This is a genomic window from Corynebacterium sp. LK10, assembly GCF_008042455.1.
GTDB classification, from domain to species: Bacteria; Actinomycetota; Actinomycetes; order Mycobacteriales; family Mycobacteriaceae; genus Corynebacterium; species Corynebacterium jeikeium_D.
This window is the reverse complement of sequence record NZ_NOVT01000020.1, coordinates 1-115,343: the sequence shown is the minus strand read 5'-3', so window position 1 is coordinate 115,343 and position 115,343 is coordinate 1. Positions and strand designations below refer to the sequence as shown.

The window sequence follows — 115,343 nt, the reverse complement described above, 5'->3', positions numbered from 1 at the left end:
TAGCGACATCGGTACCCGCACGGTCCTGAGCCTCAACGGTGGAGGCACCCAGGTGCGGAGCACAAACAGTTTCCGGCAGACCAAACAGCGGGGAATCCGTGCACGGCTCGGTCGCGTATACGTCGAAGCCAGCACCGCGGATGTTGCCTGCCTTGATCGCGTCGGCAAGCGCCTGCTCGTCGACGAGACCGCCGCGGGCAGCGTTGATGATGATCTGGCCCTTCTTGGCCTTGCCCAGGAGCTCAGCATCGAACATGCCAGCGGTTTCCTTGGTCTTCGGCAGGTGGATGGTCACGAAATCAGCGCGAGCCATCAGGTCTTCCAGCTCAACCAGCTCAACACCGAGCTGAGCAGCACGAGCCGGGTTCGCGTACGGATCGTACGCAATGATGTTGGTCTCGAAAGCAGCGAGACGCTGCGCAAACAGCTGGCCGATGTGACCGAAACCGACGATACCGACGGTCTTGCCGAAGATTTCGACACCCTTGAAGGAAGAGCGCTTCCACTCTCCCTCACGCAGGGACGCGTCCGCAGCCGGCAACTGGCGAGCGGTGGCCAGCAGCAGTGCGATTGCGTGCTCACATGCAGAGTGAATATTAGAGGTCGGAGCGTTGACAACCATGACGCCGCGCTTGGTAGCGGTATCGATGTCGACGTTATCCAGGCCAACGCCGGCGCGACCGACGATCTTCAGATTCGGAGCAGCCTCGAGGACTTCCTGATCCACGGTGGTAGCGGAGCGGACGAGAAGTGCGTCAGCATCACCAACCGCAGCCAGGAGCTCAGCGCGGTTCGGGCCATCTACCCAACGGACCTCAACGGAATCCCCCAATGCGTCCACAGTGGACTGTGCCAGCTTGTCGGCGATGAGGACAACGGGGCGAGCGTTCTGGCTCACAAGCATCTCCTGGTTTGTCTCGAAAAGTTTATGCAGTATGTGCGGTGTCACTTAAGAAAACTACTAAAGCGTGCACGCGCATTACGTCTCATCATAAACTCTGGGGGTGAGACACGGGGGGACTTACCTAAGCAAAACGGCGCTTACTACCCTTTGTTTAGGGAGTAAGCGCCGTTGCCCCCGACATTCAAGTCGGCAAATATTTCGCGTTATATTTTTATTTCTGCTGGTCTATAACCTACTGGTACGTAACCAACCACGGACGCGGCTCGATGTTCATGGTCTCCTCAGGAGTAAACATCGGCTGATCCTCGTCGATGAAGTTCTTCCACGCCTCGAAAATCTCCGGCTGCAAATCCTGCAACATGACGTTCCAGGTCTCAAACTTCTCCTGCGCGGTGCCATGGCCGTCGGCATGCAGAACGAATGCGAGCTCCGGGTGCGACAGATCCAGCGTCTCGCGGTCGCGAATCATCTGTAGCTGGAACTGGTGCAGCATCAGCATCTTCTGCGGAAGGTTGTTCTTACGAGTCAGCTCAGCCAGCCAATCAGCAACGCGGTTGACTTCTTCAGCCTTAACGTGACCAACCTGAGTCGCCGGAACCTGCCCCGGTTCCATCTTCCACTCCGGGTCCAGCGCCAGACCGACGTTTGGCATCTTCAGCAGTTCTTCGTAGAACTTGGCCTGGTCCAGGAAGTCTGCACTACCCGGCTGCAGGTCGATGATGACGTAGCCGCCGGCCTTGGTCATGGCCTCGACGTACGGCTTCAGAGTCTCAACCGGAGCTGGCTCGGAGTAGTCACCGCGTGGACCCGGGTCAGCCTGCGCGACCGAAGCGATAATCTCGAAGGCCGGCAGTACCGGGTCATCAGCGAACTTCTCGTACTGCTTCACGTAGTCCTTCGCACGTGCGACGGCATCCTCCGGATCATCCTCACCCATCACACCCAATGGAGCGACACCAGGGTGACCATACGTTGCAATCAGATGACGACCGGGGAACAGCAGTGTGCCTCCACCTGGCAGCTCCTTGACCTTGTCATCTTTGGCAAGCTCGATGGACTGATCAAACTTGTCCTTATCGCCGAAAACCTTACCCAGAGCAATCAGGGACTCGCCGTCGCGAGCAGCGGAAATCGACTCAGAGGTAGCACGCGCGTCGCCCACCGGCAACCAACTGACCTTCAGGCCAGCGGCGCGGGCCGTAGCAATGGAGGCCAAACCGGTACCCGGTGCGGCCAGTGCCAATGTGTCCTTGACCTCCTTCGGAGATCCCTTCGGCAGGGTGACGCTCTCCTGTCCCTTGTCGTCCTGCCCATCGCTGGCGCGATCCTGAGCCTCTTGGTTGGCTGCCCCATCCTTCGTTGCATCGCCCTCGACGACAGTTGGCTTCTCCGGATCCATCTCAACGACAGCGCGAGTCGGCTTCGACTCCGTCTCCTTGAGAACCTTAAACTCGGTACCGACGAGCTCCTTAAGGCCATCGGTCGTACCCGGATCCGCAATGATCTGACGGCCCTCTTCGCCAGTCAGGTCAACTGCCCCCACAGTAAGGACTGTCTTTGCGCCCAGGCGGTCAATCTCTTTTTCCACATCGGCGATATCGGCGCCAGTATCACGGCCACGAGCATCCTTCTTCGGGCTCTTGGCAGTAGTGTCATCTTCCGCATCTTCGGCAGAACCAGCCACTAGCATCGGCAGACCAGCAGCAACCGCGATGCCTGCCGCCCTACGCTGCTCAGCAGAGCCAGCCGAGGAAACGACAACCGCTTCCGAACTGTCGATCAGACTTTCCGACGCTGCGATGTCGTCGCTAAGCACCGTCGATTCAGCGTCCACCTTCTTCGTGGAAACAGCGCTGTCGGAATTTCCACACGCGACCAAGGCGCTTGACCCCAACGCCAGGCTGACCGTCAGGGCAACGGTTGCCGTCACGCGCCGCGTCATTGCGGATACTCGCACATTTACCTCCGTGAAATGATTTGATTTCAACGATTAGACTATCGAACGTCTTTGTTGAGGGAGACCTTTCACCCCAGATTAGAACCCCGGATAGGACTGGGGCTACACCCGTTTGGCAGTAGTTGCTTTTAGCTCAGACGTTTATTCCACACGTCTACCCCACACGGTTCAGTGAAAGAAAACTAGTAAGAGAGATACGAAAAGGGCCTCATCACGGCGGTGAAGCTCAGTGATGAAGCCCTACTTCGCGAACAAGCGAGGGATTCGCTTAAGCAACAAACTTAGGCAGTCTCAGCGCGAGCGTCGACCTTAACCCAGCTCATCAGGTCGCGCAGCTTGGAGCCGACCTCTTCAATCTGGTGGTTGTTGTAGGAAGCGCGCAGGTCCTCGAGCTCCTTGTTGCCGCCCTCGACGTTGGCAATCAGGCGCTTGGTGAAGGTGCCGTCCTGAATGTCAGACAAAATCTCGCGCATGTGCTGCTTGGTATCAGCGGTAATAACGCGCGGGCCAGACAGGTAGCCACCGAACTCAGCGGTGTCGGAGACCGAGTAGTTCATGTTGGCAATACCGCCCTCGAACATCAGGTCAACAATCAGCTTCAGCTCGTGCAGGCACTCGAAGTATGCCATCTCCGGCTCGTAGCCAGCTTCAACCAGAACCTCGAAACCGACCTTGACCAGTTCCTCGGTGCCACCACAGAGAACAGCCTGCTCACCGAAGAGGTCGGTCACAGTCTCTGCCTCGAAGGTGGTCGGGATAACGCCAGCGCGGGCGCCACCGATAGCTGCAGCGTAGGACAGAGCCAGGTCGCGGCCCTCGCCCTTCGGGTCCTGGTCAACGGCAATCAGGCACGGAACGCCCTTGCCATCGACGAACTGACGACGAACCAGGTGACCCGGGCCCTTCGGAGCAACCATACCGACGGTGATGTTGTCAGCCGGCTTGATGAGGTCGAAGTGGATGTTCAGACCGTGGCCGAAGAACAGCGCGTCGCCGTCCTTCAGGTTCGGCTCGATGTCCTCGCTGTAAACCTTTGCCTGGGTGGTGTCCGGAACCAGCACCATAATGACGTCTGCCCATGCAGCGGCATCTGCGTTGGACTTAACCTCGAAGCCAGCTTCCTGAGCCTTCACAGCGGACTTGGAGCCTTCACGCAGACCGATAACAACCTCGACACCGGACTCGCGCAGGTTCTGAGCGTGAGCGTGGCCCTGGGAACCGTAGCCCAGGATGGCAACCTTACGTCCCTGGATGATGGACAGATCAGCATCGTCGTCGTACAGCAGTTCAATAGCCATTAAAGTTAGCCTCTTTTCGAATCGGATTCGTTAAAAATCTTAGCGTTTAGTTGTTAGCGGGCCTGGAGCATCGGCTTCGGCCCACGTGCCATTGCGACGGTACCGGACTGAATGAGCTCACGGATACCAAACGGCTCGAGGACCTCCAGCAGGGCTACAAGCTTCGAGCGCTCACCCGTCGCCTCAATGATGACAGACTCTTGAGAAACGTCCACCACACGGGCACGGAAGAGATTGGCGGCATCGACTACCTGCGGACGATTGGTGTTGTCGCAGGAAACCTTCACCATCAGCAGTCCGCGCGACACCATGGTCTCTGGGGGCTGGCGGACCACTTTCAGCACGGGCACCAGCTTGTTCAGCTGCTTAGTAATCTGTTCGATCGGCAGCGTCTCCGTCTCAACCACGACGGTGATGCGGTTGACTCCCTCGGTCTCAGTTTCACCCGAGGTAATCGACTGGATGCTGAAACCTCGGCGGGTGAACATGCCCGCAATGCGGACCAGAATACCCGGCTCATCGAGGGTCAACACGGATAGAGTGTGCAGTTCAGCCATTTTGGGACTCACTTCCTGTTGCTTCGGATCCCGATTAGCGGGTCTTCATGGACGGGTGGTTAGCGTCGGGCTGCTTCGCGGCGTCCTCGGAGTTGTCCACAACAGTGCCGTGGATGTCAGCCGGGGCCTCAGCTGCTGAATTCTCATCGTTGAACAGCGGGCGCAGACCGCGGGCGTATTCGACCTCATCATTGGACTTGCCAGCTGCCACCATCGGCCACACCTGAGCATCCTCACCGACAATGAAGTCAATAACCACCGGTCGGTCATTAATCTCGCGTGCCTTCTTAATCGCCGCCGCGACATCTTCCTTCTTGGTCACGCGGATCGCCACGCAGCCAAGCCCCTCGGAGAGCTGGACGAAGTCCGGCAGGTAGGAGTTGTCCTCCGGGCGCAGCTTGGTGTTGGAGTAGCGCTGATCGTAGAACAGCGTCTGCCACTGACGAACCATGCCCAGATTACCGTTGTTAATCAAGGCAACCTTGATGGGAAAACCTTCCATTGCACAGGTGGTCAGCTCTTGATTGGTCATCTGGAAGCAACCATCACCGTCGATGGCCCAGACTTCCTTTTCTGGAGCAGCCGCCTTGGCACCCATCGCAGCCGGGATTGAGTAGCCCATCGTGCCGGCACCACCGGAGTTAAGCCAGGTGCGCGGGTTCTCGTACTGGACGAACTGCGCTGCCCACATCTGGTGCTGGCCGACGCCAGCGGCATAGATGGCCTCTGGACCAACGATGTCGGACAGAGTCTGAATTACAAACTGCGGAGCGATTGCACCATCAGCGGGCTCTTCCCACCCGAGGGGGAACTCGTCGCGGAGACCGTCGAGAAGCTTCAGCCAGTCGGCAATCTGCGGGCGACTAAGACCGAGCTTGGTGTAGGACTCGCTAAGTGCGGCAAGGACCTCGCGGGCATCGCCGACGATGGGAACATCAACTTCGCGGAGCTTGCCAATCTCTGCCGGGTCAATGTCGGCGTGGATTACCTTCGCGTTCGGCGCGAAGGAATTCAGATCACCGGTAACACGGTCGTCGAAACGCGCGCCAATAGTGATGAGCAGGTCGGACTTCTGCAGAGCAGCGACGGCTGACACCTTGCCGTGCATGCCCGGCATACCCATGTGCAGCGGGTGCGAGTCCGGGAATGCGCCGCGAGCCATCAGCGTGGTCACGACCGGAACCCCAGTCTGCTCGGCGAACTCGACCAGCTCCTTGGAAGCATCGGCCTTAATGACGCCACCACCGATGTAGAGCACCGGACGCTTTGCCGCAGCAATCATCTCAGCGGCTTCGTCGATCTGTCGCTGGTGCGGGGTTGTCACCGGACGGTAACCCGGCAGGTTGATCTCCGGTGGCCAGGTGAAGTCGATCATCGTGTTCTGGAGGTCCTTCGGGACATCGACCAGAACCGGACCTGGACGACCAGAAGAAGCCAGGTGGAATGCCTCAGCGAGCGCGCGCGGGATGTCCTCAGCTTCGGTGACCATGAAGTTGTGCTTCGTAATCGGCATGGTCACACCGCGGATGTCAGCCTCCTGGAAAGCGTCAGTACCCAGCAGCGGGCGACCGACCTGACCAGTGATAGCGACAACCGGAACGGAGTCCATCTGAGCATCCGCGAGCGGGGTCACCAGGTTAGTAGCACCCGGGCCGGAAGTCGCGATACAGACACCAACCTTGCCGGAAACCTGCGCGTAACCAGTGGCAGCGTGGCCAGCTCCCTGCTCGTGGCGCACCAGGACGTGACGAAGCTTCTCCGAGTCATAAATCGGATCGTAGAGCGGAAGCACTGCACCACCGGGAATACCGAAGGCTACCTCGACACCAAGCTCTTCAAGGGATCGGACAATGGCTTGTGCACCAGAAATTCGCTCGGGGGCGCTGGTGCGCGCCTTAGCCGCGAATTGGGCGGGCGATGGGGTGTGCTGCTCGTGCGCGTTCACGATTTCGCTCCTGGATCATGGTGGGCAACTACTCAACACACATTCACGCAAAGAAGCTACGAATGTGGCGTTGGCTACAACCCTAACGTCCACATAGTGAGAAGTCAATCCCGTCAATTGGACACGCCATCCGTATCACACCCCGAGCACCCACCCGATTCCAACGAGAACCCCGCCCCAACTTTGGGAATCACTCTACCCAGAAACTCCCCGACCACGACCCCGGGGACACCCAAGCCTGCACACCCAAGCCTGCACACCCGAGCCCTACACGCCCGAGCCCCGCAAGCCCCAAGTCCAAAGCTCGTCTTTATGCATAATTCTTTACCTTTAAACTCAGCGCATATTAAGGCGAACGACCTACGGTGGATGGCATGGAATTCTTGCAATACATGTTGTTACGGACATGGCAATGGGTGGCCAATAACGGCCTTGCCATCGCATGTCTGGCCATTCTGCTAATTCTTGTTCCCCGTATCCGACGTTTCGTTCTGGCAATTGCGGACGGAAACATCTCCTCTTCAGAGGAGCAGTCCAAGGGACGGCGCGCACTGATTGGCGCTGTGGTTTACATCGTCGAAGTCATTGCATACTTCGTCTTAATCATCGCGATTCTGTCGAAATTCGGAATCTCACTGACCGCCGCCGCTATCCCCGCGACGGTCGTTTCCGCCGCTGTTGGTTTTGGCGCACAGGGAGTCATCGCCGACTTCCTTGGCGGACTGTTCATCATTGCCGAGAAGCAGTACGGCATTGGCGACTGGGTTGAGTTCCACGCCCCTTCGGGGACCGTGCAGGGTGACGTGGTCAATATGACATTGCGCGCCACCACCATCCGAACCCTTAACGGCGAGGAAATCATCGTTCCGAACTCCGAGGCACGTATGTGTATCAACTACTCCTCACAGTGGTCCCGTGCTGTCGTTGAAGTTCCCGTACCGATGACCGCCGGTGGCTCCATTAAGGATTTGGAAGAGCGCACTGTCGCCGCCGCCAAGCGTGCAATCACACTGGACTCCGTCAAGGACGCAGTTCTCTCCGAGATCAAGCTGCAGTCCTCCACGGAACTCAACCCGCCAACGGTTATGGGCCTGCCGTGGACCGTCACTATGCGCTTGATTGTCGACTGCAAACCGGGCGACCAATGGCTCATCGAGCGCGCCATCCGCGCCGCAGTCATCGACACTTGGTGGGATGACTACGGCGAGCGCGCCCAACAGACTCCGTTTGCCCCCGCCGAAGAAATCACCGGCCACGTCCGTGATGACACGATGATCGAACAGCTTAGACAGGCCGATGCTAAGCAAGAGAAAAAACAACAGCTTGACGACGGCGACAGCGCTCCAACCGAAGTTGTCGAAGCGGTAGCGGACACTACTGCCCAGCCGGATACCGCAGAAACCAAACTGATGGAAACTCAGACCGTCGATAAGCAAGACGGGAACGAGCGATCCGACCTGCCGCATGCGGGTGCTGACCTCGATGATGCTCGACGCGAGCAAGAGGACAGCGGAAGCAACAACGCCATCCGCAAGCTGGTTAGCCACCCTGACTGGAAGACGCTCACGACGCGCCAGAAAATCCGGCGAATCCTCTCTGCAGGTGGACGTGCTCGCGTTTCGACAATCATGCTCTTGGCAACCCTAATTGTCCTCGGCGTTTTGAATCTCATGACGGTCGAGACCGAGGGCGGCCCATCCGGATGGCTAGCACCGAGCAGGTGGAGCGATCGGGTAACGACACAGGAAGAGGACTCGGAAGAGTCGTCAGCTCCGCAATCATCGAACCAGCCGACTAGTACCACACAGAGTGTGCAGCCCACCGAGACTTCACAGCAGACTCAGACATCACAGAATCAGCCGTCCGAGACTTCACAGCAGCCTCAGAGCACGCAGAACCGCGCACCTTCGACCGCCACCTCCACCGAGCCAGACTCTACTCAGAGCAACACCGACAACGAGAACACTGGCGGATCACAGTCGACAGACTCCACTAACAACGCAGAACCAAACTCGGTCGGGGCGCAATAACGCGCAACTGCCTACCGCGCATTAACCAATCCGAACTACCCGCTACAATCAAAGGCCATGACTGACTCGACTCCACAGCTAAAATTTGCGACGCAGCGATTTCGCCCACAGAAGACGCATCTGTTCATCGTTGCGTTCATGCTCGTGCTGTGTGTAATTGCCACCGGTTTTGCCCCGTGGCTGGCCATTACCTTCCTGGCACCGTTGATTTATACGCTTTGGATTTTCCGAGTACGCACCACCGTAGGGCCACGCGGCATCACTGCGGTGTACCTATTGTCCAAGCGCCGTTCGGTGCCCTGGAGCGATTTTGCGGGCATCTTCTTCAACAAGGGCGGCCGCGCCTTTGCGGTAACCAAGTCAGATGAGCGCATCGCCCTGCCGGCCATCTCTTTTAATTCGCTGCCGGAGTTGAAGGAAGCCACTGGCGGTCTGATTCCAGATCCGATCGCTTCGGCTCGTATGGCGGAAAATGACAAGGTCGAGGTTTTCGACCGCGATGGCCACTCCGTAATGAAGAAGGTCAGTGAGGTTGAGGCTGATGCCAAGGCTAAAGGTGACGCCTCTGCCGAGTAACATATAAGCAGTCCACAAAGCCCCTAAATCTCATTATGCGGACACCAGTGACCACGAAATGAGACATTAGGGGCTTTTTGTGATTAATATGGATAATTAATTACCTTGCACCCTATCTAGGAAGGGCAGCCCCCATGATTCCCCTTCGCTCTAAAGTCACCACTGCCGGCCGTAATGCTGCAGGTGCGCGTTCGCTATGGCGCGCAACTGGCATGACCGATAACGACTTCGGCAAGCCGATTATCGCAATTGCCAACTCTTACACTCAGTTCGTTCCCGGTCACGTGCACCTGAAGGACGTTGGCGACATCGTCGCAGAAGCTGTAACCGCAGCCGGTGGCGTCCCCCGTGAGTTCAACACCATTGCTGTCGACGACGGAATTGCGATGGGCCACGACGGCATGCTCTACTCGCTGCCGTCCCGTGAGATTATTGCTGACTCTGTCGAGTACATGGTCAACGCTCACACCGCTGACGCATTGGTCTGTATTTCCAACTGTGACAAGATCACGCCGGGCATGCTCAATGCGGCTCTGCGTCTGAATATCCCGGTGGTCTTCGTTTCCGGCGGGCCGATGGAATCGGGATCGTCGATTGTTATCGATGGCGTCGTCAAGCCCGGCTCGGACCTCGTCTCGGCTATTTCTGCATCCGCGAACGACAAGGTCGATGACAAGAACCTGCTCGACATCGAGCGCTCGGCATGCCCGACCTGCGGATCGTGCTCGGGCATGTTCACTGCAAACTCGATGAACTGCCTGACCGAGGCCCTCGGCCTGTCCCTGCCGGGTAACGGTTCTACCCTGGCAACTCAGCAGGCGCGTCGCGATTTGTTCACGCGCGCCGGTGAACTGATTGTGGACCTGGCGAAGAGCTACTACCACGATGGTGACGAGTCCGTGCTGCCGCGCAACATCGCCAACTGCGACGCGTTTGTCAACGCAATGACGCTCGACGTTGCCATGGGCGGTTCCACCAACACGGTGCTGCATATTCTCGCTGCCGCCCAGGAGGGCGAGATCGACTTCGACCTCTCCGACATCGACGCGATTTCCCGCCGCGTGCCTTGTCTGTCCAAGGTGGCACCGAACTCGGACTACTACATGGAGGACGTCCACCGCGCCGGTGGTATTCCAGCCATCCTCGGCGAACTGCGCCGCGCGGGCCTGCTGCAAATGAATGTCCGCTCCGTTCACTCCCCATCTCTGGAGGAGCACCTGGACAACTGGGATATCCGCGGCGGCAAGGCCACTGACGAAGCGATTGAACTGTTCCACGCAGCCCCTGGCGGCGTGCGCACCACCGAGCCGTTCTCCACATCCAACCGCTGGGAGAGCCTGGATACGGACTCCGAAAATGGCTGCATCCGCGACTTCGACCACGCCTACACGAAGGAAGGCGGTCTGTGTGTCCTGCGCGGCAACATCGCCGAGGACGGCGCTATCCTGAAGACCGCCGGTATCGGCGAGGATCAGTTCCACTTCGAGGGCACCGCTCGCGTCGTAGAAAGCCAGGAAGAGGCTGTCTCGGTCATCTTGAACCGCACCTTGCAGCCGGGCGAAGTTCTCTTTGTCATCTACGAGGGTCCCTCCGGCGGCCCGGGCATGCAGGAGATGCTGCACCCGACCGCATTCATCAAGGGCGCTGGCCTGGGTAAGGTCTGTGCACTGGTCACCGATGGTCGCTTCTCCGGGGGTTCCTCCGGACTGTCTATCGGCCACGTTTCCCCGGAGGCCGCTGCCGGCGGCGCAATCGGTCTCGTCCGCAACGGCGACCCGGTGTACATCGATGTCGCTGAACGACGCCTTGAGATTCAGGTGCCCGACGAGGAGCTGGCCGCTCGTCGCGATGAGGAGCTCAAGCGCGATAAGCCATTTACTCCGCACAAGCCGCGTCCGCGCAAGGTCTCCAAGGCGCTGCGCGCATACGCCAAGATGGCGTCCAGTGCGGATAAGGGCGCGATCCGCATTGTCGACTAGCTAGATCAAACCCGTTTAAAGGCCTGTGCTTACCGCACGGGCCTTTGGCGTTTCTAGAGTGGCTTTGCGCCCAGTCTTCTGCGTGGGCTTCACCAAATCCCGGTACTCGACGTCGGCAATCCCCTCAGCGACGTCCTCGGTGTGTGCATATTTGCCGCCCTCGGTAATGGCCGCCATTACATATCCGGGGCCAAAAACAACGGAAGAGTGCCACGAACGCCGGTTGGACCAGCCCATTTTCGCGCCTTCAGAGCCGGGCAGCCCGGCAAGACCAAAATTCTGTCGATAGCCATCGGCAGCAATCGGCGACCAGTGTCGCATCGCCTCGAGCACCTCAGAATTAGGATGCTTCAGACGAAGCTGGGAAATAAAAGACACCACATCTTCCGCGGTGGTCCTCGATACTCCCCACTTTTCTCCGCCGGAAGTGTTGAACAGGCCGTACTCGGTCGCAATGGAATCGACCGATTCCGGGTACTTCCGGTAAAAGTCGGCGGCCAAATCGTCGTCGGAACGCGAAATCATCTTTTCGACGCGCTCGGCATCGTCGGCAGTGCCGTGTTCGAGCACATACTGACCGATATACAACTTAATCAGGGATAGCGCCGGCAGCGGGCGTTGCGATGCCTGGCTGCTGTACCCCACGCCCACCGGCTCGTAGCTCACCGCCATTTGCGTGCGCGGGTCAGTCTCAATCAACCCTTCGGCGTTGAGGTTCATGCGCGGCAGACTCACCTCATGAGTCGGCCAGGCGCTTGCCGACGAGACGGAGGCTGCAACCTCATTGTGCTCGCCGGCAGCGGCTGTCGAAGGTGAGTGAATCGACGTTGTAGCGCCTATCGAAGACATGAAAAAGACCACCGCGAGGGTGGTCTTTAGTACGTGTCTCGACTTTGGCATAGGGGGCATTGTACCCCGGCCCTAACGGAGAACCTAGTTTAGGTCGCTCGACTGTTTGTGCAGCTGCGAGCCGCCTTAGCCAACAAACGGCAGCGTGCCGGTCGTCAGCCACCACAGGCCAATTGCTGCGGCGATGGACAGAATTCCGAAGATCCACGACGATGCCAGTGGTCGACGAGCCCAGCCGCGTCCGAAATCGATGCCGATACGGCCCGGGCCGGTGAACTGCAAGCCAAGCGCCATGGCGGTCATCAACAGCTGTAGTTGGAGGTTACTGGAGTCCTGGCCAACGATATTCACACCATTGGCAGAGGTAGCCACATCAAACATGCTGAGGTAGGCGGACAATGCCAGCGCCAACGCCGCGGCCAGCGGTGTCGCGAGACCCAAGATAAGCAGGGCACCCGCGATAAGCTGAACCGTTGGGATGGCAGTGGCCATTACAGGGCCGAGGGCAAAGTTGTTCTGGCTAAACTGTGTCTCCAGCGCAGTGGTGCCACCGGAGTTGCCCCAGCCGAGCAGCGTTGTCAGACCATGGACCAGCAGTAGCGCACCCAATCCAAGACGCAGCAGCAGGAGGCCGAAGTCAGTGGTACCGCGACGGAACTCCGGTTCGTTGTCGTCGTAGAAGTCCGTGTCTTCATCGTCGTCAGCAGCGGCGGTAGTCGTAGCAGCAGTTGCCCCGGCGGCTCCTACGCCTGCTCCTGCAACACCAGCGGCGCCAGCTGCACCAGCGGTATCGCGGGACGCAGCCGGTTCAGCGAAATCCGATTCATCGAAATACTGAGTCTCAGCTGCGGAATTGCGTGAAGAGTCATAGGTCGGCTCCGCCTCATCGTCGAATGCTGGCTGTGCTTCCGACTTATTTGCAGTAGCTCCCGCTGCGGACGCTCCTGCCGCTTCAGAAGCCGAGAAGGCTTGCGTCGGCTGGCTGAAATCCTCGTCTGAATCAACGCGCTCACTACGAGCCGGCTGCTCAAAGATTTCGGTTGCCTCCGACTCCGGGGCCACCTCCGACTCTTTATCAGCCGCGGGCGCTGACTCAGTTTCAGCCTGTTCATCCCGCGGCGAAGGCTTACCGGCAGGGCTAATCACCTGAGGTGCCGTGCGGCCTGCAGCGGCGTAGGCGTCGTAGCGCTTCTTCGGATCATCCTGAACTTCAGGCTCCGGTTCCGAGCTCGGCTCAACCTCTGTCTCTGCCACTGTCTCTGATGCAGCGGTAGGTTCCGGAGTCAGGTTTTCTTGGTCTGCCTCCGACTCCTCCGCTACGCGCTTTTCCGGCACACCCGGAAAAACCTGCGTTGCGGTGTTGTCGCTGTCATCACGGTTGGTTTCTTCGTTCATTGGCTCAGCGAGCTTGCGGTAGGTCGGGACGTCGAGATCGTCATCGAATCCGTCCTCCACATTCTCGAGGGCGCGGTCGTTCGGGTACTTCTCTGAGTCGCTCACATCGTCCACATTAAATCTACTGCCTCACTTTTGGTCGCAGGCGTGGCCGTGAAACGAGGCTGTATTGTGTATGCCTATGGGATTCCACCTCGTCCACACCAGCAGTGCACAGGCTCGCGCTCGCGGGCGGCGTCGTCGTGCTGCGCTCGCCGCTGGTGTCATCGGGATGGTCTCTCTTTCCGGCTGCATGAGTGCCTCGAACGCGCTTGAGTTGCCGTTTACGGAAGACAAGTCAGAGCCGACGGGCATTGCCATGCCGAAGTTTTCCTCCCCTGATTTGCCCTCTACCCCGGTCCCAACCACGGAAAGCAAAGCCAAAGACAAAGGTCCCTGCGACCTCGACGATGTCACTCTCGCGGCCTGCCTACCGCTTACCACCGCGCTAGCCTCAACCGGCCCTGGGGAGGCTCTCGTCGCCACCGACGACGGTGCACTCACCGTTGTCGCACCGGGTAAGACACCGCGTGAGGTCGCACGGCTCGGCGCCCCTGCAAAACAACTGCTGCCCAGTCCCTCGGTTGAAGAGGACCGTCAGGTCTTTGTTTTGCGTAACGACGACACCATTGCGCGCGTCACCCTCGTGGAGGGCAGCACCGCTGATGTGCGCGAACTTCCGGACCTCAGCGAGCCCGGCATTCTCGGAATCTATTTTGACCGAACTTCGGACACCCTGTCCCCGCGCAAATTGCTCGTGGGAGATCCAGGCATTGAGTTTCAGCAGTTCTGCCATGGTCCGGACGGAATGCCGCCGTTGGCAACCGCCATTCTCGACGGCACCCCACAGCTGGTTCAGCTCACCGGCCCTGTGATTAATCCCCTCGGCGGTGTGGACCTGAACGATTCCATCGGTGGATGCGCAGTGATGGGTGACCGCGTGGTCATTGCCATCCCAGACGCGCAGAAGGTCATCTCCATGCCGGTGGGTCCGAAGTCAAGTGGGCCCGACGCGGCGTGGGAGGTCAAGGGTTCCCCTGAAGTGCTTGTCGACGGCGACTTCGGCCACATCTCGTATGTAGCGGCTGTCGCAGCGAATCAGGGTATTGAAGTTTGGGGTGCCACGACCAACAAAACCGCCGGGGCACAACCGTCGGAGTCCGACGAGCGCGTCGTCAGACTGCCGAGCGATGGTGCCGCCGGCGGTTCCCCGGATTAGCTTTCAGGGAGGCTAGCTCAGCTTCTTCGCAATCAGCTGGTTGACCTGAGCCGGGTCTGCCTTGCCGCGGGTGGCCTTCATGACCTGCCCCACGATGGCACCGACGACCTTCTTGTTGCCAGCTCGGTACTTCTCGACGATGTCCGGGTTAGCAGCCAGTGCATCGTCGACGGCCTTCTCAATAGCACCGTCGTCGCGAACGACCTCCAGGCCACGGGCAGCAACGACCTCATCAACATCGCCCTCGCCTGCGAGCACGCCGTCGACGGCCTTACGGGCCAGCTTGTTGGTCAGCTTGCCCTCTTCAATCAGTGCAATCACACGTGCAACCTGTGCCGGGGTAATCGCGAGCTCAGCCAGCTCCACGCCTGCCTCGTTGGCCTTCTGTGCCAGGTAAGCGACCCACCAGGAACGAGCCTCAGCCGGGCCGGCACCAGCCTCAACGGTGTCGACAATCAGGTCGAGAGCGCCGGCGTTAACCAGGTCGCGCATTTCCTCGTCCTTCAGACCCCACTCTTCCTGAATACGGGCACGACGCACCCACGGCAGCTCCGGCAGAGTTGCGCGGATTTCCTCCACCCACTCACGCGGCGCAATCACAGGTGGCAGATCCGGGTCGTTGAAGTAGCGGTAATCCGACTGCGATTCCTTCGGGCGGCCCTTGGAGGTCGTGCCGTCGGTCTCCTGGTAGTGGCGGGTTTCCTGAACGATCTCCTCGCCATTAGTAATCGCAGCAGCCTGGCGCTGCATCTCGTAGCGAACAGCCTGTTCAACCGACTTCAGGGAGTTGATGTTCTTAGTCTCGGTACGAGTGCCGAACTCCTCCTGGCCGATTGGGCGCAGGGAAACGTTGGAGTCCACACGCATCGAGCCCTGGTCCATGCGGGCATCGGAGACACCGAGGGACTTCACCAGGTCACGCAGCGCAGAAACGTACGCACGAGCAACCTCTGGGGCACGCTCCCCTGCACCGAGAATTGGCTTAGTAACGATCTCAATCAGCGGAATACCTGCGCGGTTGCAGTCCACCAGCGAACGCGTGGCGCCGTGAATACGACCATCGGCACCGCCCAAGTGCGTCAGCTTGCCGGTGTCTTCTTCCATGTGAGCGCGCTCGATTTCGACACGGAACTCCGTGCCGTCGTCAAGCTGAACGTCAAGATATCCGTCGTAGGCGATTGGTTCGTCGTACTGCGAAATCTGGTAGTTCTTCGGCTGGTCCGGGTAGAAGTAGTTCTTGCGCGCGAAGCGGGAGGACTCAGCAATCTCGCAGTTCAGCGCCAGGCCAATCTTGATGGCCCACTCAACGCCCTGACGGTTAACCACAGGCAGCGCGCCAGGTAGGCCGAGGCTGCAGGGATCGACGTTGCTATTCGGCTCGGCACCAAAGTGCGCCGAGGAGGAGGAGAACATCTTGGTATTCGTCGAGAGCTCGACGTGAACCTCCATGCCCATTACCGGGTCAAAACGTTCGAGGACCTCATCAAAGTCCATCAAGTCATCAGCGTATGCAGCGGTCATGTTTGTAGAGTCTACTAGCGATGGCCCCGCAGGCGTGCCCTAGGGTATAAGTCGTGCCCGGAGTTAACGAACACCCACCGATTCCACCGACGTCAGCACGCGATACGCCAACGTTCCGCGACGCCGCTGACCGCCACCGCGCAGGCGCTACTTTCGACAACGACCTGCAGGAAAGCGCCGACGGAGCCACGGGCTACCACCGCGTGCGCCCCGGATATCCTCCAACCGTCATCGAAGCGCTTACCCGTCTCGCACCGCACCCACAGGTAGTCGCCGATATCGGCGCCGGCACTGGGAAGCTCACCGCCTCGCTTGCCGACGTCTACCGCGATGCCACCCTGCTGGCACTCGATCCCTCCACCGCGATGCGGCAAGCACTGATGCACAATGTGCCAGCGGCGGAATGCCTGGAAGGCACTGCGGAGCGCACGGGACTGGAGTCCAACAGCGTCGATGTAGCAACATGTGCGCAGACATGGCACTGGGTGGACCCGACAGCTGCAAGTAAAGAACTCACTCGGGTGCTACGCGCGGATAGCGTGGCTATGTTGGTGTGGAACACCTTGGATGTTTCCGTACCGTGGGTGCATCGGCTCAGCCGCATAATGCACGCCGGCGACGTGTTGCGTCCCGGCTTCTACCCCGAGGTTGGCCCGGAGCTGGAGCTAGTCGATGAGGTGCGTCTGGCCTGGGAGCAGACACTGACCATCGAGGACATCGTGCTGCTGGCACGAACCCGTTCCTATTGGCTTCGTTCCAAGCCCGCCACTCGCGCCAAGGTGGAGGCGAACTTGCATTGGTATCTCCACGAACACTTGGGGCACACATACGAAGAAGGCATCGCCCTTCCCTACCGGTGCGATGCCTTCTATTTTCGAGCTGCCTAAATTTTCGAGCTGCCTAGTCGCGCTAGTTACTTTTCTTTCTTCGGCTTAGGGTGAGCCACGCGCTTGAATGCATTCTTAGTCTGTCCGGCAAGCTTCTTCGGCGCAGTGGCTGTGGCCTCGCCTGGGAAGGAGTCCCTCGCGGTCTCGCGAGGATTGTCATCATCGGAGGCTTCCTCGATTTCGGAAAGTTTCTCCAGGCGCTCATTATCCTTTTCTACGATGCGCTCGGCGTCATCCTCGGTGAATTCAACATTATCGTCGCTGACCAGTTCCTCGACGATGTCGTCGCGGACGCTCTCCTGAAGATCGACGTTGGAAATGTTGGAGTTGGCCAAAGCGCGGTCGAGCTTCTTCTGATCGGCGGTGGTGAACTTCTTGTTCGGGTGCATCTTCCGGCGTGCGAGCTTACGGATACGGCCGCGACGCTTCGACTCCTCCATCAGCTTGTTACGTCCAGCCAGGTACGCACCACACAGAATCACGATAAGAGCGATACCGACGTAGCCAAGGGCCGGGTAGATGGAGCCAACCAGGGCCTTGAACCCAAAGAAACTTAGGCCAAAACCAATCAGCACCGTCACGATGAATACCAGGCGGAAACGCTGCGGGGTATTGCGTGTTAGGCGGCGGCCCAGCGCGTAGAACATGCCAATGGCCGTGTTGAAAATCATGGCGTAGATGATGATTGCCATCACGGTACCCAGGACCGGGTGGATGTCATTGACGATTGCCAGGGTCGGCATATCTTCGTGGCCAACATCCTTGACCTTGAAGAAGAGGGCAAAGGTCACCAGCGTCAGCAGACCTGCATAGATGCTCCCGCCCATGAGACCACCGATGCCAGCTTCACGCGGGTTCAGGTAGCTACCGCCGATGACAATCGACATCGATACGGCCACCATCACACAGAAACCGACATAGTTCAGGGCAGAAATAGACCAGTGTGGCAGCGATGTCGACAGTTCATTGGTGTACTGCGCGGCCTCCGACATCGACGTGTCGGTGGTGAACAAAGTGTAGATACCGGCTCCAAGCAGGAACACGATAATGAATGGAGTGATCATGCCAATCACGCGGCTGACCTTGTCGGCATCCAGCATGCCTACACCCAAAGTCAGGGCAACCATGATGACGGCGCCAATCCACACCTCAAGTCCGAACTGCTGGTTCAAGTTCGCACCGGCACCGGCGAACATGACGAAGCCGGTACAGAACAGCGTGATCATCACGGCGATATCCAAAATCTTCGAAACCCAACTGCGGGTGATTACGTCGAAGACCTCGGAGTGCTCATCAGCCTGCAAGTAGCTGGCAATTGACAGCACTGCCAGGCCACTGGCAATCATCACGACGGAGGCAAGTACCACGCCCCACAAGCCGTTAGTGCCAAATGCCACGAAGTACTGCATCATTTCCTGGCCGGATGCGAATCCGGCACCGACAGTTAGGCCGACAAAGGCCATCGCGATTGTTGTGGCTCTTTTCCACATAACGAGAAAATCCTAAATATAAGTCTATTTTTCAAAAACCGGAACCTTACAAAGCATACTGCCCGAGCTGGTGATTGATACACCAGCTCGGGCAGTATGCCTATTTTGTTACGAAGATGTGCCTAAATGTTTAGCAACGCGTGCTTAACCGACGCGTTTAACCAAACAGCGCAGCAGCTGCGCGGTAACGGCCATCCGGCACAACCTTCAACTCAGCAACCGCATCGTCGATGTCGATACGCTCGATGTTCTCACCGTGCAGAGCGACGATCTTGCCGAAGTCCCCCTCGTGTACTGCTCGGGTGGCGTGGACACCGTAGCGGGTAGCAAGCACGCGGTCGTACGCAGTCGGCGTACCGCCACGCTGAATGTGACCCAGCACCGTGGTGCGAACGTCGTACCCGGTGCGCTTCTTAATCTCCGCACCAATAACCTGACCAATGCCGTTGAAGGTTTGGTGGCCGAACTGGTCGACACCGCCCTCTTCGTACTCCATGGTGCCCGGCTTCGGGGTGGCGCCCTCAGCGACGACGATAATGCCGTACTTCTCACCCATCTGGAAACGGCGCTCCATCGACTTCACAATCTCGTTGATGTCGAATGGCTTTTCCGGAATGACAATGTGGTGAGCACCGCCGGCCATACCCGCATGCAAAGCGATCCAGCCCACGTGTCGACCCATGACCTCAACAATCATGACGCGCTGGTGGGATTCCGCAGTGGTGTGCAGACGGTCAACCGCGTCGGTGGCAACAGCCACAGCCGTGTCGAAACCGAAGGTGTAGTCCGTACCGTTGACGTCATTATCAATAGTCTTCGGAACACCGACGACCGGCACCCCATTGTCCGAAAGCCACTTGCCGGCCTTCAGCGTACCTTCGCCACCGATTGGGATCAGGGCATCGATGCCCGCATCAGAGAGATTTTCCTTGATGCGGTCGAGGTTAGACATGAGAATGTCCGGATGCACGCGGCCGGTGCCCAGCATCGTGCCGCCACGCAGCAGCATACGGTCAATCCGCTCATCGTCGTAAAGCTGGACCCTACGGTCTTCCATAAGACCAATCCAACCGTCCTCAAAACCGACGACGGTTGAGCCGTACTCGCTCGAGCTGGTACGGACAATTGCACGGATAACGGCATTCAGACCGGGACAATCTCCACCGGAGGTAAGGGTCGCAATTCGCATGATGCCCACCTTAGTCGCGTTAGTCAGTTCGTGCTTGACGGCCTTGGTCGAAACTACTTCTGCAGGTACTCCTGCCCTGGTAGCTCAGACGGTAGCTCCATCTTCGTCGTCACCTCCGACGCCGGCACAAGACCATATTCCTCGAGCGCCTTGCGCACGTACTCTGCGGCATCGACGTTCAGCGGAGACTCCGTCCACAATGCAATCGGCAGGTTAATAAAGCGGTTCTCCTTGACCGCCTCGAGATCCTTCGTTGCCGGATTCGTGCGCAAAACCTTGATTTTCTCTTCGAAGGTCTGACCTGGGTAGTCCACAAGCGCGATGAAGTCAGGATTCATCTCCGCGACATGCTCCCAGGAGGTCGTAGTCCAAGTGTCCTTAATCGACTCGGTCGCATTGATTGCACCGGCCTTTTCCAGGATGCCCTGCGGTGCGCCAAAGGAACCCGAGGTAATTGGTGCTTCACCGACAGAATCAAAGAGGAAGCCCACTGGCTTCTTATCTCCCTTTGGCGCGGCATCCAGGGCTTGCAGTCGGTTATCAATATCTGCAATAACCTTGTCGCCCTCACCGTCGTGTCCGGTCAAGGTAGCGATATTCTTCAAATCAATTTTGACAGCTTCCCACGGATCCACCAGACCACGAGTATGCCCCGGGTCGCCACTGCCTTCCTTGCCCGCCGAGGCTGCGTCACCAGTACGGCAAGATTCCGTCAGGGTGTAGGCACCGATACCGTGCTCGGAAAGCGATTCCGGGGTAATGCCCTTGTCTTCACTAAAGCCATAGCCCCAGCCCGCCAGCATCACATCCGGTTCGGCCGCAATGACCTGCTCCAGATTCGGGTATTCCTTCGCAACTTCTGGCTTCTGCGCAATTGCATCGCCATAAGCTGCGGTCAACACCGGCAGATGCGAGGCCATAGAGCTCACCGCTGTGATCTCATCCGCAGCACCGACAGCCAGCGCCAGCGAAGCAATATTGCCGTCATTAATCAGCAGCTTTTTAGCTACACCCGGGTAGCTGACTTCTTCACCGCAGTTGGTGAGGGTAAGGCCTGACGACGAGGCCTGCGTTCCCTCATCAGAGCCACAGGCGGCGGCTCCGAATGCCAGAGCAGCCACAGCGATACCAGCTGCTGAGGCACGAAGGGGACGTCGGAAAGCATGTGCGTTATTCAAGGGAGTACTCCTAGTTGATGGTGGCAGCATCCAGCTCGCTATCGATTGCGAGGTGGCGGCGGCCAGCGGGGGAATTGAGCTGACAGGATTCAACCTGAAAGATTTGGGCGACAAAGTCGCGGGTAAGCACTTCTGCGGGAATGCCGTCGGCCGCGATACCGCCGTCCGCGACCACGATGACGCGGTCGAAGTGGTTCATCACCAGGTCCAAGTCGTGGATCGCGGCAATGACACACGCTCCGCTGGAGCGGGCCAGACGGAGGACGGATTGTTGATGGCGCACGTCGAGGTGGTTAGTGGGCTCGTCGAGAAGCATGATTGGCGAGTCCTGGGCGATGGCACGCGCCAGACACACGCGACGACGTTGCCCACCCGAGAGTTGCCCACACAGGCGTTGCGCAACCGCTTCCAACCCCACGAGCTCCAGCGCACGGTCGACGTGGGAATTGTCCTCGGCGGTGTTGCCACCAAAAAGGCGCTGGTAGGGCAAGCGCCCCAGGGAGACAAAGTCGCGCACGCGCATTTCGGCGGGTGGAACCTCGTTTTGCGCGACGAAAGCCAGATCGCGGGCGCGGTGCTTCGAGCTGATTGAGCTCATCGATTTGCCGTTAATCTCGACCTCGCCCGTGGCCGGTTTCGTGATTCCACCGAGCGCACGCAGCAACGTGGATTTACCCGCGCCGTTAACACCAATGATGGCGGTCATGGGTTCTGCACCGAAGTTGAGGTTGACTCCGCTGACAATGGTGCGCCCAGCGATATCACAGCGCATATCTTTAGCGGCGAGTACAGATTTTGGTAGAGCGCTCATTTACTCAGCACCTCCGTAGCTGTAGTGCGAGCGGCTCATGAGGTAGAGGAAAAGTGGTGCGCCAACCAATCCCGTGACTACTCCCAGCGGCATTTCCTGGCTTCCGCCCACTACGCGCGCGATGATGTCCACCCAGATGAGAAACAGTCCACCCATGAGGGCAGCAACCGGTAGGACAACGCGGTGCGTGGCCCCTACCAAGATGCGGGTCAAGTGTGGAATCACCAGGCCGACAAACCCGATGCCGCCAGAGACCGCAACGAGCGTGCCAACGAGGACAGCCTGGAGCACAAATACCTGTGTGCGTAGCCGAGAAACATCAATACCTACGGCCGCTGCGGTGCTCTCACCAGTTGCCAGCGCATCCAGATGACGGGCTTTGACCAGGAAAAACAACAGTACTGCGATGAGGACAATGAGCGGGAAGAGCGTCTTCAGCCATGTCGCACCGGCAACAGAGCCCAGCATCCAAAACATCACGGACTGCGCGGCCCTCGGGTCTGGCCCAGCGAAGACCATGAAGCTACTCAGCGCGGAAAACGCAGCGGAGAGCACAACGCCGGAGAGCACCAAACGCAGCGGAGTCAGCCCACCGCCTGCAGTGGCGAAAGCACCGACCGCGAGGGTGGCCATTACTGCACCGAGGAGTGCACCGAATGTCAGCGGCGCGATGGGGCTACCGGAGAAAGCACCAAAGATAATCACCGCGGTCGCACCGGCACCGGCGCCGGCGGAAATACCTAGCAGATATGGGTCTGCCAACGGGTTACGGACCAATGTCTGCATAGCCACACCGGAGACAGCTAGCCCCGCCCCTACAATCGCTGCGAGAATACCCCGGGGAGCGCGGAGATTCCAGACGATGGTGTCCGAACTGGCGGGCACAGATTCATCGAGCTCAATGCCGAAGATGTGATGCGAAATGACCTGTGTCGTGGTGGACCAGGTGATATCCGCCGAGCCGAAGACCACCGCAGCGACCAGACTGACGGCAATGGCTATGACAATGACCAGCCCATAGATCCAAGGCATAAACCGCGGTGGGTTTTTAAATCTAACTCTCTCCATGTTTGCGTTCCTGCGTATGTATGAAACTCTCCCCGACACGACAACAACCGCCGCTCTCCCACTTCAGTGAGAAAACGACGGTTGCAGAAAACCGACTAAGGCTTATTGAGCGTCTTTATGCAATCGAGCCGCGAACCTTTTCGTAGGCAGCGCCGACCTTGTACAGACGATCGTCACCGTGGCGCGGAGCCATAATCTGCAGGCCTACCGGCAGGCCGGTGTCTTCAGCCAGGCCCGACGGCACGGACATGCCACACATGCCGGCCAGGTTGAGCGGCAGAGTACACAGGTCGAACATGTACATGCTCAGCGGGTCGTCAACCTTCTCGCCCAACTTAAACGCAGTGGTCGGAGTGGTCGGCGAGATCAGGACATCTACCTGTTCGAAGGCCCGCTCGAAGTCCTGCTGAATCAGGGTACGGACGCGCTGTGCCTGGATGTAGTAGGCATCGTAGTAACCGACCGATAGCGCGTAGGTACCAATGATGATGCGTCGCTTAACCTCATCGCCGAAACCAGCGGCACGGGTCATAGCCATGACCTCATCGGCCGAGTGCGAACCGTCATCACCAACACGCTGGCCGTAACGCATGCCGTCGAAACGAGCCAGGTTGGAGCTGACCTCACACGGCAGAATCAGGTAGTACGCGCTCAGTGCGTGGTCGAAGTTCGGGCAATCGACCTCGACCACCTCTGCGCCAGCTTCCTTAAGCTTGTCGACGGCCTCGTGGAAGCTGTCCAGTACGCCGGCCTGGTAACCCTCGGTGCGGTCGAACTGCTTGACGATGCCGACCTTAACCCCCGTGAGGTCACCGGTAGCACCTTCCTTGGCAGCAGCAACCACATCGGCAATCGGCTGCTCCGTGGAAGTCGAGTCATTCTCGTCGTGACCAGCAATGATTTCGTGCAGCAGCGCGGTGTCCAGAACGGTTCGCGCGGTCGGCCCACCCTGATCCAACGAGGAGGCGCAAGCGACCAGGCCGTAGCGGGATACCGTGCCATAGGTCGGCTTCACGCCGACCGTTGCGGTCAGAGCTGCTGGCTGACGAATCGAGCCACCGGTGTCAGTACCGATAGCCAGCGGAGCCATACCGGAGGCCAGCGCCGCGGAAGAGCCACCACCGGAACCGCCTGCGGTGCGCTCAACATCCCACGGGTTGTGAGTCGGGCCGTAAGCGGAGTTTTCAGTCGACGAGCCCATGGCGAACTCATCCATGTTGGTCTTACCCAGAATTGGGATGCCAGCTGCACGCAGCTTGGCAGTAACCGTTGCGTCGTAAGGGCTCATGTAGCCCTCGAGCATCTTGGAAGCGCAGGTGGTCGGCGCATCGGTGGTAGTGAAGACATCCTTCAGCGCCAGCGGAACACCGGCCAGCGCGGAGGCCGGCTCCTCGCCAGCATCCAGCGACTCATCGACCTTGCGAGCTGCAGCCAGGGCCTCTTCGGCACCGACGTGCAGGAATGCGTGAATGTCCTCATCAATTGCCGCGATACGGTCGAGGAACGCCTGGGTGACCTCTACCGAGGTCAGCTCACGAGCGTGAATCTTCTGTGCGAGCTCAAAAGCGCTCAGCCCCAGAATCGGGTCCTCAGCAACAGCGGCATGCAGGTTCGGGTTAGCTGCAATCATTTCTTCCACGTACTCCTACTCGCCGAGAATCTGGGGAACTTCGAAGCGCTGGCGGTCCTGCGACGGCGCCTGGTCCAGCGCCTGCTCCGCAGTCAGCGTCGGCTTGACGACGTCCTCGCGCATCACACCGGACAGCGAAGAGGGGTGACTCATCGGTTCAACATCATCCGCAGCCACCTTTTGAACGGCCTGGACGTGGTTAATAATGCCGTCGATCTGACCGGCGAACTCGTCGAGTTCCGCGTCAGTCAGAGCCAGACGGGACAATCGCGCTAGGTGGGCGACCTCATCGCGTGAGATAGCTGGCACGCTAGTACCCCTTTCATTTCTTCGTACGAAGCTAGTGCACAGAAGTTTAGTTGAAACTGATTTTGAACCGCGCGAGCGGGCTGTACTTGCCAACAGTAGTCGTTGTCGCCAAGTAGTTGTCCGCAGGGTCTTACATTTCAAAGGTTTACCCTGTAGCCTAAATCACTACTTCTATAGTTACACCGCAAGCATCACTATCAATTATTCGAAAGGTTGTGCACACAGCCATGAGTTACCTCCTTCGCATCCAGCTTCCCGACGAACCAGGCGCACTTGGCTACGTCGCGGCTGCCCTGGGCGAAGTAGAAGGTGATATTCGCAGTGTCGATGTCGTAGATTACGGCGCTAATGGCGTTGTTGTTGACGACATCGTGGTTGACCTGCCCATGGGCCTGCTACCAGACACACTGATTACAGCGGCTCAGTCCATTAGCGGAGTGGAAGTCGATTCAATTAGGCCTTTCTCCGGCTCGGTTGACCGCCGCGGACAGATTGCACTGCTGGCCAAGTTCTCACAGCACACGAAGAACTTGGATCGTGCCCTCGGAGATGTCGTCGACGGCCTGCCTCAGACTATGACTGCCGGCTGGGCTATCGTCCTCGGCGAACAGAGCGATGGCCGCTGGGTACGTCGCGCTTCCTCTACCGCTGCTCCAGAGGATAACGGCCGGACTCTGCCGGAAGCCCCAATTGACTCGCCGCGAAACCTGGATCCGGACGAGGAAACGTGGCTGCCGGAGGACTGGACAGTTATGGACTCCTCCATTGCCGCCACTCCGATGGGCAAGGGCCTCGTTCTCGTTATTGGCCGGCCCGGCGGGCCGGACTTCCTACCAAGTGAGGTTGAGCACTTGGGCCGGATTGGCACGATTGTCGGCGCAATCATCGACTAGCAGCGGCTAATGGGCTGCCCTCTTCTGAGGGCAGCCCCCTTCCGCTCGAAGCTCTTACCCTAAGGCTCCTCCCCTATGGAGCGCAGTGATTCACGCTTAGCGGTAAAGTCTGGAACTGATACCAGTCAATAAGGAGCTTCTTTGATGTCGAACTTGAGTGACCTCGTCGGATCCCACATTCGTGCCGAGTCCGGCCGTGTCCCCCAGTCGTCCACTGAGATGGAATTCTGGTCCGGTCTGTCACGGGTTGTTGTCGATAACCTAGCGGACAACTGGCAGCGCACCACGGAGGCATACGCTGCTACCCGCCAGCAGCACTACTTCTCCGCCGAGTTCCTCATGGGTCGCGCCCTGCTGAATAACCTGCTCAATGCAGGTCTGGTGGATGAGGCCTCTGCTGCCGTGAAAAAGTACGGCAAGAATCTGACAGACGTGCTCGAGGCTGAACACGACGCCGCTCTCGGTAACGGTGGCCTGGGTCGTCTGGCCGCCTGCTTCCTGGATTCCTGTGCCACGCAGAATCTGCCGGTGACCGGTTATGGCATCCTCTACCGCTACGGTCTGTTCAAGCAGACCTTCGAAGATGGCTTCCAGGATGAGCACCCGGACCCGTGGATGGAAGAGGGCTACCCCTTCGTCATTCGTCGCGAGGAACTGTCCAAGATTGTCACCTTTGATGACTTGGTGGTGCGCGCTGTTCCATATGACATGCCAATTACCGGCTACGGCACCGATAACGTCGGCACGCTGCGCCTGTGGCACTCGGAGCCGATGCGTGAGTTCGACTATGACGCCTTCAACTCGCAGCGCTTCACCGACGCCATTGTCGAACGGGAGCGCGTCCATGACCTGTGCCGCGTGCTCTACCCGAATGACTCGACCTATGACGGCAAGGTCCTGCGTGTCCGCCAGCAGTACTTCTTCGTCTCCGCTTCGCTGCAGACGATGATCGATTCTTACATCGAGAATCACGGCGAGGACCTGCGCGATTTCCACAAGTACAACTCCATTCAGCTCAATGACACCCACCCGGTGCTCGCTATCCCAGAGCTGATGCGTCTGCTCCTGGATGAGCACGATATGAGCTGGGACGACGCCTGGAACGTCGTGTCCGACACCTTCGCCTACACCAACCACACCGTTCTGGCAGAAGCGTTGGAGACCTGGGAATACTCCATTTTTGACCGTCTCTTCGGCCGCGTTCTGGAGATCACCCGCGAGATTGACCGCCGCTTCCGCGAAGACCTGGCGGAGCGCGGCTTCGACCAGGGCAAGATTGACTACATGGCGCCGATTTCTCACGGTCGCATCCACATGGCGTGGATCGCCTGCTACGCCGCGTACTCCATCAACGGTGTTGCTGCCCTGCACACGGAGATTATTAAGCGCGAAACGTTGAAGGACTGGCACGATATCTGGCCGGAGCGCTTCAACAACAAGACCAATGGCGTCACCCCGCGCCGCTGGCTCAACCAGTGCAACCCGCGCCTGTCGGCACTGCTGACTCGCCTGTCGGGTTCGGACGCCTGGGTCACTGACTTGGACAAGCTCGCTGAGCTCGAAAAGTTTGCTGACGACGAGGCCGTGTTGCGTGAGATTCTCGACATCAAGCACGAGAACAAGAAGGACTTCGCCACCTGGCTGGAGCACCGCCAGGGTATTTCGGTGAACCCGGACGCCATCTTCGATACCCAGATTAAGCGTCTGCACGAGTACAAGCGCCAGCTTCTCAACGCGCTCTACATCCTCGATCTCTACTACCGCATCAAGGAAGACCCAGCGCTGGACGTGCCACCGCGCGTGTTCATCTTCGGTGCCAAGGCCGCCCCAGGCTACGTTCGCGCGAAGGCCATCATTAAGTTCATCAACGCTATCGCGGACAAGGTCAATAACGATCCGGACATGGACGGTCGCCTGCAGGTCGCTTTCGTTGAGAATTACAACGTCACCCCGGCAGAGCACATCATCCCGGCCACCGACGTCTCCGAGCAGATTTCCACTGCCGGTAAGGAGGCTTCGGGTACCTCGAACATGAAGTTCATGATGAACGGCGCACTGACGCTGGGCACCATGGACGGCGCAAACGTCGAAATCGTCGACGCCGCCGGCGAAGAGAACGCCTACATCTTCGGTGCGCTGGAAGAGGAGCTGCCGGAGCTGCGTCGCACCTACAGCCCGCGTGGCACTTACGAAACGGTGCCGGGTCTCAAGCGCGCGGTCGATTCGCTTGTCGACGGCACTTTTGCTGACGGTGGCAGCGGAATGTTCCACGACCTGCACTTCTCGCTGCTGGAGTCCAACGGGTACGAGCCAGCCGATGTCTACTACGTCCTCGGCGACTTCGCTGACTACCGCGAGACCCGCGACCGCATGGCCGAGGACTACCGCGACGAGCTGGCGTGGGCCAAGAAGTGCTTCCTGAACATCATCCGTTCGGGCCGCTTCTCCTCCGACCGCACTATCCGCGATTACGCCAATGAGGTCTGGAAGCTGGAAGAGACCAAGATTTAGGCCCGGCTGGGTCAAATCCTGGCTGGGCCAAGCCCCAGCTAGGCCTGACCAGTTTCCAGCAATCGCTTGAACCCATCCTCGTCGAGGATGGGCAAGCCCAGCTCCTCGGCCTTTGTGGCCTTGGAACCGGCGTTTTCGCCAACCACCACGTAGTCGGTCTTCTTCGACACCGACCCTGCGGCCTTACCGCCACGGGAGATAACGGCTTCCTTCGCGCTGTCGCGAGTGAAGTCCTCCAAAGAGCCGGTGACTACCACGGTCAATCCCTCTAGCACCTGATCTGGACGATCGGCGACCTCATCGGCCATACGCACACCGGCAGCTTCCCAGCGCTCGACAACCTCGCGGTGCCAGTCCACCTCGAACCAGTCAGCCACGGAATCGCCGATGATCTCGCCAATGCCATCGATGGCCGAAATCTCCTCGCGGCTCGCAGCGCGCAGCGCCTCCATCGAGCCGAACTTCTGTGCCAAGGTCCGCGCCACTGTTGGACCCACATGACGAATGGACAGGCTGACCAATACGCGCCACAGCTCTTTATCCTTAGCTGCCTCGATGTTGGCCAACAGTTTCTTACCATTGGCGTTCAGGGTTTTCCGCGAAGCCGTAGTGTAGACCTCAGTGCCGAGCAAATCTTCCTCGGTGAGGTCGAAGAGGCGGGACTCGTCGGCAAGCACGCCGCGATGAATCAAATCGGCAGCGCCCCTCTCCCCCAGGTTTTCGATATCGAACCCGGAGCGGGAGGCGAGGAATTCAATTCGACGCCGCAGCTGACCTGGACAGTAGCGGGTATTGGGGCAACGCCAATCGGCATCGCTGTCCTTTGCCGGAGCCAAACGAGTACCGCACTCGGGGCAGAGAGTCGGGTAAATGTACTTTCGCTCGCTACCATCTCGGAGATCGGCTACGGGGCCGAGTACCTCTGGAATCACGTCACCGGCCTTGCGGATGGTCACACGGTCCCCGATGAGCACACCCTTTCGGTGCACCTCGGAAGGGTTGTGTAGCGTCGCCATCTCGACAGTTGACCCGGCCACGAAGACCGGCTTCATCACGGCATATGGCGTCGCACGACCAGTTCGGCCGATGGAGACTCGAATGTCCAGCAGGTCCGTGGTGACCTCTTCTGGCGGATACTTGTAGGCAATCGCCCAGCGCGGCGCCCGCGAGGTCGCGCCCAACGCGCGCTGCTCGGAAAGGGAGTCAACCTTGACCACAAGCCCGTCCATCTCGTGGATGGCGTCGTGGCGGTGCTCGCCCCAGTACTGCATCTGCTTAACGACGTCATCCGCGGAATGAACCTGCTTTGTATACGGCGACACGTGGAAACCCCACTCGTCCAAGGCACGATATGCCTCGTGCTGGGACTGTGGACGCCAGCCCTCGATATGACCAATTCCATGGCAAATCATGGACAACCGGCGCTTGGCCACTTCTGCAACATCCTTCTGTCGCAGGGAACCGGCGGCGGCGTTACGGGGGTTGGCAAACGGCTTCTGACCCGCTTCGACGCGATCGGCGTTGATGCGTTCGAACTCTTCCAACGAGATAAAGACTTCACCACGCACCTCGAGCACGTCGGGGATGTTCTCGCCGCTGATTTCATGCGGAATATCTTCGATAGTGCGCGCATTGGCGGTGACGTTCTCCCCCACGCGGCCGTCTCCGCGGGTGGCCGCCCGGACAAGGCGGCCATTCTCATAGACCAGATCGATAGACAGGCCATCGATTTTCAGCTCGGTCAGATACGTGCTGGCCGGGGTGCGGGCCAGCCAGCCGCGCAACTCCTGCTCATCGAAAACATTGTCCAAGCTGTAAAGGCGTTCGAGGTGCTCAACAGGCTCGAACACTTCCCCGTCGGCAGGCGTGTCGACCTGCGCACCGACCTGCTGCGTGGGGCTGTCCGGCACCACCAGATCGGGCCACTGCTCCTCTAACCGCTGCAGTTGACGGAACATCTCGTCGTATTCAGCATCGGAGATAACCGGCTGCGCGGTGTAGTACAGCGCAGCGTTTTCACGAATGCGAGTTGCTAGATCTTGCCACTTCTCCCGGACGTCCGCCGGCGCTGGCTCGGAGGCGGGGGCGCTGGAAAACGAAGACAAATCGGAGGTTGACAGGTCGGAGTTCTCATCGGTCGAGGAAGTCACGTCGCTCATTCTATGTCATTGCCCGGATGCGCCGGAGGACACGGAAATTCTCTTGACCTTGTTCCTGCCCCTCAGCGAATCCGCACTCTCCGCTACAGTTGAGACATGCATAATTTCGATCCGCGACGCATGCTCGCGTTTGATCTGGAGACTACCGGCACGGATCCTCGCACCTGCAAGATTGTCACTTCCGCACTGGTCCGACTGACTGAGCAGGGCAAAGATTCCACCATCATGCTCGCTAATCCCGGTGTCGAAATTCCACAAGCTGCGTCTGATGTGCATGGCATCACCACTGAAAAAGCTCGCGCGGAGGGGCGCCCGCACGATGAAGTGCTAGCGGATACCATTGCCGGCCTTCGAGCTGCCTGGCGCGATGGTCTGACCGTAGTGGCCTATAACGCGGCTTATGATCTGACGGTACTGCGCTCGCAGGATCCCAGTTTTACTGTTGACGGCCTCGTCGTCGACCCCTTTGTGCTGGATAATTACGTCGACCCAGAACGTCGTGAAAAACGCACTTTGACTGATGTCTCCCGCCATTATCAGGTGCGCCTGGACGGGGCACATGATGCCACCGAAGATGCTCTGGCGGCTGCGCGCATCGCATGGGTGATGGCGCGCCACTACCGGGAGCTAACCGAAAAATCAGGGGAAGAGCTGATGGAGCTGCAGGCCGTCGCGTACTACCAGTACAAGAAGAACCTGCAGCAGTACCTGACCGAAAAGGGTAAGGATACGTCGGACTTCACCTTCGGGTGGCCGATGGACTGAGCAGCGGCCCCTCACCCTCCCCGGCTCTCCCAATATCCAGAGTTTTGTGATTATCCAACGGAAACCGAATATCCAAAATTCGGCGGGATATCCAAGTTATCCAAGTCGATGTGGATTATCCATTGCTATGATTGATGCGTGACCACTCGCAGCGACAAGGCCATCTCCATCCCACGCAATCCTTTCCACCCCACATTCGGCCGATCCCCGGCCATCATCGGTGGGCGCGATGTCGAGCTGGACTCGTTTGAGCTGGCTCTGGCGGAAGGCCCCGGTAATCCCTGGCGAACCGCGCTAATTTCCGGTACCCGCGGAATCGGCAAGACGGTACTTCTCAACGAGTTTGAAGCCGCAGCAAAGCAACTGGGATGGATTGTGCTGCGTGCTCACATCGGCTCTGAAATGATTTCTGAGCTCACCGATGTCACCATTCCGCGCGCTTTCAGTGCCATTGACAGTGCACCGACGGGCAAGGGCCGTCACCTCACCGGCCTGTCCATCGCCGGCATTGGCGGGTTTAAGACGGAAGTCAGCACTTCTCAGCCCGAGCCCGGCAGGAATCTGCTCAGCCAACTTCAGGATCTCTCGGCTCTCCTCATGCCACAGGGATCCGGCATCTTGCTCACTCTCGACGAGGTGCAAAGTGCAGACCCCGCACAGCTCAACGAAATTGCCCATGCAATCCAGGACCTAAATCGCGACGATGCGGAGATTGCCTTTGTCGCAGCCGGGCTGCCCAGCGGTATCGAAGACTTGCTCCAGCTAGAGGGCGCAACATTCTTACGCCGTGCCGAACGCGTGTCTCTGGGCCGATTGGACGTGGAGACCACCAAGGACATCATTCGCAGAACTGCAGAACTCGGCGAACGCGCGATGACCGAGGATGCCGTCGAGCTGGCCGCTGAACTCAGCCACGGCTACCCGTATCTCATACAGACCATTGGCTCAGTCGCTTGGGCGAAGGCCAGGTTGGCCCACTCGGACACCATTACCGCTCAGCATGTCTCGGATGCCGCAGCGGAATCCATCCGCCGCATCGGGCTGCAAGTTCATGCGCCCAGCCTGCGGAAAGTGTCACCTCGCCAGATTGATTTTCTCAAAGCGATGGCGCGCCTCTCCCCCAATGGAAAGCCCGTGGCCACGAGCGTCATCGCAGAGACCATGGGACGCAAACTCTCTGGCATCTCACAGCTTCGCCATGACCTGATTTACCGTGAGCTGATTGTGTCAGCGTCGACGGGATACGTGGAATTCACACTTCCCTACTTCGCGGACTACCTCAATACGCTGGTGGAATAAGGTCGCTATTCGTCGCGAGCCAAGTCACCGGCTGCCCGACGAAGAAGCTCCGTGGCATTGCGGCCTGCGCCGAGTTGCGCCTGTGCTTCTTCATTGGAGCTGGCAGCAAAGCCGCCCATCGGCGCCAGATTCAGGCTCTCAGCAATCTGTAGGCGCGAATAGCCCAGCTCATCCCAGAACAGCGCTGCTTGCTCAGCGAGTGCTCGAGCCGGTGTCGCCACCGGGACGCCCGTGTGCTCTTCTCGCTCCGTGACCGTCACTGGCACAATACCCAGCTCCAGGGACATATCGGCACCGACCACGGCAGCCGCAAAATCCAGTTGCTGCGTGGTGGTCAGTTCTTTGCGAGGTAGCCACACTCCGGCCGCACCGGAATCCGCCAAGGCCTGAACAGCCAGGCCATCGGGGCTCGACAGCGCGATGGTCACTTCGATGTCGTCGTCACGCAGCGGCCCTGTGACTTCGAGGAAGATCTCCGCGATCTCGCGGTGCCCCTGGGCGGGGAGATAACCCGCGTTGCCCATCAGCATGGACGGGGCCTTGATTTTGCCCTGTACGACTGCGCCGAGTGCGGGTTCTGCCAGAAGTACTTCGATGTCGCTGTCGAAACGCCGACGGACATCGGCGATGTGGGAAGCCAATCCCGCGGCCAACGACTGCGCGAAGTACTTCACGGCGCCGCGGTCAACGGCGATGAGATGGCCTGCGGCATTTTCCACCGAAGTCGCCATCGTCCATGGGCCGAGAGCGGTCAGGCGAATTTTCTGCGGGGTGCGTCCCCACGCTTCCTCGCACGCGTCGATGTCTCGGTGGAGATAATCAGTGGCCAAGGCACTCGCGCGACCACGACGGTCGGCGACTTTCCAGGAGCGCGCTCCCCTGTCGACGACGAGGTCAGCCATGAGGGCGGCCGTGCGACCGACGGCATCGGCGCCGAACCCACGGGCGGGCAACGTCGGTAGCGTGAGGTGACCTTCCAGGCATTCGCCAATGACAATCTCTGCCGCCTCGTGTGGATTGCGGCCCGGCATCGGGCCAAGGCCGACAAAGGAGGTCACGACAAGTCCTCTTCACGGGCGGTCGAGACAATCGTGCCGGAGCCCAGCACGTAGTCGCCCGCAGTGTCAGTGTGGTACAAAACAGCGGCCTGACCAGGCGCGACACCACGAAGCGGATCGCTCAGGTGCAGCCGGAAGGCGCCACCGCGTCCGGTGACGTCATCGTCAGGTCCTGCCAGCACTTCAATGCGGCAGTCGATGGGGCGACCGTGCGCACGCACCTGCACCTGCAGCTTGCCGGCCTCCGAGGCAGCGAGTACCTCATCCGGGTTGGCCAGCCAGATGGCACGGTCGGCCTCGAGCACGTTGACATTCAAGTCCGCAGCCGTGCCGATTGTCACCGTGCCGGTCTCTGCATCAATGCCGGTGACATAGCGCGGCTTGCCATCCGGCATCGGCCCCGCCAGGCCAATCCCCTTGCGCTGACCAATGGTGAAACCGTAGACACCGTCGTGCTCAGCGACGGTGTCGCCAGTTTCCTTATCCACAATGGTGCCCGGGCGACGGCCAATCTTCGCGCCCAGGAACGCCTTGGTATTGCCATCCGGGATGAAGCAGATGTCGTAAGAGTCCGGCTTGTTGGCAGTGCCTAGTCCCATCCCGCGGGCTTCTTCACGAATCTCTGGCTTCTCGGTGTTTCCTACCGGGAACATCGAGCGCTGCAGCTGCTCGCGATCCAGCACGCCCAGGACATAGGACTGGTCCTTCTTCGCATCGCGGCCGCGGCGCAACAGGCCGTCGTCGCCAAGCAAAGCGTAGTGCCCCGTGACCACAGCGTCGAAGCCGAGCGCGATGCCGCGCTCTAGTAGAGCGGCGAACTTGATGCGTTCATTGCAGCGCAGGCATGGGTTCGGCGTCTCGCCGCGCTCGTAGGAGTCGTAGAAGTCATCCATGACCTCTTCCTTGAAGCGCTCGGAGAAATCCCAGACGTAGAAAGGAATGCCCAGCTCATCGCAGACGCGGCGGGCATCGCCGGAGTCCTCTAGCGAACAGCAGCCGCGGGATCCAGCGCGAACGGACTGCGGATCTTTCGACAGCGCCAAGTGCACGCCGACGACCTCGTGACCTGCGGCCAATGCACGCGCCGCAGCCACGGAAGAATCCACACCACCGCTCATTGCTGCAAGAACTCGCATTGCGTTGCAACCTTTCCCCTCTAGATTTTGTGCACGTGTCACCGTACCACCACGGGGCAAAAACTAAGCCATGCCCGCACGCCGCGCCCGCTCGACCGTTTCCGGCAGCGCCGAAATGACGGCGTCGACATCCGCCTGCGTCGAGGTGTACCCCAGCGTAAAACGAATCGACGACCGCGCTTCCGGCTCCGAAACGCCCATCGCCATCAGCACGTGCGAGGGACGGTTAACGCCCGCGCTACATGCCGATCCCGTAGAGCAGTCAATTCCCGCCGCATCGAACAGCATGATCAAACTATCGGCCTCCGCGCCCGGGAAGCTAGCGTAGACGTGCCCCGGCAAAGCGAGCTCGCTGGTGTGGATAATCGCACCGTCGATGTGCACGATTGCCCTGATGAGCTGCTGCGTCAGACCGCGGATTCGTTCATTGTCCGTCGCCATCGCGTCCACCGCCGCGCGCAGTCCTGCCGCCATGCCCGCCGCCGACGCCACGTCCTGCGTGCCCGAACGCAGTCCGCGTTCCTGCCCGCCGCCGTTGTTATGCGGGGTAAGTTTCGCTTCACGACGAACAAGCAGCGCCCCAATCCCACGGGGACCGCCGAACTTGTGCGCGGAGATGGCCATTGTAGTGGCGCCACTTGCGTGGAAATCAATTGGCAGATGTCCGGCTGCCTGCACAGCATCGATATGGAAAGGCACGCGAGCCTCCTTCGCCCGCTTGGCAATCTCCTCCACCGGCTGGATGGTGCCGGTCTCATTGTTCGCCCACATGCACGTCACCAGCGCGGTGTTCTGCCGACTAATCTCCGGGAACTGCACCATGTCAACGCGACCATCAGCACCTACAGGAGCCTCAACAATCTTGGCCCAGTGTTCCTTTTCCAGATGGTGACATGTCTTCAACACTGCATCGTGCTCGATTGGTGGAACCACAATGTCCGAGCCAGAGGCCTTGAAGTACAGGCCTGAAATCGCTAGATTGTCGGCCTCAGTTCCACCGGAAGTAAAAACTACCTCGATGGGATCGGCACCGAGCAGCTCTGCAATTTCTTCTCGGGACTCTTCCAGAACCTTTTTCGCAATGCGTGCGGTGGCGTACTGCCCCGAGGGGTTGGCCAGACCTAGGTTCTCGACCATTGCCGTGCGCGCTTCTGGGCGCAATGGTGTAGTCGCGGCATGATCCACAAAGTGACGGGTCTTCGCAGCAGACTTCATTTCACTCTTCTCGTCCGGAGCGGCAACGATGTGGTCATTAAGCATGCAGGCAGTATAACGCTGCGTGCGCCTTATGCTCACTATCCGCCATAGTTAAACCTCACTGTCTGCACGAACAGATGAGTAGGACCAAAAAATGCTCGGAGCGGGAACAGACAGGAAATCTGTGCCCACCCCGAGCGGGTAGTTGCTAGCCGAGTTGACTCTCGGCCAGCAGCCTTACGCAACTAGCAGCCTTAAGGCAAGTGCGTATTACTTCAGGTTCTCGATAGCCTGCGGGACAACGTCGAACAGGTCACCGACGACACCGAAGTCAGCAATCTCGAACAGCGGAGCCTCTTCGTCCTTGTTGACCACAACGATGGTCTTGGAGGTCTGCATACCTGCCTTGTGCTGGATAGCACCGGAAATACCCAGAGCAACGTAGAGGTCCGGGGAAACGGTCTTACCGGTCTGGCCAACCTGGAACTGACCCGGGTAGTAGCCAGCGTCAACAGCAGCACGGGAAGCACCAACAGCTGCGCCGAGAACGTCTGCCAGCGGCTCAACAACGTTCTTGAAGCCATCCTCGGATGCGACACCGCGGCCACCGGAAACAACCAGCTTAGCCTCGGTCAGCTCCGGACGGTCGCCGCCCTCAGCCGGCGCAAAGGAAACGATCTCGACAGCGTTGTTGCCGATCTCTGGGAATGCAATCTCGGTAACGTCAGCGGAACCGGACTTCTCCTCCGGGTCAACGGAGCCCGGACGCAGAGCGTAGACCGGGGATGCGCCGTAGCCGACACCGTCAACGATGTACTCGCCACCGAAGATGGAGTACTTAACGGAAGCGTCATCGTTGATAGCAACAACGTCGGACAGCAGACCGGAACCGGTCAGCGCAGCGACGCGGCCAGCGATTTCCTTGCCGGTTGCGGAAGCGGAAACCAGCACCGGAACCTCACGCTCGGAGGCCAGGCCGACGAGAACGTCAACCTCAGGGGTGATCAGGTACTTGTCGGCATCGTCGGACTCAGCAGCGAGAATCTCGCCGGCGCCGTAGGAGGCCAGGGTGTCTGCGAAGCCAGCAGCGGTACCCGGGGTACCCACGACAACTGCGGCCGGGGTGCCGAATGCGGAAGCAGCGGTCAGCAGTTCAGCGGTGGTGTTCTTCAGCTCGCCATTTGCGTGCTCGACGAGAACGAGGACGTCGGTCATAGTGATCTTTCTCCTACTTGTATCTCTATTTGTCTTCTATTCGCGTCAAGCGCCTTAGATGAACTTCTGGGCCTTGAGGTACTCGGCCAGCTTGGCGCCGCCGTCTCCCTCATCGTTAATGCGCTCACCAGCGGTCTTAGCCGGCTTCGGAGTGGAGCCAGTGACACCGGTAGCAGCGTTTTCGAGACCAACCTGCTCTGCCTCAGCAGCAACATCGTCCAGAGTCAGCTCGGTGACCGGCTTCTTCTTAGCGGCCATGATGCCCTTGAAGGATGCGAAGCGCGGGCTGTTAGCCTTCTCAGTGACGGAAACGACTGCCGGCAGGGATGCCTTGAGCTGGTAGATGCCGTCTTCGACCTCGCGCTCACCGGTGATGGAGTCACCGTCGATAGCGACGGAACGCAGGTGAGTCAGAACCGGGAGGTCGCGGTAGACACCGAGGATAGCCGGGACGGAAGCGGTGCCACCGTCGGTGGAGGCGTTACCGGTGACGATGAGGTCAACATCTTCGAGGGTGTCAATGACGTTGGACAGAGCCCATGCGGTCTGAACAGCGTCGGAACCTTCAAGTGCGTCGTCCGAAAGAATGACGGCGTCGTCTGCGCCCATGGACAGAGCCTTGCGCAGTGCCTCGATGGCACGATCCGGGCCAACAGTTGCGACGGTAACGTTTCCGCCGTGCTCTTCCTTCAGCTGCAGGGCAGCCTCAACAGCGTTCTCATTAATTTCGTCGAGAACTGCGTCTGCAGACTCACGATCGAGGACAAACTTGTCATCGGTGAGCTTACGCTCGGACCAGGTGTCCGGAACCTGCTTGACCAGAACCACGATGTTCGGCATTTTTCTGTCGTCCTTACTGGTTGATTACTGGTGAACGTTTATCTGACCTTACTTCGCAAGCCGCCTCACAATAAAGTGAACCAGGCCACGCTCTAGGTCGTCTGTGTTGAAGATAACAGAACCTGTCGCCAATGCGAAGGTGATCCAGATAACAATGTCGTTATTTTTTTAAATTTTTTTCTACACCACGAGCACAGCCCGCCCGCCAACATGCTATTTCCGCATGTCAGACGTTAATAGTACGCAATCAACTGCAGCTGTCTCCGCAGTATTCGCCAACAGCAAACACCGATCCCCAACGGGCTACCCCCACCAGTTTTCCGTCGTAAAGCGGTCCTTAACCGATCTCCCGGGGCTGACAGATAAACGCCGTCGCGCTCCTTCCGATGCGCGTGACCGCCACCGCCAATGCCCTGGAGCCCTTAAGTTTCCACTGCTTGCGCAACGCGTCGGGGTTGACGTCTACGCCGCGCACGAGAATTTCCACCGATCCGCAATCCAACGCTGCCAGTGCCTTGCGAACCTGCTTCAACCCCACTTGCTCAATAACTTCGAACCCGGCAATCCCCTGCGGCAAAACATCGCCACTGACGTGCGCAATCCGCTCATCGAGCTGCCACAGCCCATGCGCCGCCGCAAAATGCCGCACCAGCCCGGCGCGCACAATCGCCCCATCCGGATCAATGATGTACCGACCGGCAGCGCGCACATCGACGTCGTCAGGCATGGTGTCGTCGTAGGTCTGCACGTCCACCGCCGACAACTCTAACGGCCTGTGCTTATCGACGGTCCGGATAACCATCGCCGATCGCGTTACGGATTGCCCATCGGTAACTCCGGCCAACCCCGGCGTATATAGACATGCCTCCTTGACCGCACCGTCCACCGAAGTGACAGCCACTTCCCCGCTCCACTCGCTGAAGTCGAGGCCCGGCGCACATTTGATAGCTAGTTCTTTGTCGGGCCAGGCGGCTATGAGCGCCGGCAGCGATGGGAGCAAGTCCTCCGGGTTGGTGATCCTGCGACCACCGGAGCGGCGTGCAGGGTCAGCGACAATGACGGGTGCGTCAAAGGTCGGTTGCAAAGCATCGGCCTGCGCGAAAATGTTCTTGCCGACGTTATGCCGCGCCATGGCCAGCCGCGCAAGGTCGAGATCAGACCCGACAACGGTCAGGCCCTCGTGGTCAATTGCTGCCACCTCAGTACCAATGGAGCAGGTCACATCGGCCACTGATTCGACACCGAGATGCGCAAGCCTACGAGCGCGAGCCAGCGCGACGACAAAGGGCGTGGCCTGTTGCGCTGCTTCGGAAGAGAAGATCCAGTCCCCTGGCAGTTTGCTGACCGCAGAACGCCGAGCTGCCGCGACTTCAATGACCGCGCGACCAAACTCGCCACAGTGTTGGCGTAGATGCGCGGAGTCTGCAATCAGAGACTTTTTAGTGAGCGCGAGCTGGTCGGCCTCATCTAGCCACTCCGGGTGAGCAGCAACAGCGGCCACCTCTGCAGCGGACAGGGACACTCGTTATCTCCTTCCAACTAGGGATCAGCCGGTTAACGGGGGTTGAGTAGTCGGCTAACGGTTCATACCTTTGCGCAAATGCCCCATGTGGGTGGCAACGGCAAAGTACTCATCCATAAAAGGTTCCCCGAGGAAGTCACTACTGGTGCGTCGCACCGGAGTGTTTCTGGCCGCCTCGAGAGCCTCCGCCACAGTACTGACACCGTCCAAGCGAGTCAGTTGCGCCCAGGTCGGAGGCATGAGGCCAAGTAGCCCACGGCGCCATCCATCCAAAATCGTAGTCGGTCGGAACCAACCTGAAGATGATGCCTCAGAGGTGTCACCGTCGGCTCTTTGACCGTCGGGAAGCGCGGCGAGGAAGAAATAGGTGTCGTAACGAATGGGGTTGGATTCGGGTGTCACCCAGTTAGCCCAAGGACTGACGAGTTCGGCATCGAGCGCCAGATTTTCATTGCTAAGAAAATCCGTCAATGACAACTCGTGGGCTTCCAACTGTCGTCGCTGACGGTGGAAGCGGTGGGCATCTGCGACAATCTCACCGCCAGCATCGCGAACCAACAGAGTGCCTGTTTCCTCAAAGGTCTCACGCACGGCCGCGCAGGTGAGCGCGTGCGCCCGCACGCGGTCGACGTTAAAAGCCTGCGCGATCCGCGACTCGGGGTCGGCTTCCGACGGCTCGGTCACGGCCATGCCCTCATTCGCGACAGCGGGGAAATCACGCCGGTCTACTCCACCGCCGGGGAACACGGTCATGTTGGCCGCAAAACGCATTGAGGATACGCGTTCTTGAACGTAGACCTCGAGCCCGCAGTGGGTGTCGCGGAGCAGCAACACAGTCGCAGCCAGTTTCGGCGACGCGGGTGTATTCGGGGTTTCAGGTGTCGGAACCGCCATGAGCGTCTACTTCTTCCGGTGCTTTCCAGCAGGCCGTGCCCGGCGCGCAAAGTAGCGATCATCGATGCGATCGACGACGATTTCCTGGTGGAAAGCCTTGGTCAGGTTCTCACTGGTCAGGACGTCGTCAATAAGCCCCTGTGCGATGACATTGCCTTCGTCGAGGAGCATCGCATGGGTGAAGCCGTACGGAATTTCTTCCGGGTGGTGCGTAATCATCACCATCGCCGGCGCATCCGGGTCGAGTGCGAGTTCGCCTAAGTAACCGACGAGGTCCTCGCGACCGCCGAGGTCGAGTCCGGCTCCCGGCTCGTCGAGAAGCAGCAATTCGGGGTTGACCATCATGGCTCGTGCGATGAGTACGCGCTTGCGCTCTCCCTCACTGAGAGTGCCCCAGGTGCGGTCTGCAAGATGCTCAGCACCCATGCGCTCGAGAATCTCGGAGAGCTGTTCGAAATCCATCTCTTCATAGGTCTCACGCCAGCGCCCCAGGACGGAGTAACTGGCGGAAATAACAAGGTCCGCGACCTTTTCGTCATTGGGAATGCGGTGAGCAATCGACGATGATGTCAAACCAATCATGGTGCGCAGATCACGCATGTCGGTGCGCCCAATCTGCTCGCCCATCACATGGGCCACCCCTGAAGACGGGAACTCCTCCGCTGCAGCAATGCGCATCAAAGAAGTTTTGCCTGCACCGTTCGGCCCCATGATGACCCAGCGTTCGTCAAGTTCTACTTGCCAATCGACCGGCCCGACCAGCGTACGGCCACCACGGATGAGGTTTACGTCGCGAAAGTCGAGTAGCAAATCTTCGTTAAAGTCTTCTTCCAATTCAGCCACACATCCATGGTGCCCTAACTTTGCCCAAATGTGCGCTCGGACATTCTCAACTATCCTCGATAGAGAGCAAATCGAGTTCACTCGAGATGGCTTTTGCTTCGATTTTCACCTAGCTCGCCGACAATTAGGAGAACGTCTTTTATGACTGGTCGAATCGGTATTGATGACATCCGTCCTCAAATCAACGGTGGTGCAACTCCATCGAAGGCCGTAGTGGGTGAAGTCGTCCCAACCTTCGCCGTCATTTGGCGAGAAGGCCACGACGCGATGAACGCTACGCTCAACGTCAAGGGGCCGAAGGAATCAGCTTTTGCTTCCCGCTCACAGCGCATCCCAATGCACTTTTCTGACCATGATCCAAATCAGGTCAATGCCACCTTCGTCCCAGATGTTCCCGGGCTGTGGACCATTCGCATTGATGCCTGGTCCGACCCGATGGCAACGTGGCGCAACGCTATCACCAAGAAGTTCGAGGCCGGTCAGAGCGAAGCTGAACTCGCTAATGATCTAGAAATTGGCGCCGCTCTCTTCGACCGCGCCGCCGCTGGTGCCGCTGCTATCCACCGCAACCACCTACGCTCCATCGCCGCAGGTCTGCGCGGCGACGGCGATCTTCGCGCCCGCATTGCAGCCGCGCTTTCCGACGAGACCCGCGCCATTTTGCAGGCGCACCCGGTGCGCGACCTTTTGACCCGCGGAAAGACCCGCAAGATCAAGGTTGACCGCCGCGAAGCCCTGTACTCCTCTTGGTATGAGTTCTTCCCTCGTTCCAACGGTGGTTACGGCGAAAATGGCGAGCTGCTGCACGGCACATTCAAGACTGCGGTTGCACAGCTTGATCGCGCTCAGCGCATGGGCTTCGACACGGTCTATCTGCCCCCGATTCACCCAATCGGTGAAATCAATCGCAAGGGTCGCAACAACACCCTGACCCCGGAACCGGGCGATGTCGGATCTCCGTGGGCTATCGGCTCCGCAGAAGGTGGCCACGACGCCATCCACCCGAGCCTCGGTGACGAAAAGGACTTCAAGGAATTCATCAAGGCTGCTAAGGAGCGCGACCTCGAGGTCGCTATCGACCTAGCGCTCCAGTGTGCACCGGACCACCCCTGGGCTAAGGCTCACCCGGAGTGGTTCACCGTGCTGCCGGACGGCACCATTGCCTACGCCGAGAATCCGCCGAAGAAGTACCAGGACATCTACCCGCTGAATTTCGACAACGATGCCAAGGGCCTGTACGCAGAGGTTCTGCGTGTAGTGAAGTTTTGGGTCAAGCGTGGAGTCAAGGTCTTCCGCGTGGATAACCCCCACACCAAGCCGGGCAACTTCTGGGAATGGCTGATTGAAACCGTTCACGAAACCAACCCGGAGGTCATCTTCCTCGCCGAGGCCTTCACCGCCCCAGCCCGTCTCTACGGTCTGGCCAAGGCTGGCTTCACTCAGTCCTACATCTACTTCCCGTGGAAGACTACGAAGGAAGAGCTGACCGAATTCGGCGAGGAGATTACCCGCCATGCGGACATCGCTCGCCCATCCCTATGGGTCAATACCCCAGATATTCTGCATGACTTCCTGGTCAAGGGCGGCCGTGGAGCCTTCGCCATCCGCGCCGCGCTGGCTTCCACCCTATCTCCGCTGTGGGGCATGTACTCCGGCTTCGAGCTGTTTGAAAACGTTCCGGTCAAGGAGGGCTCCGAGGAGTACCTCGACAGCGAGAAGTACCAGCTCCGCAGCCGCGATTACGACCAGGCACTGGCCACCGGCAACTCGCTGGAGCCGTTCATTGCCACGCTGAACAAGATTCGCCGCGAGCACCCGGCTCTGCAGCAGCTGCGCAACCTGCACTTCCACGACATCGACAATGACAACCTGCTGGCTTACTCGAAGCTCGATCCGGTCACCGGCGATGCCATCCTCGTTGTTCTCAACCTCGATCCGTGGAATGCCCAGGAAGCTACCGTGCACCTCGACATGGATCGCATTGGGCTCCGCAACCACGACCGCATGGATGTCACTGACCTGATTACCGGCAACCAGTTCAACTGGGGCAAGGACAACTACGTCCGCCTGGCACCGTGGGAAAACGTTGCGCACATCATCAAGCTGCCGGAAATCGATGTCAAGCTCCGCCACAAGTTGGCTTGGCGCGACGTCCCCGACTACGAGGGCTAGAACGCTTGCTGGGAACTTTCGGGGTTAGTGGGCCGCTGACCTGACCACTGTCGCAACGATTCGTCGTTAGGCTGGCGGGTGAGTTAGCAGCCCACTGTCCCCTACCTCCCTCTATTTCTTTAGAACTGAACTCAACAACTTCACATTCACCTACCTAGAAACGCTTCGGAAGGACCTTCCATGGGAGCCCACACAGATCCCCGCCTCGCAATTGATTCCGGCGATATGGATCGCCTGCGCTACTGCACCCATCACGATCCGCACAGCATCTACGGCGCACACGTCGTGGACGGTGACACGGTTATTCGCACGAGGGTCTTCGGCGCTCAGGCAGTTACTGTCGTCAGCACGCGCGGCGAGTTTGAAGCGGAGAACCTGGGCGACGGTTTCTTCACCGCCCTCGTCCCAGGCGGCGATGACTTCGACTACCGCCTGCGCATTACGTGGGACTCCGGCGAAACCGTAGAGCGTGCCGACGGCTACCGTTTCCTCCCCACTATTGGCGCTGGTGACCTGCACCTAATCGGCGAAGGACGTCATGAGGAACTGTGGAAGGTTCTCGGTGCTCACCTTCGCAGTTACGACACAGAGCTGGGTACGGTCGAAGGCACCTCGTTTACGGTCTGGGCTCCGAACGCACGTGGCGTAGCCGTGGTCGGTGACTTCTGTATGTGGAACGGCGCGCAGTACCCAATGCGCTCTATGGGTGGTGCAGGTATCTGGGAGCTGTTCATCCCGGGTGTGGGTGAGGGCGAAGTCTACAAGTTCGCCATCACGACACCGGAGGGACAGCGCCGCGATAAGGCCGACCCGATGGCGCGTGCTGCTGAGCTCCCACCGGCTACCGGGTCGATTGTCGCGACCTCCGACTACACCTGGGGTGACCAAGCGTGGATGGAAAAGCGCGCCAACACAGACTGGACCGAAGAGCCCATCTCTATCTACGAGGTCCACTTGGGTTCCTGGAAGCAGGGCCTGAGCTACGAAGTTATGGCGGAGAAGCTGGTGCGCTACGTGGTCGACATGGGCTACACCCACGTGGAGTTCATGCCAGTATGTGAGCACCCGTTCACCGGTTCCTGGGGTTATCAGGTTTCCGGCTACTACGCTCCGACCAGTCGCTTCGGCACCCCAGACCAGTTTCGCGGTCTAGTTGATGCCTTCCACGCCGCTGGCATCGGTGTCATCATGGACTGGGTTCCGGGGCACTTCCCGAAGGACGAGTTCGCACTTGCCCGCTTCGATGGCACGGCTTGCTACGAGCACCCGGACTGGCGTCGCGGCGAGCAGCGCGACTGGGGCACCTACGTTTTCGACTTCGGCCGCAACGAGGTACGCAACTTCCTCTACGCCAACGCACTGTACTGGGCAGAAGAGTTCCACATCGACGGTCTGCGCGTCGACGCAGTGGCTTCCATGCTGTACCTGGACTACTCCCGCAATGAAGGCGAGTGGCTGCCGAACCAGTACGGTGGCCGTGAAAACCTCGATGCTGTTCAGTTCCTGCAGGAATTCAACGCCACTGTACACAAGCACAACCCGGGCTTCCTCACCGTGGCCGAAGAATCCACTTCTTGGCCGGGGGTGACCGCACCTACCGAACACGGTGGCTTGGGCTTCTCTATGAAGTGGAACATGGGCTGGATGAATGACACGCTGGAGTACTTCAGCAAGGAGCCGATTTACCGCTCCTACCACCACCATGAGCTCACTTTCGCTATGGTCTACGCCTACTCGGAAGAGTTCATTCTGCCGATTAGCCACGACGAGGTCGTGCACGGCAAGGGCTCGCTGTGGGAGCGCATGCCGGGCGGCGATTGGGATAAGGCCGCAGGCCTACGTACTTTCCTGACCTTCATGTGGGCGCACCCGGGCAAGCAGCTTCTATTCCAGGGTCAGGATCTTGGCCAGAACCACGAGTGGAACCACGATGAGTCCGTGGCTTGGGACAACCTCGAAGGTTGGAGCGGCGAATTCCACCGCGGCATTCAGCTGCTGGTTAAGGACATCAACGCCATCTACAAGGAAAACCCAGCGTTCTACACCCAGGATGACCGCCCAGAGGGCTTCCAGTGGATTAACGCGGATGATTCCACAAACAATGTTGTGTCCTTTGTCCGTTACGGCACCGATGGCTCGGTCGTCGCCTGCGTCTATAACCTGTCGGGAACCACGCAGGAAATCTACAAGATTGGCGTACCGCGCGGTGGCCAATGGACGGAGATTCTGAACACAAACGCATCGCGTTACGAGGGCTCCGGCTACGGTGAAAACGGTACTGTGACCGCGGTCGAGCACGGTTGGAACGGCCAGGCTCACTCGATTGATTTGGTGCTGCCGGCCAACACCGCCGTTTGGCTGAAGTGGCAGGGCTAGTCCCGAATCCAGCCAAACAAAAGACAATCACATAGGAATTGCCCGTGTTGCACGGTTTTCAGTGGCCTGAGTTTCGGCCTGAAAACCTGACACACGGGCAATTTTGTTTTGGGGAGCGTATCCAGGTCCTATCCTCGGAACGGATTGAACCAGTCAGGTTCCAAAGATTCGTTGTAATTCGCAGAATCTGAATCATCGATGTACCCGGATCCATCCATGCTGTCGGTTCCGATACGATCCGGAATGCCGTCGCCATCCTCATCCGCGCTCCACGTCGCAGCCTGCTTAGCAGTCAGTGGCTTGCCATCCTTACCAAGGCGATTGTAATCCGGCAGAAGCTGGGCTATTTGGGAACCCAGCTGGCCGAGCAGGCCGTCGGTAAGCTCATTGAGCGGCACCTCATCAAAGCGCGTCGTAATGGCGTAAGCGATGGGTCCGGCTGCGGTGTACAAAATACCGTGGTCATTAACGCCCTCGGCAGTGTCACCGGTCTTCTGGACTGCGGAGCCGACGTACATCACAAACTTCTGCGAACCACCGTAAGTGAGGTAGGTCAATGCAGTTTGTGCCGTGTCCTTGGTAATGAAGTTGTGCTTTGAGGTGCCATCGGCCACTTCCTGGAGACGTGCCATGAACAGCGCAGCTTGAGAGGGAGTAAACCAGGACCGATCACCGCTGGGATTGGGGATGTTGAACTTGTTGCCCAGGTGGTAGCGCTTGTCATCAACACCGGCTTCCTTGATGGTTTTGTTGACCTCGTCGAAACCAGCGACAGCGTCAATCAACCCATTCGCCGCGGTGTTGTCCGAATACCGCATCACGTACTGCAACAGCCCGTCGAGCGTGTATTGGCCAGGGCCAATCACGCTTCCGCCAACACCATTGTCCCAATCGACCGTCACCGTCTTGTCTAGGTCATCGCCGAATTTCTTCAGCGCAGTAACCACTAACGGAGCCTTGATGGTCGATGCGGAGTACTCCTTCGTATCCTCGCCTACCGACGCCGTGAGCCCTTTGTATGGACCGTCAATGACACGCAAATAGACACCTAAATCAATGCCATAGTTGTCGGAGAAACTCTTAGCCGCAGTATCGAGGACGTCCTGTGCATCAGACCAGGTGACTTCCTCGGAAGCATCCCAACCGTTATCTGGAGCATTAGGTTTTGTGGTAGCAGTGGTGGCCTTGGACCCGGTGGTGCTTGGGACATCGATGGTGCACCCCGCCAACAGAGTCGAGGCCGAAAGCGCAACAATGACCGAGGCGGAAGTAGCGCGAAGGGCTTTGGGGCGAAGTCGCATGCAAAACTCCTGGCTGCAGAAAACTGAAGACCAAAGGCACCTAGCGCAGTATGAACTGTCTGAGGTGAACAGGTGGATGAGATGCAGTGGTAACTGCTGTAAACCACTGAGAACTGTTGGAAGATTACCACCTTCCGAAAAATCTCGTTGCACTGGGGCGCAGCTTTTGTGCAACAATGGATTAAATATAGACATGATTAAAAGAATCAATGTCCAACGGTGCACCCAGGCAGTTGAGCTGCACATTTGATGCTTAATGCTTCAACGATGCCTCGTCCGAGACCGCTGCTAGAAATAGCGCACGGCACCGAAAATCGGAGGAAGTGAATCGCAATGAAGGAAAAGGTACATCGCTTGATGGACCGCATGCAGATTCGCCATGCCCATATGCGCAACACCTGGTATGGGCCGGTACTCTCCCCGGTTCTTCTCGTCGCAGGCTTCGTATTGCTCATTGTTGGCATTATCATTTTGCCAACTCCTGCTCCCGGATGGCTCTGCATCTTTGTTGCACTGGGAATTCTCTCGTTGGTGCATCCGCCGACACGTCGCCTGAACATCTGGTTGGCAGCAAAATTGGACGCCTTTTACGCCTGGTATGCGGAGCGTCATGTGGCAATGAAAGCAACACTTTTCCTGTTGCTAATGGCGTTTATGGCCGCTGTAATGGGCAGCGTCTACTACTTCATGGCTCCGGATGACTGGCCATACACCGACGCTTCAAGCTAGGAGCCTGAGCGCTTTCCAGGCTCCTAGTACAGTGCCCCTAGTCCAGTACTCCTAGTACAGTGCGCTAGCCATCCTCCGGCGTGCATCCAATGCCACTGGATCTGCGGTATCGAATAGCACAAGCAGCTCTAGTAGACGCGACTTGATGGCCTCACGGTCATCGCCAAACACCTGCGGGAGCAACTTCAACAAACAATCGAGCGCCTTCGCTGGATCGTCGACAAGCATCGTGACATCCGCGGCATCGAGGGCGAGCGCGACGTCCTTCGGCGCAGCGTCGGCCTTTGCAATTGGATCTGCGCTGCGATCGATTTTGGCAGCGCGGGCGAAGAAGGACACATTCGCGTGAGCGCGCTTCAGCCCCTGATTTGCGGGCTCGGACTGCAGCATAGCGTCATACAGCTCCAACGCTCCGTCGAAATCGCCCTCCTCGAGCAACTCTTCAGCCTGCTCCAAACGCGGGTCATCGGTGGGTACGGGATTGCCGAAGAAGTCAGTCGGCTCCGGAGCCTCCGGCCCGCTGCCCTCCCCAGCCATACGAGTTCCCGCCGGCAACCCCTTGAGACGACCCCGAGTGGCCTCCATAACCTGCGCCAGCCACTGCTCCAGCCAATCCCTGGTTTTCTCGCCGACAAACATGCCAATGGGACTGCCCATAGCCACAGCCGTGACTGTCGGCACTGCCTGCACACCGAATGCCTGGGCCAGCTGCGGATGCTCCTCAGCATCTGCCCACGCCAGGATCCAGTTCAAATTAGCCTCACGGGCCATGCCTTCTAGCTCAGCCCGAAGACGCAACGAATCAGCTGCTCCAGCCATGCCGATCAAGACAATAACCGGGACCTGCTCCGAGCGCAGAACGACTTCTGCCTCAAGGGTCTGCGGGACAATCTCAACTACAGGAGGAAGCCCATTTCCCTGATCACTGGTTGCCCGCTCGATCTCCTCTCGGCGCTTACGTTCGACTTCGGCGCGCTGGTGGAGCTGCTCCAAATCAACCGTGCCGGGTGGTGGCGGCGGAGTCGAGCACTCGCGGTGACCGTGTGCTCCATGCGAGTGACCATGAGAATGGCCATGTGCGTGACCATGTCCAGCTGGCATCGTCAAAGGGGTTCCTCTCCAGTGTCGTCGTAAAGCCTATGTAAAGACCTATGTAGAGCCTACGTGTCCAATCCGAACAAGAGACTAGTCGGTGGCTTTCAGCGCATCCTCGACCGCATCCACTTTCGCACGCAGCTGCCCGGTATATCCGTTGCGAATGTCCGCTTTGATGACCAGAGAAGTACGCGGACTGACACGGCTGACTGCTTCCGTGGCTCGCTTAATGACATCCATCACCTCATCCCATTCGCCTTCAACAAGGGTGAACATGGCATTGGTCTCGTTGGGCAGGCCAGATTCGCGCACAACACGCACGGCTTCAGCAACAGCCTCAGCCATTCCCTGCTCAGGATCGGAGAAAGTGGGGGCAACAGAAAATGCGACAATCATGGCGCCGATAATAGCGAGTACCCTGGGAACTATGAGTGAGACACAGATTCCCGTTCCCCATAAGTACGTAGTCGCTGTTGATCACGTCGGCGTCGCAGTCCCGGATTTTGATGCCGCTATCGAGTGGTACCGCGCAAACCTTGGTTTCATCAACTACCACGATGAAGTCAATGAAGAGCAGGGTGTCCACGAGGCCATGGTCGGCCCGGCCGACAAGGTTGAAGGTGGCACTCTGGTTCAGATTCTCGCGCCACTGAATGACCAGTCCACGATTGCAAAGTACCTGGACAAGAAGGGTCCAGGAATCCAGCAGTACGCAGTTCGTGTCACTGATCTGGAGGCGCTGATGGCGCACCTGAAGGAGCAGGGCACCCGGGTGCTGTATCCGGAGCCGAAGATCGGTACCGCAGGTTCGCGCATCAACTTCATCCACCCGAAGGATGCCGGTGGCGTCCTGCTGGAGCTCGTTGAGCCGGCTAAGTAAATCTATCCCCAGCGGCGCGTGATAGTGCGGTGAGCTCTGTTGCGCCAGCAGTTAGTGTGCCAATGGCGCCGGTCATCGGCGCCTGCACCATAATCCTGCGGCCAAGCTACGATGTGCGAGGTCCCGGGCATGATTTCCTGGTCGCACCCTGGACAGCGATAAACCTTGTTCGACTGTCCAGCGCTGATGTTACGCACCGCAAAGTCCACGTCCTGCCAACCGGCAGGCCCAGATTCAGTGCGGGTGTTTTGGAAAGAACTGCCAAATGTGGGCAGGCTGCCGCGATTCTGGCCGTGGTTATTACGCCCGCCGCGTTGGTTGCCTCGTTGATTACCGCGCCGCTTGTGGTTTCGCCTAGGCATGGCTAGAACAACCGCAATTCATTGGACTCCAGGCCACGCAGGGCGTCGTAATCCACGGTCACACAGCGAATCCCACGATCCTCTGCCAGAGTCTTGGCCTGTGGCTTAATCTCCTGGGCAGCAAAAATCCCTTCCACCGGTGCCAGCAGCTCATCGCGGTTCAGCATCTCCAAGTAACGGGTTAGCTGCTCAACGCCATCGATACCGCCCCGACGCTTAACCTCGACTGCAACGGTGGCGCCGTTTTCATCGCGGCCAAGCAGGTCCACCGGTCCGATCGGGGTTGGGTATTCGCGCCTAATCAGGGTGTAGCCCTCGCCAAACGTTGTGAACTGATCTGCAAGCAGTTCCTGTAGATGCGCTTCTACCCCGTCCTTCTCCAGGCCAGGGTCCTCTCCCAGTTCGTACGTGCTATCAGCCAGCACCTTGCCGATAGTGATACGAAGTTGCTCGCCCTTCTTATTCTCAACGACCCAGAGCTTTTCACCAGTGTCTTCCCCCGACTCGTCGAGAATATCCTTCTCCGTCAGCGTGCACGGCGGTGTCATCCAGTTCAGAGGCTTATATGCACGGTCGTCGGCATGCACAGAAACTGACCCATCTGCTTTCACCAACAGCAAGCGCGGGGCATGAGGCAGATGGGCATTCAAGCGACCGACATAGTCAACAGTGCATTCAGCAATCACAAGGCGCATTCCCCTACCCTAACGTGACTGCCGCGCGGGAGAAAACAATACCCACTAGAGCCTTAGCAATAGCCTGTCGTAAGAGACTAGTACTGACTTCCTCGGCCACGGTTATAAGCCGAACGGAAACGGCGCTCAATGTCTGTAGGAAACTCACGAGTCTGGCGTGACGACGGCTTCGACTCCACCCACGCCACCAGCGCAGTGTCCGAGGACGAGTCCACGGCAAACTCCCATTCGGTATTTTTCCCCGTTTTAATCCTGACTACCCGAAGCCCGGGCGCGAAAAAACCCGCCTCGATGTCAGTCGGATCTCGGCGATCCACAATAGTGACATCGTGACGGGCAAATTCGGCATCACAGCCAGGACGCAGCGAACGTAGCTTGTACATCTTCAACGTCGACTCGGAATAAACAATGACACCATGGCGCCAATGACTGCCATCACCTGCAGGAAGGCGACGAGCAATAACAGGAGTACCTTTTGCATGCAGGCTGGCGAAACGCCACAGGGCAAGGACCCCGCCGACGATCAACATCGCACCGATAATCATGAACATGATTGACATCATGGTTACGCTTGAAAACACTATCTGCCAGCCTCGCATCCGGGTGAATAGACGACGAACCTTGGTTCAAAAGCGCTTTAGAGGCTTTTTACAAACCCTACCCGATTGTTGCACTGACATGAAAAATAACTAAGAAAAACGGGGCGGGAAGCTGGCAAGATTTCTCTTGCGAGCTCCCCGCCCCGTTTAAAGAAGCAGGAAGAATACGGTCGTGCGACCGGATGTTCAGGCGAAAAGACTAGTTGGTGGAAGCGCGACGAGCCGCGCGGACCTCCGACTCAGCCTGTGCCTTTACTGCAGGGTCATCCGAAGTCAGGTTGGACTCGGCCTCGGAGAGGTTAACCTCGTCAGCCCAGACTGCCTTATCCGCGAGGATCGAAACCTTCGAGGTAGACACGGAAATGAACCCACCCTGTACCGAAGCGACAAGAACCTTGCCGTCTGCGGTCTTGATGGTCACCGTACCGTTGTTGACCAGCTGGCCAAGCAACGGCTGGTGTCCGGGCAGCACGCCGATCTCACCCTCGGTGGTCTGAGCAGAGACCAAAGTGGCCTTGCCCTTCCAGAGCGGTCGCTCAACGGCAACCAGTTCAGCGGTGATTTCAGCCATGAGGATGCCCCTTACTTCTTCTGCATTTCAGCGTACTTCTTCTCGACATCGTCGAGGCCACCCAGGCCGTCGAAGGCCATCTCCGGGTAGTTGTCGAAGTCGCCCTTGCAGATGCGGTCGAAGGCAACGATGGTGTCCTTCAGCGGGACGTACGAACCAGGCAGACCCGTGAACTTCTCAGCAACGAAGAAGTTCTGACCCAAGAATCGCTGGATACGACGTGCACGCTGCACGGTCACCTTGTCCTCCTCAGACAGCTCGTCCATACCGAGGATGGCGATGATGTCCTGGAGTTCCTTGTTCTTCTGCAGGATGTTAATAACCTGCTGAGCAACGCGGTAGTGCTCCTCACCGACGATCGACGGCTCGAGGATACGAGAAGTCGAAGTCAGCGGGTTCACTGCCGGGTAAATACCCTTCGATGCAATCGAGCGGTCGAGCTCGGTGGTTGCATCGAGGTGGGCGAAGGTCGTTGCCGGAGCCGGGTCGGTGTAGTCATCGGCAGGCACGTAGACGGCCTGCAGAGAGGTAATCGAACGGCCCTTGGTGGACGTAATGCGCTCCTGCAGAACACCCATCTCGTCAGCCAGGGTCGGCTGGTAACCCACGGCGGAAGGCATACGACCCAGCAGGGTCGAAACCTCAGAACCGGCCTGGGTGAAACGGAAGATGTTGTCAATGAAGAGCAGCACGTCCTGGTGCTGAACATCGCGGAAGTACTCTGCCATGGTCAGACCCGACAGCGCGACGCGCATACGGACTCCCGGAGGCTCGTCCATCTGGCCGAAGACGAGGGCGGTGTCCTGGAGAACGCCCATCTCTTCCATTTCCAGGAAGAGGTCGGTGCCCTCACGGGTACGCTCACCAACACCGGCGAAGACCGAAGTACCGGAGAACTCGCGTGCAATACGAGTAATCATCTCCTGGATCAGAACGGTCTTACCGACACCGGCACCACCGAACAGACCAATCTTGCCGCCCTTAACGTACGGGGTCAGCAGGTCGATGACCTTAATACCGGTTTCCAGAATCTCGGTCTTGCCCTCGAGCTGGTCGAAGGCCGGCGGCTCACGGTGGATGCCCCACTGCTCACCATCGCGACCCAGGCCCGGCTCATCCAGGCAGTCGCCCATTGCGTTAAAGACGTGACCCTTGACGACGTCACCAACCGGAACCGAAATCGGCTTACCGGTGTCCTTGACCTCTGCACCGCGGACCAGGCCGTCGGTCGGAGCCATAGCAATGGTACGAACCATGTTGTCACCGAGGTGCTGTGCAGTCTCGAGGACAATGGTCTTGGCGACCGAAGGAAGGGTAACTTCCACGGTCAGCGCGTTGTAAAGTGCCGGCAGTTCGTTACGCGGGAACTCCACGTCGACGACGGCACCGATGACACGCACAACACGGCCCACAGCCGTGGTGGTGTTCTGCTCACTTAGAGCTGTGCTCATATCTAGTCACTTTCTCCGCTGTCGTCGAGCGCACCGGCGCCACCGACGATTTCTGTGATTTCCTGGGTAATCTGTGCCTGACGTGCCTGGTTAGCAACACGCGAGAGGTCCTTGACCAGCTCGGTAGCGTTGTCCGTCGCGGACTTCATAGCGTTACGACGGGCAGCGGACTCAGAGGCAGCGGCCTCGAGCATCACTGCGAACAGAGTGCGGGACACGTACTGCGGCAGAAGCTCTGCCAACAGGGTGTCTGCATCAGGCTCGAATTCATAGTCCGGCTTGAGGTCATCTGATCCATCGGACAGCATGTCCTCGCCCTGAGCAATCTCGACATCCTCGTACACAGGCTCAATCGGGAGCATCTGGTGTGCACGCGGAATCTGAGAAAGCATGGACACGAATTCCGTGTAGACAACGTGGACCTGGTCGAAGCCCTGAACGGCCTCGCCGTTGGTGCCACGCAGGCCTTCGCGGTACTTGGCAGTGCCCTCGGCCGTAGCGTTGAAACCATCAATGAGGTGACGACGCACGTCGTGGGTTGCGGCGTAGTCCGGATCCTGGGAGAAGCCCTCCCACGTACCGGCGAGCTCGACACCACGGAAGTCGTAGTAGTCGGTGCCCTTACGGCCAGTCACGTAGAGAACGACCTCATGCCCCTGCTCTTCCAGAGCGGTACGCAGTTCTGCAGCCTTCTTCAGGACGTTGTGGTTGTAGCCGCCACACATGCCGCGGTCACTGGTGACAACCAGGACTGCAACACGCTGGTTACCCTCACGCTTTACGAGCATCGGGTGATCCAACGACGAAGCCGATGCGAGACGTCCGATGACCTTCTCGATTTCGTCGGCGTACGGCTGGGAGTCTGCTACGCGACGCTGCGCCTTAGTAATGCGCGAGGTTGCGATAAGCTCCTGGGCCTTGGTGATCTTCTTGGTCGAGTTCACCGACTTGATTCGGGCTCGAAGTTCACGAAGATTCGCCATGTCCTATTCCCTCCCTTCAATTGCGAAAACGGTCATTGAGTAGCTCAACCTGCCTAGTTCTGGGCAGTCTTGCGGGAGACCGTAATCTGCTGCTTCTTGAGCTCGCCCTCGTCGAGTGCCTCGACCGGAGCCTCGGAAGCCAGCGGTGCGCCCTCAGAAGTCTGGAAGGACTTCTTGAAGTTAGCGGTAGCGGACTTCAGAGCAGCCTTGGACTCGTCAGAGAAGGCGACGCCGCCGTCAATCTGCTCGAAGACTGCAGGCTGAGTGTCCTGCAGGTGCTCAAGCAGCTCGGCCTCGAAGCGACGGACGTCCTCAACCGGGACATCGTCAAATTCGCCCTCGCCAGCGAGGTAGATGGAGGTCATCTGGTACTCGACCGGCTGCGGGTGGTTTTCCTTCTGCTTCAGCAGCTCAACCAGACGCTGACCGCGCTCCAGCTGACGCTTGGAGGCATCGTCCAGGTCGGATGCGAACATTGCGAATGCTTCCAGGTCGCGGTAGGACGCGAGGTCCAGACGCAGGTTACCGGAAACCTTCTTCATGCCCTTGGTCTGTGCGGCACCACCAACACGGGAAACCGACACACCGACGTTAATAGCCGGGCGGACACCCTGGTTGAACAGGTCGGACTCGAGGAAGACCTGGCCGTCGGTAATGGAAATGACGTTGGTCGGAATGAAGGCCGACACGTCGTTTGCCTTGGTCTCGATGATCGGCAGTGCGGTCAGCGAGCCTGCACCCATGTCGTCGGAGAGCTTCGCAGCACGCTCCAGCAGACGGGAGTGGAGGTAGAAGACGTCACCCGGGTAAGCTTCGCGTCCCGGCGGGCGACGCAGCAGCAGCGAGATGGCACGGTATGCCTCTGCCTGCTTAGTCAGATCATCGTAAATGACCAGGACGTGCTTGCCCTGGTACATCCAGTGCTGACCCAGTGCGGCGCCTGCGAATGGTGCAAGCCACTTGAAGCCTGCGGCATCCGACGCCGGGGCAGCAACGATGGTGGTGTACTCGAGTGCGCCCTGCTCCTCGAGAGTCTGGCGCACACCAGCAATGGTGGAGCCCTTCTGACCGATAGCAACGTAGATGCATCGCACCTGCTTGCTCGGGTCACCGGACTCCCAGTTAGCCTTCTGGTTCAAAATGGTGTCCAGGCAGACCGCGGTCTTACCGGTCTTACGGTCACCAATGATCAGCTGACGCTGACCACGACCAATTGGGGTCATTGCGTCGATGGCCTTAATACCAGTAGCCATCGGCTCTTCAACCGGCTGACGCTGCAGCACGGTCGGTGCCTGCAGCTCGAGGACGCGGTCCTCTTCAGCCTCAATGTCGCCCAGGCCGTCAATCGGCTGGCCCAGGGGGTTAATTACGCGACCGAGGAACTTGTCCCCGACCGGAATCGAAAGGACGTCACCCGTCCGCTTTACCTCGTCACCCTCTTTAAGCGACTCGAAGTTACCCAGCACCACAACGCCGACCTTGTCGGTGTCGAGGTTCTGAGCGACGCCAATAACGCCGCCCGGGAACTCCAGAAGCTCATTCGTCATGACCGACGGCATTCCCGAAACCTGGGCGATACCATCAGCTGCACTGATAACAACGCCAACCTCCTCGCGGGAGGCCTCCGGGGAGTAGCTCGAGGTGTAGTTCGCAATCGCGCTACGGATCTCGTCGGAGGAGATCGTCAGCTCCGCCATGTTCTTCCTGCTCTCGGTAATATTCTTCCAGTGATTAATCGTCTAAACCATCCGTCAGCCGAGGCCGACGCGCAGCTTCTCAAGCTTTGTTGAAAGGCTACCGTCGATGACCTCGTCGCCAACCCGGATGACCAGTCCACCGAGAATCGACTTATCGATCACGGTGTGGATGGACATCGCCTTGCCGTAGACTCGGCCGAGCTTGTCCGCCAGTGCTCGCTCTTGCTCGTCAGAGACGGCCGTGGCACTGGTCACGCGAGCGACGACGTGGTTCCGCAGGCCGGCGGCTAGCCGGGACAGGGAGTCAATGTCGTCCGCGGGGCGCTTGGATGGGCGGCCAACAGCCTGCAGTGCGAGGGTTTCGGTCACGGAAGTGACCTTGCCGTACAGCACAGAGGCGAGGAGCCCACGCTTGGCTTCGGGGGTTGCGGCCTTGTCGGCCAGCAGCTGTTCAAGCTGCGACTGCTCAGCCAGGATGTGTCCCAGTTGGAACAGCTCAGACTCAACAGTCTCAAGCTGTCCCTGGCCTTCGGCAGAGCGAAGGAGGGCTCGACGGCCCAGCTCTACCAAACCCTCACGCATTTCACGCGGGGTGGACCATACCTGCGCGGCAGCATCCACGACGAGGTTAAGAGTCGTCTCAGATACCTTGCCCGCGAACAGGCTCCGGACAAGGCCGGAACGCTGTTCCGCAGTCGCCGAGGTGTCGGCGACAGCGACACGCAGGCCGCGGTCGGAGTCCAGGACCTCGACGATGTCGAAAAGCTCGGAACCAGTCTGAGCAGCCTGAGCAACAGCGACATTGTCGCCACCGATAGCGGCGTCCAGTCGCTGGCTAAGGGCTGCCAGGGATTCGCGGCTTGCTGCGTGCATGTCGCCTACTTTCCGGCCGGGGCCACGGTGTCAAGGTTGGACAAGAAGTTGTCAATCGTCGACGAGTTACGAACGTCGTCGGAAAGCTGCTCGCCCAGAAGGCGCTCAGCGAGATTGATGGAGTTCTGGCCCATTTCCTTGCGCAGCTCTGCGACTACCTGCTCACGCTGGGCAGCGAGCTGCTTCTCACCGGACTCGATGATTCGTGCGCTCTCGTCATTAGCCTTGGTCGTAGCGTCTGCAATGATGCGCTGACCCTGTGCACGGGCTTCGTCGCGAATCTTTGCTGCTTCAGTACGGGCCTCTGCGAGCTGACTGTTGTACTTTTCCAGAGCGGCCTTGGCTTCAGCCTGTGCAGCTTCAGCGCGTTCAATGCCGCCCTCAATCCGGTCCTCCCGCTCGGTCAGGACCTCCTGGAACTTCGGAAGAACGAGCTTCCAGAAGAGAACCAGGATAACTACCAGCGGGACAACGGACCAGACGATGTCATAGGTCTTTGGCAGCAGCGGGTTAATGGACTCTCCCATCGGGAGGTCACCCGCCGCTAGCAAAAAGGTGAAATCTGTCATGGTTTACGTGTTCTCCGCTTGAAGGTCCGGACTTAGAAAACGAAGCCTGCGACCAGGCCGATCAGGGCGAGAGCCTCAGTGAAGGCGATACCCAGGAACATGGTGGTACGCAGCTGGCCGGCCATCTCAGGCTGGCGTGCCATACCCTCAACGGTCTTGCCGGCGACGATACCGATACCGAGGCCCGGGCCCAGGGTGGACAGACCGTAACCGATGGTCTTCAGGCCAGCGTTGGTGTCGACAGCCTGGACAGCGTCCTGGGCGGAGAGGATGACGTCGTTCATTATGAACCGTTCCCTTTCTTAAAGGATGGCCCCGGATTAAAGATTGTTCTAAGTAGGCCCGGGGCTTTTGTGGGTCAAGTGGGTCTTGCTATTAAATTTGCGAGGCCTTGTTGCCGAAGTTGCGGCCTCATTAGTTATGGGTTAGTGCTCGTCTGCGTGCAGCGACAGTTCGATGTAGACGGCGCTCAGCAGGGCAAAGATGTATGCCTGCAGGAAAATCACCAGCATCTCGAACAGCGTGAATGCTACCGCAGCGACAAGGGTCAACCCGGACAGGGCGGTCCAACCATTCAGCTGCCAGAAGAAGAAGTTCGTGGCACCGAAAAGCAGGACTAGAACCATGTGGCCCGCCAGCATGTTGGCCATCAGACGGATGGTCAGCGTAACTGGGCGGAGAACGAAGTTGGAGAAAATCTCGATCGGCACCACGATGAGGTGGAGTACCGGTGGCAAGTTCGGAATAACGACTGCCGACTTCACAAACTTGAAGAAGCCCATCTTCTTCGAGCCCGCGTAAATGAAGGCAACGTATGCGAACAGGGCCAGAACCAGTGGCATACCGATTCGGGCGTTCGGCGAAATATTGAGGCCAGGAATAATAGCCGCAATATTCATCGAGATAACAAGGAAGAAGATGGTGGCCAGAACCGGAAGGAAACGACGCCCCTCCTTCTTACCCAGAATCTCCTCCGCGATGTGGATGCGGACGAAGTCCAGCATCAACTCCGCAACGTTCTGCAGACCAGTCGGCACGAGCTTCGGACGACGCATTGCGACGACGAAGAACACGGCGACGATCACGGCCATCAAAAGACGAACAATCATCAGGCGGTCCATGGCGTACCAGTCGCCACTGTCACCTAAAATGAAGTCGCCAAATTGTTCACCCGGGAAATACTCCTCCTGCAAGTTGGGTGAGTGAAACTCACCCCGCATCTCGGCAAGTGTTGTAACGCTCAGCGTTCTCTCCCGTGATTGGGCCGCTAGAACTATTGTCAAGCGGTGCGAAGGACGTCATTTAACGTGTCGCGCCGCGGATTCCATTCGCTCATCAGCACGGCGCTCACGGGGACCGTACCTGTGGAAATGATAGTTATTTCGCTACAGGCCGTCTTACCCGAAACTCAGGATAACAGTTCTGACTCATTTTCCCCACCCGGTACACCCCCGCGTTTCCGACCCCGAATCCAACAAAGAGGCCGACCCCCTCTGTGGGTTTCGGCCTCTATTTGTGGCATCTTCTGCACAAACTGGACAATATGCTTATTACCTGCGGTTTTAGAAGCATATTGCAGCCTCTCAGCAGGTCAACAAGTTATTAACGAGCTATTCGTCCTTCATTGGTTGCACATAAGTGAGGTTAGATTGCGACATTCCCCACACTTCTGCACCGAGTGTCACCATCAGAGTGAGTACAACAGTGACGAAGAAAGTCATGTTGTCATAAAACTCAAGATTTCTAATAACAACCAGGACACCGATTAGTACGACAATCTTCAACAACCAACCACCCAGTACAACGGCAAGCGTGACGGACGGCGAAGTTCGAGCAGTAAAGAGGATGCCTAGAACGGTAAGCAATACGAAGCTTCCGCTAATGCCCGCTCCAAGGAGTACGCCCCAGACACCGGGCATACCGTTTTTGCCACCCCAGACCAGCAGCGAAAGCACGGTAATCACAGCGAGCGCGATTGCGCCCGAGCGAGCAGCAGCCAGCAGCGGTCGCCGCGAATCGTCGTATTTAGACTCGGGCTCCGGAGTTGTTTTTTCAGTCACGGTCGAAGATTGTACCTTCTGCGTCCACGTCGACGTCTTATAACCTGCCGGACCCCACTTCCACTTCTGGGACGCGCTCCCCTTGAACGGTCGTCGGCAAGCGCATTGCGACGACGGAGGGTGAAGACAACTGCGATGATAAGCAGGACCCCGAAGGTGAGAGCGACGAATTCAAAGGGGAAAATGGTGGTGACAACGGCGGCGTACGCGACGACCGACACCCATAGGTAAAGCACTAGCACCACGCGGCGATGACTGTGTCCCATCGACAGGAGGCGGTGGTGAATATGCATTTTGTCGGGTGAGAAGGGTGACTTGCCCTGGCTGACGCGGCGAACGACAGCAAGCAGCAAGTCGAGCATTGGCACGCTAATTGCTGCGATGACGACCACAACCGGCGAGATTAGAGCGATGACGTCAGCGGTGCCGTACATGGAGGGCGCGATGCGTCCCGACGCCGACACCGATGCCGCTGCGAGCAGCAAGCCGATCATCATGGCACCGGAATCGCCCATGAAAATGCGTGCGGGCTCGAAGTTGTGCGGCAAGAAGCCCAGGCAAGCGCCGAGGAGGCACGCGGAAATCATCGCGGGTGGATAGGCAGACACGGTTCCGCCTTGGTCGTGAAGCATGACCATCGAATAGACAAGGATTGCAGCTGCGGCGATCATGCCGAGTCCAGCTGCGAGACCATCGATGCCGTCAACAAAGTTGAAGGCGTTAATCAATGCCACAGTAAATAGGACAGTCAAGACTGTGGACATGATTGGATCGAGAATGAGCGTGGCGCCGCCACTGAACGGGATATAGAGCAGATACCAATTGACGCCCATAAATGACATCAAAAGTGCCGCCGCGACCTGCCCCACCAACTTCGTGAGGGCATCTAAGTCAAAGAGGTCATCCCAAATACCGACGATTAGCAAGAGCGACGCGGCCGCCACAACTGCCCTCATATCTGGAGTCATGGGCGGAAAACCACGGTTGAGAGCCGGCATCACCGAGGCAAGGGCGATAGCTGCGACCACCCCGGAGTACATCGCCACGCCTCCGAGCCTGGGCTTCGGAATATCGTGGACATCGCGCGTGCGGGGCGCATCCAACCAGCCCGAGCGGACCAGCACATAACGCACCACTCCAGTGAGCAAATAACTGACAGCAGCGGAAACTAAAACGAGCATGGCGAGCTCGCGGATGGGCACACCTGCCCCACCCGACTGGGCTGCCAATAAGCTCATGTCCGCCACTAGGTACTACTCACCCACACAATCGCTGCAGATACTAAACAGGAAAAGCCTTAGGTAGACAAGACTACTGCCCCAGCAGTCGCTCGGGCGTAGTACTCAAAACCTCGGCAACCGCCGCTGCTGACACAGCGCCTTCGCGCAGAATCCGCGGCACTGGAGTCGAGATATCGACAATCGTCGATGGGGTGCCAATCGTGGCTTCGCCGCCGTCGACGTAGACAGCCGCTTCCCCACCCAACATCTGCTTGGCACGCACGGCATTGGTGGCCGGTGCCTGGCCGGAGATGTTCGCACTGGACACGGCCATCGGACCGGTGCGGCGCAGAATCTCGATAGCAATTGGGTGCAGCGGCATGCGCAGCATGACCGTACCCGCGGTATCACCAAGGTTCCACGGCAAGCTCGGCGCCTGGTTCACAACCAGCGACAGTCCGCCCGGCCAGAAAGCCTCCACCAGCGTGCGAGCAGCTGGCGAGTATTCGCGGACGAGCCCCTCAATCGTGTTCCAGGAACCCACGAGCACCGGTACCGGCATATCCGGGCCGCGGTGCTTGGCACGCAGCAAGGAGGCAACGGCCTGGTTATCAAAGGCATCGCAGCCAAGGCCGTAGACGGTATCGGTAGGCATAACGACCAGCCGTCCTGCCTTCACTGCATCTACTGCTGCTGCAATTGCGCGTTCGCGGTTTTCATCTGTGCTGCAGTCCATAATCCTGCTCATCAGATTTGTGCTCCTGCTTCAAAGTTTGCTTTTAAGATCAATTTTTGCGTCCCACCGTAAAACGGTCACGGCCCGCAAAGTCACGGTGGACCTCTACATCAGCGTAATCCCAGGTGTCCTTTAGCAGTGAACTGACATCGTCTCCTGAAGAGTCATCGTGCTCGATGCCGATGACTCCACCCGGCCGCACCAGCGCATCCACTAGGTTCATCATAGGTCGAATGACATCTAGCCCATCGTCGCCGCCGAAGACCGCAGAGTGCGGATCAGCTCTCACTTCGGGGTCAACTTCGGTGTCTTCGGGCACATATGGAGGGTTGGACACAACAATGTCGGTCTCGCCTACCCATTCGGCGAGCTCAGCGCCATCATCAATCAGCTGAACATCCGTGACATCGCCAGCAATCAGACGCACACGCCCATCGCCGTACGTCTCGATATTCTTCGCAGCCCACGCCCGTGCCCGCTCAGAGAGCTCCACAGCCACCACGTCCGCTTCGGGTACGGCATCGGCGATCGCCAACGCCAACGCACCGGATCCAGTACACAAGTCAACGATTTTCGGCTTGACGACGCCACTTGCGACCAGTTCACGGGCTCGATCGATTGCCCACTGCGCGAGCAGTTCCGTCTCCGGCCGGGGTACAAAAACACCGGGCCCGACCTGTAGTTCCAGGCTCATCATCGGCGCTGTACCGATGATGTGCTGCAGTGGCTCACGAGCCACTCTGCGGGCCAGCATCTCTGCCAAATGCTTGCGACCGGCCTCATCGGTGTACGGTTCGTCTCCGCGGAAGATGATGTCTGCCGGTCCCGCATTGACTGCGGCTGCAAATAGCGCCCGCGCGTCGGCATCCGGAGAAGCCAGCGCCGCGTCGTCAAGCGTGCGACGCGCATAGCGAAACAGCTCGCCGAGAGTACGGACGGAATCCGGTAACGTCGGCGAGCTATTTTCTGCGGGCGTGGGGCTACTCGGCTTCAAGACGCTCAGCGCGCTCCGCGTCGTGGAGGGCCTTGAGCAGGTCATCCATGTCGCCGCCCAGCACCGAGTCCAGGTTGTGAGCCTTGTAACCGATGCGGTGATCGGAAACGCGGTTCTCCGGGAAGTTGTAAGTGCGGATGCGCTCGGAGCGATCCATGTTGCGCACCTGAGACTTACGCTGGTCAGAGGCGGCCTCGGCGATCTCCTCCTCCTTCATCTGCTGCAGTCGAGCAGCAAGGACCTGCATAGCGCGGGCCTTGTTCTGAATCTGCGAGCGTTCCTTCTGACAGGTAACAACGAGACCAGTCGGAAGGTGCGTCAGGCGAACGGCGGAGTCAGTGGTGTTAACACCCTGACCGCCCTTACCGGAGGAGCGGTAGACGTCGACACGCAGATCCTTTTCATCAATCTGGATGTCTTCGACCTCGTCGGGCTCCGGGTAGACCAGCACACCAGCGGCGGACGTTTGAATACGGCCCTGAGATTCGGTAACCGGCACGCGCTGCACGCGGTGGACACCACCTTCAAACTTGAACACGCTCCACGCACCGTCGCGGGACGGAGTCTTGGCTCGGATGGACATAGTCATGTCCTTCACGCCGCCGAGATCAGACTCGGACAGACCGAGAATCTCGGTGGTAAAGCCGTGCTTTTCTGCATAGCGCTGGTACATGCGAGCGAGCTCACCTGCGAAGAGCGCTGCCTCCTCACCGCCGGCACCGGACTTGAGCTCCATAACGATGTCATCGCTGTCGTGCGGATCGCGCGGAGCCAGCAGGTCGGCGAGCTTTTCCTCGAGTTCCTCTGCCTCGGCAGCGAGACGCTCAGCCTCAGCTGCGAATTCGGAGTCCTCGTATGCCATCTCGCGAGCTGCCTCCAGGTCATCCTGGACCTCAGTCAACTTCTTGTGAGTCTGAATGACCGGCTGCAACTCATTGAAGCGCTTGCCGACCTTACGGGCAGCCTTCGGGTCGTTGTGCAGCTCGGGGTCTGCCAGCTGCGCCTCAAGCCCGTGGTATTCGGAGAGGATGTCGTCAACTGCGGAAACCTGATTAGCCATTGAATATTCCTTCAGATTGTGATGGGTGAAATGCTGAGTGGTGCTGTGGTTTGCGGCTAACCCCAGCTAAAGCATGTCGTCCACATCAACGTCGGCGGCCATTGGTGCAGAAGAAGCCACCTGCATCAGGAATTCCTTATTGTTCCGGGTCTTCTTCAGCTGCTTAATCAACAGGTCAATAGCAGCCTGCGACTCCAGCGCGGAGAGGATGCGGCGCAGCTTGTGCATAATGCGAGCCTCCTCCGTGCTGAGCAGCAGCTCATCCTTACGAGTACCCGACGGGTTGACATCCACTGCCGGGAACACGCGGCGCTCGGAGATTTTACGGTCGAGCTTCAGCTCGGCGTTACCGGTGCCCTTGAACTCCTCGAAGATGACGGTGTCGCCTGCGGAACCGGTCTCCACCATCGCAGTGGCGATGATGGTGAGGCTGCCGCCTTCCTCGATGTTTCGGGCAGCACCCAAGAAGCGCTTCGGTGGGTACAGAGCGTTGGAGTCCACACCACCGGAGAGGATTCGTCCCGATGCCGGCGAAGAGTTGTTGTACGCACGGCCAAGGCGGGTAATGGAGTCCAGCAGTACGACGACGTCCTGCCCCTGTTCCACCAGACGCTTTGCACGCTCAATAGCCAACTCGGCCACTGCCGTGTGATCTGACGGCGGGCGGTCGAAGGTAGAAGCAATAACCTCGCCACGGACACTGCGCTGCATGTCGGTGACTTCCTCCGGGCGCTCGTCGACAAGCACGACCATCATGTAGCACTCGGGGTTGTTCGTCGCGATAGCGTTCGCGATGTTCTGCAGGATCGTGGTCTTACCGGCCTTCGGCGGCGAAACGATGAGCGCACGCTGACCCTTACCAATCGGCATAATCAGGTCGATGACGCGAGTGGTGAGGATCTTCTGCTCGGTCTCCAGACGCAGGCGACGGTTCGGGTACAGCGGGGTGAGCTTAGCGAAGTTCGGCCGCTGCTTTGCCTGCTCCGGATCGATGCCGTTTACAGTTTCGACCTTGACCAGCGGGTTGTACTTGCGGCGATTACGGCCGTTGCCATGAGTGACCTGGCCCGAGCCATTCTCACGCGGCATGCGGACCTGACCAGTGACGGCGTCGCCCTTGCGCAGGCCGTACTTACGAACCATTTGCGCGGACACCAGCACATCGTTAGAGCCCGGCAGGTATCCGGACGTGCGCACGAATGCGGTCTTGTTATCTAGCACATCGACGATGCCAGCCACCGGCTGGAGAACGTCATCCTCGCGGATCTCGTCCTGACCGCCGTGTCCCCCACCGTTGTTATCGCGTCCGCGACGGTCGCGGCGATTGCGACGGTTGCGGCGGTTACGGTTGCCACGACCGTCATCGTCATGGTTATTGCGGTCGTTATTGCGATTGTTGTTGCGACCGCGGCGGTTGTTGCGGTTGCCGCGGCCTTCATCGTCGTTGTCTCGATCGTGGTTGTTGCGATCGTTGCGGTTATTACGGTCGTTGCGATCACCGCGGTCATTACGATCATTACGATCGTTGCGATTGTCGTTACGCTCACTGCGGTCGTTGCCGTTATCGGAATCATCGCGGCTATCGTTGCTGCGATCGTCCTGATTCTCCTGCTCGCGCTGACGAGCACGGTTACGACGATTTCGACGCTGCTGAGAACGGGACATCTCCTCGCGGCCATCCGCGTTGGCGTCGTCACGCTTGTCGTTGCCCTTGTCGCTCTTGTCGGCGCTCTTACTAAAACCCTTATCCGCGCTTTCCGACGGCGATTCCTTGGCATCCTTCGCCTTGGAGCCGGTATCCGCAGCCCCAGCCACAGCCTTCTTCGCGCGGGATTTCCGAGCGGGAGCGGAACCAGCAGCCGGGGCACCATTCTTAATGGCCTCAATCAGCTCATGCTTGCGCATGGCGGAGATGCCGCGAATGCCCTTGCTGGAAGCGATTTCACGCAGTTCTGCCATTCGGAGGGCCGCAAGATTCTCTGGGCCGCCTGCCGTGGCAGTGGTGTCCGTATCGGTCACGGATGTCCTTTCATCGACCTTCCCTGCAGTCACTCTCTACAGGGGGCTATGTCATTGACACTTTTTCGCTCTTACTGCCCGCCACCGCGTGTGCTCCGTCGTCGAACCTTTACCACGTGCGGAAAAGTAGCCGCAGCTGACGGGAAATTATCGAAAAAGCCAGGCAAAAGACCTCGACGTTGAAACTAAACCGAGGCATCTTGCCTACATTATTTCCGCATCTCAAACCCGAGCGTCCGGGCTGAAGATGGTTAGGAAATTTTAGGTCCACAGCACCGCAAGACTATGTAGTCGCACTACTGATTTATGTGTTTTCAATGTCACGTTGCGCCATCGCGTTGTGTGAACAACTGCGAAGGTCAACGGCAAGCGGAGTACAAGAAGAAGTACGTATCTAGCCGCGTATTGAAAACGACCTATTGCTCAAGGATAGTCACCAAATAGTCAGGTAGCAACACTAGTTCTCACCTGCGTTTCGCTAGGTCGCGGGGCTGCGAGTCGGTACTGTAGAGCTCATGCGCAGTACGATGCCTCATATTCCTCTCAATATCGCTCAGATTGTGGAATACGGTCGCACCATTCACGGTCGGACTCCGGTGACCTCCTGGAACAGTGACGGACCTGAGACCACCACTTTTTCCGCCATCGCCGCGCGCGCTAGTGCGCTGGCACATGCACTTCGCGATGAGCTCGGCATCGACGGGGATCAGCGCATCGCTACCCTGATGTACAACTGCACCGAACACTTCGAGGTCTTCCTCGGCGTCACCTCCATGGGCGCGGTATTCCAGCCGCTGAACAAGCAGCTCATGCCGGATCAGATTGTGCACATTATCAATCACGCCGATGACCAGGTCATCATCGCGGACCCGACCGAGATCGAACTGCTCGCCGAGGTTCTTCCGCACTGCCCGCGCGTCCGCGCTGTCATCATTATCGGTATCGGTGATCTGTCCGACGTGGCTGAGCAACTGCCGGATGGTATCCCGTGGTACTCCTACGAATCACTCATCGACGGACGCCCCAGCCGCTTCGACTGGCCTGAGCTCGATGAAAACTCCGGTGCAGCCATGTGCTATTCGACGGGCACCGAGGGCGCACCTAAAGGTGTCGTCTACAGCCACCGTTCGCTGTACTTGCACAGCCTGAATATGCGCACCACTGACTCCTTTGCCATCTCGCATGGAAACCCGTGGCTTTGCTGTGTGCCCATTTATCACGTCCTGTCCTGGGGCGTGCCGCTGGCCTCCTTCATGTGCGGGGCGTCGCTAATCTTCCCCGGCGCGGACCTGTCCGCACCGCGTCTGGCAGAAATCATCGAAACCTCAATGCCGCGCGTAGCTCAGGGCGTGCCGACGCTGTGGATTAACCTCATGGCGCACTACCTCAGCAATCCTCCGAAGCGCATGAGTCTGCAGGAGATTTTCTCGGGCGGTTCCCCTGTCCCACCTGCATTGATTCGGCTATGGGAAGAGCGCTACGGTGTCGATGTCATCCACTTCTGGGGCATGACCGAGACTTCGCCTATCGGTACCGTGGCACGACCTCCGTACGGCGCCTCCGGTGAGGCCCGCGAACGCTACCGTGTCAGCCAAGGGCGTTTCCCGGACATCATGCAGTTCCGCATTGTTGATGACAACGACCGCGTACTCGACCTGCATGACCGCAACCAGGGTGAGCTGCAGGTGCGCGGCAACACGGTCACCGGAGGCTACTACAGCTCTCCGGAGGCTCAAGATGGAGGCACCGCGCACTTCTTCCGCGGTGCGGAGGTCGACGAGGCTAGCGAACAGTTCACCGAGGACGGGTGGCTCCGCACTGGCGATGTCGGCTCGATTACTCACGACGGCTACCTGACTATTCATGACCGTGCTCGCGATGTCATTCGTTCCGGTGGTGAGTGGATCTACTCCGCTCAGCTGGAAAACTTCGTAATGGAAAGCCCACAGGTACTCGAGTGCGCGATTATCGGCATGCCAGATAAAAAGTGGGGTGAGCGCCCACTGGCCATTACGGTGCTGATGCCGGAAGTTGAACAGAGCAAGGAGACCGCTGAAATGCTCCGCGATGAACTGCGACCAAAGCTGCCAAAGTGGATGCTGCCGGAGTACTGGGCCTTCGTGGACTCAATCGATAAGACCTCAGTGGGCAAGTTCGACAAGAAAGACCTGCGCTCGCACTTGAGCGCAGGTCAGTACAGCATCGTGAAACTGAAGGGGCCGGGCGAAAAGTAGGTAGCAGGCTAAGCCACTGGCCCGGCACCTGGCCGCAGCTGCGGCTTAGCCGTCGACCACGACCTTAACCGGCTCACCGATTCCCAGCTCCATGACCTTGATGCCAGCCTCGCGGGCATCGTCCAAGATCTTCTCATCTACTGCAGTAGTTCCCAGAACCATACAGGTCGGACCAGCACCCGAGAGGAATGCCGCGTAGCCACGGTTGCGCAGGCGGTTGACCCACTCTGCGGTCACCGGCAGCACGTCGGAGCGGTACGGCTGGTGCAGGCGATCTCGCGTTCCCTCCCACAGCAGTTCCGGGTGGGACTGCAGCGCTGCGGTCATAACCGCAGTACGGGAGACATTGAAACGAGCGTCGACATGCGAAACATCGCTCGGCAGCACCTGACGGACTGCATTCGTGGAGGCGTGGAATGCCGGTACGAGTGCGGTCGCCTGAATGGACTCATGCACCGGAATGCTCACTGCTCGGTACTGAGGTGCGGTGCGACCATCGACAGGCTTGTCAGTCCAGCTGACCACTGCCCCGCCGAGAACGGATGCGCCAGCGTTATCCGGGTGGCCTTCGAATACCGAGGATTCTTGGATTACCTGGTCGTCGGTAAGCGGGAAGCCCGCCAGACCGTTAGCGGCAGCGACACCAGCAACGGCGGCGGCTGCGGAAGAGCCTAGACCGCGCGACTGCGGAATGGTGTTGTGGCAAATAACCTTCAGCCCCGGTGCCTCGACTCCTGCGGCGCGAAGGCCCGCGCGAATCGCGCGCAAAACCAGATTAGATTCGTTGCGCGGCAGGTCGACTTCGCCCTCGCCGTGAATTTCAACGACGACACCGGACTCGATGACCTCGACCTCGACGATGTCGTAGAGCGCAACTGCCAACCCCAGGGTGTCGAAGCCCGGGCCCAAGTTCGCTGACGAACCTGCAACCGTGACGGTGACCTTCTGACCCGGGAAAAGCTCCTGTGCCATTTAGATATCCATTCCTTCGATACGAATGACGTTGTTGACGGCCAAAACCGCGTCGTTGGCGCGCAATTCATCGACCGTTGCTTCCAAATCCTTCTCCAGTGCCTTGTGGGTCACGATGACCAGGCGAGCGCCGTTGGCGCCCTCTTCCTGGCGGACGGTGCGCAGGGAGATGTTGTGATCAGAGAAGGTACGAGCGACATCGGCAAGCACTCCGACGCGATCGTCGACGTGCAGGTCGATGTGGTAGCGGGTGCGAACGTCACCGAAGTCGAGAATCGGCAGGTTAGCGTAGGTGGAATCTCCCGGTGCGCGACCACCGTGGACAATGTTGCGAGCAGCTGCAACGAGGTCACCGAGCACTGCGGAGGCGGTCGGATTACCACCAGCGCCGTTGCCGTAGAACATCAGGCGACCAGCGGCCTCGGCCTCAATGAAGACAGCGTTGAAAGACTCACGCACAGTTGCCAGCGGGTGACGACGTGGAATCAGCGCTGGGTACACGCGGGCGGAAATGGACTCCTTGCCATTTTCGTCCGTAACCCGCTCACAGGTAGCCAGCAGCTTAATGGTGCAGTCTGCGCTCTTGGCGGCTGCGATGTCGTCAGCGGTGATCTCGGTAATACCCTCGCAGTGAACATCATCAGCAGTCACGCGGGTGTGGAATGCCAGGCTGGCCAGAATAGCTGCCTTGGAAGCGGCATCGTGGCCCTCGACGTCTGCAGTCGGGTCGGCCTCGGCGTAACCCAGGCGGGTGGCCTCTGCCAGCATCTCGTCGTAGTCCGCACCAGTGGAGTCCATCGCATCAAGGATGAAGTTGGTAGTGCCGTTGACAATACCCATGACCTTATTGACAGTGTCACCGGCCAGCGAACGGCGCAGCGGCCCGACGACCGGGATAGCTGCAGCCACAGCTGCCTCGAAGAAAAGGTCGACACCCGAGGAATCGGCAGCCTCAGAGAGCTCCTCGCCGTGAGCGGCGACGAGTGCCTTGTTGGCGGTCACGACCGACTTGCCGGCACGCAGTGCCTCCAGCACAACGCGACGTGGGTAATCAATGCCGCCGATGACCTCGACTACCAGGTCAACGTCATCGCGCTGAACCAGCGAAAAAGCATCGTCGGTAAGAAGATCCTGATCCACATTCGGACGCGGCTTGGTCTTGTCGCTCACAGCAATACCAACGACCTCGACCGGTCCGCCGATGCGGCGCTCGAAGTCCTCAGCCTTCTCGTTGAGCAGGCGGTAAACCTCAGTACCGACTGTGCCAAGACCTAAAATAGCGACACCAACTTTGTGGCCCTCGCCCTTTCCAGGATTATTCGTTGCGGCAGTCATCGTGGCGTTTCACACTCCAGGCTTAGTAAGTCTTGTACGGTTTCTCGTCTTAATATTTGGGTCACTTGACCATCGCATACCGACACTACTGGTGGTCGCGTCAGCATGTTGTAGCGGCTGGCCATTGCGTAACAGTATGCCCCAGTAGCAGCGAGCGCGAACAGATCACCCTCGACAATGTCGTTCGGGTAGTTCGCATCGTTAATCAGAATGTCTCCCGATTCACAGTGCTTTCCGACGACGCGGGTGGGAATCCTGGAACCGGACACCTCGCGATTAACAACGCGACCATCATAGTTCGAGCCGTAAAGCGCCGGACGAATATTGTCGCTCATGCCGCCATCGACCGATACGTAACGACGGGTCATGCCGTCATCGATGGTCACATCCTTCAAAGTGCCCACTTCGTACACCGTGACCATGGACGGGCCAACGATGGCACGACCTGGTTCAACAGCCACTGTCGGAGTCGCAATGCCGATACGCTGCGCAAGCTTGTCTACGGCAGTGAGGATCTCGTCGGCAAGCGGAGCAACGTCGAGGGGCTGCTCGCCTGCGGTGTAGGCGATTCCGAAACCGCCACCGAGGTCGAGGGTGTTGAAGTGTTCCGAGATTTCAGTGCCGTGGCGTTCGACCAGCTTTTCCACCAGTGAGAACACGCGCTCGGCGGCGAGAATGAAACCGTCGGAATCGACAATCTGGGAGCCGATGTGGCAGTGCAGACCAACCAGGCGCAGATTGTCGTCCTCTTCTACGAGGTTGGCAGCTTCCAGCGCCGAACCGGACGCGAGGGAAAAGCCGAACTTCTGATCTTCATGCGCAGTAGCAATGAACTCGTGGGTGTGCGCTTCCACACCGGGCTTCACGCGAACGAGCACGTCCTGCACCACGCCTGCTTCAGCCGCCACCTGGGACAGGCGACGCAGCTCCGAACGGGAGTCAAGCACAATCTTGCCCACGCCAGCGGAGATAGCATCACGCAGCTCAGCGGTGGACTTGTTGTTGCCGTGGAAGGTCATGTCCTTGGCTGGGAAACCCGCCGCCAGAGCGATAGCCATCTCGTTGCCCGAGGCGACATCGAGATGCAGCCCCTCCTCCATTACCCAGCGGGCAATGGTCTTCGACAGGAAAGCCTTGGATGCGTAGTGGACATTCTCCGCGCCGCGGAAGGCCTTGGCCATCGAGCGGCAGCGAGAGCGGAAGTCCTGCTCATCGACGACAAAAACCGGAGTGCCAAACTCCTTGGCAATGTCGACCAGGCTCACGCCACCAATTTCCACCGAGCCGGGATTCTCTTCGTCAGCGCTCCGACGACGGGCGGTAGTTGGCCAGACATGCGCTGGTAGTTCATTAAATTGGGTGGAGTCGGGTCGGGTGTAGCCACCCAGTTCGAAACCATTGCCGTCGATAGGCACGAAACAGCTCTCTTTCTCCGTTACCCGGGCGGAGCAACGGGGTGTAGTTTTACGGGCGCGTTCGACTACATGCGCTCAGGTGCAGTAACACCGAGCAGCTGCAGAGCATTGGCCAGCGTCTGGCGGGTAGCCTCAGCCAGGCCGAGACGAGCACGGTGTAGCTCGGATACCTCTTCGTCTGCCTTTGGCAGGATCTGGCAGGTGTCGTAGAAGCGGTGGAAGACACCGGCAAGCTGCTCAGCGTAACGGGCAATGCGGTGTGGTTCCCGCAGGTCAGCAGCAGACTTGATGATGGCCGGGAACTCACCGATAGTGCGGATGAGCTCACCTTCGCGGTCCTCTACCAGCAGGGAGAAGTCAGCGCCTTCGCTGGTCACACCGGCCTCTTCGGCACGGCGACCGATTGAGCACAGACGAGCGTGACCGTACTGGACGTAGTAGACCGGGTTGTCGCTGGACTGCGAAGCCCACAGCCCCAGGTCGATATCCAGGCTGGAGTCCACGGAGGAACGGATTAGCGAGTAGCGAGCAGCATCGACGCCGATTGCCTCAACCAGGTCGTCCAAGGTGACCACTGTGCCCGCACGCTTGGACATCCGGACAGCCTTGCCGTCGCGAAGCAAGTTGACCATCTGACCGATGAGCACCTCGACGCCATCGGCGTTGTAGCCGAGCGCTGCAGCGGCCGCGCGCAGACGTGCGATGTAGCCGTGGTGATCGGCACCCAGCATGTAGATGCACAGGTTGTGGCCGCGGTCGAACTTGTTCTTAACGTAGGCGATGTCACCTGCGATGTAGGCTGCGTCGCCGTCGGACTTGATGACCACGCGGTCCTTGTCGTCACCGTAATCGGTGGACTTCAGCCACCATGCGCCGTCAGCTTCGTAGAGCTTGCCGTTTTCCTTCAGGGAATTGACAGCTGCTTCCACCTGACCGGACTCGAACAGCGAGTTTTCGTGGAAGTAAACGTCGAAATCGGTGCCGAACTCGTGCAGAGACTTCTTGATGTGCTCGAACATCATGTCCACGCCGATGGCGCGGAAGTGCTCCTGGACCTCTTCCTCAGAGCCCTCGAGTGCCTGCGGGTTCTTCTCCAGCACAGCAGCGGCGATGTCCTGGATGTACTCTCCGCCGTAGCCATCTTCCGGAGTCGGCTCGTTGCGAGCGGCTGCAACCAAGGAGTCGGAGAAGCGGTCAATCTGGCGACCGTGGTCATTGAAGTAGTACTCGCGGGTGACCTTGGCACCGGTGGCAGACAGGACACGACCGAGAGCGTCACCGACTGCTGCCCAGCGAGTACCACCCAGGTGAATCGGCCCGGTCGGATTTGCGGAGACAAACTCCAGGTTCACGTCGAGGTTGGAGTTGAAGTCGGCATGGCCCCACTTCTCCCCCGCTGCCAGGACGTCCTCGACGATCTTGCCCTGGGCATCGGAGGCCAGGCGGATGTTAATAAAGCCCGGGCCTGCGATGGTTGCTTCATCGATGCCCTCAGAAGCGCCGAGCGCTGTGGCAATTTCAGTTGCCAAGTCACGCGGCACCATGCCGACGCGCTTGCCCAGCTGCATGGCGATATTGGTTGCGTAGTCGCCGTGCTCAGGGTTACGCGGACGCTCGACGGTCGGGTTTTCCGGCACGATAGAGACATCGGCATCGTGGGCAGTCAAAACCTCGACGGTGACTTTTCGGACTAGTACAGCAAGATCAGCAGGATTCACGATTGCCTATCCTATTAGGTCAATCGCAGTCGTGGAAACATCAGCCACCAAAAGATTGATTTGAGGGGTATCTGCAGGCCACCGCCTCCGGCTGTCCTGCGCCCCTTTCACGATCCAGCCGAATTCAGGTTGAGAACAGATTTAATCCGGGGCTAGGCGTAGCATTCAGGTAGGAAATTATTGCCTTACCCCTCAACCCTTTTTGGAGCGACCGTGAAAGTAGCACTTTTCGCGACCTGCATCGGGGACATGATGTTTCCAGATGCAGTGAGTGCGACCGCCAGAGTTCTCACGCGCCTAGGATGCGATGTGGTCTTTCCACCACAACAAACCTGCTGCGGCCAAATGCACGTCAACACCGGGTACCAGAAGGAAGTCCTTCCTCAGCTGGACACCTACGCTGATGCTTTTGCAGATTCCTCGATTGATTACGTTGTCGCCCCGTCCGGTTCCTGCGCCGGCGCCGTTCGCCACCAGCATCCGATGATTGCGGGCCGCTACGGTACCCGTGCCCAAGTCCACGCGGCACAGGCCTGCGCGAACAAGACGCTGGATCTCTCCGAGTTCATCACCGATGTCGCTGGTGTGACTGACGTCGGTGCTTACTTCCCCCACTCAGTGACCTACCACTCCACCTGCCACAGCTTGCGGGTACTCAAGGTGGGTGACCGTCCGTGGCGGCTGCTCAGCGCGGTCGATGGAATCGATCTGCGCGAGCTGCCTGGCGCGGCGGAGTGCTGCGGTTTTGGCGGCACCTTCTCGGTGAAGAATGCGGAGACCTCCGCTGCAATGGTTGCCGACAAGACAGCCAATATTCGCGCTACGGAAGCGGAGTTCGTCACCGCTGGCGATGCTTCCTGCTTGCTCAATATCGGTGGCGCGTTGCGTCGCCAGGACTCTGGCGTGCACGCCATCCATATGGCCGAGATTCTGGCCTCCACCAAGGAGACCCCGTTTGATGTGCACAACCGCCAAGAGGCTTCCCTGCGAGGTGAACAGTAATGGTCGCAATTAACGTCGGCATGCCAGCCCTTCCTCCCCGCGCGCCGCACAACGTCGGGCATCTGCGCGGTACGCGCGGGTTCACGGCCGCAGCGCACGAGGAGCTCAAGAACACTCGCATGCGCGAAAATGTCGGTCATGCCACGCGTTCGATTCGTCAGAAGCGCGCGCATGTCGTAGCCGAGAAGAATGACTGGGAGCAGCTGCGGCTCGCGGGCAGCCACATCAAGCGCGATGTTATGGCGCGTCTGCCGGAACTGCTGGAGCAGTTTGAAGAGTCAGTTACGAATGCCGGCGGTCACGTCCACTGGGCGCGCGATGCCGCCGAGGCAAACCGCATCATCACGGACTTGGTGAAAGAGACCGGCGAAGAAAAGGTCGTCAAGATTAAGTCGATGGCCACGCAGGAAATCGGCTTGAACGAAGCACTTGCCGACGCCGGCATCACCGCCCGCGAAACCGACCTGGCGGAACTCATCGTTCAGCTTGCCGACGACATGCCGAGCCACATCCTGGTTCCTGCTATCCACCGCAATCGCGAAGATATCCGCGAGATCTTCCTCAATGGAATCCCCGGAGTCGACCCGGACCTGAAAGCCAATCCGGCCGATCTCGCCGAGGCATCCCGTAAGTTCCTGCGCGAGCAGTTTATGGAGGCCAAGGTTGCGATTTCCGGCGCCAACTTCGGTGTGGCCGAAACCGGTACGGTGGCCGTCGTCGAGTCAGAGGGCAATGGCCGCATGTGTCTCACGCTGCCGGAAACACTGATTTCGGTGATGGGTATTGAGAAGCTGCTTCCCACCTTCCAGGACTTGGAAGTCTTCTTGCAGCTGCTGCCACGGTCGTCGACAGGCGAGCGTATGAATCCCTACACCTCCCTGTGGACGGGAACCACGGACGGCGACGGCCCGAAGAATTTCCACATTGTGTTGCTGGACAATGGCCGCTCGGCCACCCTTGCAGATCCGATTGGGCGTGAAGCGCTGAAGTGCATCCGCTGCTCGGCATGCCTGAATATCTGCCCGGTGTACGAGCACGTGGGCGGGCACGCTTACGGTTCGGTCTACCCGGGTCCGATTGGTGCAATTTTGTCCCCACAGCTCACCGGCATGGACTCCTACGATGATCCGAATGCCTCCCTGCCCTATGCATCCTCGCTGTGTGGAGCTTGCTTTGAGGTCTGCCCGGTGCGAATTGACATCCCCGCGGCGCTGCTGGAGCTGCGACACCGTAAGGTCACGGAGCACCGCCCGCCGGTGGAGGGCAAGCTCTTTGCCACGCTCGGGTTCATCATGGGCAATCAGAAGCTGTGGGACATGAGCGCTAAGATGACCTCCCTCGCCCGCGTACTCGGGTTGAAGGACGGCGAGATTCACACCCTGCCACTTTTCCTCAGCGGGTGGTCGGATGTGCGTGATACTCCGATTCCGCCGAAGAAGCCGTTCCGCTCACTGTGGGGTTCGGAGGATTTCTCGGCGCAGCTGTCTCGTGAATCGGCAAATCAGGTTCCGACGAAGATTAATGGGCTGTCGGATGACAACAAGCAGCCCGACACGTCCGGCAAGGAGGCCTAGCGATGTCCCATTCCTCAGCATCCGCGAACATTGCCAAAAGCGAAATCCTCGAGCGTATCCGCAATGCTCAGAAGATCGCCTTCGAAGGCCGTGACTTGGCCTCTGACGCAGGCATCGTCACCGGCGAGCCCGGTACACATTTCAACATCCCCCGCGATTACGAACGCTCCTCCGACCTGACGGCCAAGGAGATCATTTCGCTTGCCGACGAACGCATCGCCGATTACAAAGCCGATGTGCGCCGCTGTGGGAGCTCGGCAACTGAAATCAATGAAGCTGTGAAGAAGGCAATTGCTGAAGTCGGGGCTTCATTGATTGGTATTCCCGAAGGCCTAGACCGCGAGTGGGTTGCGGGGTTGGAGTCTGGTGGGGGTAAGGCCACCACCGAGATTCGCGTCGATACAGGTTTCACCGCCGAAGAGCTGGACGAGCTCGACGCGATTGTCACCAGCTCTGCTGTTACCTGCGCCGAGACCGGCACCATTTTTCTGGACGGTTCGGCCACTTCTGGCCGCCGCGCGCTGACCTTGGTGCCGGATATTCACATCTGCGTTGTGCCGGCTTCCACAGTTGTCTACGGCATCCCGGAGGCAATTTCCCGTCTACGCGAGAGTGATCCCACCGCTCCCATCACCATGATTTCGGGACCTTCTGCAACCTCGGACATCGAGCTTGCCCGAGTCGAAGGTGTCCATGGGCCACGCACGCTGATTGTGATTATTGCTGGCCAGTAGCACCAAGGTGAATTGTCATGGGCGACTCGAATTCCTCCGCCAGGCTGTTCCGCTGGAAGAACGGTAACTAAACGTTTCCGCTAGGTGGCCGCTAAAACAAAAATCCCTCAAGCAACCAGGAAAAACCTAATCACTTGAGGGATAGAACGTGCCCCCGAGAGGAGTCGAACCTCCGACCTTCGGTACCGGAAACCGGCGCTCTATCCACTGAGCTACGGGGGCGTGTGGCACAAGTACAACAAGTGCAACGAGAAACGATGTTACCACTTGGCTGGGGCGATTAGCGAAATGCCCCCGCGCCCCAGCCAAATCTCCACTACGCGGCTTCAGAAACCTGGTCTTCCTCAATAGGACACACCACGGGCACGCCCTCGTCATCGAGTACGCGGGCTCGAATTCCATAGACGCGGGCCAAAAGGTCCGGAGTAAGTACGTCAGCAGGATTCCCCTGGGCAACCACGTGGCCGTCGTGAAGCATGACAAGCTCATCGCAGTAGCGGGCGGCGAGATTCAGATCGTGGATTGCGACGAGTGCCAAGGAGCTCCGTGAGGCGACCTCCGCGCGGACGAGCTTTAGGAGTTCCACCTGGTGACGCAGGTCGAGGGCGGAGGTGGGTTCGTCGAGAAGCATGACCTCGGGATCGCGAACAAACATCTGCGCGACCGCGACGAGCTGCCGCTGACCGCCGGAGAGCTCGCCGACGAAGCGGTCGGCGAGGTGCTCAATGCCGACCTTTCGGAGAGCCGCTGCCGTGTGCTCAATCTCGGAGCCGCGCACGCGCAGTCGCCCGGCGCGCCGCCCAGAGACCAGTACCGATTCGAATGCGGTCAGCGAGGCGCTAGCCGGCAGATCCTGCGGCACGTAGCCGACGACATCGCGCAGTTCGGAGCCGACGACCCGCTCATTGTCACGGGTCAGCACAATCTCCCCGGCCATTGGCTTTCGAATCCCCGCCAGCGTGGTCATCAGTGTGGACTTGCCCGCAGCGTTTGGCCCGAGCAAACCCGTCACCGTACCTGGCTTCAGCGTGCGTATTGACGCCCCGCGCAGCACCTTTCGCTTGCCATAGCCTGCAACTACGTCATTGACATCGAGAAATACGCCCATTAGTTCCACACCGTCCTCTTACGCAGAAAAACCAAGCCGACAAAGAATGGGACACCGACGATTGCGGTAATGATGCCAATCGGCACTGCCACACCCGGCACCACCGTGATGGATACCGCATGAGCTGCCGCAAGCAGCGCCGCGCCTGCCGCCATCGATGCCGGGGCAAAGAAGCGCTGTTCTTCACCGACGAGCATGCGTGCAATGTGTGGGCCGACCAGTCCGATGAAGCCGATGATGCCGGCGAAAGCCACTGCGGTTGCTGCCAGCAGCGAGGCTACAATCAGCGTCGCAATGCGCAGCCTATCCACATTGATGCCCACGGCTTTTGCTCGGGCATCGCCAAGCCGCAACACCGTCAGCGCCCACGCATAGCGGATAGTGAACGGAATAGCGATTAGCAGCGCCGCCGCAATGATGCCGTTGGCCACCCAGTTCGCGCGCTGTAGCGAGCCCATCGTCCAGAACACAATCTGCTGGAGCGCCTCGGTAGTCGCGCGGTATTGCAACAGCGCCAACAGCGCTTGGAATAGAAACACCAGACCAATGCCGAGCAGAATCATCGATTCCTTACCCGAGCCGCGCCAAACCGACGCCGCCGCCACAATCCCCACAGCGACGACGGATGATACCCAGGCCACGGCCGCCAGGTTGAACTGCGCATGCGGAATAATCACCCAGCCCAGCACAATCGATGCCGCCCCACCGAACGCCGCTGCAGCCGAGATACCGAGCGTAAACGGCTCCGCCAGAGGGTTATCGAGGATTGTCTGCATCTGTGCACCGGCAAGCGACAGTGCTGCGCCAATCAGCACTGCCATCACCGATGCAGGCAGACGCAGCTTCCACAGCACCGTACGAGTGGTTTCGTCCACATCATTCGGGCTCACGATGCCACGGACGACGTCCCCCACGCTCAGTGCCATTGGCCCCACAATCGTCGCCACCACAAACGCACACACGGCCAGACCCACCAGCACCGCAATGATGGCGATCTTCCGTGCCGAGCGTCGTCGGTACTGTCGCGCAGAGTCGTAGGTCGTGCTTGACGACGGACACTCGTGCTGTTCGGTGGCGGGCTGCGACTCTTGACCTCCACTGCCGTTGGTGGAGGTGGACTCGCGGGGTTCGTCGTCAAGCCCTGACGCAGGAGCGTGCAGATTGGTGTAAGTCATCGGATTCCTTCTTCGATGGTGGAAGATGGGTTACTTGGTCGGCTCCAGCGCGGTGAAGAAGGTGCCGCTGAGTTCGAAGGGCAAGTAGTCCTTGTGGAACTCGGCGAAATCAGCGACCGGGTCGAGGTCAGCGAACTCCTCTGGGTGAATCCACTTGGCGAATTGCTCGAGGGCGAAGACGTTGTACGGCGAGTCGTAGAACTGGTGGAAGGCGGCGTACAGATCGCCCTTCTTCGGCGCGGTTAGGGTGTCAAAGCCCGGCGTCTTCAGCAGGCCTTCCAGAGTGCGCTGTGCGGTCTCTGGGGTGGCGGTGTAGCCGAGTTCGACGTGTGGCAGCACTTCCGGCTTCTTCGGATCGAGCGCCCAAGAACCACCGGTGGCGATGATCTTCTCCGGCTGGACGGACAGGACCTTCTCTGCGGTCACGTCGCCCGATTCGGTGTCGAGGAGGCTGTCTCCGAGATTCTCACCGCCGGCTGCTGTGACAAGATCACCGAGATTGGACTTGTTGACGGTCGAGCAGCAATCCTTGAGACCGGCTGCTCGCCAGACGAAGGTCTTTGGCTTGTCTTCGAGCTTGGCGGCACGTTCGGTAATCTCGTTGACGCGCTTAGTGTAGAAGTCGGTGAACTTCTTGGCATTGTCCTGCTCATCGACGATCTGGCCGAGGAGCTCGACGGACTTGGCGGTATTCTCCAGGGGCTTTTGCCGGAAGTCGGTGAATACGTACTTCAGACCTGCCTGATCGAGCTTGGTGAGGAAACCGGATTGCTCCGCGGCCTTCTTGTGGTCAAGGGTCATGACGACCACGTCTGGGTCGTGGGAGATGAGGTTTTCAACTGTGACATCGCCCTTGGCGATATTGCCGATGGTCGGCATGTCTTTCAGCTCGGGGTTCGTCTCGAAAAGCTTGGTTTCAAACGACGGTGCGCCCGAATGCAAATCGCTGCCCATGGCGACAACGTGGTCACCCGGGTTTTCTTGGTCAAGCATCGCGGTGACAAACATGGCGCGGCCTTCACCGAGCACGACTCGTTCTGGCTGCTTGTCGAAGGTCACAGTGCGACCTGCGACATCAGTGACAGTGAGTTCTCCTTTGTTGTCGGCAGCCTCGTTCGACTCTGCGTCCGCACCGCATGCTGTAGCGACGAAGCTCAGCGCTGCACACCCGATTGCGGCCAGAGTTTTGGTCTTTGGCGCGGTTTTAGCCTTGGCGAAAATATTGACTCTCATGCGTTTCAGTTTCTGCCTTGTTTATTTCTGCGTAATTTTTGGTACTTAGGGTGCACAAAGAGAAGTGAACAGTCACCCCTTTGCTTTAGGCACGCCTTACCTTACAGCTTGAAACGTAGAGAAAAAAGCGCCCTGCTAGTGGTTGTTTTACTAGCAGGGCGTGGAAGTCTTACTGCCTTTCGAGAACCGACTGGAAGCACCTCAGCATCACTTCGCGGTCTTCATTAGCAAGTGGTGAAATAACTTCCTGGCGAACGGTGTCTACGTAATCCGGCGCCGCTTCGGCAAACACGTGTCGACCAACACCTGTTAGGACGACGACATAATCCGAGTCCGGGTCTTCGCCGTGATCTTCGGTGTGAATAAATCCGCGCTTTTCCAATCTGTTGGTATGCAGCAGCGCGCGGGGGTGGTTCCACTTCAGTCGATCACAAATATTGTCAACATGCAGAATCCCATCCTCCACCTCATGCAAAGCGATGAGCAGGGTAAAGTCAGCGAACGTCAGCCCGGTGCGAGTGCGTAGGCTCCGCTCAATATTGCGCTCTACCTCGCGAAAAGCAGCTACCATCGACTGCCAAAAGAGCTGTTCATCATCACTCAGCCATTCAAATGAGTTCATACTGCTCTAGGCTAATGGTGAGAGCCTCGAAGCGGAGACAAATGAGAAAACACTCACAGAAAAACTTTTGACTACTCTGCTTTTCCGTCGACGGAATCGGTGACCGCAGCATTGGCGGTCGCTGCAATCTTATCGAGCACAGCGGAAATCCCCTGATAGTCGATATTTTCACCGAGCACGTCAAACAAGACATGACGTACAAGCTTCACATGGTTCGGCGCCGCCTTCTCAATCACGGTTCGACCGTGTTCAGTAAGCGTGACATCGATACCACGGTTATCGCAGGCGCAGCGTTCCTTAGTTACTAGTCCACGTCGCTCCATGCGAGTAATTTGGTGCGACATTCGGCTGCGGTCCCATTCCAGGGACTCACACAGGGTGCGCATGCGCACAACATTGTCTTCAGCCTCGGAGAGAACAACCAGAACCGAAAAATCTGCAGTGGAAATATCGAGAGAATCTTGCAGCTGAAGGTCAATTGACCTGTCAACGGCCCGTTTAGCGTTCAGAATTGAGCGCCATAACCGCTGCTCTTCATCACTTAACCACGGAACATCTTGCATATGTACAGAGCCTACTATCTTGAAACCAAATCCTGAATTTTCATAAATTCCGCTCCTGTCACGCGATCAAAACGGGCTTCATCGCACGTCAGGACTAATACCTGCATATCGCGCCCCGCTTTGGCAAGAGCATTATTCATCCGCCGCAAACGGTGTTCGTCTGAATAACCTAACGCATCATCAATAATCACCGGAGCGCCTTGGCCGCCCTCCAGGACACCGGCAACGGCCAAGCGCAGCAGAATGTCCAGCTGCTCCTGCGCTCCACCAGATAGTTCATCGACATCGAACTTGCCATCGGCATTAGACCGTGACTCAATCTGCAAGTCCTCATTCATCGTGAACTGGGTTCCCGCACCGAACACACCGCCGCCGTACTCTTCGAGCTTGCGGAGCAAGGGGTCAGCCAGCGCATTCCGCGATGCCGCACGTGCCTGTGTCATTACCTCCATAAGAGTCTTGGCGGCGGCTGCACGGCGACGCATCGAGTCCCGATCTCGCTGTGTTCGCTCCACTACCCCCTCAGCAGCTGCCAGCTTCTCATTCGCGCTGTCGAAATAGTCCAAGTGCACCCGAATCTCTTGCCGGCGCTTTTCCAGCTCAGCCAGGCGATTCTCAACTGCATCCCGTCGCTGCTTAGCGCCCGCGAGCGATGCTTCCACGTCGTCGGCATCCCGCTGCGCCAGCTCTTTCAGAGCCGTAGCCAGCTGCTCTTCTGCCGCCTCATAGTCCTTGCCTCGGTTTTCCACCGCAGCAAAGATCTCGGCATCCGAGGCTTTTTCTCGCGCCGTCGTGAGCGAATCTTCGCGGACCTTCAGGACGGACCGAGCCCCTTCAAGCTCGCTGCTGGCCTTCGTATAGTTGGCGTGTGCAGGACGCTTTTCCAGCTTCGACAAGCGCATATCGGCATTGTCACGCTTCGACTCGGCATCCCTACGCCCCGCTGCAGCTTCTTCCAACCGAGCCTTCGCCGCTACCAAGTCAATCTCCGTCGGCGCATCCTCGCCCGCAAGTGCCCGATACCGCTCGCCCTGTACTCGTGCTTCTTCCTTCGCATCGTCCAACTCTGCGGTGAGCTGGTGATACTCCACACCGTCGGACACCGCAGTTATGGATGTCTCCACCTGGAATCTTGCTTTTTCCGCTTCACGACGTCGTGTGTGTGCCTCTTGTGCTTCCGCGACGGAATCAGCGCCTGCCGCCTCAAGCTGTTCCTTGAGCGATATCTCTGCTTTTTCTAGCTTGCGCTGCTGCGAATCTGAGCCGTCTCCGGGCTGAACAGCAACCGTGACGTCGCCAACTTCGATGGCCAACGGCTTAGTAACCGCACGTTGAACTGACTCAGCCTCCGGCGCTAGCCCCACTTTCTCGCCGTCGACCGTGACCTCCTGCGCACTACTAGCCGAGAGCTGCACACTCGGGCTCGACGCCTCCAGCACAGCGGTGGCTGTTGCAACTTCGCGTTCGCAGGTCAACAGTTTTTCCAGTACCTCCTCGGTAACGGAATTTCGTGCAATTACCTCCTTGTGCTCTGCCAATTGTGCACGGAGCTCATCGAGCTTCTCCACTCGCTTCGACAGAGCTTCGACCAAGCTGCGCTTCTCCCCCAATGCGACTTCAGCTGCAGCCAGCTCTTCTGCTTTTCGAGCTTCGCGGTACGCGGTCACAACCGCATCGCGATTTTCCTGCGCCTTCTTTAAAGCTGCGACCTCCTTATCGAACGCTTCCTTAAGTTCAGCAACTTTCTTCTCTGTGGCGGAATGCTGATCCCTGGCATCTTGTGCCTGCTGAATGAAGGTTTCGCGCTCTTGCTGAGCCTGTTTAGCTAAGTCCAGCTTCTGCTTCGCCGCTGCAGAGACCTCCTGTGCCTGGGACACGGCAACCCTGAACTTTTCGAGTTCTTCGAGTGCCTGCGCCCAATGCTCGACTTCGTTTTTGGCTTCTGGCAACGATGCCCGCTGCGTGTGTTGGCTTTCTTCATTACGAGCAGCTTCCTCATTGAGCGCTTCGAATTCCCGGACCTTTTTCGCCGCTTCGTCGCGCACCCGCTGGGCTTCCGCCAGCTCCTTGTCTACGTCGGTAAGCTGCTTGCGCTCTTTGCCATTTTTTTGGAAATAGTTGCCGTATTCAGCTTCAACGGCTTCAAACAGACCTACCTCTTCTGCGGTTTCCGCGCGCTGCCCCGATGCCGACTGCAGTGCGCTTGTGACCTGCGCATAACCGCCCAAGGAGAGTGTCTTTTGCGCTTGTCCCTGTTCAGCAACGAAAACCTGCCACAGGTTCTTGGTGTCCGCATTGTGCATTCGGGCGGCCAGCCACTCTTCCGCCTGGTCATCTTTAAGAACCTCGGCTGTCGGCGAGTGGACGGTGACGATTGTGCCGGTGTCCTTGGTGCTACCAAAGATCTTGTCCAGCGTAAATTCGTAGCCGTCAAGCTCCAGACGGAGCTTAACCTGCGGCTTTTCCTGGCTGGAGTGACTGTTCAGACTAAGCGCTTCGCTTGACCTGGACTTCCATTTTGTCGTCAGCGCAACGTGAATAGCTTTGGCGATTGTCGTCTTACCCGACTCGTTTTCACCGGAAATCACTACCACGCCCCGCTCGGCTAGCCCTGTGATTGAGAGTGAATCAATCGCACGTACATTGTGTAATTCGATGTCGTGAAAACGCATGATTTATTCCTTCTCTCCTGCCAGGCGGGCCAGCAAGCGAAGCGCATCGGCTGCTGCGGTGGTTTCAGATTCTGATAGGGGGCTACCGCTCTCGGTTCGTCCCTTACTCAAGACCGTTAGTTTTTCTGCAGCTATGAGCGGATAACCGGTGAGATTGAGATTAGAGATATCCCCCTCGGACGGAACCACCGTCAAATCGGAGCCACTTTCCCGGCGATAAAGTGCAGCGAAAAGCTGTTGATACTGCTCAAGTCGGTTTTCAAAGGTAGTCGACTCTGACAGTGTCACGGTTCCTCGCAATGAATACTTCACCGCTGTGTCTGTCTTCGCCTCGATACCGTCCAGTTCAGCAAAGAACTCATCGAGGTCTTCCGCGCCAGTGATATCCATGTCTATGGCATGAAAAGCCCACTGCCCCACTCGGTGGGAGGCCACGGTAACTGAGCCTTTTTCGGGGCCGCTCTCTACAATGTCGACGACGAGTGCATTGCCGGAATCCCGTTCTTTGTCGTCGTACGCTGTGGTTTCGTGTGCGCCGGAGAAATAAACTCTGCCAGCATGATCGAGTTGGCTCGTGGAGTGGGAATCCCCCAGCGCAACATAGTGCAACGCCCCGCGGTCAATAGCTTGTTCCAAGCTGGTCAGATCAATGGTGGCTCCTGCATCAGCACCAAAGCCTTCTACTTGGCCGTGTGCGACCATCACTCGGATTCCATCGGCGGGCTCAAGCTCCGTGGCTATTTCCGCCACGATGTCGTCTGCCGAATACTTGCCGCGCACTGGCACACCGATGAGTTCCACCCCGTCACGGATTGCAATGGGCGCGCTGTCGCGAATTACGTAAACTCCTCGGTCTTCCAAAGATTCGAAAGCACTACGTCGATAAATGGAAGAAGCATCAAGCGCATCATGGTTGCCGGGTAGGAAATACACCGGCACGGGTAGCTTGGCGATTCGCTCAAGAGCCCGCAAAAACACCTTGTCCGGCAATGTGTTGGAATCGAACACGTCTCCAGCGACGACAATGAACTCAGCGCCTTCGCTAATCGCCAACTCGCCGATGCGATCGATGGCGTTGAGTCGACTTTCGTGGAACCTAGCTTGGGCTTCACCGCCGTCGAGCTCTAGGAACCACCGAGTCATTCCCAGTTGCCAATCTGAGGTGTGAATGAATTTCATGACTAGCGCTCCTTTTGTCCCAGGCTCAGCGATTCCTGCAGATGTTGCCAACAATCTTCCAAATCAGCGACTGCACGAATGGTCTCTCTCGAAATTACGCAGGTTGGCTGCAATGCTTCATGCAGCAAACTGCGGTCGGTAACTGTTAGTGGGTCAATAACCTCGAGCGAAGGAACACTGACTCGTTCCAAATCATTGCCCCAGTAGTCGGCTTCGACAGCGAAAAGTTCGGCAACCTTCTTCTGCTCGTTGTCACCGCTATCTTTTCCACCAGCGTCATTCGACTTCTGGGCGGTTTTATTGGGATTCTCCCGAACCGCGCCACCAAGCCCGAGGCGCTTCGGCGCAGTCCGGTTTCGCAGCTGTGTTAGTTCCTGAAGCCGGCGTTGCAATTCGCGCTGCGGATAATCGCGCAGCTGTAGTAGCGACAGCGGATCGCGGTCGATATCAGCGACAAGTTGAGCGGCAACTGCAACGGTGTGCTTACACACAGGTGCCGGGTCCGGGCAGGTGCATTCGCTGTAAATGTGCTCTTCGCCATCGCACAACAGCATTTCCATCTGCTCATACGGCAACTCGCCGTGCTCAAACTCTGTGAAGGCCGACGGATTGTTCACCAACCACCGCAGTACGTCGTCAGTTTGTTTCTGCTCCCGCCGTGGGAACCGAATAAAGACTGAAAATGGTTCCGGCTGGCTGCCCTGCACTTCACCGATGATGTAGCCATCCGCGATTCGAAGCCCCAGCACATTGCCGTCGAACCTGTACTTCTCACCTCTGTGAACACGACCCGAATCAGCGCCACGGATGATGAACTCCCACACCCACCGGGCAAAAGTAGTACGTGGCTCGACCGCCACGCGCGCTGCGGTTCCACGTCGCTGCTGTCCGGTAAATGCACCAGCCCAGTCCTGGGTGGCCAGGAGCTTTTCAATCGTCGAGCTGGTTGCTGGCGCGCTTCGCGCCGTAGTCCTTTTACGACCACGCTTTCCAGAGGGCCCCTTGCCAAACTCGGCAAAGATGACATTGTCGCCCCATGTCACGTCTCCGTCACCGGCCATCAGTACCACCTCTTCTGGACCCTAAACGGGGTCACATTGTTGGGAATCGAATCGTCATCCGAGATTGTGGAGTCCGATGCCGTGCCCTCCGGGTTCACCCCATCGGTCACCGTCCCACCGGACTTTGACTCCGCTGCGTCCATCGATTCACGCAGTGACTGAATCTTGTCCTTGTCCAATTGCCACAGAGACCGCAAACGGTGAAAGTCCATCTCCGTCAGCTTGGTTTCACCAGCGCGCACAACCGCATCCGCCAATTCTGCCTTCTCGAAAATCAGCTCGTCGATACGCTCTTCAAGCGTTCCCACACTGACCAGCTTGTGCACGTGTACGTCTTTACGCTGACCGATGCGGTAAGAGCGGTCCGTGGCCTGGTTTTCAACTGCTGGATTCCACCACCTGTCAATGTGAATGACGTGGTTGGCGGCAACCAGGTTGATGCCAACACCTGCCGCGAGAGTAGACAGCAAAATGATTGGTGGGCCGTCCGGGGCATTAAACTCTGCCACTACTTTCTCGCGCTGTGCCGGAGTCATTGCCCCTTGGATAAACGGAATGTCCACGCCCAGGCGCTTGCTGAAATGAGGGGCGAGCATCTTGCCGAACTCCACGAACTGCGTGAACACAAGCGCGCGTTCACCGTTTTGGACAATCTCATCGACGAGCTCTTCCAGCCGTGCAACCTTGCCCGAGCGATGCTGCCCATGATTAAGCAGCCCTGAGCCGTCGTGCTGGTAGTGCGCTGGGTGGTTGCAAATCTGCTTCAACTTCATGATGCCGCCGAGGATGATGCTCTTTCGCCCGAAGTTGCCAGAGCGATTCCGCTTCGAGCGCTTGAGCTTGTCCTCGATGTCCTTCACAGCTTCCTGATACAAGAAAGCCTGCTCCGTCGTGAGAGGAACCATCTCCACCTGCTCATTCTTCTTGGGCAGGTCCGGCGCAATAGCTGGATCCGACTTGAGTCGGCGCAGAATAAAAGGTGCTGTAATCGACTGCAATTGCAGTAGCATTTCCGCATTCCCATCACGCTCGATGGGAATCGCAAACTTGTTGCGAAATGCATTCGCCGACCCCAGCATGCCTGGATTACAGAAATCCATGATGGTGCGCAGCTCGCCCAAGTCGTTTTCCACCGGAGTACCAGTCATGGCGATGTTGTGCCGCGAGCCCAGGCTCCGCAGCGCTCTGGATACCTGGGCGTTGGGGTTCTTAATTGCCTGTGCTTCGTCAGCAATCACATGATCCCACTGCACTTGGGCGAGTTCGTTCACATCGCGGGTAGCAACACCATAGGTCGTCACAACAACATCGTGTTTTCCGATAAATTCTTGTAGTTCCCCACCATGAGGGCGGTTTGAACCATGCAGCAGCCCAACCTTAAGCTCTGGAGTGAACTTTGCCGCTTCTGCTGCCCAGTTGCGCAACACACCTGTCGGAACCACCAGCAGCGAAGTCTTGTGCCCTTGAGCCGTAGCATCTGCTTTCCGACGGCAGCGCTCATACTCCAACAGCGCCAGAATTTGCACAGTCTTACCGAGCCCCATGTCATCCGCGAGAATGACACCAAAGCCGCGGTTGGACATATCCGCCAGCCACTCCACACCGCGCTGTTGATACTCCCGCAGCTCACCGACAAAACTCGGTGGCACCTCGACCGACTCTGCGAGGGCCGTGGAACCGTCTGAGTACTTCGACACCAACGCCTTGAGCCAAGAGGGGTCCATGGGGGCGACTGGCACTGCTGCTGGAGCTTGCGACTCTAAGCCACCGTCGAAGACCAGCTCTTTCAGGGTGGCTTGCCCCTTACCGGTTTCCTCCCCGGCCTTGGTCTGCTCCACCAAAAACTTCAGGGCTTCCCTAGCTACCTCTGGGTTCGCGTGCACCCAATGGTCTCGCAGATGCACTAGCCCCGTACTCGATGCAGCGAGCTCACGCATTTCCGCTTCCGTCAGTACGGCATCCCCCACGGCCAGCTTCCACTCGTAATCAACCAGTTGGTCAAATCCGAGTTTCGGTTCCGAACGGCGCCCAGCAGGCCCCGTCGGATCTAACTGGACGACTTCAGTGTGCAACTGCAGGGTGGTCTCCACTGACTTCCAGTTCGGCGGCAGCATCACATCGATATCAACCTTTGCCAGCTGCGAGATGCCATCAGTCATAAGCTCTATCAGCTGCTCTGAGGTCAGCAGCAGATCCAAGCCCGGGTGTCCCGCTGCTTTCGCATATTTGAGCGTTGGGAATGCCTCCTGTGCCGCCAATAGCTGCGGGCGAAGCAGCGACAGCACGGACCGGCGACACATTTCTGGATTCAGGCGCTCCGGAGCTGCGACGCCGATGCGGTAGTACATCCGCAATGGCCATAGAGTCTCATGTTCCACCGCAGCTGAACGAGGATTGAAGCGAGTTACTGAGCCGCCTTCTTCATCCGCTCGATTCCGCAACTCCAACAGCTGCGGAAGATCCACATCCGGCAAGTCTTCCAGCTGGCCTTCAAAACCAACAGGTTCCTGCACCATTAGCTGCAGACGAACATCCTCACCATCGGCCGACAGCCTCCACTTTGCCAGTGACTGCGCCACCCCCGGCGTCGCACGCCCCAGGGACTGAGACTGCAACAACGACCGCACGAAACTCTGCCGCTGTTCTGCCGGTTCATCCAGATCGGCCAGAAGCGCGTTGGTGACCCAATGAAACATCCGATTGATGAAATCCTCAGCCACCGTGGCGCCTCCGTTATCAATCAATACCGGTGGTGTACGAGAAATGACCTGACTCTGCCAAGCAATCTCACTCAGCCCCTCCGACATCCGCCACGTCGGCCACCACTCATTGTCTTCCCACGTCAGCGCCACCAATGCCCGCCCAGAGCGTGCGAAAGCATCCAATCCCTGTACAACATCCACAAAGAACCGAAGATCCGGTGCCATCGCCGCCGAGGAAACTTCCTCCTGCAATTGCACCAGTGCCGTCACCGCAGCCCATGGCGGGAACACCCATGTGGGTACCGCTTTCTCTACTGCCCGCCCCTTCGGTGTGCGCAGTTTTAGCGTCAGTTGCGCTCGACTCCCCTGGTCCAGCACTGCAAAAAGCCGACGCTGATGCGCCGGGACTTCCAGCAAATCCACGTCCGCAATAATCCGGTGCCCCTCTGGCCGCTCCACCCATAGGTGAAGACCCGAATCATCTTTCCAGACCGCGTGCAGCAGCAACGGCACCGCTGACTTAGCAACTTGGTCCATTACTTCCTCCCCACTGCTTGCTCAGTCATCACCGTCTAATCACCCGGCGACTTCGCCACCAGATATTTGTTCAATGAAGATTCTGCCACGCACCCCGGATCAGCTTTTCCACCACACCACAACATTAGCACGCATGTTCGAATTATGTATCTTGCAAAAATTACTCCTCCTCTACCCAAATACCCCTTTTCCCAGGTAATTTGTCGCACTTAACCGATTTTTAAAAGCTTTTTCAACGCGTCTTATCTTGCAATGCAGCGCATCACATGAAAACGTCGTATAGGCCACAAGAATTAAAAATGTGTGACTCGTGCAATAGTTCTGCCATGGTTCGCATGTGCCAGTAGGCTCCGCTGACTGTCGAAGATAGTCCGGAAGCTGAAGCTGTGCTGAATCGCGAACCGCAGGTTCCACCGTGGACGTCGGCCACTTTTTGGCTCGATGCTGCCGCGGCGCTGTGAACGTCGTCAAGCAGACTTGATTAAGCGAAACTGAGTTGTGCGCCGAAAATGCTTTTTGGTGCGCTAGGTAGTGCGCGAGTCCGACTGTACGACTAATAAATAATGAGGAGTTGCCCTGTGGACCAACACACATGGTTCATCATCGCACTAGTCATTTATCTGCTGTTGATGGTCTACATCGGTTGGACCGGATGGAAAAAGACTGCAGAGTATGACGAATACATGATTGGCGGCCGCGGCCTACATCCGTTCGTCGCGGCACTGTCAGCGGGTGCATCGGACATGTCCGGCTGGCTGCTGATGGGTCTGCCCGGCGCGATTTACCTTTCGGGTCTGAACCAGACCTGGATTGCAATCGGCCTGGTCGCAGGCGCATGGCTGAACTGGAAGTTCACCGCACCACGCCTGCGTAGTTACACCAAGATTGCTCGTAACTCGATTACCGTGCCGTCGTTCCTGGAGAATCGTCTGCACGATACGTCGAAGGTGCTGCGCGTTGCCGCAGGCCTGATTATTTTGCTGTTCTTCACCTTCTACGTCTCCTCGGGCATGGTGGCAGGTGGCCGTTACTGGGAGTCGACGTTCGGTGGCAACTACCTCGTCGGCATGCTGTTGGTAGCGGCTATCACTGTCGCGTACACCCTGTTCGGTGGCTTCCTGGCGGTGTCTTACACAGACACGGTGCAGGGCATCATTATGTTCATCGCACTGCTGGCGGTTCCGACTGTCGGCATCATCTACCTAATCAACAATGGCAACTCCGCCTCGGACATCTTCAGCTTTGCTGCTAACAACCCCTACCCGGGCAGCGAGGGACAGCCGGTTGAGGCCTTCTTCGATCCGTTCGCTGGCATTCCGCTAATCACGATTATCGGTCTGCTCGGCTGGGGTCTGGGCTACTTCGGCCAGCCGCACATTATCGTTCGCTTCATGGCTCTGCGTAGTGCAAAGGACGCAACCGAGGGCCGCCGCTGGGGCGTTGGCTGGCAGGCACTGTGCATGCTCGGCTCCGTCCTCGTGGCGCTGACCGCAACTGTTTTCTTCGCTACGAACCCAGATGCTTCGGTCACTGATGCGTCTTCCTACGAGACCATCTTCCTGGACATGACCCGCATCCTGTTCCACCCGCTGATTGCAGGCCTGATTCTGACTGCAGTACTGGCAGCAATCATGTCCACCATTTCCTCGCAGCTGCTGGTGTCTTCCTCCGCGCTAATCGAGGACCTGTTCAAGGCAACGGTCAACAAGTCCCTGCGTCCGAAGACCTACATGGCTCTCTCCCGCGTCGCCGTCGCGCTGATCGCCATCATCGCCGCAATCATCGCTGCTAACCCGAACAGCTCCATTCTGGATCTGGTTGGCTTCGCGTGGGCTGGCTTCGGCTCGGCATTCGGCCCGGTGCTGCTGGCCGCCCTCTACTGGTCGCGCCTGAACACGCCAGGTGCTGCTGCCGGCATGATCACCGGTGCGGTTGTCTCCTTCGCATGGGGCATGAGCTCGCTCAGCGACACTCTCTACGAGATCGTCCCGGGCTTCGCCGCTGCAACTGTCGTGATGATCATTGTCACGCTGCTTACCAAGGAGCCGAACGAGAAAATCAAGGAAGAGTTCGACCACGCAGCAAAGCAGGCTCTGGTCTAACGCTTCGATCTAAGCTTGGCCTCCGCTAGCCCCACAGGCTAGCCCCGGCGCATACCTACAAGGGAACCGAAAAAGTATTTTTCGCGCCCAACTAGGTATGCGCCCTTTTTTATTTGCCATCCTGGCCGCCTCCCTGACTGCCGCCTTTGTCTCATCCTTTGCGCTTACGCGAGTTCTCGTCACCTCCTCCCCCGCGGGCTCGGAGACGGAAGCCGTCGTCAAGCAACTGCGCACCGTACGCGTCGTCGCCGACCGCCCCACCGTCACCGGATACAAGCGCGAGCGCTTCGACGTCTGGGCAGGTTCTGCCGATTGCAATACACGCCATAAAGTGTTGGCGGCGTGGTTCGGGGGCTCTGCGTGTTCGCTTGACGACGGCTCCCCGCGCGAAATCCCTGACCCTTACACGGGTGACCCGGTTGGTGCGCATGAGGTCGATATCGACCACATTTATCCGTTGGCAGCGGCGTGGGATTTCGGAGCCTACGCCTGGGATCCCGAGAGGCGTCGGCAATTTGCCAACGATATCGAGACCAACCTCGTGCCCACGCGAAGCGCAGTCAACCGGGATAAAGGCGATGCCAGCCCGGCCGAATGGCTTCCTGCGGATACGAAGGCGTGTGGCTATTCGCAGCGTTACTTAGCGGTGGCCATTAAATGGGACCTGCCCGTATCTTCGGCAGACTGGACGGCGCTGGCAGCTGCGTGTGGTATCCCCGCGGGGAAAGGCACGAAATAGAGAAAATAGTGCGAGCACGTTAAGTTAAGGACTGGTCTTAATAAGGAAATATCCAGGCCACTCCTCGCTTGAACGCGAGGCCTACATTCAGTCGTGGAAAGGTAATACGTGCAAAACGTAGTTCTTATGGTTCACGTCCTGGCGGCAATTCTGCTGCTTGGACCGGTGACTGTCGCAATTTCGATGTTCCCGAAGCTCGCGCTTGCAGCCCGCGGCGGAGAGGCAGGAACGGTCGGCGCCGCGCGCACCATGCACGCCATTTCGCGCACCTACGGCATGTGGTCGCTGCTCGTGCCGCTGCTCGGCTTCGGTGTCATGTTCACCGATGTGTCGACCTACATGAAGTCCGGGGCAATGCACGCCGCAATCCTGCTGGCTATCATCGCCTGGGCACTGCTGTTCTTCCTGGTCATTCCGCGTCAGCGTCTGATGATGGCCGGCCTCGGCATCGCCGACGAAGACGAGGATGCCGACGATCCGGAGTTCATCGAGCGTCGCAAGAAGGCTGAAGAGCTCGACTGGGACAAGCAGAAGGGCCAGCTGGCTATGTTCTCCGGCATCTTCTCCCTGCTGTGGGTTGTCGCCGGCATCCTGATGTTCTTCATCTAGAGCTCACGCTCAGACACAATAAAACTGCCGGTGCGTCTGTACGTTTCGGCCCGACTAATCGGGTTTGAAAGTACATGCGCACCGGCAGTTTTTTGTTTTCTAGGTCAGCGCCAAGGGCGGTAGTCGATAGTCGCCTGACGACGACCACCCCCGCTCACCTCACCTAGCAGGTTTAGCGGCGTCCGCCTCGGTAACCACCGCGACGGTCATCACGGTCACCACGGTAGCCACCACGACCGCGACCGCCGCCACGACGGTCATCGCGACCACGACCACGGCCACCGAAATCGTCACCATCATCGAAGTTGCCACGGTAGCCACCACGGCCACGGCCACCACCACGACGGTCATCGCGACCGCGACCACCACGGTATCCTCCGCGACCGCGGCCGCCATCACGCCGATCGCCACGGTAGCCACCACGGCCACCGCGGTAGTCATCGCTGTCGTCGACCGAGGTGCCGTCGTCAAGCTTCAGCCCAATGAGCTGGCCGGAGATGCGGGTATAGGAGAGGTTGTTGATGACTTCTTGCGGCAGGTTGGCCGGCAGTTCGACCAGAGTGTGGTCGCCACGGATGTCAATGTGTCCGAAGTCCTTGGAGGACAGGCCACCCTCGTTGGCGATGGCACCGACGATGGCACCCGGGCGGACGTGCTGGCGGCGACCGACGCTGATGCGGTAGGTTGCGGTGCCCTCGCGGTCGAACTCGACCAGGTCAGCGCGCTTGCCCTGACCGCGCTCACCACGGGAGCGACCATCGCGGCCACGGTTGCGGTCGCGGTCGAAACGATCACGGTCGCGGTCGTTACGACGGCCACGCGGCGGTTCCTTCATCAGGAAGTCGCCCGACTGTGCCTGCGCAGCGATAGCAGCAGCGATATCAACCAGTGGGGTGTCGTGCTCTTCTGCGTACTCCTCGATGAGCTCGCGGAAGACCGGAACCTGCGAATCAGCAAGCGCCTCGGTCAAGTCATCAGCGAACTTCTGCTTGCGAGAGTCGTTGACCTCATCGACGGTCGGTAGCTTCATCTCGTGCAGCTGCGACTTGGTTGCACGCTCAATCGAGCGCAGCAGGCGTCCCTCACGCGGGGTGACAAACAGCAGCGCCTCGCCGGAGCGGCCAGCGCGGCCGGTACGACCGATGCGGTGGACGTAGGACTCGGTATCGTGCGGAATGTCGTAGTTGACCACATGAGAAATACGGTCAACGTCCAGGCCACGAGCAGCCACATCGGTTGCCACCAGGATGTCCAGGCGACCGTCCTTGAGCTGATCAATCGTGCGCTCGCGCAGAGTCTGCGGGATGTCGCCGTTGATGGCAGCAGCGGAGAATCCGCGGGCACGCAGCTTCTCGGCGAGCTCCTCGGTCTCGTGCTTGGTGCGCACGAACATGATCATCGCTTCGAATTCCTCGACTTCGAGGATGCGGGTCAGCGCGTCCAGCTTGTTGCGGTGGCTGACCATCAGGAAGCGCTGGCGAATGTTGTCCGCAGTGCGAGTCTGGGACTTGACGGTAATCTCTTCCGGCTCCGTCAGGTACTGCTTGGACAGGCGACGAATCGCAGCCGGCATGGTAGCCGAGAACAGCGCGACCTGCTTGTCATCCGGGGTGTCGGCAAGAATGCGCTCGACATCCTCCTGGAAGCCCATCTGCAGCATCTCATCGGCCTCGTCCAGCACCAGGAAACGCAGGTCGGAAATGTCCAGCGAGCCCTTCTCCAGGTGGTCGATGACACGACCAGGCGTGCCGACGATAATCTGCGCACCTCGGCGCAGACCCGACAGCTGCACTCCATAGGACTGACCACCGTAGATTGGCAGGACCTGAATCTTGCCCAGGTGATCAGCAAACGACTGGAAGGAGTCCGCAACCTGCAGCGCCAGCTCACGGGTCGGAGCAAGCACCAGAGCCTGTGGTGCACGGACGGAGCGATCAATGCGAGCCAGAATCGGCAGCGCAAACGCCGCGGTCTTACCGGTACCAGTCTGAGCCAGGCCGACGACGTCGCGGCCGCTCATCAGAGTCGGGATAGTTGCAGCCTGAATTGGGGACGGAGTCTCAAACCCAACCTTGCGAACTGCATTGACAATGTCATCCGGCAGCTCAAGCTCATCGAAGCCGACGGTGTCGTCGCCGTTGTCGTCTTTGTTCTTTTCGGCCTTCTTCTCAGCCTTTTCGGACTTTTCCTTGACCTCGGCCTTTTCGGTCTTTTCCTCAGCGGCCTTCTCTTCGACCACCGGTGCTTCCTCGGCCACTACATCCTCGGCCTTCACAATTGCGTCCTCGCGGTTTTCGCGCTGATCCTCGCGGTTTTCCTCGACGCTGCCATTCATTTCATTATTAGCCATTTGGGGCTCTTCCTGGGCCTTTTCGCCCGCACACTCAATATTCAACAGTTGATTACTCACAGTTGGGTCGCACATACATGACCCGCCCAATTTACGTTCTTGTTTTTCAGTGCTCTCACGTCGGAATTGCGATGACATCGCTTCTCTTGCACATACTTCGAAAAATTGCGCCCAAACCCAATTCAGCTTTTACTTCCGAGGAGGGGCGCCCATCATGCACTATGCACTTTCAAGCGTTTCACCAGCGAATTTATACCGCTGCCAGATTCTCTGCGACATTGTCGTCAGGATTTCACACCGACTGCCCAGACTACGCCACCGTCGGTCAAAAAACCATTTCCTGTCCGCAAGGTCACAACACTAGGCGGTCGATTTCTTGGATGAGGCCCCGGCGCCGGGGCCGTCGTTAAGCGAGCGCATTGCACCCACTTCGGGGTGCCTATTTTGTAATTTCCTGGGGTGAGGTGGCTAACATTTTCCCTACAAGTTTGTACACATATCAGCTATTTTCCGCCGTGGAACACCCACCGTTCGGCGGACTTTTGCAACTACACAACGTATAAACCCAAGGTCGCTCGAAAATGCCCAGCAATAGTAATTCATCTGAACCGCAGCCGTCATCGCCCCGGCAGTCCCCGCTAAAACCACATTATCCCGACGAGTTTTCTGGGAATGGCGGGCAGCCGGATACACAGCCGTCGAAGCTCTCGGCAATGATTGAAGTTCTCGGGTTTCCGGGCTTTATTTTGGCGGGTTCGGCGCTGGCATTCTTCTTCCCCGCCCCGTTTACTCCGCTGACGGATTACATCACGTACTTCCTGATGATCATCATGTTCGCGATGGGCCTCACCCTGACCATCCCGGACTTTAAGCAGGTCGCTAAGCGCCCGTTGGCGATTCTCTTCGGCGTCATTGCTCAGTTTGTCATCATGCCGCTGCTAGCGATTGCCGTGGCGAAAGCCCTCGGCCTCAACCCGGCACTCGCCGTCGGCCTGCTGATGCTGGGATCCGTCCCCGGCGGCACCTCGTCGAACGTCATCGCTTACCTGGCACGCGGTGACGTCGCACTGTCCGTCGCCATGACCAGTGTGTCGACGCTGGTCTCGCCGATTATGACGCCGTTTCTTATGCTCGTGCTTGCCGACGCGCACACGGAGGTCGACGGCCTCGGGATGGCCTGGAGCCTCTGTCAGACAGTCCTCCTGCCAGTGATTGGCGGTCTGATTATCCGCTTTGTGGCCGATACCTTTATTAACAAGATCCTCCCAATCCTGCCGTGGATTTCTATTCTCGGTATCGGTGGCGTGGTCTTCGGTGCCGTGGCCAAGAACGCTGAGAGCCTGGCGAACATTGGCCTGATTGTGTTTGTGGCTGTGATCATCCACAACGTTCTGGGCTACGTGCTCGGCTTCTTTGCAGGCCAGCTGGTGGGGATGCCGACTGCGGGCAAGCGCACGGTGGCCGTGGAGGTCGGCACACAGTCCGCTGGCCTGTCCTCCGGTATGGCAGCGAAGTTCTTTACCCCGGAGGCAGCGCTTCCCGGCGCGGTGGCCGCTGTGGTGCATAACATTACTGGCGCTATCTATGTGGCTATTTGCCGAAAGGTCGATGAAGGCAAGGAAACTAGCAAATCCGCTTCTGCTTAAGCTGTTTTTGCTTCGGCTTCTTTGGCTCCGCTGTTCGACGAGTGGGCTGGTAGAGTCTCTCGCCCGAAGATCCAGCCCACCATTGCGACCAGCGAAATGACACCGCAAACAAAGAAACCGGCCTTGAACCCTGCGGCATCCACAATTGCGCCGACAATCAGCGGGCCAGAGATCGCTCCGAAGTCCTGAGCCATCTGGAAATTGGCCAGCACCTTTCCACCTTGGCGGTTGGCGCCGATGACGTCGGCAAGCACGGCCTGCTGCGATGGATTGATCATGCCAGCGCCGAAACCCGCGAGGACGGAGAGAATCAGTAGCGGAATGGCACCGCTGCTAAATCCGATAGCGCCCGTGAACACGCCGTTGATGAACAGGCCCGTGATGAGCAGAGGGCGACGGCCGATGCGGTCGGAGAGACGGCCGGAAAACTGCAGTGCCGTGACATTGCCGAGCGCGAAGGCCGTCAGCGCGAAACCAGCTGTGGCAGTGGCGGCTACTGCCCCATCGCTGCCCGGTTCTGGGGTGCCAACATGGGAAAACGTTGCCGCGGCGAACAGCGGGACAATCGCGACGCGCACACCGAAGTTCGACCAACCGTTGGCGAAGGCTCCGACTAGTGCGCTCCGATATGCCGAGTCACGGATTGCCTCGGAGAACCTCAGCACCGGGGTCGTGCGCTTGGGCACTACATGGCGAAGATGCTCCGCACTCAGCGACATGCCGACCACAATCGTTGCCACGATCAGCGCCCCACCGTAGATGAAAAACGGCATCCGCATGCCCCATGCGCCCATTGCAGCACCAATGATCGGGCCAAAGACATTGCCCAACAGGAAGGCTGTGCCGTAGGCGGCCGAGCTCTTACCGCGGATCTCCGGCGGTGAAATCCGCACAATCAGCCCCATTGCCGAGACCGTAAACATCGTCGAACCGATGCCTCCGAGCGCACGAAACGCCAGCAGTTGCCAATATGTCTGCGCAATACCGACAAGCAAAGTCGAGAACGCGACAATACTGATGCCGGTTAGGTACGTGCGTCGATATCCGAGCTTCTCTACCAGTGAGCCCGATGCCGGCGCGAAGATTAGCCGGAAAATGGAGAACGAACTGACCACGAAGCTGGCCGCGAACACCCCCACATCGAAGCTGCGCGCGTACTGCGGCAAGATCGGTGCAATCAGACCGAAGCCCAGCGCAATGATGAACGCAGCGCTGACCAGAATCCAAATCTCTCGCGGAATCGGCTGTTTAGTCCCGTCTAATTCACCCTGCCAAGAATCCCGACCTTGTGGTTTGCTTCCCACCTCCGATGCGATATCCGGCTGAGATTCGCACTTTGCTTTACGACGAAGCAGGTCGCGCGAACGGGAAGCTGACAAGGTAACGGTCCTTTCTAAAACCTCTAGTCAGAGTCGCCCATTTCACTTTCAATTCGCCGGGCCAACTCTTTGCCAATCAAATGAGGAATTCCAACTACTAGTGCATTACCCATGCAAAAGGCACGATGGCCGTCGGTCATTCCTGTGTCCGTCCATCCCTTAGGGAATCCTTGCAGAGCATCCAGTTCATCTGGAACTAGACGACGCAGTCTTCCATCCACCTTAACCACATGCTTGAAACGGGAGGCCGATTTTCCGCCTTCACCAGTCAAAATCGTTCGGGAGGGCTTTTCCGTCGAGTCCGGGAAGGACATACTCCCCTCACTGTACAAATACGTAAAACCAGTCTTTTTATTGACTCGTTCTTCGCGCTTTGAACCCTTCAGATACTCCCACTTATGAACTTCATCCGCGTGAATAACGAAAGAATCTGGAACAGCAGACTCATCAACAAGGACATCCCCAAGAACTTGTCGAGGCCCATCATAGGACTCAACCACAGAAAATGTCAGCGCCTTGAAGTTCTGCATTATGCCTCCAGTTTCGAATGGAGACTTCTTGGCACCTAGTGAAAACGTCTTTGTTGCTTCATATGGATCCTCTGGAATCACAACTTCTGTGAAATGCAGAGGTTCCTCAATTGGTAAAGCCGCGGCCATGATGCCATCCTTAGCGCGCTGCTCTAATTCCCAGGTGCCGGGATTCTTAACTGCATAGATGTAGACCCGCTTACGTCGCTGCGGAAAACCATACTCAGCACTATTAATCACCCTCCACTCGACGGAGTAGCCGAGGTCACCGAAGCACGACAACATAATTGCAAAGTCGCGACCTCGCTGAGTAGCAGGGCTCTTCAGCAATCGATCAACGTTTTCCAACAAGACATACTTGGGGCTCTTTAGCTTAAGGAACCTGTAGATATCCCACCAGAGGACACCTTTTTTCCCTTCAATCCCACCTGCTTGCGATAGCGGTTTGGCAACTGAGTAGTCCTGGCACGGAAACCCTCCCACAACCATGTCTACATCGGGAATTTCGAACAGCCCGGCTTCCGCATTGTCGAGAACAACGTTGATGTCTTCATTCACACAGCTGTTCTCCCCGAACCTGTTTACATAACAGCGCCATGCAAACTGGCGAGCTGGAGTTCCTGGTGGTTCCCACTGGTTAGCCCACACGGTCTCAAATGGTCCTGCCGCCGGAAGAGATGCTATACCGTCGCTTTGATCCTGATAGCCGTCTAAGCCGAGGCGAAAGCCACCTACTCCCGCGAACAATTCGGCTACGCGAATGGTTTTATCAGACACGTTTCTCCAATCGCTACTGTGTTCTGATACGTCAGAGTGATTCTAACCATGACACAGAGGCCGGATCAAACTGGCCGATAGTTAACCAAAACCGCCGCCTTATTCGAACACTATTTCTAAATCTCTAGGAATTTAGAACCCGACTGATCTCATCACCCACGTACCCCGCGTTCAACCAAAAGGACTTTTTGACCACAGTTTCACCTCGCGGAGTAACAGCTGTATCTGCCTTGTTTCGAGCCTTCGGCCGAACGTGACAGCAACGGTTCTCCGTACTCTTAACCGACTCGCTAGCGCGCCCGTCGATTACACGCTCCCGCATCAGGTCGTAACATGCACGTGCCTCTACCAAGTCAGAGTCAGGCATCTGCCAAAACAGTACGTCCGCTAGTCGAAACTCTCCAAGATTCGACTCATCTTCGCAGAAGACAACAAAAAGGTACTTCTGCGCCAACTGCTCACTGAACTCGCTTTGCTCGAAATCTTGCTCCACCAAATCACGGTAGGAAAACCTTGGAAAAGATAGGGATTCCTTGGGCTTTCCATTTCTCTTCAAACGGATAACCTTAGGGACGATCCCAGCTTTTACAAACTCAGCAATTTCAGATTCCTTGTCCACACCGAGAATACTCTTAACAATAAGACTGCCAATATGCTTAGGAAGGCGGGTGTTACTGTAACCCAAGCCTTCAGCCAAGCTAGTAAGGGTACGATTCATATACGGCGCGAATCGCTTCTTTACCAGCCCAAGCAAATCCATATCTGCTTCTGATTGCTTTCGTTCAATCTCTTGAGCATTAAGCATGCCGTTGAGAATGACATCAATATAACTCCGCTTAAAGGCCCATGCCCGAGGCTTCGCCGGCTCATCCGAGAATGGCTGCTTCCGCGTAATCGTGCTATTCGCTGCCTTAGTACAGGCTTCCAGGTACATCGTGTCACCAGATGAAATGGTGTGCGCTTGTCCTCGTCGGACCTTCTCCTGAATCAATTCCCAGTCACTGCGAAGCTGGACAATGTCATCCTGCGACAGTTCCCAAAGCTTCGCGAGAAGAACCTGGTAATCGACAGGATTCTTATCCTTTTCAAAAAGGTATGCCACTAATAGCATGCGGCTAATCTTGGCCAGCAGATGCGACTCAACCCACTGTTCCTCAGGGAGTGAAAAGTAGTCAATCATCGAAAGGACAAGACGTTCCTTTGCGGAATAATCACCTTTTTTAGTCAATTTCATCGGCGTACTTTTTAGTTCGACGCCTATTTTTGTAAAGTCTGCTTCTGCATTACTGTTAGCCGGAATCTTGAAATAGAGTGTCTCTAACGCGGAACCGAATGCCCCTCGCTTTACCCTCGGATCATCCAAATCCTCGACACCAAGTGCCTCTCGAAGAGATTTTCCGACTATCTTTTCGGCGTAGTTTACAACTGACTCCACATCAGAATCGTCATAGCCTAGCTCAGTCGAAAAGCTCTTCATAGCAAAAAATGTCCCATCACTCGATTCCTGCATATCTCTTTTCGTATGCTGGTGCGTTTAGCTTATATAATTTTGCGGCCAAAATACGAAAGCCAAACCCCTACCCCGCCACTGTGGCGGAATAGGGGGTTGAACGGAGCGTCGTAAAGCGAACGCCCTATCTACGAGACTGCGGTGACCTGATTAGAACAGGCTCGGCAGGTTCGCCTGCGAGGAAATGTTGCTGACAGACTGCGTTGCCTGAGCGGTCGCACCCGACAGCTCCGGAATCGGCAGCTCCGGGAGAGACGGGCTCTCCGAGATGATGTCGGCAATCTCCGGCGGGACCTCGACGCCCTCTGGGAGCAGCTCGCCAATCGGGCCCAGCTCCGGCTCTTCCTGTGGGACGTGCTGCTTGGTGTACTGGGAGTCCTCGTCAATCGTGCGGAACTCGGACTGCGGTTCAGTGGAGGTCTCTACCTTGAAGCGCTCGTTGACCTGGCCGTCCGGGATGTCGTACTGCTCTTCAAGAGCAACGTCAATCGGCTGGAAGCGACTCAGCGGGCCGATGCCCATGGAGTTAACGCCAATGGCCTCGCGAGTCTCCGGGTTGAAAGCGTTTCCGCCCGAATCGCCGTGGTCAATCGGAGCGATAGCCCAGACACCATTGCGGACTCGGAAGACCTGGAAGCCGCAGCCACGGCCGGTACGGGAACCGTCGGTGCACACGGGCTCACCGAGGTTGTCGAAGGAAATCTCCATCGGCTCGAGAGTGCGCTTGTCCTCGATACCGACGATCTGAACCGGCTCGCCGTGGACGTTGCCGAACTCATCAACAGAGTGGGACATAGAGGTGGTCTTGATGTCGTCCTGAACCTCAATGATGCCGTAGTCACCGCTATTGAAGAGGTCGTTGAAGAACTCCGGCATAGTGGTGTTTTCGTCGAAGTCACCCTCTTCCGGCATGACATCGGTGCCCATGTAGTCCTTGTTGACCAGCTTGTCGCCATCCTTGGTTGGGATGAAGAACTGGCCGGTGACCTCTTCGCCGGTTTCAGTATCCTTCGCCACAACACAGTGGCCGGCAGTCATGATGACACGATGCGAAACGCCATTCTGATCCACAACGGTGCCAGGAACTCCCAGAGAGCACATCGGGGACTGAACATGACGTCCATCGATGTTCTTGCTGCTCGGGAACGGCATTCGCAACGGCGAGCCCGGGCCGATGACAACATCCGAGTTTGCCGGTGCAGCCTCAGCTACCGCGATTCCGGGCACAAAGCCACCTGCAGCTACCGACAGTGCAGCCGTAAGTGTGGCGACCTTCTTCGAACTGACCATAGTGTGCGCTACTCCATTTCTGTACAGAAAACTTGTCCCTCTCAGTGTATTAGGGACACCTTTACAAAGCTCTCCAAAAATGGAACCTAGGGTGAAATTCTCAGTCGAGGAACCGTTCAATCGCCTTCACGGCACGCGCATTACGCATCAAAAAGTTTGTTCAACAGCAATGCAAGAGCCAGAACCATCCGCCTTGGATGATTCTGGCTCTCTTAACGGTTCGGGGGTGATTTTTGTCAGATTCTCAGACTGGTGCTAGCCCTCAAAGCTTGGAAGCTGAATTTCTGCCAACTGAGGCAGCTCAAACGGCTGTGACGATTGTGGCAATTGGGGCGATTGTGGCAGCTCAGGCAGTTGCGGCGACTGCGGCAACTGGTCCACAAGATCAGTTAACTGCGGTACAGAACCTTCCTGAGAACCCTGCGAATTCTGCGTCCGGGCGTACTCCTGATCCGCCGCCATATCCTCGTTGAGGGTGCGATAGGTGGAGTCGCGCTGAGCCGTGGAATCCGATACCTCGAAGTGGTCGTTTACTTGACCGTCGGGAATGCCGTAGGCCTCCTGGATGGCAATATCCGCGGGCATCACACGCGAGACCGGACCGAAGGTCATCGAATTCACGCCAATAACTTCATTTGTGGTCGGATCGTAGGCATTTCCGCCCGAGTCACCGTGGTCAACGCCGATACCAACCGTCCAAATGCCGTTTCGAGCCCGGAATACCTGATAGCCACAGGCACGTCCGGTACGCATGCCGTCCTTACAGATAGGTTTGCCAAAATTATCGAAGGAGACCTCGCCACGCGGCAGATCTTCATTGTCTTGAATGCCAGTCATCGCTACAGGCTCCCCGTAGCTCTGACCATTTTCATCGATGGAGTAACTTGCGCCGGTAGTTTCTACGTCTGGATCAAGGTTGATTACTCCATAGTCTGCACCATTAAAGGCCGCCGGCAACGACTCCAGTCCGGCATCTTCCTGCGGCACTTCCCAACGGTGAGCACCTGTCGTACCAATGCGCTTATCGCCTTCGGTGGTTGGCACATACACCTCACCGGTAACGATTGGCAGACCCACATCCGGAGCATCATTCACACAGTGCCCTGCGGTCAACATGACCCGATGCTTTTCCCCATTGCGGTCCGTCACCGTTCCCGGAACACCCGCCGAACACATCGGCGAGTTGACATTTCGGTGCCCATCCCACGGGCTTCCCTCCATGGGAGTTCGAATCGGGTCACCCGGACCAACCACGACAGCATGTGCCGCGACCGGGGCTGCTAAGGACAAAAGTGCTGCGAAAGCCGATACCGCCATTCGACTTCTTGCGTGCTTCATTGAGACGAATCTTTCAAATTTTTAGTTTTCCTTTAGGACCATCCCCCACACTAATCCACCACCCCACCCCCAGAAATAGCGTTTTCTCAGACTCTTGGACTTTTACAAAAGTCGTTATCGAATCGTTTCCACAACCCCACATGTCCCTGCAATAACACCAGGCACCTAGCCAATTGACTACCCCCACTTGGGTAGCCAATTGATGCTAAACATATCTCGAACATTAGTTCTATATGTTCGAAAATGCGAGTCCGGGGTGTTCGATAACTTGTGAGCCATGAACACAGCAGACGAGTTTCCCATTCATCGCCGCCTAGCTCTTCCCCCACTATCCGCTACCTACCGTGCAGAATGTTTCGAAGACCTCGACCTCATCCGCACAATCCTCTGCCACCCCACCATCGCCCGTAGGCATTCGCCCGGCGCGCTAGATCACACCTTTTCGCTTCCCGACGGGCCTGTGGTCACCGTCCGCGCGTCGCGGATAGCGCTTCCTCGCGCACTGGTCTCTCAGCTTGCCGACGTGCACGCGGAATACTTCATCCTGAAGGATGAGCCCATGTTCATGTACTCCGTTTCCGTCAAGGTGGCATCCTCATCGGAGGTAGTCCTCCGCGGAATTGGCGGTTCGAATCGGACGCGGGAAGAAAACCGCCGACGTACTCGGGCTGTGGCTGAGGCTCTCCATCGTGCGCAGGACTGCAGCAAGATACACGAAAACGGCACTGACCTCGCACTCCCCGGGCGCCGTTATAGCTGGATTGGCACCAGGGGCGCGCGGCCACTGCCGTGTCCTAACGAGCTCTTTTCTTCTCGCCCATCAGCGGCTTAGCACTGGTCACAGTGCTGCCACAGTACGGCTACTCGCTGTCGTCGCCTTCTTCGTCGTCCTCGTCGTCATAGTCGCCATCGTCATAGAGGTCATCATCGTCGTCATCGTCATCATCATCCCCGTCCAAGGAGGCAACGTGATCAGAGTAGATATACTCCGCGTACCCGTCATCGACGGGTGCCAGCTGATCTTCCCATTCCTCTGCGCGGTCTACCACGAGCGCAAGGACATCCATCAGCTTGTCAAAGTCCTTGAAGGTGCCCAGCGTCAGAACCTCATTGCGCAAGGTCTGGATGTCAGAGTAGAGGTCAGCGAACATCTTGCGACGGTCATCATCGGTGAGAACCGTTTCGGTGTCCGAGTCCCAGAACTCTGCGATGGCCTGGTCGACAATGTCGTCCAAGTTCGCGTCCTGGGAGATGAAGCGGACGTGTGCGCTGGGCTCGTTGTTGTGGGCAGTTACCAAAACCTGGACCAACGAGGAGGTACCAACTTCGGAGGTGACCAAGGTTGCCTCTTCGGGGTCCTGTTCAAACTCCAGGTCAGCAATGCGGTCATCATCACCATCGAGCAGAGTGCGCAGCAGGCCAACAACCTGGTCAGTAGCTACATGGTGGGCGACTGCCGCGACGGCGTCTTCGACGGAGAATACAGCGGAGACCAGAACAGCTTCGAACTCGTCGTCCTCATCATCCACATCGGCAGCGGCTACGTAAACTTCGGCAGCCGGGATGTCCTCATCAATGGTGACGAACTGAACCTCCAGGTCAGAGGTAATGGGAACGAAGAGGGTGTCATCGTTGACACGGCTTTCAATGCCCTCGCGGTCCAGTGCCGCAGCAATCTGCTCGAAAAAGCTCATGGGTGGAATCCTCCCTTGAAAGATAATTGGCCTCTACCCGCAGCCAATCGTAGCGACAAACGCGCAATCATGGGGTGGCTCATGCCCCCGGCAATTGCTGCGAAAGATCGCGCCGGCAGCGTGCGTGCTGCTGCAAAGCCGCCAACGCGGTCGGTTGAGGAGCAGGCCGCCAGCTGTCGATTCTCGAAAACAGAGCGCTCAGTAGCGTGCCCAGAGTTGATGGCGTTCCTCACGAGAACGTTTTGGACAGGAGACACACAGATCGGCATCTGGGCTGTGATAAATCATGCAGCAAGTAGCCCTCTCCAGGTGAGTAACTACATCGAAGTCCGGTTCTTCTCCCGATTCAGCAGCGGCTTCATCCCAGGGGCGCACCTCGCCTCCGCAGGAATCCATGAAACGAGGAAGAGGGACCCGATGTACTCGCTGTATTCCCTCAACGACATGTTTGCCAATAAGCGCTCCACGCCAGGGCTCCATCAGCTCATTACCGGCGGATATTGCGGCGTTAGCTACGGCATCGGCAGCCACGGCCCAAAGAGGGGCAGGCTTGATTTCCCCGACTTCTCCAACAACCTGAGCCAACGGCTCCAAGAAATGAGCCAGTGCTTCGCCGGAATCCTTCAGCTCATCCGCATCCTCAGCGGAAATGCTTTCAAACTGTTGAGCTTGGAACCCAACCCAATAGTCATCTCGAAGAAATGTGAGCCAAGAAGACCACTGCCACACTGGAACTCGATCGGACACCAACACGCATGCCAGCGATGGCCCTACCAATGCTCCGCACATGGACCACCACCACAACTGGGCCTGGAAACGGGTATCCACCTCAACCTCGGGCATGGGAAACAGCTTTCTCCCAGCCTCAATTCCGGCGGCTACAGCTTCGGTAGAAAGGTGCCACTCCGCAGCGCCGTCGTGAGGCGTGACATCTGCGGAAAACCGAGGAAAGTCCGCCAAAAGCTGGGAGTACTCGGGAGGCAATGCGGCACCCCGCGTGACATCGTTCACCAGTCTCATCCTTCTATCGACTGTGTTAATCGCCGTACACCTGTCTATTTTTCCACCGACTACGGAATTTCCCCACAGCTCAGTAGTGTTTATATGGGCATATGGCTCTCAACGGACCCGTTTAGGAGGTCTACTACTTTGTTCCAAAAGACGAAGAAGGATTCAACTCGCACAGTAACTGATGCGGTGAACTCAACCCCCGAAGCGATCGAACGTGATGCCGGAAAACTGGGAACCCTTCTTATCCAAACCCTGGATAAGACCATGAGCTGGCAGTCGTCTGCCATCACCGGGTACGTCAGTTCCCTGCACAAGCGCAAAAAAGATGAAACTCCGGCGCAGGTACAAGAACGTATTGATTCCCACTACCTCAACCTGGTCACCGGCACCGGTGGTGCCGCCGGCGGCAGTGCGGTTCTTCCCGGCGTCGGCATGATTACGGGCTTGGCTGCGGTTACCGGTGAATCGCTGCTGTTCCTGGAAGCATCAGCCTGGTACACACTGGCCTCAGCAACCCTGCGCAATATTGACATCACCGATCCGCAACGCCGTCGCACGCTGATTCTTGCGGCCATGAGCGGCTCTGAGGGGACAGCTATTATGGCCTCTCTGCTTGGCGAGGAATCGCTGCGGAAGCAGACCAAAACTTCCGTAAATTCTCTACTGCCACGGCTTGGCGTTCCGCAGCTGGGTGCAGCAAACCGCCTGCTGATTCGCGAGGCACGCAAGCGCTTGATGAAGAACGCTCGCCTGGCCATCATCGGTAAGATTTTGCCATTTGGAATTGGCGCCGTGGTTGGGGCCTCCGCCAACCGCAAGCTCGGTGGCATTCTTATCAGCTCCACTCGCGCATCTCTGGGCCCGCTTCCCCAGGATTGGTCGGACTTTGAACGAAAGCTACCGGCTAAATCCAACACCTCGGAGGACTCGAAGAAGGACTCAAAGTCATCGAGGTTCTCTATTCCCTCGGCGCTGAAGTGGCCGAAGAAAAAGAAGAATAAGTAGTTCCTCTTACCCCGATTACCCTTCAGCGACGTTTTTCAATGGAAGAGCGGTACCCACCATGGCCCAGAGCAAACCCCTCAGAACCTCTCCCATGAAGTTCTTGTGGAAACAGTCTCTTCACAGGCCACTACCGCTCTATGGTGTCATTGTTGCAGCGCTAATCGTTGTCGGGCTGGAGTCCGTACTTCCGCTTCTCACTAGAGATGCCATTGATGTGGCAACGGGCTCTTCCGATGGCGGTGTCCCCGCGCGCCTACTGCCTTCCCTAACTCCCCTGCAGGCAGTCATTTCCGTCTTTCTGGCCATCGCGTTAGTACGCTTCGTCGCCCAGGTGGGGCGCAGATTCTTCTCCGGCAAACTCTCCATTGATGTTCAGCACGACCTGCGACTAAAGATCCTTCGCTCCCTACAAAACCTCGATGGTCCAGCACAAGACCGAGTCAACACCGGCCAGGTCGTGTCACGGTCAATTTCCGACCTCCAGGCAGTGTCCGGACTACTGGCGATGTTGCCGTTGACACTGGGATCCGTCGTCAAGCTGTTCATCACTATCGGCATCATGCTCGCCCTCTCGCTGCCCCTGACACTGGTCGGCCTCGCCGTCGTGCCAGCGATTGTCTACATTGCGGTGAATTCGCGTGACAAACTCCATGCCGCAACCTGGGCTGCCCAACAGCAAGCAGGCGAGATCGCCGGACAAGTCGAGGAAACCGTTTCCGGCATCCGCGTTGTCAAGGCGTTTGCGCAGGGTGACAACGAAGTTGCGAAGATGGAGCGTAACTCGTCGCTGCTCTTTTCCCTACGCCTGCGAGCGGCAAAACTCAGCGCTCGATTCCAACCGGCGCTGCAGTCGTTGCCGCAACTGTCCCTCGTCGGAAATATCGCGGTCGGTGGCTGGCTCGCGATTAACGGACACATCACCCTAGGCACGTTCGTAGCTTTTGCCACGTATCTCACCAGCCTGACTGCCCTGTCGCGTCTGGTCTCCAACATGGTCATCTCGATACAGCTGACGTCGGCAAGCATCGACCGCATTTCCGATGTCATCGACGCCCGACCAGACAACCCCGAACCCACCGACGCGCTCCCCCTCCCCGACGGCCCCGTTGGCATCAGCTTCAACCACGTCACCCACAGCCGTGGCGGACGCACGCTTATCGACGATGTCTCATTCTCCGTCGCGCCAGGGGCGACCTTAGCGTTGATTGGCCCACCGGGGTCCGGAAAGACTATCGCCACGGAGTTACTCGGCCGTCACTATCTGCCGGATTCGGGAACTATCACTATCGATGCGCCCAGCCACGGCACATCCACAGATACCGCGCGCATTCTCTCCAGCGACGTATATGACGCTATTACTGTCGTTCCGGACACTCCTTATCTATTTGCGGGCACGTTGCGTGAGAACATCGCATTCGCCAATCCCGCGGCGTCCCAGGAAGAGATTGTCGCCGCAGCGACAGCCGCGCAGGTCAACTTCGTCGACGACCTGCCTCAGGGGTGGGACACAGCCATCGGCGAGCGCGGGCATAATCTCTCCGGCGGACAAGCTCAACGCGTCGCGTTAGCACGGGCATTCCTCGCCCGTCCTCGAGTTTTGGTTCTCGACGACGCGACCTCAGCAATCGATGCTGCAACAGAGTTAGAAATCTTCAACGCGCTGACCTCGCAGCTGGCGGAAACGACTATCGTCATCGTGGCGCATCGATCTTCCACTCTCGAGCAGGCGGACCACATCGCCATTTTCGAAGACGGTGCCATCACCGGCATTGGCACCAAGGCCGAACTGATTACTTCTCATCCGCGCTTCACCGAGCTGATGGACATCGACCAGAGCGCCTACCCCGAAATCGAAAACCTTGTTCTCGACCCCATCGACAGCGAAGACCCCAGCCCCGAGGAACTCTGGCCCGACGAATCCGCGCCAACCTCCGACAACTCCACGCCAGACACCGCTGCGCGGCTTCCCGGAGGTGCCACTTCTCAAATGAGCCGCGGGGTTGGCCGAGCCGGAGGAGGTCCAGGCGGTCCAGGTGGACCCGGTGGCCCCGGTGGCCGCGGCGGCGGTCGTGGTGGCATGGGGGCGGCTCTCGCCAATGCGCCTGCGACGCCGGAGCTACTCGAGCGCGTGCGAAACCTCCCACCCGCTACCGAAAAACCGCGTGTGCCCGCTGCGGCACTCGACAACTCCGAGCTTTTTTCTCTGCGCCGGTTGCTGTCCTATGTCCGTGGCCTATTTATAAGTGTCATTGCGCTGCTCGCCCTCATTGCCGTCGCCGATCTGGCGTTCCCCATGCTCGTGCGCTACGCCATTGACCACGGCATCAGTGAGCACAATGAGGCCGTGCTGTGGGCCTGCGCCGCAGGTGGCTTGGCGACGGTCCTCATCAGTTGGCTTGCCGTAGCCACAAATGCTGTTATTACTGCGCGCACTGGTGAGCGGCTGCTCTATGCCCTGCGTGTGCGTTGCTACCGTCACCTGCAGTCGCTTGGCATCAACTACTTCGAGGCCAATCGCTCGGGCGCCATCATGACGAGGATGACAACCGACATCGATGCGCTCTCCTCTTTCCTGCAAACGGGACTGGCAGAAGGGGCAATCGCCGCGTTTACTCTGCTCGGTGTCACAGCGCTGTTGCTTGCCACACAGGTGTCACTCGCCGCAGTGGCGTTGGCATCGCTTCCCATCATTGTGGTGGCCACCCTGGTATTCCGCCGAATCTCCTCGCGCCTATACAAGTTTGCACGCGAGCAGCTCTCCTTGGTCAACGCTGATTTTCAGGAGACCATTGGTGGGCTTCGCGAGATTCAGATGTACCACCGCGTCGCCGATATCGAATCTTCCTTTGCCGAGGAATCCGATAAGTACCGCGCAATTCGTCAGCGAGCGCAGCTGGCCGTGGCTCTATTCTTCCCCGGCATCAACTTCGTCTCTGAGTTGGCAACAGCCGCGGTATTGGCTGTCGGTGCCCAACAGGTTGCTTCGGGAACCACGACGCCCGGCGTACTCGTCGCCTTCACGCTGTACCTAGGAATGCTCTTTGGCCCGATTCAGCAGCTGTCCCATGTTTTCGACGGCTACCAGCAGGCGAAGGTCGGCCTCAATCGCATTGATGACCTCCTACAGACCGCCCCCATGCCAGATCACGGCACTACTGACGGCGCGTCCCGCGCAGCTGCTGGCGACCTGCGCTTAGACAAGGTAACTTTCTCCTACTCCGCCGCCGACTCTGAGCACGAACGCCCGCAGGTTCTCGATGCTCTCGATTTGCAGATTCCTGCCGGAGAAACAGTCGCAATTGTCGGATCCACGGGCGCCGGAAAATCAACAATCATTAAGTTGTTTGCTCGGTTCTACGATCCAGTTGACGGTGTGGTGCGAGCCTCCGAAACTGACATCCGCGACTTCCCTCTTAACGATTGGCGACGCACCCTCGGCTATGTCCCCCAAGAATCACACCTGTTTTCGGGGACAGTAGCAACAAATATTTCCTACGGTCTACCGGACAGCAGTCATGCTGAAATTCAGCAGGCCGCGAAAAACGTCGGTGCCCTCAGCACCATTGCCAGCCTGCCCGGTGGCTTCCACCACCCCGTCGGCCCAGATGGCCGAGGGCTCTCCTCCGGACAGCGTCAGCTCATCGCACTCGCTCGTGCCGAAATGATGCGTCCTGAACTGCTGCTTCTCGACGAAGCCACCGCGACACTCGACCCTGCAACAGAGTCGGCAATCCTTGAAGCCACTGACCGTGCGTCGCGTCAACGCTCGGCAATTATTGTGGCCCACCGCCTGGCTACAGCGGCTCGGGCCAACCGGATTTTGGTACTTGACCACGGGCGTATTGTCGAGGACGGCTCCCATGACGAGCTCCTAGCGGCGGGTGGCCAATACGCAGAGCTTTGGAGCAAGTACCATATGGGGAGCGCGACGGTGTAGTAATTCAGAATTTTCGTTATCCTTGAATGACACTTTGACACTTGCGCTAATTAGAATAAACGTGAGTTAGTAAAACTAAGACGAAAAGAGGCGAGTACCTGCCGTGAGCAGCGACATGAGCTTCGGCCAGAACGAATGGCTGGTCGACGAGATGTACCAGCAATTCCAGAAGGATCCACAATCTGTGGGTCAGGAATGGCGCGAATTCTTCGCAACCCACACCCCGTCCCAAAAGGGCGAGGACCTTTCCAATATGGCAAAGCCAGCAGCAGCCACGAAGGAGGAAGCTAAGGCAACCGGACGTCGTGAATCCAAGGGGGTCGAACCAACTAAGACCCCGAACAAGCCGGCGTCCCCGAAGCCAAAGAAGTCCCCAATGGATGCAGCAGCCAAGGTTTCGGCTGTTGAATCCGGCGAGGAGCCTCTGAAGGGCGTCGCACGGGCTATCGCTAAGAACATGGATGTCTCCCTGGAGATGCCGACCGCTACGTCGGTTCGCGATATGCCGGCACGTCTGATGTTTGAAAACCGCACCCTGGTTAACAATCATCTGGCACGCGCCCGCGGTGGCAAGATTTCCTTCACCCACATCATTGGTTACGCCATGGTGAAGGCTGTCATGCTCCACCCGGACATGAACAACAACTACAAGGTGGTTGACGGCAAGCCAGTTCTGGTTACCCCGGAGCACATTAACCTCGGCCTGGCTATTGATATGCCAGCTAAGGACGGCTCTCGCTCGCTCGTAGTTGCCGCTATCCGCGAGTGTGAGACCCTGACCTTCAAGCAGTTCGTCGACGCCTACGAGGACATCGTCGTTCGTGCTCGCCACGGCAAGCTGACCGGTAAGGACTTCCAGGGTGTCACCATTTCCCTGACCAACCCGGGCGGCATCGGTACCCGCCACTCCGTCCCGCGCCTGACCAAGGGCCAGGGCGCGATTATCGGTGTCGGTTCCATGGATTACCCGGCTGAGTTCGCTGGTGCTTCCGCTGACCGTCTGGCAGAGATGGGCATCGGCAAGCTGGTGACCATCACCTCTACTTACGATCACCGCATTATCCAGGGTGCAGAGTCCGGTGAGTTCCTGCGCACGATGAGCAACCTGCTCGTCGACGACAAGTTCTGGGACCACATCTTCCAGACCATGCGCGTCCCCTACACCCCAATCCGTTGGGCACAGGATCTGCCGAACACGGGTATCGACAAGAACACCCGCGTTATGCGTCTGATTGAGGCCTACCGCTCCCGCGGTCACTTGCTGGCTGATATCGACCCGCTGCGTTCTGACCAGCCGAATGATTCCGCTCCGAACCACGCTGACCTCGATATTGAGGAGCACGGTCTGACCCTGTGGGATCTGGACCGTACCTTCAACGTCGGTGGTTTCGGCGGCAAGGAGACGATGACGCTGCGCGAGGTTCTCTCGCGCCTGCAGAACGCATACTGCCTCAAGGTCGGTTCCGAGTACGCTCACATCCTCGACCGCGAAGAGCGCGAGTGGCTGGAAGAGCGCATTGAGGGCGGCCAGCCAAAGCCGTCCCACGCTGAGCAGAAGTACATCCTGCAGAAGCTGAACGCCGCTGAGGCATTCGAGAACTTCCTGCAGACCAAGTACGTCGGCCAGAAGCGCTTCTCCCTTGAGGGCGCAGAGTCGCTGATTCCGCTGATGGACTCCGCCATTGACACCGCTGCTGGCGCTGGCCTGGATGAGGTCGTCATCGGTATGCCACACCGCGGTCGACTGAATGTGCTCGCAAACATCGTCGGCAAGCCACTGCGCCAGATCTTCACCGAGTTCGAAGGCAACATCGACCCGGCACAGGTCGGCGGTTCTGGTGACGTCAAGTACCACCTGGGTACTACTGGCCGTCACATCCAGATGTTCGGCGAGGGCGAGATTGACGTCACCCTGACTGCGAACCCGTCCCACCTCGAGGCCGTCAACCCGGTCGTTGAGGGTCTTGCTCGTGCACGCCAGGACAAGATCAACAAGGGCGAAGAGGGCTACTCCGTCATGCCGCTGCTGCTGCACGGTGACGCATCCTTCGCCGGCCTGGGCATTGTCCAGGAGACCCTGAACCTCATGTCCCTGCGTGGTTACAAGGTCGGCGGTACCGTCCACATCGTGGTGAACAATCAGATTGGCTTCACCACTTCGCCGGACTCCGGTCGTTCCTCCTACTACGCAACCGACATCGCCAAGGCATACGGCTGCCCGGTCTTCCACGTCAACGGTGACGACCCGGAGGCTGTCGTCTGGGTCGGCCAGCTGGCTGTTGAGTACCGTAACCGCTACGGCAAGGACGTCTTCATCGACCTGGTCTGCTACCGCAAGCGCGGCCACAACGAGGCCGATGACCCGTCCATGACTCAGCCGCTGATGTACAAGATCATCGACGAGAAGGAAAGCGTTCGTGCTCAGTACACCGAGGACCTCATCGGTCGCGGTGACATTTCCGAGGAAGAGTACGAAGCAGTACGCCGAGACTTCCATGACCAGATGGAAGCGGTCTTCAACGAGGTTCGCGCAGCTCAGGACGCAAAGCCGGGCGAGCAGACCGGTATCGCCGGTTCTCAGCCGCTGCCGCACGGTCTCAAGACCGGCATCGACAAGGCTGAAATCGTCGAGATTGGTCAGTCTTACGTCAACCTCCCTGAGGGCTTCAAGATTCACCCGCGTGTTGCGCCGGTCGCTAAGAAGCGCGCGGAGATGACTCAGGAAGGTGGCATCGACTGGGGTATGGCCGAGCTGCTGGCAATCGGCTCCTTCACCGGTGCTGGCATCGACGTCCGCTTCGCAGGTGAGGATGTCCGCCGCGGTACCTTTACCTCTCGCCACGCAGTTCTGATTGACTCCGAGGACGGTTCGGAATACAACCCGATCGACGCCTACGGTAAGTCCAAGAACGGTGGTCGCTTCATGATTTACAACTCGGCTCTGACCGAGTACGCAGGCATGGGCTTCGAGTACGGCTACACCCTGGGTAACCCGGACGCAGCAGTGTTCTGGGAAGCACAGTTCGGTGACTTCGCCAACGGCGCTCAGACCACCATTGACCAGTACGTTTCCTCCGGCGAGGCCAAGTGGGGTCAGACCTCCAAGCTGATCCTGCTGCTGCCGCACGGCTACGAGGGCATGGGCCCGGACCACTCTTCGGCACGTATCGAGCGCTTCCTGCAGCTCGCAGCCGAGGGCTCCTACACCGTTGCTCAGCCGTCCGAGCCGGCTAACTACTTCCACCTGCTGCGTCGCCACGTCCTGTCCGACCTGCACCGTCCGCTGGTTGTGTTCTCGCCGAAGTCAATGCTGCGCAACAAGATGGCAGCGTCTGCTGTCGAGGACTTCACCAACCCGAACAAGTTCCGCTCGGTCATCGATGACCCGAACTTCGAGTCCAAGGACAAGTCCGGCATCAAGACCCTGCTGCTCTGCTCCGGCAAGATCTACTGGGAGCTGGAGAAGAAGCGTAAGAAGGACAAGCGCGACGATCTTGCAATCGCTCGCCTGGAGATGCTGCACCCGCTGCCGCACAACCGCCTCCGCGACATCTTCGAGTCCTACCCGGATCTTGAGGAAGTCCGCTGGGTTCAGGACGAGCCGGCTAACCAGGGTCCGTGGCCGTTCCTGGCACTGAACCTCCCAGAGGTTCTGCCGGATATGCCGAAGCTGACCCGCGTTTCCCGCCGTGCACAGTCCTCCACCGCAACTGGTGTGGCTAAGGTCCACCAGATTGAGGAGAAGGCTCTGCTGGAAGAGGCTCTCAAGTAGGTCTCATTGACTGGTCTTCGCCACTTGGCATGTAAACGCTAAGGGGCTCCAACCGTTCGGTTGGAGCCCCTTTCTTGTTGCTTGGGCGATCGTTGCCAGGCATCAAGGGCGAATAGGCAAAAAGCGTGTCCGGTCGGCGTGCCACCGGGTCGGCACCATTTACTACTTAGTCCTCAATGCGAGTTACTGACTACGTTTATGACAGAAACGGCC

At 58.4% G+C, this 115,343-nt stretch carries 89 protein-coding genes and 1 tRNA gene (1 of these 90 running past the window's edge); 25 read left to right on the top strand and 65 right to left on the bottom strand.

Annotated elements, in window-relative coordinates; translation table 11 throughout:
• The 5 genes from serA to CHU70_RS08480 all read right to left on the bottom strand — a co-directional run.
• Positions 1–898, bottom strand: the 5' portion of a protein-coding gene (serA, locus tag CHU70_RS08500) for a phosphoglycerate dehydrogenase (protein ID WP_049194134.1). The gene continues 698 nt to the left of window position 1, outside the view; 898 of the gene's 1,596 nt are visible here — the first part of the coding sequence; it begins with the start codon at positions 896–898; its stop codon lies off the left edge, out of view.
• A gap of 238 nt (positions 899–1,136) precedes the next feature.
• The gene (locus CHU70_RS08495) at positions 1,137–2,861 is read right to left on the bottom strand and encodes a hypothetical protein (RefSeq protein ID WP_049172104.1); all 1,725 of its coding nucleotides are present in this window, start codon (positions 2,859–2,861) and stop codon (positions 1,137–1,139) included.
• A gap of 281 nt (positions 2,862–3,142) precedes the next feature.
• Positions 3,143–4,159, bottom strand: a complete 1,017-nt coding sequence (gene ilvC, locus CHU70_RS08490; RefSeq protein WP_038628558.1) for a ketol-acid reductoisomerase — start codon at positions 4,157–4,159, stop codon at positions 3,143–3,145.
• A 53-nt stretch (positions 4,160–4,212) separates the two neighbouring features.
• A complete protein-coding gene (ilvN, locus tag CHU70_RS08485) occupies positions 4,213–4,716 on the bottom strand; it encodes an acetolactate synthase small subunit (RefSeq protein ID WP_048735338.1) in 504 nt (167 codons plus the stop codon).
• A 34-nt stretch (positions 4,717–4,750) separates the two neighbouring features.
• Positions 4,751–6,661: an acetolactate synthase large subunit gene (locus CHU70_RS08480; RefSeq protein WP_049172103.1), complete on the bottom strand. Its 1,911-nt coding sequence runs from the start codon at positions 6,659–6,661 to the stop codon at positions 4,751–4,753.
• 374 nt (positions 6,662–7,035) lie between these two features.
• On the opposite strand from CHU70_RS08480, the gene CHU70_RS08475 reads away from it, so the two are divergent.
• The 3 genes from CHU70_RS08475 (at position 7,036) to ilvD (ending at position 11,246) form a co-directional block, all read left to right on the top strand.
• Positions 7,036–8,691 carry a mechanosensitive ion channel family protein gene (locus tag CHU70_RS08475; protein ID WP_147719087.1) on the top strand — a complete coding sequence of 552 codons (1,656 nt, stop codon included), beginning with the start codon at positions 7,036–7,038 and terminating at the stop codon, positions 8,689–8,691.
• Between the two features lie 57 nt (positions 8,692–8,748).
• Entirely contained in the window at positions 8,749–9,267 is a 519-nt protein-coding gene (locus tag CHU70_RS08470; RefSeq protein ID WP_049172102.1) for a PH domain-containing protein, read from the top strand.
• Positions 9,268–9,401: 134 nt separating this feature from the next.
• Positions 9,402–11,246 carry a dihydroxy-acid dehydratase gene (gene ilvD, locus CHU70_RS08465; protein ID WP_147719088.1) on the top strand — a complete coding sequence of 615 codons (1,845 nt, stop codon included), beginning with the start codon at positions 9,402–9,404 and terminating at the stop codon, positions 11,244–11,246.
• A 15-nt stretch (positions 11,247–11,261) separates the two neighbouring features.
• Here ilvD and CHU70_RS08460 read toward each other — a convergent pair whose 3' ends face one another.
• On the bottom strand, positions 11,262–12,146 hold the full coding sequence (locus CHU70_RS08460) for a hypothetical protein (RefSeq protein ID WP_241482424.1): 885 nt from the start codon (positions 12,144–12,146) through the stop codon (positions 11,262–11,264).
• 75 nt (positions 12,147–12,221) lie between these two features.
• Complete coding sequence (locus tag CHU70_RS08455) at positions 12,222–13,595, bottom strand: DoxX family membrane protein (protein ID WP_242451382.1); 1,374 nt, start codon at positions 13,593–13,595, stop codon at positions 12,222–12,224.
• Between the two features lie 76 nt (positions 13,596–13,671).
• Between CHU70_RS08455 and CHU70_RS08450 the strand changes: the two genes are divergently transcribed.
• A complete protein-coding gene (locus tag CHU70_RS08450; protein WP_224433177.1) occupies positions 13,672–14,748 on the top strand; it encodes a glucose dehydrogenase in 1,077 nt (358 codons plus the stop codon).
• A gap of 12 nt (positions 14,749–14,760) precedes the next feature.
• On the opposite strand, the gene gatB is transcribed toward CHU70_RS08450, so the two are convergent.
• Positions 14,761–16,269: an Asp-tRNA(Asn)/Glu-tRNA(Gln) amidotransferase subunit GatB gene (gene gatB / locus CHU70_RS08445; protein WP_016422487.1), complete on the bottom strand. Its 1,509-nt coding sequence runs from the start codon at positions 16,267–16,269 to the stop codon at positions 14,761–14,763.
• Positions 16,270–16,322: 53 nt separating this feature from the next.
• Here gatB and CHU70_RS08440 point away from each other — a divergent pair, with 53 nt between their 5' ends.
• Positions 16,323–17,156 (top strand): class I SAM-dependent methyltransferase, encoded by an 834-nt coding sequence (locus tag CHU70_RS08440; RefSeq protein WP_049194081.1) that lies wholly within the window; start codon positions 16,323–16,325, stop codon positions 17,154–17,156.
• A 26-nt stretch (positions 17,157–17,182) separates the two neighbouring features.
• Here CHU70_RS08440 and CHU70_RS08435 read toward each other — a convergent pair whose 3' ends face one another.
• The 7 genes from CHU70_RS08435 to gatC all read right to left on the bottom strand — a co-directional run bounded on the left by CHU70_RS08435 (position 17,183) and on the right by gatC (position 24,831).
• On the bottom strand, positions 17,183–18,646 hold the full coding sequence (locus CHU70_RS08435; protein ID WP_049172094.1) for a membrane protein: 1,464 nt from the start codon (positions 18,644–18,646) through the stop codon (positions 17,183–17,185).
• 157 nt (positions 18,647–18,803) lie between these two features.
• Positions 18,804–19,835 carry an ATP-dependent 6-phosphofructokinase gene (locus CHU70_RS08430; RefSeq protein ID WP_038628534.1) on the bottom strand — a complete coding sequence of 344 codons (1,032 nt, stop codon included), beginning with the start codon at positions 19,833–19,835 and terminating at the stop codon, positions 18,804–18,806.
• A 53-nt stretch (positions 19,836–19,888) separates the two neighbouring features.
• Positions 19,889–21,013, bottom strand: coding sequence for an ABC transporter substrate-binding protein (locus CHU70_RS08425; RefSeq protein ID WP_049172092.1), 1,125 nt, complete (start codon positions 21,011–21,013; stop codon positions 19,889–19,891).
• Between the two features lie 10 nt (positions 21,014–21,023).
• Positions 21,024–21,824, bottom strand: a complete 801-nt coding sequence (locus CHU70_RS08420; RefSeq protein WP_049172090.1) for an ABC transporter ATP-binding protein — start codon at positions 21,822–21,824, stop codon at positions 21,024–21,026.
• Positions 21,825–22,892, bottom strand: coding sequence for a FecCD family ABC transporter permease (locus tag CHU70_RS08415; protein WP_370449368.1), 1,068 nt, complete (start codon positions 22,890–22,892; stop codon positions 21,825–21,827).
• 115 nt (positions 22,893–23,007) lie between these two features.
• Positions 23,008–24,522, bottom strand: a complete 1,515-nt coding sequence (gatA, locus tag CHU70_RS08410; RefSeq protein WP_049172086.1) for an Asp-tRNA(Asn)/Glu-tRNA(Gln) amidotransferase subunit GatA — start codon at positions 24,520–24,522, stop codon at positions 23,008–23,010.
• 15 nt (positions 24,523–24,537) lie between these two features.
• The gene (gene gatC, locus CHU70_RS08405) at positions 24,538–24,831 is read right to left on the bottom strand and encodes an Asp-tRNA(Asn)/Glu-tRNA(Gln) amidotransferase subunit GatC (RefSeq protein WP_005509328.1); all 294 of its coding nucleotides are present in this window, start codon (positions 24,829–24,831) and stop codon (positions 24,538–24,540) included.
• A gap of 227 nt (positions 24,832–25,058) precedes the next feature.
• On the opposite strand from gatC, the gene CHU70_RS08400 reads away from it, so the two are divergent.
• Positions 25,059–25,724: an amino acid-binding ACT domain protein gene (locus CHU70_RS08400; RefSeq protein WP_048735304.1), complete on the top strand. Its 666-nt coding sequence runs from the start codon at positions 25,059–25,061 to the stop codon at positions 25,722–25,724.
• Positions 25,725–25,868: 144 nt separating this feature from the next.
• A complete protein-coding gene (locus tag CHU70_RS08395) occupies positions 25,869–28,235 on the top strand; it encodes a glycogen/starch/alpha-glucan phosphorylase (protein ID WP_147719090.1) in 2,367 nt (788 codons plus the stop codon).
• A gap of 38 nt (positions 28,236–28,273) precedes the next feature.
• On the opposite strand, the gene ligA is transcribed toward CHU70_RS08395, so the two are convergent.
• On the bottom strand, positions 28,274–30,394 hold the full coding sequence (gene ligA / locus CHU70_RS08390; protein WP_101738712.1) for an NAD-dependent DNA ligase LigA: 2,121 nt from the start codon (positions 30,392–30,394) through the stop codon (positions 28,274–28,276).
• 96 nt (positions 30,395–30,490) lie between these two features.
• On the opposite strand from ligA, the gene CHU70_RS08385 reads away from it, so the two are divergent.
• Positions 30,491–31,159, top strand: a complete 669-nt coding sequence (locus CHU70_RS08385; protein ID WP_069358819.1) for a 3'-5' exonuclease — start codon at positions 30,491–30,493, stop codon at positions 31,157–31,159.
• A gap of 138 nt (positions 31,160–31,297) precedes the next feature.
• On the top strand, positions 31,298–32,458 hold the full coding sequence (locus CHU70_RS08380) for an ATP-binding protein (protein WP_147719091.1): 1,161 nt from the start codon (positions 31,298–31,300) through the stop codon (positions 32,456–32,458).
• Positions 32,459–32,463: 5 nt separating this feature from the next.
• Here CHU70_RS08380 and CHU70_RS08375 read toward each other — a convergent pair whose 3' ends face one another.
• The 8 genes from CHU70_RS08375 to CHU70_RS08340 all read right to left on the bottom strand — a co-directional run bounded on the left by CHU70_RS08375 (position 32,464) and on the right by CHU70_RS08340 (position 41,163).
• Positions 32,464–33,516: a methionine synthase gene (locus CHU70_RS08375; RefSeq protein WP_070652911.1), complete on the bottom strand. Its 1,053-nt coding sequence runs from the start codon at positions 33,514–33,516 to the stop codon at positions 32,464–32,466.
• A complete protein-coding gene (gene mnmA, locus CHU70_RS08370; protein ID WP_048735286.1) occupies positions 33,513–34,652 on the bottom strand; it encodes a tRNA 2-thiouridine(34) synthase MnmA in 1,140 nt (379 codons plus the stop codon). The genes CHU70_RS08375 and mnmA overlap by 4 nt, the downstream gene beginning before the upstream one ends.
• Positions 34,653–34,715: 63 nt before the next feature.
• Positions 34,716–35,867, bottom strand: coding sequence for a cysteine desulfurase family protein (locus CHU70_RS08365; RefSeq protein WP_048735387.1), 1,152 nt, complete (start codon positions 35,865–35,867; stop codon positions 34,716–34,718).
• Between the two features lie 252 nt (positions 35,868–36,119).
• A complete protein-coding gene (locus CHU70_RS08360; protein ID WP_016422471.1) occupies positions 36,120–37,064 on the bottom strand; it encodes an electron transfer flavoprotein subunit alpha/FixB family protein in 945 nt (314 codons plus the stop codon).
• A gap of 54 nt (positions 37,065–37,118) precedes the next feature.
• The gene (locus tag CHU70_RS08355) at positions 37,119–37,904 is read right to left on the bottom strand and encodes an electron transfer flavoprotein subunit beta/FixA family protein (RefSeq protein WP_049194091.1); all 786 of its coding nucleotides are present in this window, start codon (positions 37,902–37,904) and stop codon (positions 37,119–37,121) included.
• 337 nt (positions 37,905–38,241) lie between these two features.
• Positions 38,242–39,426 carry a THUMP-like domain-containing protein gene (locus CHU70_RS08350; RefSeq protein WP_147719092.1) on the bottom strand — a complete coding sequence of 395 codons (1,185 nt, stop codon included), beginning with the start codon at positions 39,424–39,426 and terminating at the stop codon, positions 38,242–38,244.
• A gap of 54 nt (positions 39,427–39,480) precedes the next feature.
• The gene (locus CHU70_RS08345; protein WP_070546741.1) at positions 39,481–40,320 is read right to left on the bottom strand and encodes an NUDIX hydrolase; all 840 of its coding nucleotides are present in this window, start codon (positions 40,318–40,320) and stop codon (positions 39,481–39,483) included.
• A gap of 6 nt (positions 40,321–40,326) precedes the next feature.
• On the bottom strand, positions 40,327–41,163 hold the full coding sequence (locus CHU70_RS08340) for an ABC transporter ATP-binding protein (RefSeq protein ID WP_048735276.1): 837 nt from the start codon (positions 41,161–41,163) through the stop codon (positions 40,327–40,329).
• A 141-nt stretch (positions 41,164–41,304) separates the two neighbouring features.
• Here CHU70_RS08340 and CHU70_RS08335 point away from each other — a divergent pair, with 141 nt between their 5' ends.
• Both CHU70_RS08335 and glgB read left to right on the top strand, forming a co-directional pair.
• A complete protein-coding gene (locus CHU70_RS08335; RefSeq protein WP_049172064.1) occupies positions 41,305–43,335 on the top strand; it encodes an alpha-1,4-glucan--maltose-1-phosphate maltosyltransferase in 2,031 nt (676 codons plus the stop codon).
• Between the two features lie 180 nt (positions 43,336–43,515).
• Positions 43,516–45,711: a 1,4-alpha-glucan branching protein GlgB gene (gene glgB, locus CHU70_RS08330; protein ID WP_049190093.1), complete on the top strand. Its 2,196-nt coding sequence runs from the start codon at positions 43,516–43,518 to the stop codon at positions 45,709–45,711.
• A 128-nt stretch (positions 45,712–45,839) separates the two neighbouring features.
• On the opposite strand, the gene CHU70_RS08325 is transcribed toward glgB, so the two are convergent.
• Entirely contained in the window at positions 45,840–47,012 is a 1,173-nt protein-coding gene (locus CHU70_RS08325; RefSeq protein WP_070549674.1) for a serine hydrolase, read from the bottom strand.
• Positions 47,013–47,345: 333 nt separating this feature from the next.
• On the opposite strand from CHU70_RS08325, the gene CHU70_RS08320 reads away from it, so the two are divergent.
• Positions 47,346–47,741, top strand: a complete 396-nt coding sequence (locus CHU70_RS08320; RefSeq protein ID WP_016422463.1) for a TIGR02611 family protein — start codon at positions 47,346–47,348, stop codon at positions 47,739–47,741.
• A gap of 51 nt (positions 47,742–47,792) precedes the next feature.
• Here the strand turns inward: CHU70_RS08320 and CHU70_RS08315 are convergent, their stop codons facing one another.
• Together CHU70_RS08315 and CHU70_RS08310 are read right to left on the bottom strand one after the other, a co-directional pair.
• Complete coding sequence (locus CHU70_RS08315) at positions 47,793–48,842, bottom strand: co-chaperone YbbN (RefSeq protein WP_147719093.1); 1,050 nt, start codon at positions 48,840–48,842, stop codon at positions 47,793–47,795.
• 84 nt (positions 48,843–48,926) lie between these two features.
• A complete protein-coding gene (locus CHU70_RS08310; RefSeq protein ID WP_049172056.1) occupies positions 48,927–49,232 on the bottom strand; it encodes a thiamine-binding protein in 306 nt (101 codons plus the stop codon).
• Between the two features lie 31 nt (positions 49,233–49,263).
• Here CHU70_RS08310 and mce point away from each other — a divergent pair, with 31 nt between their 5' ends.
• A complete protein-coding gene (gene mce, locus CHU70_RS08305) occupies positions 49,264–49,716 on the top strand; it encodes a methylmalonyl-CoA epimerase (protein ID WP_005509354.1) in 453 nt (150 codons plus the stop codon).
• A 364-nt stretch (positions 49,717–50,080) separates the two neighbouring features.
• On the opposite strand, the gene nucS is transcribed toward mce, so the two are convergent.
• From nucS to rho, 16 genes are all read right to left on the bottom strand, one after another.
• Positions 50,081–50,773, bottom strand: a complete 693-nt coding sequence (gene nucS / locus CHU70_RS08295) for an endonuclease NucS (protein WP_005509457.1) — start codon at positions 50,771–50,773, stop codon at positions 50,081–50,083.
• A 77-nt stretch (positions 50,774–50,850) separates the two neighbouring features.
• On the bottom strand, positions 50,851–51,354 hold the full coding sequence (locus CHU70_RS08290; protein WP_016422460.1) for a DUF2550 domain-containing protein: 504 nt from the start codon (positions 51,352–51,354) through the stop codon (positions 50,851–50,853).
• 217 nt (positions 51,355–51,571) lie between these two features.
• The gene (locus CHU70_RS08285; protein WP_049172054.1) at positions 51,572–51,943 is read right to left on the bottom strand and encodes a F0F1 ATP synthase subunit epsilon; all 372 of its coding nucleotides are present in this window, start codon (positions 51,941–51,943) and stop codon (positions 51,572–51,574) included.
• Positions 51,944–51,954: 11 nt separating this feature from the next.
• Positions 51,955–53,394: a F0F1 ATP synthase subunit beta gene (atpD, locus tag CHU70_RS08280; protein WP_005509621.1), complete on the bottom strand. Its 1,440-nt coding sequence runs from the start codon at positions 53,392–53,394 to the stop codon at positions 51,955–51,957.
• Between the two features lie 2 nt (positions 53,395–53,396).
• On the bottom strand, positions 53,397–54,377 hold the full coding sequence (locus CHU70_RS08275) for a F0F1 ATP synthase subunit gamma (protein WP_005509705.1): 981 nt from the start codon (positions 54,375–54,377) through the stop codon (positions 53,397–53,399).
• Between the two features lie 53 nt (positions 54,378–54,430).
• Complete coding sequence (atpA, locus tag CHU70_RS08270; protein ID WP_005509387.1) at positions 54,431–56,074, bottom strand: F0F1 ATP synthase subunit alpha; 1,644 nt, start codon at positions 56,072–56,074, stop codon at positions 54,431–54,433.
• Between the two features lie 54 nt (positions 56,075–56,128).
• The gene (locus CHU70_RS08265; RefSeq protein WP_048735245.1) at positions 56,129–56,947 is read right to left on the bottom strand and encodes a F0F1 ATP synthase subunit delta; all 819 of its coding nucleotides are present in this window, start codon (positions 56,945–56,947) and stop codon (positions 56,129–56,131) included.
• A gap of 5 nt (positions 56,948–56,952) precedes the next feature.
• A complete protein-coding gene (locus CHU70_RS08260) occupies positions 56,953–57,516 on the bottom strand; it encodes a F0F1 ATP synthase subunit B (protein ID WP_005509352.1) in 564 nt (187 codons plus the stop codon).
• A 32-nt stretch (positions 57,517–57,548) separates the two neighbouring features.
• Positions 57,549–57,800: an ATP synthase F0 subunit C gene (locus tag CHU70_RS08255; RefSeq protein ID WP_016422456.1), complete on the bottom strand. Its 252-nt coding sequence runs from the start codon at positions 57,798–57,800 to the stop codon at positions 57,549–57,551.
• A 141-nt stretch (positions 57,801–57,941) separates the two neighbouring features.
• Positions 57,942–58,736: a F0F1 ATP synthase subunit A gene (atpB, locus tag CHU70_RS08250; RefSeq protein ID WP_147719094.1), complete on the bottom strand. Its 795-nt coding sequence runs from the start codon at positions 58,734–58,736 to the stop codon at positions 57,942–57,944.
• Between the two features lie 390 nt (positions 58,737–59,126).
• Positions 59,127–59,576 carry a hypothetical protein gene (locus CHU70_RS08245; RefSeq protein ID WP_005509564.1) on the bottom strand — a complete coding sequence of 150 codons (450 nt, stop codon included), beginning with the start codon at positions 59,574–59,576 and terminating at the stop codon, positions 59,127–59,129.
• Positions 59,573–60,805 (bottom strand): glycosyltransferase family 4 protein, encoded by a 1,233-nt coding sequence (locus CHU70_RS08240; RefSeq protein WP_242451384.1) that lies wholly within the window; start codon positions 60,803–60,805, stop codon positions 59,573–59,575. The genes CHU70_RS08245 and CHU70_RS08240 overlap by 4 nt, the downstream gene beginning before the upstream one ends.
• A gap of 82 nt (positions 60,806–60,887) precedes the next feature.
• Positions 60,888–61,544 (bottom strand): L-threonylcarbamoyladenylate synthase, encoded by a 657-nt coding sequence (locus CHU70_RS08235; protein WP_005509411.1) that lies wholly within the window; start codon positions 61,542–61,544, stop codon positions 60,888–60,890.
• A 37-nt stretch (positions 61,545–61,581) separates the two neighbouring features.
• The gene (prmC, locus tag CHU70_RS08230; protein WP_147719096.1) at positions 61,582–62,526 is read right to left on the bottom strand and encodes a peptide chain release factor N(5)-glutamine methyltransferase; all 945 of its coding nucleotides are present in this window, start codon (positions 62,524–62,526) and stop codon (positions 61,582–61,584) included.
• On the bottom strand, positions 62,513–63,586 hold the full coding sequence (gene prfA / locus CHU70_RS08225; RefSeq protein ID WP_005509382.1) for a peptide chain release factor 1: 1,074 nt from the start codon (positions 63,584–63,586) through the stop codon (positions 62,513–62,515). The genes prmC and prfA overlap by 14 nt, the downstream gene beginning before the upstream one ends.
• Positions 63,587–63,652: 66 nt before the next feature.
• The gene (rho, locus tag CHU70_RS08220) at positions 63,653–65,605 is read right to left on the bottom strand and encodes a transcription termination factor Rho (protein ID WP_147719097.1); all 1,953 of its coding nucleotides are present in this window, start codon (positions 65,603–65,605) and stop codon (positions 63,653–63,655) included.
• Between the two features lie 515 nt (positions 65,606–66,120).
• On the opposite strand from rho, the gene CHU70_RS08215 reads away from it, so the two are divergent.
• Positions 66,121–67,839, top strand: coding sequence for a long-chain fatty-acid--CoA ligase (locus tag CHU70_RS08215; protein WP_147719098.1), 1,719 nt, complete (start codon positions 66,121–66,123; stop codon positions 67,837–67,839).
• 45 nt (positions 67,840–67,884) lie between these two features.
• On the opposite strand, the gene thrB is transcribed toward CHU70_RS08215, so the two are convergent.
• The 4 genes from thrB to argS form a co-directional block, all read right to left on the bottom strand.
• Complete coding sequence (gene thrB, locus CHU70_RS08210) at positions 67,885–68,811, bottom strand: homoserine kinase (protein ID WP_049190091.1); 927 nt, start codon at positions 68,809–68,811, stop codon at positions 67,885–67,887.
• Entirely contained in the window at positions 68,812–70,146 is a 1,335-nt protein-coding gene (locus tag CHU70_RS08205; protein ID WP_016422448.1) for a homoserine dehydrogenase, read from the bottom strand.
• Positions 70,143–71,561 carry a diaminopimelate decarboxylase gene (gene lysA, locus CHU70_RS08200; protein ID WP_069358827.1) on the bottom strand — a complete coding sequence of 473 codons (1,419 nt, stop codon included), beginning with the start codon at positions 71,559–71,561 and terminating at the stop codon, positions 70,143–70,145. Before lysA ends, CHU70_RS08205 begins: the two co-directional genes overlap by 4 nt.
• A gap of 65 nt (positions 71,562–71,626) precedes the next feature.
• On the bottom strand, positions 71,627–73,279 hold the full coding sequence (argS, locus tag CHU70_RS08195; RefSeq protein WP_069358828.1) for an arginine--tRNA ligase: 1,653 nt from the start codon (positions 73,277–73,279) through the stop codon (positions 71,627–71,629).
• Between the two features lie 213 nt (positions 73,280–73,492).
• On the opposite strand from argS, the gene CHU70_RS08190 reads away from it, so the two are divergent.
• Genes CHU70_RS08190 through CHU70_RS08180 form a run of 3 tightly spaced genes read left to right on the top strand, consistent with a single transcriptional unit; the run spans position 73,493 to position 76,589 of the window.
• Positions 73,493–74,281, top strand: coding sequence for a (Fe-S)-binding protein (locus CHU70_RS08190; RefSeq protein ID WP_042388597.1), 789 nt, complete (start codon positions 73,493–73,495; stop codon positions 74,279–74,281).
• Positions 74,281–75,855 carry a LutB/LldF family L-lactate oxidation iron-sulfur protein gene (locus CHU70_RS08185; RefSeq protein ID WP_147719100.1) on the top strand — a complete coding sequence of 525 codons (1,575 nt, stop codon included), beginning with the start codon at positions 74,281–74,283 and terminating at the stop codon, positions 75,853–75,855. Before CHU70_RS08190 ends, CHU70_RS08185 begins: the two co-directional genes overlap by 1 nt.
• Before the next feature lie 2 nt (positions 75,856–75,857).
• A complete protein-coding gene (locus tag CHU70_RS08180; protein WP_048735210.1) occupies positions 75,858–76,589 on the top strand; it encodes an LUD domain-containing protein in 732 nt (243 codons plus the stop codon).
• A 149-nt stretch (positions 76,590–76,738) separates the two neighbouring features.
• Here CHU70_RS08180 and CHU70_RS08175 read toward each other — a convergent pair.
• From CHU70_RS08175 to CHU70_RS08130, 10 genes are all read right to left on the bottom strand, one after another.
• A tRNA-Arg gene (locus CHU70_RS08175) sits at positions 76,739–76,811 on the bottom strand.
• Positions 76,812–76,905: 94 nt separating this feature from the next.
• Positions 76,906–77,697, bottom strand: coding sequence for an ABC transporter ATP-binding protein (locus CHU70_RS08170; protein WP_147719101.1), 792 nt, complete (start codon positions 77,695–77,697; stop codon positions 76,906–76,908).
• Complete coding sequence (locus CHU70_RS08165; RefSeq protein ID WP_070856597.1) at positions 77,697–78,872, bottom strand: iron ABC transporter permease; 1,176 nt, start codon at positions 78,870–78,872, stop codon at positions 77,697–77,699. Before CHU70_RS08165 ends, CHU70_RS08170 begins: the two co-directional genes overlap by 1 nt.
• A 30-nt stretch (positions 78,873–78,902) precedes the next feature.
• Positions 78,903–80,105, bottom strand: a complete 1,203-nt coding sequence (locus tag CHU70_RS08160; RefSeq protein ID WP_070856596.1) for an ABC transporter substrate-binding protein — start codon at positions 80,103–80,105, stop codon at positions 78,903–78,905.
• A gap of 169 nt (positions 80,106–80,274) precedes the next feature.
• A complete protein-coding gene (locus CHU70_RS08155) occupies positions 80,275–80,727 on the bottom strand; it encodes a MarR family winged helix-turn-helix transcriptional regulator (protein WP_147719102.1) in 453 nt (150 codons plus the stop codon).
• A 71-nt stretch (positions 80,728–80,798) separates the two neighbouring features.
• Positions 80,799–81,290, bottom strand: a complete 492-nt coding sequence (locus tag CHU70_RS08150; protein WP_049172025.1) for a MarR family winged helix-turn-helix transcriptional regulator — start codon at positions 81,288–81,290, stop codon at positions 80,799–80,801.
• A 14-nt stretch (positions 81,291–81,304) separates the two neighbouring features.
• Entirely contained in the window at positions 81,305–83,962 is a 2,658-nt protein-coding gene (locus CHU70_RS08145; RefSeq protein WP_070429340.1) for an ATP-binding protein, read from the bottom strand.
• A 3-nt stretch (positions 83,963–83,965) separates the two neighbouring features.
• Entirely contained in the window at positions 83,966–85,141 is a 1,176-nt protein-coding gene (locus tag CHU70_RS08140; protein ID WP_070429341.1) for a DNA repair exonuclease, read from the bottom strand.
• Between the two features lie 2 nt (positions 85,142–85,143).
• Positions 85,144–86,202 carry a hypothetical protein gene (locus CHU70_RS08135; RefSeq protein ID WP_070429342.1) on the bottom strand — a complete coding sequence of 353 codons (1,059 nt, stop codon included), beginning with the start codon at positions 86,200–86,202 and terminating at the stop codon, positions 85,144–85,146.
• Positions 86,202–89,441 (bottom strand): DEAD/DEAH box helicase, encoded by a 3,240-nt coding sequence (locus CHU70_RS08130; protein ID WP_147719103.1) that lies wholly within the window; start codon positions 89,439–89,441, stop codon positions 86,202–86,204. The genes CHU70_RS08135 and CHU70_RS08130 overlap by 1 nt, the downstream gene beginning before the upstream one ends.
• A gap of 578 nt (positions 89,442–90,019) precedes the next feature.
• Here CHU70_RS08130 and putP point away from each other — a divergent pair.
• The 3 genes from putP (at position 90,020) to CHU70_RS08115 (ending at position 92,891) form a co-directional block, all read left to right on the top strand.
• On the top strand, positions 90,020–91,543 hold the full coding sequence (gene putP, locus CHU70_RS08125; RefSeq protein WP_070546799.1) for a sodium/proline symporter PutP: 1,524 nt from the start codon (positions 90,020–90,022) through the stop codon (positions 91,541–91,543).
• 97 nt (positions 91,544–91,640) lie between these two features.
• Entirely contained in the window at positions 91,641–92,282 is a 642-nt protein-coding gene (locus CHU70_RS08120; protein WP_147719104.1) for an HNH endonuclease family protein, read from the top strand.
• Positions 92,283–92,390: 108 nt separating this feature from the next.
• Positions 92,391–92,891 (top strand): hypothetical protein, encoded by a 501-nt coding sequence (locus CHU70_RS08115; RefSeq protein ID WP_049172012.1) that lies wholly within the window; start codon positions 92,391–92,393, stop codon positions 92,889–92,891.
• Between the two features lie 172 nt (positions 92,892–93,063).
• Here CHU70_RS08115 and CHU70_RS08110 read toward each other — a convergent pair whose 3' ends face one another.
• Positions 93,064–95,241, bottom strand: coding sequence for a DEAD/DEAH box helicase (locus CHU70_RS08110; RefSeq protein ID WP_147719105.1), 2,178 nt, complete (start codon positions 95,239–95,241; stop codon positions 93,064–93,066).
• A 713-nt stretch (positions 95,242–95,954) separates the two neighbouring features.
• Here CHU70_RS08110 and CHU70_RS08105 point away from each other — a divergent pair.
• Positions 95,955–96,887: a bile acid:sodium symporter family protein gene (locus tag CHU70_RS08105; protein ID WP_070429346.1), complete on the top strand. Its 933-nt coding sequence runs from the start codon at positions 95,955–95,957 to the stop codon at positions 96,885–96,887.
• On the opposite strand, the gene CHU70_RS08100 is transcribed toward CHU70_RS08105, so the two are convergent.
• From CHU70_RS08100 to CHU70_RS08080, 5 genes are all read right to left on the bottom strand, one after another.
• Complete coding sequence (locus CHU70_RS08100) at positions 96,884–98,266, bottom strand: MFS transporter (protein WP_070429347.1); 1,383 nt, start codon at positions 98,264–98,266, stop codon at positions 96,884–96,886. The two genes, CHU70_RS08105 and CHU70_RS08100, sit on opposite strands and share 4 nt — an antisense overlap.
• 23 nt (positions 98,267–98,289) lie before the next feature.
• Positions 98,290–99,573 carry a DNA (cytosine-5-)-methyltransferase gene (gene dcm / locus CHU70_RS08095; RefSeq protein ID WP_069358840.1) on the bottom strand — a complete coding sequence of 428 codons (1,284 nt, stop codon included), beginning with the start codon at positions 99,571–99,573 and terminating at the stop codon, positions 98,290–98,292.
• Positions 99,574–99,697: 124 nt separating this feature from the next.
• Entirely contained in the window at positions 99,698–101,083 is a 1,386-nt protein-coding gene (locus CHU70_RS08090; protein ID WP_069358841.1) for a Sau3AI family type II restriction endonuclease, read from the bottom strand.
• Between the two features lie 150 nt (positions 101,084–101,233).
• The gene (locus tag CHU70_RS08085) at positions 101,234–102,373 is read right to left on the bottom strand and encodes a trypsin-like serine protease (RefSeq protein ID WP_242451381.1); all 1,140 of its coding nucleotides are present in this window, start codon (positions 102,371–102,373) and stop codon (positions 101,234–101,236) included.
• A 255-nt stretch (positions 102,374–102,628) separates the two neighbouring features.
• Positions 102,629–103,711 (bottom strand): S1 family peptidase, encoded by a 1,083-nt coding sequence (locus CHU70_RS08080; RefSeq protein ID WP_242451380.1) that lies wholly within the window; start codon positions 103,709–103,711, stop codon positions 102,629–102,631.
• Between the two features lie 277 nt (positions 103,712–103,988).
• Here CHU70_RS08080 and CHU70_RS08075 point away from each other — a divergent pair, with 277 nt between their 5' ends.
• Entirely contained in the window at positions 103,989–104,543 is a 555-nt protein-coding gene (locus CHU70_RS08075; RefSeq protein ID WP_070429349.1) for a hypothetical protein, read from the top strand.
• A gap of 28 nt (positions 104,544–104,571) precedes the next feature.
• On the opposite strand, the gene CHU70_RS08070 is transcribed toward CHU70_RS08075, so the two are convergent.
• Both CHU70_RS08070 and CHU70_RS08065 read right to left on the bottom strand, forming a co-directional pair.
• Positions 104,572–105,405, bottom strand: a complete 834-nt coding sequence (locus CHU70_RS08070) for a hypothetical protein (RefSeq protein WP_048732832.1) — start codon at positions 105,403–105,405, stop codon at positions 104,572–104,574.
• Positions 105,406–105,603: 198 nt separating this feature from the next.
• Entirely contained in the window at positions 105,604–106,425 is an 822-nt protein-coding gene (locus tag CHU70_RS08065) for a (2Fe-2S)-binding protein (protein WP_222865052.1), read from the bottom strand.
• A gap of 129 nt (positions 106,426–106,554) precedes the next feature.
• Here CHU70_RS08065 and CHU70_RS08060 point away from each other — a divergent pair, with 129 nt between their 5' ends.
• The 3 genes from CHU70_RS08060 to CHU70_RS08050 all read left to right on the top strand — a co-directional run bounded on the left by CHU70_RS08060 (position 106,555) and on the right by CHU70_RS08050 (position 115,130).
• Positions 106,555–107,421: a hypothetical protein gene (locus tag CHU70_RS08060; protein ID WP_038628387.1), complete on the top strand. Its 867-nt coding sequence runs from the start codon at positions 106,555–106,557 to the stop codon at positions 107,419–107,421.
• Positions 107,422–107,512: 91 nt separating this feature from the next.
• Positions 107,513–111,358 (top strand): ABC transporter ATP-binding protein, encoded by a 3,846-nt coding sequence (locus CHU70_RS08055; protein WP_187269738.1) that lies wholly within the window; start codon positions 107,513–107,515, stop codon positions 111,356–111,358.
• A 103-nt stretch (positions 111,359–111,461) separates the two neighbouring features.
• Entirely contained in the window at positions 111,462–115,130 is a 3,669-nt protein-coding gene (locus tag CHU70_RS08050) for a multifunctional oxoglutarate decarboxylase/oxoglutarate dehydrogenase thiamine pyrophosphate-binding subunit/dihydrolipoyllysine-residue succinyltransferase subunit (protein ID WP_048732838.1), read from the top strand.
• The last annotated feature ends 213 nt before the right edge of the window (positions 115,131–115,343 follow it).

What these genes read in the sequence shown, in the direction of transcription:
- CHU70_RS08315 (WP_147719093.1), bottom strand. Translation starts at nt 48,842, where the DNA reads ATGCCAGCTGGACATGGTCACGCACATGGCCATTCTCATGGTCACTCG.
- CHU70_RS08275 (WP_005509705.1), bottom strand. Translation starts at nt 54,377, where the DNA reads ATGGCGAATCTTCGTGAACTTCGAGCCCGAATCAAGTCGGTGAACTCG.
- CHU70_RS08470 (WP_049172102.1), top strand. Translation starts at nt 8,749, where the DNA reads ATGACTGACTCGACTCCACAGCTAAAATTTGCGACGCAGCGATTTCGC.
- ligA (WP_101738712.1), bottom strand. Translation starts at nt 30,394, where the DNA reads ATGAGCGACGTGACTTCCTCGACCGATGAGAACTCCGACCTGTCAACC.
- mnmA (WP_048735286.1), bottom strand. Translation starts at nt 34,652, where the DNA reads ATGCGAGTTCTTGCAGCAATGAGCGGTGGTGTGGATTCTTCCGTGGCT.
- CHU70_RS08255 (WP_016422456.1), bottom strand. Translation starts at nt 57,800, where the DNA reads ATGAACGACGTCATCCTCTCCGCCCAGGACGCTGTCCAGGCTGTCGAC.
- mce (WP_005509354.1), top strand. Translation starts at nt 49,264, where the DNA reads ATGAGTGAGACACAGATTCCCGTTCCCCATAAGTACGTAGTCGCTGTT.
- CHU70_RS08355 (WP_049194091.1), bottom strand. Translation starts at nt 37,904, where the DNA reads ATGCCGAACATCGTGGTTCTGGTCAAGCAGGTTCCGGACACCTGGTCC.
- CHU70_RS08160 (WP_070856596.1), bottom strand. Translation starts at nt 80,105, where the DNA reads ATGAGAGTCAATATTTTCGCCAAGGCTAAAACCGCGCCAAAGACCAAA.
- CHU70_RS08285 (WP_049172054.1), bottom strand. Translation starts at nt 51,943, where the DNA reads ATGGCTGAAATCACCGCTGAACTGGTTGCCGTTGAGCGACCGCTCTGG.
- CHU70_RS08135 (WP_070429342.1), bottom strand. Translation starts at nt 86,202, where the DNA reads ATGGCCGGTGACGGAGACGTGACATGGGGCGACAATGTCATCTTTGCC.
- CHU70_RS08415 (WP_370449368.1), bottom strand. Translation starts at nt 22,892, where the DNA reads ATGGAGAGAGTTAGATTTAAAAACCCACCGCGGTTTATGCCTTGGATC.
- CHU70_RS08320 (WP_016422463.1), top strand. Translation starts at nt 47,346, where the DNA reads ATGAAGGAAAAGGTACATCGCTTGATGGACCGCATGCAGATTCGCCAT.
- ilvC (WP_038628558.1), bottom strand. Translation starts at nt 4,159, where the DNA reads ATGGCTATTGAACTGCTGTACGACGACGATGCTGATCTGTCCATCATC.
- thrB (WP_049190091.1), bottom strand. Translation starts at nt 68,811, where the DNA reads ATGGCACAGGAGCTTTTCCCGGGTCAGAAGGTCACCGTCACGGTTGCA.
- CHU70_RS08360 (WP_016422471.1), bottom strand. Translation starts at nt 37,064, where the DNA reads ATGACCGACGTCCTCGTTCTCGTCGAGCACGCAAATGGCGAGCTGAAG.
- CHU70_RS08345 (WP_070546741.1), bottom strand. Translation starts at nt 40,320, where the DNA reads ATGGCGGTTCCGACACCTGAAACCCCGAATACACCCGCGTCGCCGAAA.
- CHU70_RS08070 (WP_048732832.1), bottom strand. Translation starts at nt 105,405, where the DNA reads ATGAGCTTTTTCGAGCAGATTGCTGCGGCACTGGACCGCGAGGGCATT.
- CHU70_RS08235 (WP_005509411.1), bottom strand. Translation starts at nt 61,544, where the DNA reads ATGAGCAGGATTATGGACTGCAGCACAGATGAAAACCGCGAACGCGCA.
- CHU70_RS08400 (WP_048735304.1), top strand. Translation starts at nt 25,059, where the DNA reads ATGAGTTACCTCCTTCGCATCCAGCTTCCCGACGAACCAGGCGCACTT.
- CHU70_RS08435 (WP_049172094.1), bottom strand. Translation starts at nt 18,646, where the DNA reads ATGTGGAAAAGAGCCACAACAATCGCGATGGCCTTTGTCGGCCTAACT.
- CHU70_RS08420 (WP_049172090.1), bottom strand. Translation starts at nt 21,824, where the DNA reads ATGAGCGCTCTACCAAAATCTGTACTCGCCGCTAAAGATATGCGCTGT.
- CHU70_RS08385 (WP_069358819.1), top strand. Translation starts at nt 30,491, where the DNA reads ATGCATAATTTCGATCCGCGACGCATGCTCGCGTTTGATCTGGAGACT.
- ilvN (WP_048735338.1), bottom strand. Translation starts at nt 4,716, where the DNA reads ATGGCTGAACTGCACACTCTATCCGTGTTGACCCTCGATGAGCCGGGT.
- nucS (WP_005509457.1), bottom strand. Translation starts at nt 50,773, where the DNA reads ATGCGCCTTGTGATTGCTGAATGCACTGTTGACTATGTCGGTCGCTTG.
- CHU70_RS08165 (WP_070856597.1), bottom strand. Translation starts at nt 78,872, where the DNA reads ATGACTTACACCAATCTGCACGCTCCTGCGTCAGGGCTTGACGACGAA.
- CHU70_RS08265 (WP_048735245.1), bottom strand. Translation starts at nt 56,947, where the DNA reads ATGCACGCAGCAAGCCGCGAATCCCTGGCAGCCCTTAGCCAGCGACTG.
- CHU70_RS08335 (WP_049172064.1), top strand. Translation starts at nt 41,305, where the DNA reads ATGACTGGTCGAATCGGTATTGATGACATCCGTCCTCAAATCAACGGT.
- CHU70_RS08170 (WP_147719101.1), bottom strand. Translation starts at nt 77,697, where the DNA reads ATGGGCGTATTTCTCGATGTCAATGACGTAGTTGCAGGCTATGGCAAG.
- CHU70_RS08150 (WP_049172025.1), bottom strand. Translation starts at nt 81,290, where the DNA reads ATGCAAGATGTTCCGTGGTTAAGTGATGAAGAGCAGCGGTTATGGCGC.
- CHU70_RS08075 (WP_070429349.1), top strand. Translation starts at nt 103,989, where the DNA reads ATGAACACAGCAGACGAGTTTCCCATTCATCGCCGCCTAGCTCTTCCC.
- CHU70_RS08215 (WP_147719098.1), top strand. Translation starts at nt 66,121, where the DNA reads ATGCGCAGTACGATGCCTCATATTCCTCTCAATATCGCTCAGATTGTG.
- CHU70_RS08110 (WP_147719105.1), bottom strand. Translation starts at nt 95,241, where the DNA reads ATGGCTAATAATGAAATGAATGGCAGCGTCGAGGAAAACCGCGAGGAT.
- CHU70_RS08085 (WP_242451381.1), bottom strand. Translation starts at nt 102,373, where the DNA reads ATGGTCAGTTCGAAGAAGGTCGCCACACTTACGGCTGCACTGTCGGTA.
- atpA (WP_005509387.1), bottom strand. Translation starts at nt 56,074, where the DNA reads ATGGCGGAGCTGACGATCTCCTCCGACGAGATCCGTAGCGCGATTGCG.
- glgB (WP_049190093.1), top strand. Translation starts at nt 43,516, where the DNA reads ATGGGAGCCCACACAGATCCCCGCCTCGCAATTGATTCCGGCGATATG.
- CHU70_RS08325 (WP_070549674.1), bottom strand. Translation starts at nt 47,012, where the DNA reads ATGCGACTTCGCCCCAAAGCCCTTCGCGCTACTTCCGCCTCGGTCATT.
- gatA (WP_049172086.1), bottom strand. Translation starts at nt 24,522, where the DNA reads ATGATTGCAGCTAACCCGAACCTGCATGCCGCTGTTGCTGAGGACCCG.
- gatB (WP_016422487.1), bottom strand. Translation starts at nt 16,269, where the DNA reads ATGACCGCTGCATACGCTGATGACTTGATGGACTTTGATGAGGTCCTC.
- CHU70_RS08120 (WP_147719104.1), top strand. Translation starts at nt 91,641, where the DNA reads ATGCGCCCTTTTTTATTTGCCATCCTGGCCGCCTCCCTGACTGCCGCC.
- CHU70_RS08105 (WP_070429346.1), top strand. Translation starts at nt 95,955, where the DNA reads ATGATTGAAGTTCTCGGGTTTCCGGGCTTTATTTTGGCGGGTTCGGCG.
- CHU70_RS08395 (WP_147719090.1), top strand. Translation starts at nt 25,869, where the DNA reads ATGTCGAACTTGAGTGACCTCGTCGGATCCCACATTCGTGCCGAGTCC.
- CHU70_RS08185 (WP_147719100.1), top strand. Translation starts at nt 74,281, where the DNA reads ATGGTCGCAATTAACGTCGGCATGCCAGCCCTTCCTCCCCGCGCGCCG.
- CHU70_RS08155 (WP_147719102.1), bottom strand. Translation starts at nt 80,727, where the DNA reads ATGAACTCATTTGAATGGCTGAGTGATGATGAACAGCTCTTTTGGCAG.
- CHU70_RS08130 (WP_147719103.1), bottom strand. Translation starts at nt 89,441, where the DNA reads ATGGACCAAGTTGCTAAGTCAGCGGTGCCGTTGCTGCTGCACGCGGTC.
- CHU70_RS08460 (WP_241482424.1), bottom strand. Translation starts at nt 12,146, where the DNA reads ATGCCAAAGTCGAGACACGTACTAAAGACCACCCTCGCGGTGGTCTTT.
- CHU70_RS08205 (WP_016422448.1), bottom strand. Translation starts at nt 70,146, where the DNA reads ATGACTGCCGCAACGAATAATCCTGGAAAGGGCGAGGGCCACAAAGTT.
- CHU70_RS08450 (WP_224433177.1), top strand. Translation starts at nt 13,672, where the DNA reads ATGGGATTCCACCTCGTCCACACCAGCAGTGCACAGGCTCGCGCTCGC.
- CHU70_RS08365 (WP_048735387.1), bottom strand. Translation starts at nt 35,867, where the DNA reads ATGAAGTCTGCTGCGAAGACCCGTCACTTTGTGGATCATGCCGCGACT.
- CHU70_RS08310 (WP_049172056.1), bottom strand. Translation starts at nt 49,232, where the DNA reads ATGATTGTCGCATTTTCTGTTGCCCCCACTTTCTCCGATCCTGAGCAG.
- CHU70_RS08475 (WP_147719087.1), top strand. Translation starts at nt 7,036, where the DNA reads ATGGAATTCTTGCAATACATGTTGTTACGGACATGGCAATGGGTGGCC.
- CHU70_RS08180 (WP_048735210.1), top strand. Translation starts at nt 75,858, where the DNA reads ATGTCCCATTCCTCAGCATCCGCGAACATTGCCAAAAGCGAAATCCTC.
- CHU70_RS08055 (WP_187269738.1), top strand. Translation starts at nt 107,513, where the DNA reads ATGAAGTTCTTGTGGAAACAGTCTCTTCACAGGCCACTACCGCTCTAT.
- CHU70_RS08065 (WP_222865052.1), bottom strand. Translation starts at nt 106,425, where the DNA reads ATGAGACTGGTGAACGATGTCACGCGGGGTGCCGCATTGCCTCCCGAG.
- CHU70_RS08140 (WP_070429341.1), bottom strand. Translation starts at nt 85,141, where the DNA reads ATGAAATTCATTCACACCTCAGATTGGCAACTGGGAATGACTCGGTGG.
- CHU70_RS08080 (WP_242451380.1), bottom strand. Translation starts at nt 103,711, where the DNA reads ATGAAGCACGCAAGAAGTCGAATGGCGGTATCGGCTTTCGCAGCACTT.
- CHU70_RS08145 (WP_070429340.1), bottom strand. Translation starts at nt 83,962, where the DNA reads ATGCGTTTTCACGACATCGAATTACACAATGTACGTGCGATTGATTCA.
- ilvD (WP_147719088.1), top strand. Translation starts at nt 9,402, where the DNA reads ATGATTCCCCTTCGCTCTAAAGTCACCACTGCCGGCCGTAATGCTGCA.
- CHU70_RS08260 (WP_005509352.1), bottom strand. Translation starts at nt 57,516, where the DNA reads ATGACAGATTTCACCTTTTTGCTAGCGGCGGGTGACCTCCCGATGGGA.
- CHU70_RS08430 (WP_038628534.1), bottom strand. Translation starts at nt 19,835, where the DNA reads ATGCGAATTGCGACCCTTACCTCCGGTGGAGATTGTCCCGGTCTGAAT.
- atpD (WP_005509621.1), bottom strand. Translation starts at nt 53,394, where the DNA reads ATGAGCACAGCTCTAAGTGAGCAGAACACCACCACGGCTGTGGGCCGT.
- CHU70_RS08090 (WP_069358841.1), bottom strand. Translation starts at nt 101,083, where the DNA reads ATGCAGGAATCGAGTGATGGGACATTTTTTGCTATGAAGAGCTTTTCG.
- prfA (WP_005509382.1), bottom strand. Translation starts at nt 63,586, where the DNA reads ATGGCTAATCAGGTTTCCGCAGTTGACGACATCCTCTCCGAATACCAC.
- atpB (WP_147719094.1), bottom strand. Translation starts at nt 58,736, where the DNA reads ATGCGGGGTGAGTTTCACTCACCCAACTTGCAGGAGGAGTATTTCCCG.